The organism is Oceanidesulfovibrio marinus, from assembly GCF_013085545.1.
Classification (GTDB): domain Bacteria; phylum Desulfobacterota; class Desulfovibrionia; order Desulfovibrionales; family Desulfovibrionaceae; genus Oceanidesulfovibrio; species Oceanidesulfovibrio marinus.
In genome coordinates this window covers 1090637-1205979 of record NZ_CP039543.1, presented here as the reverse complement: position 1 = coordinate 1205979, position 115343 = coordinate 1090637, and the positions used below count along the sequence as shown (strand labels likewise).

Annotated in this window: 97 protein-coding genes, 2 tRNA genes, 3 rRNA genes and 1 pseudogene (2 of these 103 running past the window's edge); 56 read left to right on the top strand and 47 right to left on the bottom strand. The window is 60.4% G+C overall.

The annotated features are described in order from the left end of the window. The 12 genes from iorA to E8L03_RS05335 form a co-directional block, all read left to right on the top strand. Positions 1 to 1639: the 3' portion of an indolepyruvate ferredoxin oxidoreductase subunit alpha gene (iorA, locus tag E8L03_RS05390; protein WP_171266776.1), read on the top strand. The gene continues 284 nt to the left of window position 1, outside the view; only the last 1639 of its 1923 coding nucleotides appear in the window; its start codon lies beyond the left edge, outside the window; its stop codon occupies positions 1637 to 1639. A 4-nt stretch (positions 1640 to 1643) separates the two neighbouring features. Continuing rightward, positions 1644 to 2243 carry an indolepyruvate oxidoreductase subunit beta gene (locus tag E8L03_RS05385; protein ID WP_144305873.1) on the top strand — a complete coding sequence of 200 codons (600 nt, stop codon included), beginning with the start codon at positions 1644 to 1646 and terminating at the stop codon, positions 2241 to 2243. Positions 2244 to 2264: 21 nt separating this feature from the next. Continuing rightward, positions 2265 to 3845, top strand: coding sequence for a sigma-54-dependent Fis family transcriptional regulator (locus E8L03_RS05380; protein WP_144305874.1), 1581 nt, complete (start codon positions 2265 to 2267; stop codon positions 3843 to 3845). A gap of 17 nt (positions 3846 to 3862) precedes the next feature. Beyond that, entirely contained in the window at positions 3863 to 4732 is an 870-nt protein-coding gene (aguB, locus tag E8L03_RS05375) for an N-carbamoylputrescine amidase (RefSeq protein WP_171266775.1), read from the top strand. Positions 4733 to 5631: 899 nt separating this feature from the next. Further along, entirely contained in the window at positions 5632 to 7581 is a 1950-nt protein-coding gene (pilM, locus tag E8L03_RS05370) for a pilus assembly protein PilM (RefSeq protein WP_144305876.1), read from the top strand. Positions 7582 to 7591: 10 nt separating this feature from the next. Further along, positions 7592 to 8134 carry a hypothetical protein gene (locus E8L03_RS05365; protein ID WP_171266774.1) on the top strand — a complete coding sequence of 181 codons (543 nt, stop codon included), beginning with the start codon at positions 7592 to 7594 and terminating at the stop codon, positions 8132 to 8134. Between the two features lie 74 nt (positions 8135 to 8208). Further along, positions 8209 to 8736: a hypothetical protein gene (locus E8L03_RS05360; RefSeq protein ID WP_171266773.1), complete on the top strand. Its 528-nt coding sequence runs from the start codon at positions 8209 to 8211 to the stop codon at positions 8734 to 8736. A gap of 13 nt (positions 8737 to 8749) precedes the next feature. Beyond that, positions 8750 to 10459 carry a type IV pilus secretin PilQ gene (gene pilQ, locus E8L03_RS05355; RefSeq protein WP_144305879.1) on the top strand — a complete coding sequence of 570 codons (1710 nt, stop codon included), beginning with the start codon at positions 8750 to 8752 and terminating at the stop codon, positions 10457 to 10459. A 41-nt stretch (positions 10460 to 10500) separates the two neighbouring features. Next, the gene (locus E8L03_RS05350; RefSeq protein WP_171266772.1) at positions 10501 to 12381 is read left to right on the top strand and encodes an ExeA family protein; all 1881 of its coding nucleotides are present in this window, start codon (positions 10501 to 10503) and stop codon (positions 12379 to 12381) included. A 237-nt stretch (positions 12382 to 12618) separates the two neighbouring features. Further along, positions 12619 to 13833, top strand: a complete 1215-nt coding sequence (locus E8L03_RS05345) for a type II secretion system F family protein (protein ID WP_144305881.1) — start codon at positions 12619 to 12621, stop codon at positions 13831 to 13833. A gap of 75 nt (positions 13834 to 13908) precedes the next feature. Continuing rightward, positions 13909 to 15228, top strand: a complete 1320-nt coding sequence (locus tag E8L03_RS05340; RefSeq protein ID WP_144305882.1) for a sigma-54 interaction domain-containing protein — start codon at positions 13909 to 13911, stop codon at positions 15226 to 15228. A gap of 425 nt (positions 15229 to 15653) precedes the next feature. Then, entirely contained in the window at positions 15654 to 16367 is a 714-nt protein-coding gene (locus E8L03_RS05335) for an IS110 family RNA-guided transposase (protein ID WP_235896646.1), read from the top strand. A 295-nt stretch (positions 16368 to 16662) separates the two neighbouring features. On the opposite strand, the gene E8L03_RS21085 is transcribed toward E8L03_RS05335, so the two are convergent. Continuing rightward, positions 16663 to 17028, bottom strand: a complete 366-nt coding sequence (locus tag E8L03_RS21085; protein ID WP_144305883.1) for a type IV pilin protein — start codon at positions 17026 to 17028, stop codon at positions 16663 to 16665. Positions 17029 to 18042: 1014 nt separating this feature from the next. Continuing rightward, a complete protein-coding gene (locus tag E8L03_RS05325; protein WP_171266771.1) occupies positions 18043 to 19677 on the bottom strand; it encodes a DNA repair protein RecN in 1635 nt (544 codons plus the stop codon). 595 nt (positions 19678 to 20272) lie between these two features. Here E8L03_RS05325 and E8L03_RS05320 point away from each other — a divergent pair. Continuing rightward, complete coding sequence (locus E8L03_RS05320; protein ID WP_171266770.1) at positions 20273 to 20809, top strand: peptide-methionine (S)-S-oxide reductase MsrA; 537 nt, start codon at positions 20273 to 20275, stop codon at positions 20807 to 20809. A gap of 321 nt (positions 20810 to 21130) precedes the next feature. Then, positions 21131 to 22630, top strand: a complete 1500-nt coding sequence (locus E8L03_RS05315; protein WP_244963670.1) for an OpgD/OpgG family glucan biosynthesis protein — start codon at positions 21131 to 21133, stop codon at positions 22628 to 22630. 160 nt (positions 22631 to 22790) lie between these two features. On the opposite strand, the gene E8L03_RS05310 is transcribed toward E8L03_RS05315, so the two are convergent. From E8L03_RS05310 to E8L03_RS05290, 5 genes are all read right to left on the bottom strand, one after another. Beyond that, the gene (locus E8L03_RS05310; RefSeq protein WP_171266768.1) at positions 22791 to 23366 is read right to left on the bottom strand and encodes a flavodoxin family protein; all 576 of its coding nucleotides are present in this window, start codon (positions 23364 to 23366) and stop codon (positions 22791 to 22793) included. A 43-nt stretch (positions 23367 to 23409) separates the two neighbouring features. Beyond that, complete coding sequence (locus E8L03_RS05305; protein ID WP_167512507.1) at positions 23410 to 23934, bottom strand: hypothetical protein; 525 nt, start codon at positions 23932 to 23934, stop codon at positions 23410 to 23412. Between the two features lie 9 nt (positions 23935 to 23943). After that, positions 23944 to 24558: a recombination-associated protein RdgC gene (gene rdgC / locus E8L03_RS05300; protein WP_171266767.1), complete on the bottom strand. Its 615-nt coding sequence runs from the start codon at positions 24556 to 24558 to the stop codon at positions 23944 to 23946. A gap of 239 nt (positions 24559 to 24797) precedes the next feature. Then, positions 24798 to 26537 (bottom strand): ArnT family glycosyltransferase, encoded by a 1740-nt coding sequence (locus E8L03_RS05295; protein ID WP_171266766.1) that lies wholly within the window; start codon positions 26535 to 26537, stop codon positions 24798 to 24800. After that, on the bottom strand, positions 26534 to 28222 hold the full coding sequence (locus E8L03_RS05290) for a tetratricopeptide repeat protein (protein WP_171266765.1): 1689 nt from the start codon (positions 28220 to 28222) through the stop codon (positions 26534 to 26536). The genes E8L03_RS05295 and E8L03_RS05290 overlap by 4 nt, the downstream gene beginning before the upstream one ends. A gap of 490 nt (positions 28223 to 28712) precedes the next feature. Between E8L03_RS05290 and E8L03_RS05285 the strand changes: the two genes are divergently transcribed. The 8 genes and pseudogenes from E8L03_RS05285 to E8L03_RS05245 all read left to right on the top strand — a co-directional run. Then, positions 28713 to 30263: ribosomal RNA gene (locus E8L03_RS05285) — 16S ribosomal RNA — on the top strand. A 152-nt stretch (positions 30264 to 30415) separates the two neighbouring features. Further along, positions 30416 to 30492, top strand: a tRNA-Ile gene (locus E8L03_RS05280). 37 nt (positions 30493 to 30529) lie between these two features. Continuing rightward, a tRNA-Ala gene (locus E8L03_RS05275) sits at positions 30530 to 30605 on the top strand. A gap of 165 nt (positions 30606 to 30770) precedes the next feature. Further along, positions 30771 to 33685 (top strand): 23S ribosomal RNA (locus E8L03_RS05270). Between the two features lie 49 nt (positions 33686 to 33734). Next, positions 33735 to 33849 (top strand): 5S ribosomal RNA (gene rrf / locus E8L03_RS05265). Together the 16S, 23S and 5S rRNA genes with 2 tRNA genes alongside form the textbook arrangement of a ribosomal RNA operon. A gap of 219 nt (positions 33850 to 34068) precedes the next feature. Then, positions 34069 to 34257 (top strand): transposase, encoded by a 189-nt coding sequence (locus E8L03_RS05260; RefSeq protein WP_171266764.1) that lies wholly within the window; start codon positions 34069 to 34071, stop codon positions 34255 to 34257. Positions 34258 to 34267: 10 nt separating this feature from the next. After that, a protein-coding gene (locus E8L03_RS05255; RefSeq protein WP_171266763.1) for an IS3 family transposase occupies positions 34268 to 35505 on the top strand; the annotation gives its coding sequence in 2 pieces (ribosomal slippage) (positions 34268 to 34613 and positions 34613 to 35505; 1239 coding nt in all). Between the two features lie 14 nt (positions 35506 to 35519). Next, positions 35520 to 36592: pseudogene (locus E8L03_RS05245) on the top strand (IS3 family transposase); the annotation flags it as partial. A 138-nt stretch (positions 36593 to 36730) separates the two neighbouring features. On the opposite strand, the gene E8L03_RS05240 reads toward E8L03_RS05245, so the two are convergent. The 14 genes from E8L03_RS05240 to E8L03_RS05175 all read right to left on the bottom strand — a co-directional run bounded on the left by E8L03_RS05240 (position 36731) and on the right by E8L03_RS05175 (position 53176). Next, entirely contained in the window at positions 36731 to 37978 is a 1248-nt protein-coding gene (locus E8L03_RS05240) for a glycosyltransferase family 4 protein (RefSeq protein ID WP_171266761.1), read from the bottom strand. A gap of 22 nt (positions 37979 to 38000) precedes the next feature. Beyond that, entirely contained in the window at positions 38001 to 38978 is a 978-nt protein-coding gene (locus E8L03_RS05235; protein WP_171266760.1) for a lysylphosphatidylglycerol synthase transmembrane domain-containing protein, read from the bottom strand. Then, positions 38968 to 39894 carry a sulfotransferase family protein gene (locus E8L03_RS05230; RefSeq protein ID WP_171266759.1) on the bottom strand — a complete coding sequence of 309 codons (927 nt, stop codon included), beginning with the start codon at positions 39892 to 39894 and terminating at the stop codon, positions 38968 to 38970. Before E8L03_RS05230 ends, E8L03_RS05235 begins: the two co-directional genes overlap by 11 nt. After that, positions 39891 to 40826: a glycosyltransferase family 2 protein gene (locus tag E8L03_RS05225; RefSeq protein ID WP_171266758.1), complete on the bottom strand. Its 936-nt coding sequence runs from the start codon at positions 40824 to 40826 to the stop codon at positions 39891 to 39893. The genes E8L03_RS05230 and E8L03_RS05225 overlap by 4 nt, the downstream gene beginning before the upstream one ends. A 58-nt stretch (positions 40827 to 40884) precedes the next feature. Then, positions 40885 to 42978 (bottom strand): STT3 domain-containing protein, encoded by a 2094-nt coding sequence (locus E8L03_RS05220; RefSeq protein WP_171266757.1) that lies wholly within the window; start codon positions 42976 to 42978, stop codon positions 40885 to 40887. A gap of 338 nt (positions 42979 to 43316) precedes the next feature. Continuing rightward, positions 43317 to 44108: an ABC transporter permease gene (locus E8L03_RS05215; protein ID WP_144234809.1), complete on the bottom strand. Its 792-nt coding sequence runs from the start codon at positions 44106 to 44108 to the stop codon at positions 43317 to 43319. Further along, positions 44105 to 45010, bottom strand: a complete 906-nt coding sequence (locus E8L03_RS05210) for an ABC transporter ATP-binding protein (RefSeq protein WP_171266756.1) — start codon at positions 45008 to 45010, stop codon at positions 44105 to 44107. Before E8L03_RS05210 ends, E8L03_RS05215 begins: the two co-directional genes overlap by 4 nt. Before the next feature lie 77 nt (positions 45011 to 45087). Continuing rightward, the gene (locus E8L03_RS05205) at positions 45088 to 45924 is read right to left on the bottom strand and encodes a carbohydrate ABC transporter permease (RefSeq protein WP_171266755.1); all 837 of its coding nucleotides are present in this window, start codon (positions 45922 to 45924) and stop codon (positions 45088 to 45090) included. Continuing rightward, positions 45914 to 46804: a carbohydrate ABC transporter permease gene (locus E8L03_RS05200; RefSeq protein WP_171266754.1), complete on the bottom strand. Its 891-nt coding sequence runs from the start codon at positions 46802 to 46804 to the stop codon at positions 45914 to 45916. The genes E8L03_RS05205 and E8L03_RS05200 overlap by 11 nt, the downstream gene beginning before the upstream one ends. 69 nt (positions 46805 to 46873) lie before the next feature. After that, positions 46874 to 48193 (bottom strand): ABC transporter substrate-binding protein, encoded by a 1320-nt coding sequence (locus E8L03_RS05195; protein ID WP_216367946.1) that lies wholly within the window; start codon positions 48191 to 48193, stop codon positions 46874 to 46876. Positions 48194 to 48272: 79 nt separating this feature from the next. After that, entirely contained in the window at positions 48273 to 49367 is a 1095-nt protein-coding gene (locus E8L03_RS05190; protein WP_171266752.1) for an ABC transporter ATP-binding protein, read from the bottom strand. Between the two features lie 343 nt (positions 49368 to 49710). Then, positions 49711 to 51318, bottom strand: a complete 1608-nt coding sequence (locus E8L03_RS05185) for a DEAD/DEAH box helicase (protein WP_216367945.1) — start codon at positions 51316 to 51318, stop codon at positions 49711 to 49713. Positions 51319 to 51735: 417 nt separating this feature from the next. After that, positions 51736 to 52530, bottom strand: a complete 795-nt coding sequence (gene budA / locus E8L03_RS05180) for an acetolactate decarboxylase (protein WP_171266751.1) — start codon at positions 52528 to 52530, stop codon at positions 51736 to 51738. A gap of 46 nt (positions 52531 to 52576) precedes the next feature. Continuing rightward, positions 52577 to 53176 (bottom strand): hypothetical protein, encoded by a 600-nt coding sequence (locus tag E8L03_RS05175; RefSeq protein ID WP_208738209.1) that lies wholly within the window; start codon positions 53174 to 53176, stop codon positions 52577 to 52579. A gap of 177 nt (positions 53177 to 53353) precedes the next feature. On the opposite strand from E8L03_RS05175, the gene E8L03_RS05170 reads away from it, so the two are divergent. Continuing rightward, the gene (locus E8L03_RS05170) at positions 53354 to 53566 is read left to right on the top strand and encodes a TOBE domain-containing protein (RefSeq protein WP_144234802.1); all 213 of its coding nucleotides are present in this window, start codon (positions 53354 to 53356) and stop codon (positions 53564 to 53566) included. A 99-nt stretch (positions 53567 to 53665) separates the two neighbouring features. After that, positions 53666 to 54070 carry a PaaI family thioesterase gene (locus tag E8L03_RS05165; protein WP_171266750.1) on the top strand — a complete coding sequence of 135 codons (405 nt, stop codon included), beginning with the start codon at positions 53666 to 53668 and terminating at the stop codon, positions 54068 to 54070. A 139-nt stretch (positions 54071 to 54209) separates the two neighbouring features. Here the strand turns inward: E8L03_RS05165 and E8L03_RS05160 are convergent, their stop codons facing one another. The 6 genes from E8L03_RS05160 to hydA are packed head-to-tail and all read right to left on the bottom strand — an operon-like array spanning position 54210 to position 61926. Next, a complete protein-coding gene (locus tag E8L03_RS05160) occupies positions 54210 to 55538 on the bottom strand; it encodes a cytosine deaminase (protein ID WP_171266749.1) in 1329 nt (442 codons plus the stop codon). A gap of 33 nt (positions 55539 to 55571) precedes the next feature. Continuing rightward, positions 55572 to 56774 carry an NAD-dependent dihydropyrimidine dehydrogenase subunit PreA gene (preA, locus tag E8L03_RS05155; protein ID WP_171266748.1) on the bottom strand — a complete coding sequence of 401 codons (1203 nt, stop codon included), beginning with the start codon at positions 56772 to 56774 and terminating at the stop codon, positions 55572 to 55574. Between the two features lie 12 nt (positions 56775 to 56786). Then, entirely contained in the window at positions 56787 to 57938 is a 1152-nt protein-coding gene (locus tag E8L03_RS05150) for an iron-containing alcohol dehydrogenase family protein (protein ID WP_216367944.1), read from the bottom strand. After that, entirely contained in the window at positions 57935 to 59272 is a 1338-nt protein-coding gene (locus tag E8L03_RS05145) for an aminotransferase class III-fold pyridoxal phosphate-dependent enzyme (RefSeq protein WP_144234798.1), read from the bottom strand. The genes E8L03_RS05150 and E8L03_RS05145 overlap by 4 nt, the downstream gene beginning before the upstream one ends. Positions 59273 to 59284: 12 nt before the next feature. Next, a complete protein-coding gene (locus E8L03_RS05140; RefSeq protein WP_171266747.1) occupies positions 59285 to 60505 on the bottom strand; it encodes a YgeY family selenium metabolism-linked hydrolase in 1221 nt (406 codons plus the stop codon). A gap of 44 nt (positions 60506 to 60549) precedes the next feature. Beyond that, positions 60550 to 61926: a dihydropyrimidinase gene (gene hydA / locus E8L03_RS05135; protein WP_171266746.1), complete on the bottom strand. Its 1377-nt coding sequence runs from the start codon at positions 61924 to 61926 to the stop codon at positions 60550 to 60552. Between the two features lie 346 nt (positions 61927 to 62272). On the opposite strand from hydA, the gene E8L03_RS05130 reads away from it, so the two are divergent. From E8L03_RS05130 to wrbA, 3 genes are all read left to right on the top strand, one after another. Beyond that, positions 62273 to 62776, top strand: coding sequence for a DUF3124 domain-containing protein (locus tag E8L03_RS05130; RefSeq protein WP_171266745.1), 504 nt, complete (start codon positions 62273 to 62275; stop codon positions 62774 to 62776). Positions 62777 to 62829: 53 nt separating this feature from the next. Next, positions 62830 to 63558: a hypothetical protein gene (locus tag E8L03_RS05125; RefSeq protein ID WP_171266744.1), complete on the top strand. Its 729-nt coding sequence runs from the start codon at positions 62830 to 62832 to the stop codon at positions 63556 to 63558. Between the two features lie 151 nt (positions 63559 to 63709). Beyond that, the gene (gene wrbA, locus E8L03_RS05120) at positions 63710 to 64321 is read left to right on the top strand and encodes an NAD(P)H:quinone oxidoreductase (RefSeq protein WP_171266743.1); all 612 of its coding nucleotides are present in this window, start codon (positions 63710 to 63712) and stop codon (positions 64319 to 64321) included. A 100-nt stretch (positions 64322 to 64421) separates the two neighbouring features. Here the strand turns inward: wrbA and E8L03_RS05115 are convergent, their stop codons facing one another. Further along, positions 64422 to 66287, bottom strand: coding sequence for a glycoside hydrolase family 15 protein (locus tag E8L03_RS05115; protein WP_171266742.1), 1866 nt, complete (start codon positions 66285 to 66287; stop codon positions 64422 to 64424). A gap of 228 nt (positions 66288 to 66515) precedes the next feature. Between E8L03_RS05115 and E8L03_RS05110 the strand changes: the two genes are divergently transcribed. The 6 genes from E8L03_RS05110 to sbtM all read left to right on the top strand — a co-directional run bounded on the left by E8L03_RS05110 (position 66516) and on the right by sbtM (position 71992). After that, entirely contained in the window at positions 66516 to 67439 is a 924-nt protein-coding gene (locus E8L03_RS05110; protein WP_171266741.1) for a methyltransferase domain-containing protein, read from the top strand. A gap of 185 nt (positions 67440 to 67624) precedes the next feature. After that, on the top strand, positions 67625 to 68614 hold the full coding sequence (locus tag E8L03_RS05105; RefSeq protein WP_144234790.1) for an aldo/keto reductase: 990 nt from the start codon (positions 67625 to 67627) through the stop codon (positions 68612 to 68614). Positions 68615 to 68761: 147 nt separating this feature from the next. Then, positions 68762 to 69277, top strand: a complete 516-nt coding sequence (gene tpx / locus E8L03_RS05100) for a thiol peroxidase (protein WP_171266740.1) — start codon at positions 68762 to 68764, stop codon at positions 69275 to 69277. A gap of 186 nt (positions 69278 to 69463) precedes the next feature. After that, positions 69464 to 69685, top strand: a complete 222-nt coding sequence (sbtA, locus tag E8L03_RS20885) for an SbtA family thio(seleno)oxazole RiPP natural product precursor (RefSeq protein ID WP_208738207.1) — start codon at positions 69464 to 69466, stop codon at positions 69683 to 69685. Positions 69686 to 70006: 321 nt separating this feature from the next. Further along, positions 70007 to 70213 carry an SbtA family thio(seleno)oxazole RiPP natural product precursor gene (gene sbtA, locus E8L03_RS21225; protein ID WP_171266739.1) on the top strand — a complete coding sequence of 69 codons (207 nt, stop codon included), beginning with the start codon at positions 70007 to 70009 and terminating at the stop codon, positions 70211 to 70213. A 150-nt stretch (positions 70214 to 70363) separates the two neighbouring features. Further along, positions 70364 to 71992 (top strand): thio(seleno)oxazole modification radical SAM maturase SbtM, encoded by a 1629-nt coding sequence (gene sbtM / locus E8L03_RS05085; RefSeq protein ID WP_171266738.1) that lies wholly within the window; start codon positions 70364 to 70366, stop codon positions 71990 to 71992. Positions 71993 to 72135: 143 nt separating this feature from the next. On the opposite strand, the gene E8L03_RS05080 is transcribed toward sbtM, so the two are convergent. The 5 genes from E8L03_RS05080 to E8L03_RS05060 all read right to left on the bottom strand — a co-directional run bounded on the left by E8L03_RS05080 (position 72136) and on the right by E8L03_RS05060 (position 75156). Continuing rightward, positions 72136 to 72402, bottom strand: a complete 267-nt coding sequence (locus E8L03_RS05080) for an anti-sigma factor family protein (RefSeq protein WP_144234785.1) — start codon at positions 72400 to 72402, stop codon at positions 72136 to 72138. 5 nt (positions 72403 to 72407) lie between these two features. After that, positions 72408 to 72716 (bottom strand): hypothetical protein, encoded by a 309-nt coding sequence (locus tag E8L03_RS05075; RefSeq protein ID WP_171266737.1) that lies wholly within the window; start codon positions 72714 to 72716, stop codon positions 72408 to 72410. Positions 72717 to 73164: 448 nt separating this feature from the next. Then, entirely contained in the window at positions 73165 to 73563 is a 399-nt protein-coding gene (locus tag E8L03_RS05070; RefSeq protein WP_171266736.1) for a hypothetical protein, read from the bottom strand. A gap of 35 nt (positions 73564 to 73598) precedes the next feature. Then, positions 73599 to 74075, bottom strand: coding sequence for a hypothetical protein (locus tag E8L03_RS05065; protein WP_171266735.1), 477 nt, complete (start codon positions 74073 to 74075; stop codon positions 73599 to 73601). A gap of 43 nt (positions 74076 to 74118) precedes the next feature. Further along, entirely contained in the window at positions 74119 to 75156 is a 1038-nt protein-coding gene (locus tag E8L03_RS05060; RefSeq protein WP_171266734.1) for a hypothetical protein, read from the bottom strand. Positions 75157 to 75716: 560 nt separating this feature from the next. On the opposite strand from E8L03_RS05060, the gene hmcA reads away from it, so the two are divergent. The 12 genes from hmcA (at position 75717) to E8L03_RS05000 (ending at position 89049) form a co-directional block, all read left to right on the top strand. Beyond that, a complete protein-coding gene (hmcA, locus tag E8L03_RS05055) occupies positions 75717 to 77468 on the top strand; it encodes a sulfate respiration complex hexadecaheme cytochrome HmcA (protein ID WP_171266733.1) in 1752 nt (583 codons plus the stop codon). Positions 77469 to 77494: 26 nt separating this feature from the next. Then, positions 77495 to 78574 (top strand): sulfate respiration complex iron-sulfur protein HmcB, encoded by a 1080-nt coding sequence (hmcB, locus tag E8L03_RS05050; RefSeq protein ID WP_171266732.1) that lies wholly within the window; start codon positions 77495 to 77497, stop codon positions 78572 to 78574. Beyond that, the gene (gene hmcC / locus E8L03_RS05045; protein ID WP_171266731.1) at positions 78574 to 79749 is read left to right on the top strand and encodes a sulfate respiration complex protein HmcC; all 1176 of its coding nucleotides are present in this window, start codon (positions 78574 to 78576) and stop codon (positions 79747 to 79749) included. The genes hmcB and hmcC overlap by 1 nt, the downstream gene beginning before the upstream one ends. An 18-nt stretch (positions 79750 to 79767) precedes the next feature. Continuing rightward, positions 79768 to 79932 (top strand): sulfate respiration complex protein HmcD, encoded by a 165-nt coding sequence (gene hmcD / locus E8L03_RS05040; protein ID WP_144234778.1) that lies wholly within the window; start codon positions 79768 to 79770, stop codon positions 79930 to 79932. Between the two features lie 21 nt (positions 79933 to 79953). Beyond that, complete coding sequence (hmcE, locus tag E8L03_RS05035) at positions 79954 to 80631, top strand: sulfate respiration complex protein HmcE (RefSeq protein ID WP_144234777.1); 678 nt, start codon at positions 79954 to 79956, stop codon at positions 80629 to 80631. Between the two features lie 51 nt (positions 80632 to 80682). Further along, entirely contained in the window at positions 80683 to 82071 is a 1389-nt protein-coding gene (gene hmcF / locus E8L03_RS05030) for a sulfate respiration complex iron-sulfur protein HmcF (protein WP_144234776.1), read from the top strand. A 50-nt stretch (positions 82072 to 82121) separates the two neighbouring features. After that, complete coding sequence (locus E8L03_RS05025) at positions 82122 to 83027, top strand: universal stress protein (RefSeq protein WP_171266730.1); 906 nt, start codon at positions 82122 to 82124, stop codon at positions 83025 to 83027. A 148-nt stretch (positions 83028 to 83175) separates the two neighbouring features. Further along, positions 83176 to 83529, top strand: a complete 354-nt coding sequence (gene divK, locus E8L03_RS05020; RefSeq protein ID WP_144234774.1) for a DVU0259 family response regulator domain-containing protein — start codon at positions 83176 to 83178, stop codon at positions 83527 to 83529. A gap of 151 nt (positions 83530 to 83680) precedes the next feature. Further along, positions 83681 to 84037 carry a DVU0259 family response regulator domain-containing protein gene (divK, locus tag E8L03_RS05015; RefSeq protein WP_144234773.1) on the top strand — a complete coding sequence of 119 codons (357 nt, stop codon included), beginning with the start codon at positions 83681 to 83683 and terminating at the stop codon, positions 84035 to 84037. Between the two features lie 105 nt (positions 84038 to 84142). Then, positions 84143 to 86098 carry a response regulator gene (locus E8L03_RS05010; protein ID WP_171266729.1) on the top strand — a complete coding sequence of 652 codons (1956 nt, stop codon included), beginning with the start codon at positions 84143 to 84145 and terminating at the stop codon, positions 86096 to 86098. A gap of 145 nt (positions 86099 to 86243) precedes the next feature. Continuing rightward, complete coding sequence (locus tag E8L03_RS05005) at positions 86244 to 86681, top strand: RrF2 family transcriptional regulator (protein ID WP_144234771.1); 438 nt, start codon at positions 86244 to 86246, stop codon at positions 86679 to 86681. An 82-nt stretch (positions 86682 to 86763) separates the two neighbouring features. Then, a complete protein-coding gene (locus E8L03_RS05000; protein WP_171266728.1) occupies positions 86764 to 89049 on the top strand; it encodes a PAS domain S-box protein in 2286 nt (761 codons plus the stop codon). 125 nt (positions 89050 to 89174) lie between these two features. On the opposite strand, the gene E8L03_RS04995 is transcribed toward E8L03_RS05000, so the two are convergent. Next, complete coding sequence (locus E8L03_RS04995) at positions 89175 to 91466, bottom strand: penicillin acylase family protein (protein WP_171266727.1); 2292 nt, start codon at positions 91464 to 91466, stop codon at positions 89175 to 89177. A gap of 222 nt (positions 91467 to 91688) precedes the next feature. Here E8L03_RS04995 and E8L03_RS04990 point away from each other — a divergent pair, with 222 nt between their 5' ends. Genes E8L03_RS04990 through E8L03_RS04980 form a run of 3 tightly spaced genes read left to right on the top strand, consistent with a single transcriptional unit; the run spans position 91689 to position 94797 of the window. Then, the gene (locus E8L03_RS04990) at positions 91689 to 91880 is read left to right on the top strand and encodes a hypothetical protein (protein ID WP_171266726.1); all 192 of its coding nucleotides are present in this window, start codon (positions 91689 to 91691) and stop codon (positions 91878 to 91880) included. Next, entirely contained in the window at positions 91877 to 94045 is a 2169-nt protein-coding gene (locus E8L03_RS04985) for a VTT domain-containing protein (protein ID WP_171266725.1), read from the top strand. The genes E8L03_RS04990 and E8L03_RS04985 overlap by 4 nt, the downstream gene beginning before the upstream one ends. Then, positions 94042 to 94797, top strand: coding sequence for an endonuclease/exonuclease/phosphatase family protein (locus tag E8L03_RS04980; protein WP_144234766.1), 756 nt, complete (start codon positions 94042 to 94044; stop codon positions 94795 to 94797). Before E8L03_RS04985 ends, E8L03_RS04980 begins: the two co-directional genes overlap by 4 nt. 34 nt (positions 94798 to 94831) lie before the next feature. On the opposite strand, the gene E8L03_RS04975 is transcribed toward E8L03_RS04980, so the two are convergent. Continuing rightward, complete coding sequence (locus E8L03_RS04975; RefSeq protein WP_144234765.1) at positions 94832 to 95416, bottom strand: TetR/AcrR family transcriptional regulator; 585 nt, start codon at positions 95414 to 95416, stop codon at positions 94832 to 94834. A 118-nt stretch (positions 95417 to 95534) separates the two neighbouring features. On the opposite strand from E8L03_RS04975, the gene E8L03_RS04970 reads away from it, so the two are divergent. Beyond that, positions 95535 to 96419 carry a DMT family transporter gene (locus E8L03_RS04970; protein ID WP_171266724.1) on the top strand — a complete coding sequence of 295 codons (885 nt, stop codon included), beginning with the start codon at positions 95535 to 95537 and terminating at the stop codon, positions 96417 to 96419. 127 nt (positions 96420 to 96546) lie between these two features. On the opposite strand, the gene E8L03_RS04965 is transcribed toward E8L03_RS04970, so the two are convergent. The 3 genes from E8L03_RS04965 to E8L03_RS04955 all read right to left on the bottom strand — a co-directional run bounded on the left by E8L03_RS04965 (position 96547) and on the right by E8L03_RS04955 (position 99737). After that, positions 96547 to 98202 (bottom strand): NAD+ synthase, encoded by a 1656-nt coding sequence (locus E8L03_RS04965; RefSeq protein WP_171266723.1) that lies wholly within the window; start codon positions 98200 to 98202, stop codon positions 96547 to 96549. A gap of 132 nt (positions 98203 to 98334) precedes the next feature. Beyond that, a complete protein-coding gene (locus tag E8L03_RS04960) occupies positions 98335 to 99072 on the bottom strand; it encodes a hypothetical protein (RefSeq protein ID WP_144234762.1) in 738 nt (245 codons plus the stop codon). Positions 99073 to 99122: 50 nt separating this feature from the next. Beyond that, positions 99123 to 99737: a 3'-5' exonuclease gene (locus tag E8L03_RS04955; RefSeq protein WP_144234761.1), complete on the bottom strand. Its 615-nt coding sequence runs from the start codon at positions 99735 to 99737 to the stop codon at positions 99123 to 99125. Between the two features lie 108 nt (positions 99738 to 99845). On the opposite strand from E8L03_RS04955, the gene E8L03_RS04950 reads away from it, so the two are divergent. The 4 genes from E8L03_RS04950 (at position 99846) to E8L03_RS04935 (ending at position 104478) form a co-directional block, all read left to right on the top strand. After that, positions 99846 to 100205 carry a VanZ family protein gene (locus tag E8L03_RS04950; protein ID WP_144234760.1) on the top strand — a complete coding sequence of 120 codons (360 nt, stop codon included), beginning with the start codon at positions 99846 to 99848 and terminating at the stop codon, positions 100203 to 100205. A gap of 237 nt (positions 100206 to 100442) precedes the next feature. Further along, positions 100443 to 101474, top strand: a complete 1032-nt coding sequence (gene pdxA, locus E8L03_RS04945; protein WP_171266722.1) for a 4-hydroxythreonine-4-phosphate dehydrogenase PdxA — start codon at positions 100443 to 100445, stop codon at positions 101472 to 101474. Beyond that, positions 101459 to 103120, top strand: coding sequence for a hydantoinase/oxoprolinase family protein (locus E8L03_RS04940; protein ID WP_144234758.1), 1662 nt, complete (start codon positions 101459 to 101461; stop codon positions 103118 to 103120). The genes pdxA and E8L03_RS04940 overlap by 16 nt, the downstream gene beginning before the upstream one ends. A gap of 38 nt (positions 103121 to 103158) precedes the next feature. Then, positions 103159 to 104478, top strand: coding sequence for a histone deacetylase family protein (locus tag E8L03_RS04935; protein WP_144234757.1), 1320 nt, complete (start codon positions 103159 to 103161; stop codon positions 104476 to 104478). Positions 104479 to 104687: 209 nt separating this feature from the next. Here the strand turns inward: E8L03_RS04935 and E8L03_RS04930 are convergent, their stop codons facing one another. Further along, the gene (locus E8L03_RS04930; protein WP_144234756.1) at positions 104688 to 105074 is read right to left on the bottom strand and encodes a DUF309 domain-containing protein; all 387 of its coding nucleotides are present in this window, start codon (positions 105072 to 105074) and stop codon (positions 104688 to 104690) included. Between the two features lie 2 nt (positions 105075 to 105076). Next, positions 105077 to 105730, bottom strand: a complete 654-nt coding sequence (locus E8L03_RS04925) for a lactate utilization protein (protein WP_171266721.1) — start codon at positions 105728 to 105730, stop codon at positions 105077 to 105079. A gap of 189 nt (positions 105731 to 105919) precedes the next feature. Between E8L03_RS04925 and E8L03_RS04920 the strand changes: the two genes are divergently transcribed. The 3 genes from E8L03_RS04920 (at position 105920) to E8L03_RS04910 (ending at position 107685) form a co-directional block, all read left to right on the top strand. Continuing rightward, complete coding sequence (locus E8L03_RS04920; RefSeq protein ID WP_171266720.1) at positions 105920 to 106171, top strand: hypothetical protein; 252 nt, start codon at positions 105920 to 105922, stop codon at positions 106169 to 106171. Between the two features lie 207 nt (positions 106172 to 106378). Beyond that, positions 106379 to 106981, top strand: coding sequence for a MarC family protein (locus E8L03_RS04915; RefSeq protein ID WP_144234753.1), 603 nt, complete (start codon positions 106379 to 106381; stop codon positions 106979 to 106981). Positions 106982 to 107118: 137 nt separating this feature from the next. Next, on the top strand, positions 107119 to 107685 hold the full coding sequence (locus E8L03_RS04910; RefSeq protein WP_171266719.1) for a flavodoxin family protein: 567 nt from the start codon (positions 107119 to 107121) through the stop codon (positions 107683 to 107685). A gap of 80 nt (positions 107686 to 107765) precedes the next feature. Here the strand turns inward: E8L03_RS04910 and E8L03_RS04905 are convergent, their stop codons facing one another. From E8L03_RS04905 to E8L03_RS04875, 7 genes are all read right to left on the bottom strand, one after another. Continuing rightward, the gene (locus E8L03_RS04905) at positions 107766 to 108791 is read right to left on the bottom strand and encodes an acyltransferase family protein (RefSeq protein ID WP_171266718.1); all 1026 of its coding nucleotides are present in this window, start codon (positions 108789 to 108791) and stop codon (positions 107766 to 107768) included. A 368-nt stretch (positions 108792 to 109159) separates the two neighbouring features. Continuing rightward, a complete protein-coding gene (locus tag E8L03_RS04900; RefSeq protein WP_171266717.1) occupies positions 109160 to 110020 on the bottom strand; it encodes a GIY-YIG nuclease family protein in 861 nt (286 codons plus the stop codon). Between the two features lie 55 nt (positions 110021 to 110075). Further along, positions 110076 to 111878, bottom strand: coding sequence for an ATP-binding protein (locus E8L03_RS04895; protein WP_171266716.1), 1803 nt, complete (start codon positions 111876 to 111878; stop codon positions 110076 to 110078). A 4-nt stretch (positions 111879 to 111882) separates the two neighbouring features. Beyond that, positions 111883 to 112866, bottom strand: a complete 984-nt coding sequence (glpX, locus tag E8L03_RS04890; RefSeq protein WP_144234829.1) for a class II fructose-bisphosphatase — start codon at positions 112864 to 112866, stop codon at positions 111883 to 111885. A gap of 16 nt (positions 112867 to 112882) precedes the next feature. Further along, entirely contained in the window at positions 112883 to 113335 is a 453-nt protein-coding gene (gene rpiB / locus E8L03_RS04885) for a ribose 5-phosphate isomerase B (RefSeq protein ID WP_208738212.1), read from the bottom strand. A gap of 98 nt (positions 113336 to 113433) precedes the next feature. Further along, positions 113434 to 114285 carry a hypothetical protein gene (locus tag E8L03_RS04880; RefSeq protein ID WP_171266715.1) on the bottom strand — a complete coding sequence of 284 codons (852 nt, stop codon included), beginning with the start codon at positions 114283 to 114285 and terminating at the stop codon, positions 113434 to 113436. Between the two features lie 27 nt (positions 114286 to 114312). Continuing rightward, positions 114313 to 115343 carry the 3' portion of a tetratricopeptide repeat protein gene (locus E8L03_RS04875; RefSeq protein ID WP_171266714.1) on the bottom strand. The gene runs 679 nt beyond the window's last position, so only the last 1031 of its 1710 coding nucleotides appear in the window; the start codon falls outside the window, past its right edge; it ends in the stop codon at positions 114313 to 114315.

Below are 115343 nucleotides of genomic sequence, written 5' to 3'. Positions count from 1 at the left end.
CGTGAACGTGGCGGCCGATCCGCTGTGCACCATCGCCTATGTGGGCTCGCCCGGCGGCCTGGTGCTGCTGTCCGCGGATGACCCGGGCTGCCACTCCAGCCAGAACGAGCAGGACAACCGTATTTATGGTCGCCTTGCCGGTCTGCCGGTGTTCGAGCCGGCCACGGCCCAGGAGTGCAAGGACATGGCCAAGGAGGCGCTGCTCTTCTCGCGCCGCACCGGCCGTCCCGTGCTGCTGCGCACCACCACGCGCGTCAACCACATCCGCGGACCGGTCGTGTTCGGCGATGTGTCGGAGCCCGCCCGCAAGGCCGACCCCAAGCCGTTCGTCAAGAATCCTTCCAAGTACGTGCCCATCCCGGCGTTCGCCCGCTCCATGCGCCTGGCCCTGCTGGACCACCTCGCCGCGGTTTCCGCCGAGGCGGAGCAGAGCCCCTGGATGACTGAGCGCGGCAAAGGCGACGTGGCTGTGGTCGCCACCGGCATCAGCCGCGCCTATATGAATGACGCGCTGGAGATGACCGGTCTGGGCGACACAATCCGCGTGCTGGAGCTGGGACTCACCTACCCGCTGCCGGAGAAGCGCCTTGCCTCGCTGCTGGGCGAGGTGAAGAAGCTGCTCGTGCTCGAAGAGGGTGAGCCTGTGCTGGAGCGCGAGATTCGCGAGCTGGCCAAGCGCGCCGGCCTGGACACCGAGGTGCTGGGCAAGATGAGCGGCGTGGGCCACGACTTCGAGCATGAAGGCGGCATCGGTCTGCCGCGCTATGGCGAGTACGAGACCCGCGTGGCGGCCAACGCCCTGCAAAAGCTCGTGGACCCGTCCTTTACGCCGGAAGCGCCGGCCACGGCCGCCGAGCCGGTGGAAGGGCTGCCCACGCGTCCCCCGAACCTCTGCGCCGGCTGCTCGCACCGTGCGCTGTACTATGCCGTGCGCCAGCAGTTCGGCGACAACGCCGTCTACTCCTCGGACATCGGCTGTTACACCCTGGGCATCCTGCCGCCGCTCTCCTGTGCGGACTTCCTGTTCTGCATGGGCTCGTCCATCTCCGGCGGCTCCGGCATGGCCCGGTTCGACAAGCGCCCCGTGCTCGCCTTCATCGGCGACTCCACCTTCTTCCACTCCGGCATTACCGGTCTGGTCAACGCCGTGTTCAACAAGCACAATGTGCTGTTGGTGGTGCTGGACAACCGCACCACGGCCATGACCGGCCACCAGCCGAACCCCGGCGTGGACGCCACGCTGGCCGGCGAGAACGAGGTGAAGGTGGATATCGAGGCCGTGTGCCGCGCTGTTGGCGTGGAGCACGTGCGCAAGGTGAACCCGAACAAACTCAATGCGTCACTGGCTGCGCTGAGCGAGCTGGCCGAGCTGCCCGGCGTCAAGGTGCTTATTGCCGAAGAGCCCTGCGTGCTGTTCGCGCGCCGCTCCATGGGCCGCAAGCCCACCGTGATCGCGGACGTTGCCGAGCAGGGCCCGGCCGTGGACGCCTGCCTGGAGTCTCTGGCCTGCCCGGCGTTCTACCGCGAGGACTCGGAAGTGGCCGTGGATCCGGTCCAGTGCTCCGGTTGCATGGTTTGCGCGCAAGTCACCAAAGAAAGCGAAGAGAGCGGCGCCATCAAGGCGCGCAAGAGAGGATAGCCTCATGGAAAAAGCGCGCATCTTTTTGACGGGCGTTGGCGGCCAGGGAACTTTGACGGCAACGAACCTGCTGGCGCAGACCGCGCTGGAGCAGGGCATCTATGTAACCTCGGGCGAGATTCACGGCATGGCCCAGCGCGGCGGCGTGGTGGTTTCCACCATTCTGCTGGGCGGGCTGAAAAGCCCCAAGATCGGCCCGGGCGAAGCGGATATCCTCATCGGCTTCGAGCCGCTGGAGACGTATCGCGGCCTGCCGTATCTCGTGCCCAACGGCGTGGTGGTCTCCTCCACGGAGTCCGTAGCGCCGGTGGCCGTATCCCTGGGAAAGGCGGAGTACCCGGACATCACCATCATTGAGCATGCGGTGCGTAAGGTGGCCTCCAGGGCCATCCTGATGCCGGCGCGCAGCCTAGGCAAAAAGGCCGGCGCGATACAGAGCGGCAACATTGCGCTTCTGGCCGCCATGCTGGCGACCGATGTCCTGCCGTTCGGCGTGGACGCATTGAAGGCGACCATCGAACGCAACCTGAACCCGAAAATCGTGGGAGTAAACCTCGAGGCAGCCAACCTGGGCGCGGAAGCAGCCCTTGCCTCGAACGCGTAACCTCCTGCCAGGAAAGATAGTATGGATGATGTCGCGACCTGCGCCCAGGAGATCGGACCGTATCTGCACACCTTGCGCAAGATACTCTCGGTCATGGGCCCGCAAAGCTCGTTTCAGTCGAGCCTGAAGACCTTGCTCAAGACTCTTGCGGAAGATCACGGCATGCTTCGTCCGCACATCTCGATCTTTGATCCAGAGACGAAGCACCTCAAGGTATCGCTCACGCATGCGCAGATGAAGAATGCCCAGGCCACGTACGAACCCGGGCAGGGCATCACCGGTCAGGTGTTCACCACCGGGCAGCCTGTGGTGGTGCCTGTGATGAAAGAGCATCCTGCGTTTCTGAACAAGGCCTTCGGTCGGACGGAAGAGGAGCTGGGAAAGCTCGCCTTTGTCTGCGTGCCGGTGCTCAGCCCGAACAAGGACTCCGAAGGCGCCCAGGAAGTCATCGGCACCATGTCGGTGGATATCCCGCGCGAGCCCGTAGACATGCTTGAAGCGCATTGCCGCTTCCTCGAAGTGGTGGCCGGCATGATTGCCAACCAGGCGGCGTATCTGCAGGAAGAGATCGCCCGGCAGAAGCACCTCATCGCGCAGGGGCTCATGGCCGGCAGCTCGGACATGGACTCCGAGGCGCCCAACATCGTGGCCTCCTCCAAGCCCATGCGCCTGGTGCTCAACCAGGTCCGGCAGGTGGGGCCGTCCCGCGCCACGGTGCTGCTGCGCGGCGAGTCCGGCACGGGCAAGGAGCTCTTTGCAGAGGCCATCCACCAGGCCAGCCCGCGAGCCGAGATGCCCCTGGTCAAACTGAACTGCGCAGCCCTGCCGTCCGAGCTGGTGGAGAGCGAGCTCTTCGGCCACCAGAAAGGCGCTTTCACCGGCGCGGTGCAGAACAAGAAGGGCCTGTTCGAGCTGGCGCACCAGGGCACGCTGTTCCTGGACGAGATCGGCGAGCTGTCTCTTTCGGCCCAGGCCAAGGTGCTGCGCGCCATCCAGGAGCAGGAGATCCAGCGCCTGGGCAGTGAGCAGACCATCAACGTGGACGTCCGCGTAATCTGCGCAACGCACCAGAACCTCGAAGAACAGGTGGAGAACGGCCAGTTCCGCGAGGATCTCTACTACCGCATCAACGTCTTCCCGATCTTCATTCCGCCGTTGCGTGAACGCCGCGAGGATATCCTGCCCATGGCCGAGCACTTCCTGAAGGTGTACGCCAAGGAGTACAGCAAGGACATCAAGCGCGTCTCCACACCCGCCATCGAGCTGCTCAACCAGTACGACTGGCCGGGTAACGTGCGCGAGCTGAAGAACTGTCTGGAGCGCGCCGTGCTGCTCTGTGACGAGTCCGTGATCCGCACCTACCACCTGCCGCCTACGCTGCAGACGGCGGAGAGCTCGGCAACCGACACGAACCTCTCATTTTGTGATGCCGTGGCCAAGTTCGAGCAGGAGCTGCTCGTCGACGCGCTGAAAAAGGCCAAGGGCAACATGCTCCAGGCAGCGCGCGATCTGCGGGTGAGCTACCGCATCGTGAACTACAAAGTGAAGAAGTACGGGCTGGACGCGAAGAAGTTCTCATCGAGCGGACGCTCCAAAAAATAGAGCAGGACCTCCATACAATGTCAGATTCCTGTGTGACGCTCGCCGCCGTGCAGATGGCGATGAGCGCGAACACCGAGGACAACGTGGCCCGGGCGTGCGACTTCGTGCGCCTGGCGGCCATGGCCGGGGGGCAGGTCGTACTGCTCCCCGAGCTTTTTGCGAGCGAGTATTTCTGCAAGGACATGCTGGACGAGCACTTTGCGCTGGCCCAGCCTGCGGAAGGCCACCCCATGCTCTCGCGGATGTCCGCCCTGGCCCGGGAGTACGAGGTCGTGCTGCCTGTAAGCTTCTTCGAACGCGATGGGGACGCCTTTTACAACAGCTGTATGGTCTACGATGCGGACGGCTCCTGCCTGGGGCTGTACCGCAAGTCGCACATTCCCCATGGTCCGGGCTACGAGGAGAAGTACTACTTCCGTCCCGGCGACACCGGCTTCAAGGTCTTCGAGAGCCGCTACGGCCGTGTGGGCGTAGGCATCTGCTGGGACCAGTGGTTTCCGGAGTGCGCGCGCAGCATGGCCCTGATGGGCGCGGACATGCTGCTCTACCCCACGGCAATCGGCTCCGAGCCGGAGCTGCCCGGCTACTCCACGCGCAACCATTGGCGCGCCGTCATGGTGGGCCATGCCGGCGCGAACCTGCTGCCTGTCATGGCCGCCAACAGGGTGGGCAGGGAGCAGGGCGTATGCTGTGAAATCACCTTCTACGGCTCTTCATTCATCGCCAGCCCCCTTGCCGAAATCGTGGCAGAGGCGGACGAAGAAGAAGAAACGATTTTAACCGCCGCAATCGACCTCAATGCGGTTCGTAAGCTCCGCAATGAGTGGAGTTTGTTCGGAGATCGCCGCCCTGATCTGTACGGGGCGCTGTGTAAGCCTTCCTCCTAAGTGTGCGTCTGCGCACGGTCTGTGTATTCCTCATAGTATTGTCGTGAAAACGTGACTGGAATGGCACGTTTTTCCATCATTGACACGCGGTTGCTCGTGCTACCGTGCGTCACGAAGTGCCCTCGGAATGCGGTTGCGGATGGTTGCGGGTAGAATTTACCCGAAAACTACCAAGCATCGTCCCTTGCTATTCGTAATTCCAATTTATTCCATTCTTGATATTTATATTCGCAGTGAGGCATGTTGCCGAATTTGGTCGGTGCGTCATATTGGTGGCGTTTCTGTTGCGATAGGACTGCGTTTTCGTACTGCAGTAGTCGTTTTGCAATTGCAGATGGGGGTTGATGCGTCACTGGGAAGGGGTTAGTGCCTGTTTGTGGGCGCGAGAAAGAATAGGTGCACGAAGCGTGTTGGTTGTATTCGGTGGGGCTTTCCTCCGAACATCAGGCAAGAAGGCCAACGGTTCTGTTAGCCATTGTGCAGTGCGCGTACGAAAGGTGTGGCTGCACACCAAAAATTGCGTCACGAATGAAGGTGGAATACGCAATTTTGGGCAAGGCACATGGCGATGTCCGCTGTTACTTTTGACGTCACCTGGGTGTGCTGAATCGCACAGGCAATGATGTCGGTGGGTTGCCCTGATCGGGTCCCAGCGGTGGAAACACCGCGAATGTATATTGCACTGACTAAAAAGTTATTGACTTTGATTGCGGTTACAATTAAAGAGCAATAACAGGAGAAGTCTGCGAACCAGCAGACTTTGTTGCGGAGTGAATTGCATAGCCCTCTTGGAGGCATGTGTAGATCAACCGGCTCAGCAGTAGTTCGAGTCGAGAGGGCAGTTGTTCCTGTGAGCAACTGCATAGACGGCCGACAGGGATGGTGCGAGGAGATACGGCATGGCCAAAGGTGGAAAGGATACGTCCACTGACAAGCTTCTCAACGTGATCCGTGGTAAGGGCGACGCCTCCGCTGGGTCGTCTGCCGGAGGCGGTGCGGGGCAGGGTAAAGGTAAGAAGGGCCGGGGCAAGGGCGCTGGGTCGGCTCGCGCGCCGCGCGGGGCCAAGGTGGCCCGCAAGAGCAGCAGCAAGGTTGTCGTTGGCGTCGATATCGGCCCGGACAGCCTGCGTGTCGCTCGCGTCAGCCATTCCGGCGGAAGGCCGAAGCTTCTCGGTTTTCATCGTATTCCCTACGAAACGCCGGATGCACCAGACCGGCCGGATTTCCCCCAATTTCTCAAAGCCAAGCTCTCCGAGACGTGCGGTTCGCCCAAGGGGTACGAAGCGTGGTCTCTGGTCTCCTCGGCCAAGTCCGAGCTCTGGCACATTCAGATCCCCAAGGTTCCCCGTCGTCAGATTCCCGATGCCGTCTACTGGACGGTAAAGAAGGAAAAGCAGTTTGACGACCGCGAGTTCATCCTGGACTTCGAGGTGCAGGAAGAGGTGGTGGAGAAAGGGCAGCCCAAGCTCTCCATCATGGTCTACCTGACGCCGCGCAAGCAGGTAGAGAGCCTCAAAAACCTGTTCCACAAGGCCGGGGTCAAGCTCGCGGGCGCGACTATCTCGCCCATCGCAATCCAGACGCTGTACCGCTCCCGCTGGGTGGGAAGCGACGCGCGCACGTATGCGCATCTTTATGTCGGCCGCAACTGGTCGCGCATCGACATCTTCACAAACAACAACATCGTTCTCAGCCGCGGCATCAAGGCCGGCACCAACAGCATGGTCGAGGCGCTGGTGGAGAACTACAGCTCCCTGGGCGGCACCGGCGAGGCTACCATCTCCCTGAGTATGGAAGACGAGATGCCGCAGCTGTCCAGTACGCAGGCCCTGACGCAGGACCAAGCCAAGCACGTGCTGCGCAGCAAGCTGCTGGGCTATGACATGTCCAATGCGCAGCCAGGCGCCGAGCTCGGCCAGGAAGACGTGCTGCGCATGATCCGCCCTGCCGTGGAACGGCTGGTCCGTCAGGTGGAGCGCACATTCGAGTACTACACCACCACCATGGGCAAGGATCGTGTGGAAAAGATCTTCTTCTCCGGAGAGATCACCACGAACCGCATGCTCATGGAGTTCATCCACACGCAGCTCGGCATCAACTCCCAGCTTTTGGACCCACTGTCTCCGGAGTACGTCGGCCCCGGCGCCGTCGGGCCGGTCACGGAGTCCGAGCGGTTGGAGTACAACCTGGTGCTTGCGCTTGCGCTTTCGGACAACACCATTACGCCGAACCTGCTCTTTACCTACAGGGCCAAGGAGCGCGAACGGCAGGTCCGAAGGATGGACAACGCCATCATGGCCATGGCCGGCCTGATCGTCGTCATACTCTTCGGCATCTATTTATGGCAGCAGACCGTCATAGGCGCAAAGCAGACCGAGATAGCCACGTTGCAGGCGCAGCTCAATCAGTATCAGCCGCAGGTCAACCGCAACCTGTTGATCCAGTGGGCCAGAAAGCTCAACCAGAAGAATATCGATCTCAAGCGGGCGAGCCAGATGTACGAAGGCATGTCCGTGGTCAGTGAGCTGTCGCGGCTCACGCCGCCGTCCATCAAGGTCACGGATATGCAGCTGAACCTGGGACCCGGAGAGCAGCCGGAACAGCAGGAGCAGAAGCAGGGCCGCCGCCGTGGCCGCAGTGCCAGGCAGGACGATAGCGAACAGCTTCTTATTCTGGACGCCGTGGTCCTTGGGGATCCGGAACAGTTCGATACGACGCTCACCAGCTACCTGATCAAGCTTGAAAACTCCCGATTGTTCGATGCCCCGGTCATCCACAAGCGGGTGGTCGAAGATTTCTCCACCTCCGGCGAAGTGCTGCACTTCGTAATCCACATCAATCTGATGTGAGGACCGAACCATGGCCAACGCAATTCCACTTCCGAAGCAAAGCCTGATCAAGATACTGGTGTGCCTCGCGATCATCATTCTCTTTGCTTTCTTCTTCAATATTCAGAGCAAGAACAAAGTCTCCCGGCTCAACGGCGACATCGTGGCACTGAAGTCCGAGATCAAGCGGCAGGAGATCCTGTACCCCGTGTACCTCGACCTGAAGCGACAGTATGAGGCCGAGGTGCTCAAGGAGCTCGCCCTGGTCACCAACAAGGCCATGACCCAGGAAGAGGTCGACGCGGTGACGAGGCAGATCGAGGAGGCCGCCGTGGCCTCGAAGATGGAGCCGCAGGAAGTCATTCCTGACCCTGCGACCCTTTCCGAGAACAGCGGCCAGGTCATCGTGAACTGCGAGTTCTTCGGTCCGTTCTTTAATGTCCGTGATTTGCTGAAGAACCTTGGCGGTATTCCATATGTGCGCCACATCGAGACTCTGGAGATGCAGGAAGCACTCAATGGTCTTGTAGTCAAGATGAAGGTGAGATTGTCCGTCGTGACGGAAGAGGCGTAGCGGGCCGTCCGATGCCGCATGGCAGCCGTACGGCTGAAACGCAAAGCCCTGTACAGGGTCGAGGTTGATGCAAGATGTCCAAGCGAGAATCGATTCTCCTGATTGTTATGGGTGTGGGCCTCTTGATCGGGGCATACTATTACTTGTTCGCGAATCAGCAGGACATCGGGACCGACGCCAAGGTGAACTACCAAGAGCTCAACAGCACGGTAGATATGGTCAAGGGCTTGGCGAACAAGGATGAGTTCACGGAAGTGGAGCGGTACAAGCTGGAGCTGGCCGAGACCAAGTGGCCCAGCAACCCCTTCTACGATCGTGAAAAGTTCGCCCGTCAAGACCAGCGCCAGGAAAAGGCCGAGCTCCAGTCTGCCGAGGGGCTCAACCTGGCCTACACCGGATACGTGGTCATGGGCGATCGCGAGCTCGCGATCATCAATGGCTTCGAATATGAACGGGGCGAAGAAATCGTCACGGCCGAGGGGTACTTTGTGTCCACCATCACGAAGGAAAACGTGATCATCGGACAAAAGAACGCCACCGAAGAGATAGTTGAAGAACGTGTGATCCCGATTACCGAGGATCCACTGAACCTTTATAATTAGCGACGGTGCCGCCATGAATACGCGAACCTTACTCATCCTCGCTGCATTGGCCCTCTCCTTGGTCCTTGCCTCTGCATACGGCTGCAAAAAGGAGCAAAGCCAAAACGACTCCTTTATCGAAAAGTGGCACGTACTTGCAGAAAACGCGCAGGGCCATTCGCCCAGCTACACGCCGCGCCAGCTGGATGCGCGGCAACGGGTGATCGAGCCGCCGGAGCCGCCGGATCGGCCCCTGCCCAAGCGGCTTATCACGCTGCGCATGCACCGCGCCAGCCTGGCCGCCGTTATCCAGGCGCTTTCCCGCGCGGCCAACCAAAGCGTTATGTTGAGCCCGGAGATTGGCGGTGAGGTGACCGTGAACATCGTCAAAAAGCCCTGGGACCAGGTTTTCAAGGGCATCCTGCGCACCAACGGTCTCACCTACCGCTGGGAAGGCGATATCATCCGCGTGCTCACCCTGGACGATCTGGAGAACGACCTGCGCATAGCCGAGGTGGAAGCGCGGCAGAAAGCGCAGAAGCTGAAGTCCAAGGGTGACGAGCCGCTCATCAGTGACGTCATCCCAATTCGCTACGCCGATGCGGACAACCTCAAGGAAACCATCGAGAAGATACTCGTGGTCCGCGACCGCACCGGAACCAACGCCGGCGGCGACAACAAGAATGAGATGCACGGCTATGTCACGGTGGACAACTCCACCAACTCCCTGGTGCTTGAGGCTGCCTACCAGGACCTCAAGAAGATCTACGACCTGGTGGACAAGCTGGATAAGCCGCGCAAGCAAATCCGGATCAAGGCGCATATCGTGGAGACTTCGAGCAACGTGGCCCGCAGCCTTGGCATCCAGTGGGGCGGATTCTTCAAGAGTGCTGCCAACGCCAACGGTGACAGCTTCTACCTTACTCCTGGCGCCACCGAAGGCGATATTGATCCTGATACCGGCGAGTGGACGGATGTTCCCCGCGTGGGCACCGGCATCAACCCGAGCGGTCTGGCCTTGAACTTCATTCCGGAGAACTTCCCCGGCACCAACCTGACTGGTGGGTCCCTTGGGCTGCTGTTCGGCCAGGTCGGCAGCAATATCCTTGAAGTCCAGCTCAACGCCCTGGCCAGCGAAGGCCAGCTCGAAATCCTCTCCAGCCCGTCGATCACCACCCTCGACAACCAGGCTGCCGTCACGGAGAACGGTACCCGCGTTCCCTACGTGACCATCAACGAAGACGGCCAGACTGAAGTGCAGTTCGAGGACGCGGTGCTGAAGCTGGAGATCACGCCGCACGTTATCGACGAGGAGTTCATGCGGCTTGCCATCCTCATCCAGAAGGACGAGGTCGACTTCACCCCGTCGCGTACAGTGGATGGCTACCCGACGATCATCAAGCGCCACTCCAAGACGACCCTGATCACACGCGACAACGAGACTATCGTCATCTCGGGCCTGACCCGCAGCCATCTGTCCGAAGGCGAGGCCGGCATTCCCGGCGCCAAGGACATCCCTGTGCTCGGCTGGCTGGTGAAGAGCCAGAACAAGTCCGACGAAAAGGACGACATCCTCATCTTCATTACGCCGACCATACTGGCCCAGTGGGCTCCTGGCGAAGTGCAGAAGACCCTCGAACAGATCGAGGAGGAAGTGCAGGCCAAGAAGCTGCAGGAGCAGCAGGACAAGGAACAGGAGTCGTTCGATAAGGAAGGGCTCGGTAAATACGAGCCGATGCAGTAGCCATCTCCTGACGGAGCAATAAAGGGTGCCTGGGCGATATCATGAAGTATTTCGAAATCCTGAACTTTCAGGACGAGCCGTTTTCCAACTCTCCTGACCCGGATTTCTTCTATGAGTCGCCTGGGCACCTGGACTGCCTCAACCGTCTGGAAATCGCCTTACGCCTCAAGCGTGGCCTCAATGTCGTTCTGGGAGACGTGGGCACCGGCAAGACCACGCTCTGCCGCCGGCTCCTCCGTGTTCTTGCGGACGACGACACCGTAAAAGCCTACCTCCTTCTCGACCCGGATTTCGACAACCCGCGCGACCTCCTGCTGGTACTGTGCGAGATGCTGGAAGGCACGGCTCCGGAAGCCGGCCTCACGGAATGGTCGCTCAAGGAACGGGTCAAGAATTGTCTGTTCCAGCGCGGTATTGACGACAATAAGACCATTGTCCTCATCATCGATGAAGGACAGAAGATTCACGACCGCTGCATGGAGCTCCTGCGCGAGCTGCTGAACTACGAGACCAACAATTCCAAGCTGCTCCAGATCGTGATCTTTGCACAGCTTGAGTTTGAGCCGGTCATCAAGCGTTTCCCCAACTTTGCGGATCGCATCAACGACCTTATCCGCCTTGGTCCGCTGAACTTCCGCCACACCAAAGAGCTCATCGACTATCGCATCAATTTAGCCAGGGTGCACATGTCGCGCACGCCCCTGTTCACCTGGGGCGGCTACTACGCCATGTACCGGGCCACCGGCGGGTACCCGCGCAAGATTGTCAAGCTGGCGCATAAGATCTTTCTGACACTGATCTTGAATAACGATCACCGCGCCAACTGGTCGCTGGTGCGAACTGTTTCCAAGGAAAACTATCTCGCCGAGAGCACCAAGTTCCCGTCGACCAGGACCGAGATCGGCGCCAGCAAGTCGCTTTTCGCCAGCCCGCGCTCTTCCCAGCCGGATGCCCTGGCCGATGATATCGAAGGCTCGCGGTATGCGTGGCTCGCGGGCGCTGTTGTCGTGCTGCTGTGCCTCCTTATTGCCGTACGGGCCGAAACACCGACAGAGTCTTCCCTATCGCTGGGGAATGCGCCGGAGCTGACGCAGCCGACCCGACACGTTGCGGACATGTCAGAGCCCGACCTCCATGCCGATGTAGAGGAAGTTGCGGAGGTAAAGGCAGAGCCTGTGGATGTGGCTGAGACTCAGGATCTGACGGAAACCCAGGATGTCTTTGAAGCCCAGGAAGCATCCCTCCCGACCAAGACGGCGCAGGTCGCAGACGCGCTGAGCTATCGCGCGAAAATGATTGCCAGGACGCTGCCTGGCGATGATGAGCCTGCCGGAAAGGCCGCGGCCCGCGTCCGCCAGATTCCGGAAGAGCTCGGCACGATCACCTTGGCAGAGGCGACGGATCTCAAGACGATCATCAATCGCGTGTATGGCCATTTTTCCGATGAGATCGTCAGTCAGGTGCTCGCGGGCAATGCGTCTCTGCCAGTTACCGGAGAGGTTCCGGCCGGCACAACGTTGACTTTCCCGGTCGTGCGCAAGGTCAACACGGCAGATGAGCCCAAGACAAACGGCTTTGTGGTCCAGGTTGGCCGCTATACGTCCCTGGAGAAGGCGTACACCGCGTGTAGCTCCTTGCGCTCCAACAGTGCAGAGGAGCCCGGTGTCGCCATTGTGCCGCAGTGGAGCGTCGAGAATGGGCTGGTGTTCTCCCTGGTCTACGCCAAGGCGTACGAGGACGAAGGGGAAGCGCTGCACGCTATCCGCGAGCACAAGCAGCCCGTGGAGCAGACGCCGGAGATTGTGGCCGCGTGGGGCGACGCCGAACTGCTGACGGATGTTGCTGCATGGCAGCCTGCTGCGGCTCCCGTGGAGCCGTCGACAAGCGGCGATCTCTTTCCGCCGCGAAGTATATTCGAATGAGAAGATTGTTGACCCGGACATAAGGGGGCGCAGCATAGATGCCCGGTGTTTGGGCGCAGGCTTGAGGCCTGTCTGGCGGATCGAATTTGTGTGGCGCGTTTTTGGCCCAGCTCAAGCCAGGATGCGCAAGGAAATGCTTGTTTGGATGTAAGTCGCAGTGCGGGAAACCGCGCTTTGTCTTATTGATTTCGTTGACACGCTGTTGAACGATGCTCCTTTTGGAGCAAGGAGTTTGGCATGCCGAATTATTCATATCAGGCTGTGACTGAGACCGGCACCGAGGTGTCCGGCACTCTTGAAGCTGACTCTACTGATGATGCTCGCCAGATCCTTGCGGCACGGGGGTTGATTCCTTCCCGCGTCGTTCGCAACGAACCAGGGTCGAATTTAATAAAAACTCTGAATGACAAGTTGAGCACAGTTTCTGTACCGGATCTGATTCTCTTCACAAAACAGTTCAGGACTATGTTCAATGCTGGTCTTTCCATTATTGCTTTGCTCGATGTGCTTGAGCAACAGTGCGAAAATCCGAAATTGAAATCTGCTGTTGTTGAGATAGGGCAAGATATCAAGCAGGGATCGTCACTGTTCAATGCATTCAGCAAGCATGAAAACATCTTTTCTCCTTTATACTGCAGTATGCTCCGCGCTGGGGAGATTTCCGGTACGTTACCAGATGTTTTGGATCGCCTTATCTACATTATTGAGCATGAATATAAGGTTAAAAAGCAGATCAAGTCTGCTCTACTCTATCCGCAAATTGTCATTGTTCTCCTCATTGGCGCGTTCATATTTTTGTTAACATTCGTTATCCCGCAATTCGTCAAGACATTTAAAAAGGCCGGCATTGAGCTGCCTTTGCCAACAAAGGTTTGCATCTTCCTCTACGAGTTTCTCGATGCATATTGGGTATATCTTATAGGTGTCGTTATAGGGCTGATAGCCCTCATTTGGTTGTACTTACGTACGGACAGCGGCAAACTGATCAAGGATAGATTCATACTCAGGATGCCGATTGTCGGGCCTGTTTTCCAGAAGGGCGCAATGGCTCGTTTTGCTTCAATCTTTTCCCTGCTGCAAGCCTCCGGCGTCTCTGTTCTCGAATCTGTTGGCATCGTTTCCAATACCATCGGCAACGCTGCAATCTCGCTCGAGTTCGACAACCTTCGTGACAAGCTGCAGGAAGGTCGTGGAATATCCGGTCCTCTCCGTAATTCAAGAACATTCACGCCGATGATCATCAACATGATTGCCATCGGCGAAGAAACTGGTGAATTGGACTTGATGATGCGAGAGGTTGCCAAGCATTACGACTACGAGGTTGAGTACCAGGTTGGTCGAATGTCCGAGCTTATTGGACCGATTCTTATAGTCTGTCTCGCTGGAGTTGTTGGCTTCTTCGCGGCTGCAATTCTCTTCCCCATCTTCGACCTGACCAAGATGGTCAAATAGATACGTCCCGAGACTGACAAGGATCGGGAGCGTTGTAGATCGCCGGATCGCGAGAGCGATCCCCTTGGTTGCGACATGAAGAAAAGCAGACAGTATTTTATACGTCTTAATATAATTGTTCCTATTATATTCTCATGTCTTGCTATTCTTACGCTTGTTGTTACGTATCGTCTTACCCTCTATAGTATTGATACACATGGTGATACCATTAGCTACCTCGCTGCTTGGGGCATCGCGGTGGTTCTCTTTACATTTATTGCCGGCTGGCTCATTTCACGCACCATTCTCAAGCCAGTTGAAGCGTTTGTGCGTGAAGCAGAGAAGCTGCCGGCGATGCAGCAGTCTGCGCCAGAGTTCAACACCAAGGACGAGCTTTCCCGCTATACGCAAGTATTTACTCAGATCACTGATTTTTTGAGCAAGATGGATGCACGGGAACTCTTCCCGGAGATCGTTGGACAGAGCAAGGTAATTCGCAGTGTTCTCAGTCAGATAATTAAGGTAGCCCCTACGGACGTCACTGTCCTCATTACAGGCGAATCCGGCACCGGCAAGGAGCTGGTTGCCCAGGCGATTCTGAAGCATTCCAAGCGGCGTGAAGGTCCCTATATCGCGGTAAACTGCGCGGCCATCCCCCAGGGGCTGCTGGAGAGCGAGTTGTTCGGCCACGAGAAGGGCGCGTTTACCGGCGCTGTCTCGCAGAAGAAGGGCAAGTTCGAATTGGCCGACAAGGGGACGTTGTTTCTTGATGAAATCGGCGATATGCCACTGGAAACACAGGCAAAAATTCTCCGTGCTCTTGAAAATGGCACATGTGAGCGCGTGGGGGGGACGCAAAGTATATCATTCGACGTCCGAGTGATCGCAGCCACGAACAAGGATTTTGTGGAGCTCATCAAAAACGGGCAGTTTCGCGAGGATCTCTTCCATCGGCTCAATGTTTTTCCGATTCATCTCCCGCCATTACGGCACCGCCGGGAGGATATCCCGATCCTGGCTGAGTATTTTTTGGAAAAGCACGAGAAGGATATCCACCTTTCGCCCGAAGCGATTCAGGTACTTCTGGTCAGCCCATGGCCTGGCAATATCCGTGAGCTGCGGAATATTATGGAGCGCGCGGCTGTGCTGGCGGAAGATGGCACTATCTTGCCCAAGCATCTGACCGGATTGGCGATTGGCGAGAGCGAGCACGATGATGAGCTGGCGCTCGATGAAGGCGTGAATCTGGATGACAAGCTTGAGGGAGTGGAACGCTCAATTATCATTGCAGCGTTGACCAAGACCGGTGGGGTTCAGGTCCGCGCTGCCGAGATATTGGGAATTAAGGAGCGTTCTTTGTGGCATCGCATCCGGAAGTACGAGATAGATGTCAAGTCACTGAAGATGCATGGCTAAAAGGGGTGGGCCAAGAAAGGGACATTGACGCTTGATAGACCCAATAAGAATACCATGCTGACCTCCCCCCTTCCTCTGGAGCATAGTCCAGGTAAACCAAGGCCAGGAGGGCAGCATGGGGCACGTATATCTGAAGCACAGTTCGTCCGTTTTGCCGAGTAGGTTCGCGGCGAATCCATCGTCGTCGGTGTGGATGTCCACAAACGCAGCTATCATGCGGCGCTGCTCTGCGCAGACTGCCGCCGGACCACGTTCGTGGCCCCCGCCAACCCGGAAGGTTTCATCCGTCGCCTGATCGAGGCGGGCTTACGCATCCGCGTCCTCGCCCACGAGGCCGGCCCCACGGGATTCGGCCTGGCCCGCGCCTGCGAGGCGGCCGGTATTGCCGTCATCGTCGCCGCCCGAGCCGCACCCCGCGGCCAGTGGTGGCCAGCACAAAGACCGATCGGCTCGACTGCCTGAAGCTCGCACAGTTCGCGGCCAAAGGCCTGCTCCAGCCGATCGCCGTGCCCACGCCGCGTGAAGAAGCCGAACGCGGCCTGCTGCGGCGACGCCACCAGCTCGTGGACGCGGTGCGCCGGGTCAAGCAACGGATCAAGGGCCTGCTCCTTTTGCACGGCGCGGCCGAGCCGCCTGGCCTTGCCAACTGGAGCCGTAGCGCCGTGGCCGCGCTCGAATCGCTGGACTTGAAGCCAGCGGTTCGCGATACCCTCGGCAGTCATCTGCGCGAGCTGGATTTTCAGACCGGCGAGCTACGCCGTGTCGAAGCAAAGCTGGCCGAGCTCCTCCGCGACGCGCGCCACGCCGAGACGACGCGCTGTCTGCGCACCGCGCCGGGGATCGGCCTCATCGTGGCGGAAACGTTCCGCCTGGAACTCTTCCGTCCGGAGCGCTTCGCCCACGCCGGACAGGTGGCGAGCTACGTGGGGCTTGCGCCGACGGTGCGCCAGAGCGGCGAACGACAAGGGCGCGGCCGGATCATGCCGGTCGGGCAACGGCGGCTGCGAAGTCTGCTCGTGGAGGCGGCGTGGATCTGGGTTCAGCGGGATGCCGGGGCCAAGGCGCGGCGGCTGGTGGTGATTTTGTGGAGGCTGAGCGTGGAGCAGCGGCCGTATCGCCCGCTGGCCGCGCAGCCATAGAGAAGTCGCGACGGGCTTTTTGCCACGTTGGTGCGAAATAAAAATGGCGATTCTCACGTTGGTACCGGATCGGTACTTGGCGCGGCGCGAAAAGCGTGAGCGCGAATAAGAAAAGGAAATTCAAGGTGTTGTCACGGCGCGTGCAGCGCGGCATGCAACAGGCTGCCGCGTGCACACACCGTGACAACGAGAAACCATACGGCCGATGTCGAAGAGGGCGAGGGCTTGACAAGGGATCACATAAGAAAAGCCGTGGTCAAAAAACCACGGCTTTTTTGTTGCGAGCTCCAAGAGCTTATTGGTCCGGGCTTCTCCAGAGTTCGGTCTGGTTTTCATCAAGGCCGCCGCCGGAAACCGTAATCGTAATGTTCTGATCCAGAGTGTCAGTAGAACACTCCAGGGTATAGTCACCAGTGACCGCTACATCATCACAAATCGTGTCACCACCATCACCGCCAGTCTGGGTGCCGGCATTCAGCAGTTGCTCGGAGTAGGTCAGGGAAAGCTGGGACATGGCACCAGCAATAATGCCCTGGGCGCCGCGGATGCGGGCCTGCTGCTGCAGGCTGTTGTACTTGGGGATGGCCACGGCGGCGAGGATGCCGAGGATGACCAGAACCGCGATGATTTCGATAAGGGTGAAACCTTGCTGCTTCTTCATTCGGATTGCTCCTCCAGTAAAAGGGGTGTGTTGGTTCCTTTCGGTGCGACCTAATAAACCATGTGGTTGAAGGTTCCCATCGAGCTACTGCCAAAACTATAGCAACGACTGTTCCAAAACGTTGCCAAGCGGCAAAATACTCTGAACATACTGAAATAGCAAGGCAAAAAAATGTAACAAGAGTGTCGAGATCCTGGTGGCTGAAGCTCATTCTTCAGAAAACAGAGTTTAAACTCCAAAAAATGTAGCTATTCTGCGAAAAATCATCCTCGATTATTCGAAGCTTTTGGTCGCAAGGACTTCAATACAGGGGTGCAGGCATGGCGCAAATATTTGTTTTAACAATATAGGGCGTTACGGTTAAACAACAAAAAATGATGGAGTAGAAGAGCGTATATCTTGCCATCATTTTTTGTCGGATAAGCATTTTGCGTTTTGAACGCACCGAATAGGTTGTGTAAATTCAGCTGTTTACTGTTTAGGCCTCAAGAGCGTTGGGGGCGAGCCTCAAAAAAGATTTGCTAAGTCGGCTTGTTGACGAAATTCTGGTTTCCTGAACTCCGAAATGTGGAGGTGCTTACCTCTCCTTGATAAGTCGTGCCCTAAGCTTCTAGAAAGAGGACTTAAAAAGAATATCTTGTGTTAACGTCCAGGTAGAGAAGGTGAAACAGCGTATATGAAGCCAGGGGGAACTGTGCTCCCGGTTGTACTTGATGGACTCAGGTCCAGGGGCATTGACCTGTTATTTCAACCAAAAGCGCCAATCTGGTAATCGAGCAGGTGTCAACGCACGACGACAGCCATGAGTTGAACCGCAGACTGAGGGTCAGTTCTACGACTATTGGTTTGGTTGCTGCTAAAAAATATTACCGACAACCAGGGACGAAACTCAACATATTCCGTTTAAATAATTATATAAAACGCTGTGCTGCGGAAGCCCCCACAAGAAGCTCTTCCTGCGAGCATTTTGAGGTATCGTTGCAGATCGGGTGCCAGCGCCTGAGCCCTCTGCCGCTACATGGGCCGGAGAAGGGGCGCAGGGTCCCCACCTGCTTCGCCGCCAGCCATTCGATCCAGTTCGGCTTTGACCTCTTTCGTATTGAGCCGCCGGCATCGAGTATACGTCTGGCCGTTTTCGACATGCTTCTCGACAAGGAAATGACGGTCCGCTGTTGCTGCAAGCTGCGGCCAGTGGGTGATGAGTAGAACTTGCTGCTGGGACGCCAGATTCCGAATTCTGTCGGCCAGGCGATTCAACGTTCGCCCGCCGACGCCGGCGTCCACCTCGTCAAAGATGAGCGCAGCGTCCTCGCCACGGGCGGAGAGAGTGACCAGCGCGAGCAGGAATCGCGAGAGTTCGCCACCGGATGCAATCTGATCCAGCGGTTGTGCGGGTTGGCCAGGGTTCGGCTGCCAGAGAAATCGTGCCCGCTGCTCCACGAGCGACGCAAGGTGCGCGTTTCCCTCGTCGTCGGATGAGTCGGGAAATAGAGGGTGCGGCGTGAACTCCACAGAAACGGCGACATGCTCGGAAAACCCGAGGCCGGCCAGCTCTTTTTCCAGAGCGCGGCAAAGGCCCTCGGCCGCTGAGGAGCGTGCGTCATTTAATTGTTGCAGCACGGCCTGCAACTTGGCCGCCGCCGCTTTCTCCTCCTTGGCCAAACGCTGCCGGTCCAGGCCGCATGCATCGAGAAAGGAGAGATTTTCCTGGATCTCGCGACCAAGATCCACAATTTCTTCCAGCGATCGCTTCAGCTTACGTTTGAGCTGAGCCAGCTCAAAGAGCCGCGATTCAATTGCCTCGATATCAGAGTCGGCAGATTCCTCACGGCTCTCGCGGCGAAGCTTTGCCTCCAGGTCGATGAAAAACTCCCGGACCTCGGTAAGCCGTTCGGATTCCGTGGCATAGGCCGGGTTGGCTTTTTCGAGTGTGGCGAGAACCGAGCCCAGCTTGTCCACACCATCGATGATGCCACCTGTTTCCGGGTTGCGCAGCAACTCCAGACCATTATCGACAGCCTCACGGGCAAATGCCATGTCGCGCACAGCCCGCCGCCTGGTTTCGAGCGCTTCTTCTTCACCAGCCTCCGGCGCAACCTTATCTATCTCTTTTTGCTGGAACTCCAGAAACTCGCGTCTGGTTTCCAGCTCGCGGCACTTGTCCTCCATTTCTTCACGCTGCGATGCAATGGATCGTATCTCGCGCACAAGCGCATCCTTTGTGTCGAGCAGAGAACGATCCGGCAGCTTGGAATCAATGATCTGCGCCTGGAAGGATGGCTGCAACAACCGTTGCTGGCCGTGTTGGCTGGCGTGGATGAGGAGCTGGGGGCGCATGGCCTTGATCCGGTCCTGCGAGCTCAAAGAATCGTTGAGGCTGACGCGGCTTCGGCCCGAATCCGCAGAAAGCTCCCGGGAAATGACGAGCTGCTCGCCGTCCAGGACAAAAATCGCTTCAACCGTGGCCTTCTCGGCGCCCGGGCGGACCATGGACGTCTCAAGCTTGTCGCCTGTGAGAAAGCCGAGCGCCTTGAGGATAAAGCTTTTACCCGCGCCGGTTTCGCCGGTCAGGGCGTTAAGGCCCGAGGCGAAATCCAACTCGAGGTCGTCGATAAGGGCCAGATTGCGAATGCGCAAGTATTCCAACATGTCAGTTCATTGTGCCGTTCTGTCGGCTACAAAACGTGGCGATTTCCGGCAGCGGCGTGCGCGCTAACAAGTCGCATTGCGCTTGTGCTATGCCATCTGCTTTGTATCATAGGATGTTTTCAGCATGTCGGTCCGGTCGACCCGTCATAAGGAGCGCATGACCGCCGATGCTGACTCCGTTCTTATCAATAGCGCAGGGCTCCCACAAGAGCACATCCCATCCATACCAGCAGATGACGATTTATCCATAATAATTTCACCATGCTTGTCTTTGATTTCGGAGTGGTTACCTTGTCCAGTAACCAGATAAAATCAGTAGGGAAAAAGAGAGGTGGCAATGCACGCGATTCTGATGGCGTTCGTTCTATCATTGTTTGTCATCGGAGAAGTTTTCGGCCTCGCCACGCCGGCATTCGCATCGGGCACAACGTGCCCCGTGCCCCAAAACGTACTGGAGTATCCTTCCATGCACGTAACTTCGACACTGTCCAAACCAACTATCGACGCCCAAAAGCACCCCCGTACAGAAGTCGCCACCTTTGGCCTGGGTTGATTCTGGGGACCTGACGCTCGGTTCGGGCGTCTTGACGGCGTTGTGCGCACCCGCGTGGGCTATGCCGGTGGTAAGTTGCAGAACCCTACGTACCACCAGCTCGGCAATCATACCGAAACGTTAGAGATTGTTTTTGATCCTGAGATAATATCATACGACGAGCTGCTGGACGAATTCTGGCGCGACCACAACCCGACTACGCCTGCGTTCTCCCAACAGTACAAATCGGTGATCTTCTACCACTCCGAGGCGCAGCGGGAAGCGGCCGAGCAGGGCAAGGCCAGGCGCGAGGCGCAGTCGGGCAAGACCGTGTATACGGAAATATTGCCTGCTCCGGTGTTCTGGCCGGCAGAGGATTATCATCAGAAGTACATGCTGCGGCGGTTCGGTCCCATCGCCTCGGAATATTACGCCATTTATCCGGATGCAGCGGAGTTCCGGGACTCCACGGCCGTGGCGCGGGTCAACGGCTATCTCGGTGGATACGGCAGCAGCGATAATCTCAATAACGAGCTGCCGTCATTAGGACTTTCTCCGGAAGCACAACAAATGCTGCGCGATGCCGTACAGGGGCGCTGACGCATCGCTCGGATATCCCGTTGAATCAGGGCCACGCAGACGGGCGGGGCATGAGGCAATTTCGAATTGCATTTCATGCTCCGCCCGGTATATTTCAAGCTTCTGGCAATTTTTAAAAACATTCCCCGGAGGTTGCGTGCGCCTGCGACCAGGCTGCAGGTGTTTTGTATCAACTTCGGCGGATCAATCCAGATCAGACAGGAACGCATCATGACACGTGCTTTTTCCGTTCCGGCCATCTTGCGCCTCGGCCTTTGCATCATCCTTCTCCTTTGTGCCTCCTCATGCGCCCGCGTGGCCGGGGCCACTTCGGAAACAACAATGCCCGGCCCGTTCGACTACGCCTGGCTCAAGGGCAAGGCCCGCGCCATGGCCAACGATCTGTACGTGAGCCATACGGGTGAGCTGCCGAAATCGGTGAAAAACCTGACGTGGGATCAGTACCAGCAACTCCAGTTCGACCACGACCATGCGCTCTGGCAGAACAACGACTCCCGGTTCCACGCCGAGCTCTTCCACCTGGGGCTGTTCTTCCAGACACCGGTCGCCATCTACTCGCTCGATAACGGCGTTGCCCGCAGAATCGAGTACGATCCCGCAATGTTCCACTATGGCAAGTCCGGGCTGGATGGCGATGATATGCCCAAGGATCTCGGCTTTGCCGGCTTCCGCCTGCAGTTCCATACGGATTGGGAGCGTGACGTGGCCGCGTTCCTGGGGGCGAGCTACTTCCGCGCCGTGGGCTCGGCCATGCAGTACGGCATGTCCGCGCGCGGTCTGGCCATCGACACCGCGTTGCCGCGACCGGAAGAGTTTCCCATGTTCACCAGCTTCTGGCTGCAAAAGCCGGAGCCGAACAGCAACACCGTGACCATCTACGCGCTCCTGGATTCGCCCAGCGCCACCGGCGCCTACCGCTTTGACATCACGCCCGGCGATACGCTGGCCATGAAGGTCGACGCCTCGGTGTACCCGCGCAAGCCCATAGAACGCCTGGGCATCGCACCGCTCACCAGTATGTATATGGTCGGGGAGAACGACCGCCGCATGGATTACGACTGGCGGCAGGAGATTCACGACACCGACGGCCTGGCCATGCACACCGGCTCCGGGGAGTGGATCTGGCGGCCGCTGGGCAACCCGCGCACGCTGCGCTTCAACGCCTACATGGACGAGAATCCCAAAGGCTTCGGGCTGTTCCAGCGCGACCAGAACTTCGACCACTACCAGGACGACGGTGTGTTCTACGACAAGCGCCCCAGCGTGTGGGTGGAGCCGGCCGGCGACTGGGGCGAGGGCTCGGTGCAACTCACCGAAATTCCGACCCTGGACGAGACCTTCGACAACATCGTGGCCTTCTGGAACCCGGCGCAGAAAATCGAGCCCGGGCAGGAGCTGCTCTACAGCTACACCTTGTACTGGGGCACGAACCCGCCCGCGCCGCCGCATCTGGCGCACACCGTTGATACCTTTACCGGCCTCGGCGGGGTGATCGGCCAGAAGCGCAAGTACTACAGCAAGCGGTTTGTCGTGGATTTTGCCGGCGGCGAGCTTGCCAAGTTCGATAAGGACGCCGAGGTCAAACCGATCATCACCACCTCAGCAGGGCGGGTGGAAATCACCTCGGCCCGGCCCCAGCACGCCATCCAGGGCTACCGGGCCATGTTCGACCTGGTGCCGCCGGAAGGCAGCCAGGACCCTATCAACATCCGGCTCTATCTGGAGTCCAACGGCAAGCCGCTCACCGAGACTTGGCTGTACCAGTGGACCCCGCCCCCGGCCGAGAAGCAGGAGCTTTTTAATGCCGGGCACTTGGAATAAGGAAAGAGAAAGGCATGCCTCCGGCGGCCAGGGGAATTGAATTCCCCTGGACCCCAGAATAAGGGAGCAATTTTTTTACCTGAGAAAATTCTGGACCCCAGAGAAGGGTCCAGGGAGCTAAGCTCCCTGGTGGGAGCCCGAGGGCAAGGCCCTCGGAGCTTCACCCAAACAGCTTCTCAGCCAACGTATCGATCTGCTCGCGCACGTCGTCGCGGGTGTCCACGTCGCCGGCGTTGTACACGCCGCAGGCGCGGACCAGGTGGCAGCGATCGAAGTTGATATAGCGGTCGAAGAAGTACTCGTAGCGCGGGTAGATGTCCGCGAAGAGGTCGGTTTTTGGGTGGCCCTGGGCGATGAGCCAGACCATCTGCTTGCCCGGCGCCAGCCGGCTTTTTTCCGTGGTTTGGGCGTAGTCCGGCACCAGGAAGGAAAAGCAGCGGTCGATAAAGCCCTTGAACTGGGCTGAGACCTCGCCGAAGTAGACCGGCGTGGCCACGACAAGCACGTCGCACTCGCGCACTGCGGCCAGGACCGGGGCCAGATCGTCCTTGACGATGCAGTGGTCCGCCTTTTTCTTGCAGCCGAAGCAGGCGATGCAGCCGGTATACTGGAGTTTTCCCAGCTCGAATCGTTGCACCTCGTGACCGCGGGCCTCGGCCGCATCGAGCAGCCGGCGTTCCATGGCCGCGCTGTTGCCTTTGGGCCGCGGGCTGCCCAGAATGCTCACGATATTCATGCGAGTTCTCCTGTGAATCCAATGGATTCCGTGGGATTCGCGCCTACTCGTTCTTGCTCAGCCACGTGCGGAAGGCCTGCACTTCCTCGCCCCAACCGGTGCCGAAGCGGAGATCCAGGAACTTCGCATAGACTGCATCGAGGTGGGACAGGCATTTCTCCAGCAGGAACATCTTTTCGAGGAATGGCGCGTCCGGGTCGTCGCCTTCCTCCAGCTTGGTTTCCACCGTGGGGGTGCGCAGGCTGCCGATGCTGAAGTCCTCGGCCTTGAGGGTGAAGCTCCAGGCCTCGGCGTCCTTCTCGATGCGGATCTGGGCGCGGTTCACCTTCTTGCCGGTGCGCAGGCCCAGGCGCGCCTCACGCAGCTCGCTGGTGGCGCCGGACACAGTGGCGGTCTCCAGGGTGTCGCCCTCGCCGCCCTGCACGGAGACGCGCTGTTCCATGTGCAGCTCGAACGTCTCGCCCTTGTCCTCAAAGAGGCCGCCGGTCACGTCGCTCTTGTACCATAGCCAGGTGAGAAAATCCTGGCCGAGGATGATGTCTTTCATCTGTCCGAGATAGAGATCCATGACCGTCTCCTACATGAACGAAGTCGATTCCACTGCATCGATGGCCGGTTGCGCATCCTCGCCCAGGGCGTTGAGCGCCTGGAAGTAGGGCGTCATCGGTTCGAGGTGGAGCTCGAAAGTGTCGGTGAAGTGGTTGTTGAAGAGCTCGCGGACCTTGTTGTTGGTGGACGCGAGATAGACGACGCGCGTGCTCGTGTTCCAGACCACGTCAAAGACCGCGGGAATCGGCATGGCGCGCGCCATGAGCTTGATCCGGACCTGCTCCTTGATCTCCTTCTTGCGCTCCCGGCTCAGGTACTTGCGGCCCTCTTCCTTGGCCTGCTTCTCGGCCTCTTCCATGGCCAGCAGCGTGTGTTTCTTGATCACGGCAGGCGAGACGCGGCGGGTGTCCAGGCGCAGGGCAAAGGCGAGGTACTCGCCCTTTTCCGGCGGCGCCGTGCGAAATCCGGCGTCCAGGAAGTTCTCAAGGCTCACCCAGCCGTAGGAGCGCTCGTCCGACGTCTGTTCGATCTCCTTGAAGGAAAACCGCTTGAGCAGGGTGACGATCTCCGGCCAGATGGAGTTCGGCACGTCCTCGACGATTCTGTAGCGCGTCAGGCTGACGCTGGCAGATACGATAGGCATAATTATTACTCCTTGAAGTCGAAGTGGGGTCTTGTACTGCATCTCGCCGCGCATGGGAAGGCGATCGGGAGGAGAAGGGCGGCGGGAGTTTGGGACGCAGGAGACGCCGGAGGGAAGCTGCGAAGAACGGTGTTCATGGCTGCCGCCGATGTGCTGTGATGGAGGCAGCCTTCGTTCGACTTATATAAGGATAGGGCGCGTGGTTTTTCAGATGGCTTGCAAGCGTCCAATGTGGAGAATCATTGCCGGGGAGATTCCCGATGCGGATGTATCGGCCCGGCTTCACACGGAGTGCACGGCGAGAAGTTCAGAGTATTCCGCGCCTGGTGTATCCGGAAGCGATGCGGCCCCGTGGGCGCCAGGACAAAAGGCAGGGGCCCGAAGACGCTGGAGTAGAATCCGGACAATCTATCTGTATGTTGGAGTGCGAGCCAGCTGCAACCCGGGTAATCGATCACTCCCTTTTTCCCAAAGTATTGGAGTGGGATGGGTTTTTGTAGCATGCCCAGCGGCAGAATGAGGATATCGCCCTGACGGACAGTGGAGCAATGATGGTCCAGCGGCTTGAACCCCTGGTCCTGCATCGCGTACTGGAACCCCCAATGCCCAGCGAAGAATACTGAACCTGAAAAATCAGGAGCTTTCGTTTCCAGATATTGGTCTAGGTTTTCGGCAAAGTCGCGCCCCGCGTTGGCCCAGCGCATGTCGCACCAGGCTAGAGCGATGGTCAATCCACCAGCCACAAGCACAGGGATAATCCAGGCAGGCGACCATTGCCGGGTGACGCCTCGGCCATTGGTAGGCATACGGCGCTCCAGCATCCGGACAACCAGTATGGCTGCGGCAGGAATGAGAGGCAGGATGGAGCGGCTGTTGATCGTCCAGTTGATGCACGCGGCGAAGATGAACTGTCCCCAGATCCACAGGCTGAGCAGTAATGTTTCGGCGTCAGGCGTGCGGATGCTTTCGTAGAGTGGCGCGCCCAGAAGGGATACCCCGCCGGCGATAAGGATGCCGGCCTGGATCGCGATGAACCAGCGCAGGTTGCCAATGGTGGCGTAATCCACACCGCAATATCCGCCGACAGCAATAGATACGAGCAGAACCGATGCTGCCAGGAGTATGAGCCAAATCCAGCGGCGTCCCCACGCCGCCGGTGCGAGCAGGTTGCAGCCGAGGAGGCCTCCTCCTAGGAACGCCAGACCGGTGAGGATGGAGCGCGGCAGAGATGCAATCCCCCTGGACGCCATGCTTCCGTGAAGCAGCGAGTACCCCATGGCGCTGGATAACAAGCCATGACCGTAGATGGCCGCTGTCGACCATTCGTACAGCAGCGCCATGAGCACCGGAACCAGAAGCCAGCACGTGCGCATACGGACCCGCCGCGAGTGGACGAGGGAAAAGGCCAGCAGCAAGGGGAGAAGCGCCAGGGCGTTGTACTTGGCAAGTATGGCAAGACCGGCGATAACGGCTCCAAGCGCCAGGAGGATCGCGTGGTCCTCCTGTTCCCCCCGCACCCAGAGATACACGGCCCATACCCATAGAGCCATGAGCAACGGTTCCGCCATGAAGCTGCCGGACGCCAGGAAAAATGGCGCTGAGAATATGGTCAGGAGTGTTGCCAGCCATGCGTTGCAGCACAGCCGGCCCGCAAGCCTATAGGTTCCCAACACGGCCAGGGCCGAAGGCAGCAGCATGCCGGCGTGTAGCCAGAGCAGGGATCGGCCTCCGAGTGCAAAGAGCGCAGCCAGGTAATACGATGTCAGAGGAGGATTCTTCATCACCTCCCACATGGGCATATCCCAGCCATACCAGTTCACGCAGAACCCGTAGAAATCCAGTGGATTCTGCAGAATGTGTTCAGCGCTCCAGAGAAAGAGCGGATCGTCAATGTGAGCAGCCTTCCCGAGAAAAGGCGCCATGCAGACAATGAACGCTGCGCAAAGCAGCAGTGATGTCCGGATCCTCGAGATATTCATGGGCCTCCATTTTGATCGGTTGAATTACCGTCTCGGCCTGTTCCATTGGTAGAGTTTGATAATATTTTCTTGAGCTGCTGGATATTATTGATTGTTTCACGGTCATCAAGGGCAAGAGCATGCGCCGCCTCAAACTCTTGGAGGGCCTCGTCGATTATTCCCAACTTGTAGAGTGAGAACGCCAGATACTTGTGGAGCAGGGCAGAATCCTCATGCTTTGACAGCCCATCGCGCAAAACCTGGGCAGCGAGCTGGAAGTCGTCCCTGGCCAGGTAGGCAGAAGCGACGTACCAGTAGCTTTCCGGATCGTTTGGCCTGATGTCGAGCTGTTTCTGATAGTGGAGAAGCGCTTGGTGCGTGTCCCCGTGCTCCAAATAATACTTCCCGAGAATTCTATGTGCGGTGTAATTGTTTCGAGTCTTCTCAACCGTGTATGCAAATAATGTTTCCGTGTCGTGCCACAATGTGGTCTGCAATCTGCTTAGGAAGACGCATGCAGAGAGAATGGAGAGGCAGAGCACGCCTGCCAGTACCTGACACCATATGGATGCGCAGCTTCTGAACAGCAGCTGGTGTACGCCCCATACGGCAGCGATGTAGAGACCGATGAACGGCAGGTAGGCATAACGATCCGCCATGTATTGCACGCCTATCTGGACGATGCCGACCACTGGAAGCATGGCGGCAAGGTACCAGAGCCATCCCATAAGAAGGTATGGAGCAACGCGACGGGCGCGATAAATGAGCCAGGTCGCCAGCAAGAGAATCAGCCCGGACGATACGACCTTCCAAAGAGCGATCGATTTCCGGAGCGGATAGAGCGGGGTGAGTGGATGTGGCCAGACAAGCTTCCCAAGGTACGCGACATATGAGGTCAGGACATTTCCGACGCGTTGCCAGACGCTCCATTCATCAAGTGGAGCAAGCGCCTTGCTCTGTGAAGAAAGCGCGATGACACAGAAGACGCCGACGACAACGAACATTGGCAGTTTCTCATAGAGTAGATGCGCATTCCCTTTCCAGGAGCCTGATAGACTCTTCACGGCGGTCGTGCGTCTGAACGGCCAGTAGTCAAAGAGCAGCAGGAGGACGGGGAGGGTGACGAGCATGGGCTTGGCCATCAGCCCCAGCGCCAGGAAGATCAACGCCCAAATGCGATTGCGCCTTGAATGATCCGGCTTCGTGATCGAGCACGTATGCGCGATAATGGCCGCGAGGGCAAAGGTCATGCTCAGGACATCCTTGCGCTCGGCGACCCAGGCCACGGACTCAACATGGATGGGATGCACCGCGAAGATTGCGGCAGCCATGGCGCTACGCCAGGTGGCGCCGGTTAGCCCGGCAAGGGCGAGAAAGAGCAGAATCGCGTTGCCGCAGTGCAGCGCCAGGTTTGCGAGGTGATGGGGCAGGGGAGCAAGGCCAGCCAGCTCCACAACGGCCATGTGCGATAGCCACGTGACAGGGTTCCAGTTGCCGCCTTTGGATGTGGAGAAAGCCCAGGCAACACCGGGAGCAGACAAGCCGCCGCGTACCTGGACATTGTCGGTTACGTAGAGCCCGTCATCGTAACCAATGAAATCATTAAAGATACACCCTCCATGTGCAGCAATTGCGAGCAACACCAAAGCAAGGCTTATAAGGATCAGGCGTTGTGCGGGAGTGTGTGAACTGGAAGAGTAGATCATAGTTGGGGTATCCAGAGGGCAAATTTCTTGTTCGCGAGACGAAAAACACGGTAGAGTATTATTCCTGTGTTGCCAAGATGTTAAGTGCCATTTTCAGGGCTGTTGCCAGAAGTTTGTTTGAACCTTTTGGAATTTTCTTGAAGAAACCGCTTGACGGTACCCCCGATTTTTGATGAAACGCACGTCTCGCACGGCGGCACTGCCGAAGCGCGAGACGGCGGCAAAAAGCTTTTGAGAGATTTTTTGAAAAAAGTTGAAAAAAGCAGTTGACGCCACGAAGCAAAACACATAGGTTCTTTCTTCCCCGCTGAGGGGAAGCCGGGAGCAGCCAAAACGAGGTTTTGACACTCCCACGAGCAACGCGCTTGGTTGCTCTTTGACAAGTGAATAGCGAGTCGGGCAAGGAAGCATTTGCCTAATGCAGCAGGTTAATACTTGTTGTTTGGGTGGGTGCTCCGTTCAGATTCTAATTCAGCTTTATCGACTCTTTTAACTGGAGAGTTTGATTCTGGCTCAGATTGAACGCTGGCGGCGTGCTTAACACATGCAAGTCGAGCGAGAAAGTCCGCTTCGGTGGATGAGTACAGCGGCGCACGGGTGAGTAACGCGTGGATGATCTGCCCTCAAGATCGGGATAACAGTGGGAAACCGCTGCTAATACCGGATACGCTTTACGTTTATCGTAAGGGAAAGGTGGCCTCTCAGTGAAGCTACCACTTGGGGATGAGTCCGCGTCTCATTAGCTAGACGGTGGGGTAACGGCCCACCGTGGCTACGATGAGTAGCCGGCCTGAGAGGGTGGCCGGCCACACTGGGACTGGAACACGGCCCAGACTCCTACGGGAGGCAGCAGTGGGGAATATTGCGCAATGGGCGAAAGCCTGACGCAGCGACGCCGCGTGAGGGAAGAAGGCCTTCGGGTCGTAAACCTCTGTCAGGAGGGAAGAACCCCGAGGATGCGAATAGTGTCTTCGGCTGACGGTACCTCCAGAGGAAGCACCGGCTAACTCCGTGCCAGCAGCCGCGGTAATACGGAGGGTGCAAGCGTTAATCGGAATCACTGGGCGTAAAGCGTACGTAGGCGGCTTTGCAAGTCAGACGTGAAAGCCCTCGGCTCAACCGAGGAATTGCGTTTGAAACTGCAAGGCTCTGAGTTCGGGAGAGGGTAGCGGAATTCCCGGTGTAGGAGTGAAATCCGTAGATATCGGGAGGAACACCAGTGGCGAAGGCGGCTACCTGGACCGATACTGACGCTGAGGTACGAAAGCGTGGGGAGCAAACAGGATTAGATACCCTGGTAGTCCACGCTGTAAACGATGGACGTTAGGTGTCGGGGGCTTGACCCTCGGTGCCGCAGCTAACGCGTTAAACGTCCCGCCTGGGGAGTACGGTCGCAAGGCTGAAACTCAAAGAAATTGACGGGGGCCCGCACAAGCGGTGGAGTATGTGGTTTAATTCGATGCAACGCGAAGAACCTTACCTGGGCTTGACATCCCGCGAACCCTCCCGAAACGGAGGGGTGCCCTTCGGGGAGCGCGGTGACAGGTGCTGCATGGCTGTCGTCAGCTCGTGCCGTGAGGTGTTGGGTTAAGTCCCGCAACGAGCGCAACCCCTATTCTTAGTTGCCAGCGATTAAAGTCGGGCACTCTAAGGAGACTGCCTCGGTCAACGGGGAGGAAGGTGGGGATGACGTCAAGTCATCATGGCCCTTACGCCCAGGGCTACACACGTACTACAATGGCGGATACAAAGGGTTGCTAAACCGCGAGGTCACGCCAATCCCAAAAAATCCGTCCCAGTCCGGATTGCAGTCTGCAACTCGACTGTATGAAGTCGGAATCGCTAGTAATCCCGGATCAGCATGCCGGGGTGAATACGTTCCCGGGCCTTGTACACACCGCCCGTCACACCACGAAAGCTGGTTCTACCCGAAGTCGCCGAGCTAACCCTCGGGAGGCAGGCGCCGACGGTAGGGCTGGTGATTGGGGTGAAGTCGTAACAAGGTAGCCGTAGGGGAACCTGCGGCTGGATCACCTCCTTTAAGAAAAAAGCCCGACTCGCTGTTCACTTGCAAGGAGCAGCTTCGATGCTCGAAGTGTTCTTTCACAAGCGAGAGGAAAACCGCGAAGCCCTTTGAAGGCCCACCGGACCCTCGGGCCGCACGGCCGGGTCGCGACAAGCGAAACGCATCGTGGGCCTATAGCTCAGCTGGCTAGAGCGCACGCCTGATAAGCGTGAGGTCGGTAGTTCAAGTCTACCTAGGCCCACCACGTACGCCCCGGATCGGGGTCCACGAGACGAAATCGTGGGGGTGTAGCTCAGCTGGGAGAGCACCTGCCTTGCAAGCAGGGGGTCATCGGTTCGAATCCGTTCACCTCCACCATTTGATTCGGGTGGTCACGACGGATACGGTTTTTCCTCAGATTGGTTCAACAGTCGTCTTCCGACTGCGCCGGGAAATCTTCTACTGGAAGGTTGTCCGACGCCGGGTGGCGACACCCGGACCAACGCTCTTTGACAGGTAAATAGGGAATGGATGAGAACGGGTAGAAAAGATAGAAAGGGCAAACGGTGGATGCCTTGGCGCCGGCAGGCGATGAAGGACGTGGTAGGCTGCGATAAGCCTCGGGGAGCCGCCAAGCAGGCTTTGAACCGAGGATTTCCGAATGGGGCAACCCAGCCGGAGTTATCCGGTTATCCTTTGGCTGAATGCATAGGCCTTAGGAAGCGAACCCAGGGAAGTGAAACATCTCAGTACCTGGAGGAGAAGAAATCAAGCGAGATTCCCTCAGTAGCGGCGAGCGAACGGGGATTAGCCCAAACCGTCGGCTTTCGAGCAGGCGGGGTTGTAGGACCTCCATACGAGATCCGTATGCGATAATGGAAGCAGCTGGGAAGCTGTGCCATAGAGAGTGATAGCCTCGTACATGAAATCGTACGCGGCTCAGGAGGCTCCTGAGTACCGCGGGGCACGTGAAACCCCGTGGGAATCTGGGTGGACCATCATCCAAGGCTAAATACTCGCCGGCGACCGATAGTGCACCAGTACCGTGAGGGAAAGGTGAAAAGAACCCCTGATAGGGGAGTGAAATAGAACCTGAAACCGTTTGCCTACAAGCAGTTCGAGCATCTTTATGGTGTGAGAGCGTGCCTTTTGCATAATGAGTCAGCGAGTTACTCTCTCGTGCAAGGTTAAGCGTGAGCGGAGCCGAAGCGAAAGCGAGTCTGAATAGGGCGATCAGTACGAGGGAGTAGACCCGAAACCCGGTGATCTATCCATGGGCAGGTTGAAGCTCGGGTAAAACCGAGTGGAGGACCGAACCGTTGAAGGTTGAAAACTTCTCGGATGACCTGTGGATAGGGGTGAAAGGCCAATCAAACCGGGTGATAGCTGGTTCTCCCCGAAATATATTGAGGTATAGCCTCAGGTGATGACTGACGGAGGTAGAGCACTGAAAGGGCTAGGGGCCCCACCAGGTTACCAAACCCTATCAAACTCCGAATGCCGTCAGTTTCCAGCCTGGGAGTCAGACTCTGGGTGCGAAGGTCCAGGGTCGAAAGGGAAACAGCCCAGACCGACAGCTAAGGTCCCAAAATCCATGCTCAGTGGGAAAGGAAGTGGGAGCGTATAGACAGCCAGGAGGTTGGCTTAGAAGCAGCCATCCTTTAAAGAAAGCGTAATAGCTCACTGGTCTAATGCTCCTGCGCCGAAAATGTAACGGGGCTAAGCATGGTACCGAAGCTTCGGGCGCGAACTTTGTTCGCGCGGTAGGGGAGCGTTCCCATCGGGACGAAGGTGAATCGTAAGGTTTGCTGGACTGATGGGAAGTGATTATGCTGACATGAGTAACGATAAAACAGGTGAGAAACCTGTTCGCCGTAAGCCCAAGGTTTCCTGGGTAAAGGTAATCTTCCCAGGGTTAGTCGGTCCCTAAGGCGAGGCCGAAAGGCGTAGCCGATGGAAAACGGATTAATATTTCCGTACCACGCATAACGCGCGATGAGGGGACGCAGAAGGGTAGACCATCCATCTGTTGGAATAGATGGTGTAAGCGTGTAGGCTTGAGGGTAGGCAAATCCGCCCTCTGGACGGCCGAGACGCGATGCCGTGACTTAACGTCTGAAGTGGTTAAGCCCATGCTGCCAAGAAAAGCCTCTAAGTATAGTTGTGCGTGACCGTACCGCAAACCAACTCAGGTGGGCGGGGAGAGCATCCCAAGGCGCTTGAGAGAACTCTAGCTAAGGAACTCGGCAAAATGACCCCGTAACTTCGGGATAAGGGGTGCTTCTGATGGTGAGAGAATTTACTTCTTCAGCTGTCGGAAGCCGCAGAGAAATGGCGGTGGCGACTGTTTACTAAAAACATAGGACTCTGCTAAGTCGCAAGACGACGTATAGGGTCTGACGCCTGCCCGGTGCCGGAAGGTTAAGGGGTGGGGTTAGCGTAAGCGAAGCTCTAAACCGAAGCCCCGGTAAACGGCGGCCGTAACTATAACGGTCCTAAGGTAGCGAAATTCCTTGTCGGGTAAGTTCCGACCTGCACGAATGGCGTAACGATCTCCGCGCTGTCTCAGCTAGAGACTCAGTGAAATTGAATTGGCGGTGAAAATGCCGTCTACCCGCGGAAAGACGGAAAGACCCTGTGCACCTTTACTGCAGCTTGACATTGGGTTTTGGGCTAGCATGTGTAGGATAGGTGGGAGACTGTGAATCGGGCACGCCAGTGTTCGTGGAGTCACCCTTGAAATACCACCCTTGCTAGTCTAAGGCTCTAATCCGATACCGTTATCCGGTTCGGAAACAGTGTCTGGCGGGTAGTTTGACTGGGGCGGTCGCCTCCCAAAAAGTAACGGAGGCATGCAAAGGTTCCCTCAGGCTGATTGGAAACCAGCCGTTGAGTGCAAAGGCATAAGGGAGCTTGACTGTAAGAGAGACATCTCGAGCAGGAACGAAAGTTGGCCTTAGTGATCCGGTGGTCCCGCATGGAAGGGCCATCGCTCATTGGATAAAAGGTACGCCGGGGATAACAGGCTGATCGCGTCCAAGAGTTCACATCGACGACGCGGTTTGGCACCTCGATGTCGGCTCATCACATCCTGGGGCTGAAGCAGGTCCCAAGGGTTCGGCTGTTCGCCGATTAAAGTGGTACGCGAGCTGGGTTTAAAACGTCGTGAGACAGTTTGGTCCCTATCTTCCGTGGGCGCAGGAGACTTGAGAGGGGTTGCCCCTAGTACGAGAGGACCGGGGTGAACGATCCGCTGGTGGACCTGTTGTCGTGCCAACGGCACAGCAGGGTAGCCATGATCGGAAAGGATAACCGCTGAAGGCATCTAAGCGGGAAGCCTGCCTCAAGATAAGGTCTCCCCGAAGGACCCATGTAGACTACATGGTTGATAGGCCGGGTGTGTAAGCACAGCGATGTGTTCAGCAAACCGGTACTAATAGTCCGTTCGTCTTTTTTACTCATCATTCTCATCCATCCCTATTTTTCCTTATATTTCGCCAAATTTGTCCTGGCGGCCAGGGAGGAGGGGCCACACCCGTTCCCATTCCGAACACGGAAGTTAAGCCCTCCATCGCCGATGATACTGCGGAGGAGTTCGTGGGAAAGTAGGTCGCTGCCAGGGCACATCCTTACAGAAAGGCCCGAGTTGGATTTCCAACTCGGGCCTTTCTGCGTTCGGGGGGGGGGCGGGGGGGGAGTACGATCGTAGTGTGCTTATGCAGGGTTAGACCAAGCAGGTGAACGGTTGTCTTGTGACGGAACCATCTGTTCAGGCCGTCAGTGAAGTAGCCCCCGTTTCGACCGGACACCTCACAAACGCTTAGGAGATGGGTCTAGCACTATGACCAGACCTGATGCTAACGAGAGGTACACGGTAGAGGTTGTCACGGAGGTCCGGCGCCGGCGCTGGAGCACCCAGGAGAAGATGCGCATCGTCGAGGAGTCTTTTCATCCCGGGCTGTCGGTCTCCTATGTGGCCCGTGGAGTAGCCCCCGTTTCGACCGGACACCTCGGCATACCGAAGAGGTAGGTCTGGAGGCATGTCTAGACATAGTGCTAACGAGTATCCGACGGTAGAGGTGGTGCACAGTGTCCAGCGCCGGCGCTGGGCACTGACCGAGAAGTTGCGGATCGTCGAGGAGTCGTCGCAGCCAGGCATGAGCGTCTCCTACGTGGCCCGCAAGCACGGCATCGCCCCCAATCTCCTTTTCCGCTGGAGGAAGCTCATGAGCGAGGGCGGCAGGAAAGCCATCGAGGCCAACGACACGGTTGTTTCGGCAGCCGAAGCGCGGGCCATGAAGAAGCGCATCCGCGATCTCGAGCGCCTTCTGGGCAAGAAGACGATGGAAGTGGAGATCCTCAAGGAGGCCATCGAGATTGCGCGCGAAAAAAAACTGATCTCGCGCACGCCATTGCCCTTCGAGGACGATACCCCATGACGCGCGTTGCAGACGCCATGGGCGTTTCCCGGTCCAGGCTTGTGGAGCGCGTCGGCGCCCAGCCAAAGGTGAGGCCGCCTCGCTATTCCAAGGCAGAAGATGAAGCGCTGCTGCCGCTCATTCGCGACATCATCGACGATCGTCTCACGTACGGCTACAGGCGGGTTTGCGCCGTGCTCAATCGACGCCTGGTTGAGTTGGGCCAGCCTCGCGTGAATCACAAACGCGTTTACCGCATCATGCGCCTTCATGGACTTCTGCTGACGCGGCATTCCGGCAAGCGGCCGACGCGCGCCCATGACGGCAAGGTAATTACGCTGCGCAGCAACCTGCGCTGGAGTTCCGACGTCTTCGAAGTGTCCTGCGCCAATGGCGAGGCGGTCAGGGTGGCGTTCGCCATTGATTGCTGCGACAGGGAAGTCATCGGCCATATGGCGTCGAGCCGGGGCATTTCCAGCTCGATGATCCAGGACCTGATGCTGGAGTGCGTCGAGAAGCGGTTCGGGACAAATCGAACTCCCCGCCCGGTGCAATGGCTTTCGGACAACGGCTCATGCTACACGGCGAAAGACACGGTGGAGTTCGCCTCGTGGCTGGGCCTGGAGAGCCGGTTCACGCCCGTCAGGAGCCCGGAGAGCAACGGCATTGCCGAAGCGTTCGTGAACACGTTCAAGCGTGATTACGTGCGCATAAGCGACAGGCCGGATGCCGTGACGGTGTTCGGACAGCTGGCGGACTGGATCGAAGATTACAACGAGAGGCATCCCCACAAGGGGTTGCGGATGAAATCTCCTCGCGAGTTCATCCGCTCTATGGCAACAGCCGAGTGTCCGATTTAGCGGGGGCAACACCAGCCCGCAAGAACGGTGTTGCGCCGAGCCTGCTGTATCGATGGCGCAAGCTCATGAGTGAAGGGGGCATGGTTGCCGTGAAATCCGACGATTCGGTCATCAGCGCAGCTGAAGCCAGAGACATGAAGAAACGGATTCGTGAGCTGGAACGCTTGCTCGGCCGCAAGACCATGGAGGTCGAGATTCTCAAGGACGCCCTGGAGGTTGCTCGCGAAAAAAAACTGATCTCGCGTACACAGTTGTCCTTCAAGGACGACACGCCGTGAAGCGCATAGCAGAAGCGCTCGACATCTCACGCTCGAGGCTGAACGAGCGCCTGGCAGATCGGCCTCGCGTGCGCCCTCCGAGGTACTCGAAGGCAGAGGACGAAAGGTTGCTGTCCAAGATCCGGGATATCATCGATGAGCGCCTGACATACGGCTACCGCCGCGTCTGTGCGGTGCTCAACAGGCGGCTTCGACAACGCGGCCTGACGCCGGGGAACCACAAGCGGATTTACCGCATCATGAAGCTTCATGGCTTGCTGCTCACCCGACACACTGGCAAACGCTCTGACAGGCCCCACGACGGCAAGGTCATCGTGCTGAAACGCAATGTGCGTTGGAGTTCGGACGTATTCGAGATCGGCTGCGACAATGGCGAATCGGTTCGGGTTGCCTTCGCCCTTGATTGTCGCGACCGTGAAGTTGTCGGACACGTTGCCACAACCGGTGGCGTTTCCGGAGAAATGATCCGCGATCTGATGCTTGAATGCGTGGAAAAACGCTTCGGCAGCGTCCCCGCATCGCATCGGGTGGAATGGCTTTCAGACAACGGTTCCTGCTATACGGCAAGGGAAACGGTGGCGTTTGCGGCCGAGGTCGGTCTGGTGTCGAAATTTACGCCCGTCAGAAGTCCTGAGAGCAACGGCATGGCCGAGTCATTCGTGAAGACCTTCCGCAGGGACTACGTGAGGGTCAAGGAGCACCCCGACGCCCGCAGTGTACTGGCCTCGCTTGGCGCGTGGTTTGAGGACTACAACGAACACCATCCGCTCAAAGGGATGAAGATGATGTCCCCACGGGAATACATCAGATCGCTGAAGCCCTCAGTGTCGGGGAATGAAGAGCCGGAGGGACGCCGCCGAGAATGGGCCCGACAAGAGCTCGTCAGAGGCGGCGGACCGGAGGCAGGGCACTAACAGGGGTGTCCGGTTTTGCGAGGGCAACTCCAGTCAGTCTGTGCGATTGGTGGCCTCATCAACACAATCGTGGGGCGTATTCTCGTCCCACAGAAAAGCGTTGTAAGCCTCACCTATGGCCTTCCAATCAAAACGCTCCACCACAAATTTTCTCGCGTTCTTTGGTATGGTTGGCTGGGGATCACTCAAAATGTTGATGACCTTCTGCGAGATGGACTGCGGGTCCTGCTGCCTGATCCTGTAGCCGGTCGCGCCGTCTTCAATATAGTCGTCGAAATTGGGCAGATCCGTAGCGACAACATGGGTCCCGCTCGCCATTGCCTCAATGAATGTAAGACCGAATCCTTCCTGATCACCGTGTGGTGTTCTCACGGAAGGTCCAATGAATATATCAGCCGTAGCATAATAGGGAGGGAGGGCATGTTTCGGCAGTGAGCCGAGGAAGGAGACCTGATCACTGGTGAGATTGAGATTATTACGGCTATTGACGAGAGCGTCATACTCTTCCCCGGAACCGATGATGAGCAGCTTGGCATCTGGAAATGCATGTATGATCTCGGGCATGGCCTGAATGAGATCGGTGACTCCCTTCGGCTTGCTGAGACGTCCGACAAAGAGAAGAAACGGGCCAGATATACGGTGCTGTTGCCGAAGAATCGGATCGCGGCGCTTGGGATTGAACTGCTCTGTATCTATTCCCATGGGAATGACCGCCGTACGAATTTTTGGGGCGATTCCAATGCGTTTTACTTCCTGGACAAGCGAGTTGCTCACCATCGTGAGGCCGTCGATATGGTTCCAAATGTACTTTTTCAGAGGATTGAGCCGGCCCAATCCCCAGATATCTGTGCCATGCACTGTGCATATGACCGAGCATGGATGCATGGAGATCAGGCGAGCGAAAAAGGCGCAGAGTCCTTGTGGCACAATCCAGTGTGCATGAATAATCTGTGGCTTAAATTTACGTAGCAGGTATGCTGCGTAAATTATCTCGGATAGTATTAACGCTGGAACTTGAATCCAGTACCATGTTTTTTTTCGGAGATTTGGAAGAATTGCCTGGCCATTTGTTAATATTTTATCTGTATTGAGCCAATACTTGAAGCGATAGACTGGAATGCCGTCCATGATCGCGCGTGTTTTTGAGCCTGGAGTATATGGTGCAACGACTGTAATATCATTATGTCGTGAGACATGTTTGCATAACTCGTGGACAAAATCAGGAGTCACATCCCCCCCCCAACGAGGATATGTGGAAGTAATCACAAGTATACGTCTCATGGAGATCTATATTCCTATTGCGTCACGAGGGACTATTGCCATCTGTTGAATGCATTGAGGTGGTTGATTCGTGCATGATGTATAATCCGCCTGCAGATCCAAGCGTCACCAGGACAAGTATTCCAACAGCCCGATCCATGACGGCAGCCAGGACAACGATCTCTGCCGGGATCTTCAGGCTGACGCCAATGAAGACTATGACGGCTTCCTTGATGCCCAGACCGGACGGTGTAAGTGATAGAATTGTTCCGATTCCGGCAAGTGAGGCGGCCAAAGCGCAACCGGCCGGTATCATGGGATGGCCTACACTAATAAATGCAATATAGAGGCGGGTGATCGAAATGGAGCTCAAAATCAGAGTCAGAAGAATGATCTTGAGCATCAGGCTGCGGCTCGAACGCAGTTGATGCCAGCCGTCATGAATTTGCAAGATAAACGTATATATTTTTCCAGTATTATTGTGTTTATTTTGAGCTGGTGGAACAAATAACAAAAGGCCAAGGCAAAACACGAATACAGCTGCAAAGGCTATCACCAGAGAGCGAGGGGCGTTGTATTCTATATGATGCAGCCATGCGTACGAAGCGATGCCAATTAGACAGTTTACCAGAATATTCATTGTGATGAATACTGCCTGGGTACTCAGGAACATTGAGTAAGGTAATGTGAATTTTTTTTTGAGATATCGAGCGCGAAAATATGCACCGGCACGTAGCGGAAATATCAAGTTAGTCAATGAGCTTGCAAAAGAGAGAGCGGCCCATTGCTTGAATTGCAATGGTGTACCGAGGTATGTAAAGAATATTTGGTTTGTATACCCAATACAAATAAACGAAGTAATTGCCAGCAGCACTAGAAATAAAAAACTGCCAAAGTTAAATTGGAAGGCCAGTGCCAATCTATCTTTGTTGAGCCATGCCCAGATAGCTGCCCATATCAGTAAGGACAGCATGAGAAAAATCTTTCCGGTCGAGCGTAAATTGCTTTTGTCAATCTTCATGCACCCACTTCCATGGCGTAGGACGACCGAGCACCTGCTCCAGGTGCAATACTTCTGCCCTGCTCATTTCGATCAAACGGCAGCGGAGATCCTCCGTGAGGGAGGGACGTTTTCCTGGGCCCAGAAATATGGCATCTAACAGGCGTTTTATTTTTAGTTGTAAATCTAGCGGGGATGAACGCAAAATGATCCATTTGAGTTGTGGATTGTTGATTAGCGTATACAATATGTTGAAACGTCGTTTTTTTCTCGGATTGGCTTGAATATTACGGATCGTGACGTGCTGGCTTACGTTCAAAAAATGCAAAATTTTTGCGAATGAAGATGAGTTATTGGAAATTAAATTATCAAAAAATTCAACATATACATTCTTTTTGTCAAAGTATTTATACACTCTCTCCAGATGCCTGCCGTATTGTACTCTTTTTGAATAATAGAGCAAAGAGGGTGCCGGAACTCTGGTAGGGATGAGCAAACCTTGTCGACGTTTGGGCTCAGCGTTCAAGGCGGCGTTTAGGTCGCTGATATCTTCATTTTGCTCTTTCAGGTACTGTGCATGGAGTGACGGGATGTATGTGAGTGGATCCCTTAAGAGGATAATGATTTTGGATTCCGGGTTGCAAGAGTGAATATTACGTATGGCTTCTTTCGAAAAAAAGTAGAGGCTCGATGATTCTCCCCCGTATTGTTCTGATCTCCAATTTGAATAGAGTTTGATGTACTCTTCCCAACTGCGGTAGCTGTAAAATTTACGTTTCTTGTGATGTGAATCAGATTCGCTATGAAGGTCCGTGCAGAAAAAGCCTGGCTCTTTTAGAGGAGTCATGAAGACGTCGGGATGTGCAGACAGCATTTGATGGAGCGTCGTGGTCCCGGCCTTCTGCTCTCCGACCAAAAACAGATTGGGCTTCTTCACTCCCGGCACTCCTCGGCAGCCTTCTCCCGTACCTCTTTTTCGATCTCGGCCTGCGCCGCTTCTGCCGCACGTGCAGAGCTCGCGTAGAGCAGCGTGGTCACCTGCTCGGAAACCAGGCCCACAAGGAACGTCAGCACGGCCACGGTCATGAGCATGGCGGATGTGGGGCCGTAGCGCATGCCGAGGAAGAGTATCTTGAACAGGCCCCAGCCCAGGCCGGCTGCGAACATGCCAAGGCTCACCGGGAAGAATATTTTCATCGGCGAGAACAGCGTAGCAATGCGCATGATGATGAGCAGGAAGCGCGGGCCGTCCTTCATCAGCTTGATCTTGCTTTTCCCGCGACGTTTGGCCCCCTGGATAGGCACGTAGATGAGCCGCAGGCCGGAGCGGAGCACAGCCATGGTCAGGGTGGTCGGGTACGAGAACGTGTTGGGCAAGAGGTAGATGAACTCCCGGCCTACCTCGGCGCGCAGGGCGCGGAAGCCGGATGTCAGGTCCTTGATATCCACTCCGGTGATATAGCTGGCGAACCTGTTGTACACCGTGTTGGCCAGGTCGCGGTGCCACTTGGTGTCCGAGTCCTTGCTGCGGGCGCCCACAACCATGTCCGCACGCTCGAGGGCTGCGAGAAGGTCGGGAATACACTCGGGCGGGTGCTGCCCGTCGGCGTCCAGCAGCACGATGATCTCGCCTTGTGCGTTGCGCAGGCCGGCCTTGACCGCGGCGCCGTTACCCATATTCATCGGGTTTGAAACGACACGGGCGCCGGATTGTTCTGCAAGAGCGGCTGTCTCGTCCGTGGAGCCGTCATCCACCAGTACTATTTCATAGCGTCGGCCAATGGCATCCATCGTGCGCTGGATGCGTTCGAGAACGGCTGTGATGCTCTCGGCCTCGTTATGCGCGGGCATGACAATGCTGATGTCCATTCGTGATCCTTGTTATGAAAAGAAATATAACGCGATAGTGCATGTAGTCCAACAAAAACTAGTTAGCCTGCTGTGAGTAGTGGTCGCCAGACACCTGCCAGCATTGCACCAGTATCGGCTGATCGTAGACATTGCTGAAGTAGGAACTGTCGTTCTTGTCCCCTACAAGAAGTTGGTAAATCACGGTGTCCACAACTTGTGGGGACGAAAATGCACCACCTCTGGCCATTGGATTGTAACCAATGACATTGCCCTCGTCACGATACGTACGGATCGTATTGTCGGGGGATTCAAGTGTGATGAACTTGGAAAGCTCGTGCCTTCGTCCGCCTACCATGGCGATGCCTGTGTCCAAGTTGGCTGTAATGAGGTAGCCGAACCGAAAAGCGAGAGCCTTAAGATTGTGTTCATCAACCATCGCGGAAATGAATAAATTGATAGTAGGCATGAATCCTTGTTTATTGGCGAAATCCCATCGTCCCACCGTATACCAGGGGGTGTGCATGGAGCGGTGGTCCAGGAAAAGATAGATCGGCGGTGTATCCTGCGGGAAGAGGAACGCCAGCATGGCGCCTCGCTCCTCCGGTGAATTGAACTCTTGCCGCAGGGATTCGCCGGCTGCGTCCGGCCCCATGGCCAGCAGATCCAGGAGCCGGGGCAGCGCCGCGGCCCATGTGCCGCCCAAGTCGTTTTTCGCTTTCTGCAACCCCTCCTCGCCATGCGCAACGTAGAACTGCATCCAGTTGGCAGCCTGTCGCTGCGTGGCGCAGGCAAAGGGAACGCAATTGATCCAGAATCGCTCTGCAGTTCGTGATTGTCCGTCTACAATCGTTGCACGATCAGAGTAGAGCATCAAAGGATATGCAATATCCCAGTTGGCCCAGAGCACTGAATTATCAGGCGTCAAATCCTTCAGCTTGAGCATGACTTCCGTTACTTCCGGATGGCTGGATGCGACGCTCACCTGTCGGAAGCCGTATATAGTCATCATCTGCAACAATAGAGCAAGAGCAAAACACCCAATGGCTGCAAGTCGCCAAATAGATTGCTCATTGTCGCGCGACCACAACCATGTAATCAGGTACGCAATCCCGAGCGCAAGCAGCGGAATGAGGAATATGACAAATCGCGCTGCAAGAAAGGACATGACACCAGTGATAATGAATCCAGAGAGATAGTGGCAGCGCAGTCGTTGTTTCCAGACAAGAAGGGTCAACCCGGCAAAGCCAAGAATCATCCCGATCATGGAGCCCATAGTGCGCTCGGAGATGAGACTGAGCTGCAGGCGTTGCTGCTCGCCGACGAACATGGCCGGATTGGGAAAAGCCGTGGTTTCTTTCTTGACGTACGCTAAGGTTCGCGTTGCGCGTTCAATGGATGCTCCTATGAATCCAGAACCTTGAAGAAAGATGAAGGCGAGGCCGACAACAGCGAGGGCAGCGAAGAAGATGGCCGCCTCCCGACGGCGGGGGCGGTAGTCCACAATCAACGCGCCGACCAGTGGCAGCAACGCCACAGCGGACACAGCCTCCAGTGTCTGGTCCCACCAGAGCAGAAACAATCCATAAGACACGAAACCGCCGGCGAGCCAGAGATATCGCTTCCAGCTCTTGCGAGCTCCGAACTGCATGAACATGGCCGCGCACGTGGCCGCGAAGAAGATGTTGCCGCCGTCTGTATCGAAGAAGCCCACAGAGGAGCGTTCAACAAAGCCGGGGCCGACAGCCGCGAACAAGGCCGCGCAGATGCCTGCGAGATTGCCGCCGTAGAAGCGTCCGACAAAGAACATGGGAAAGACGAGCAGGCTGCCGATGATAGCCGGGATGAGCAATGCAGCGTCTTCCAGGCGCATGGAAAACGTGCTGGAAGTCCACGCCGTGATGGAAGAAAGCAACGGCGGAACACTGCGTCTGGAAGCGCCTTGGGGGTAGACGCTCTTTTCATCCAAAGTATCGTAGGTCCCCTGCTGGATCTGTTCGGCCATGCGCAGGTAGAAATAGCCGTCCATATTGATCAGCAACGGAATGTCGTCGCTGAAGGTGTTCCTGTCCGGATTCTTGTCCCAGAGCGAGTAATAGCTCAGACGAACGCCAAGCGAGAGCGCCAAGACGAGGATCAGAAGAAGTGGAGTGATGGCCTGGGCTTTGCGCATGGAAACGATCCTCTCGGTTCGAGGCGGCGTGGAGTCTTTTATGGAACGGACACCCCGATGACGTGTGTGCCGCTGTCAATCGGAGCGCACTGTGCATGTTGATGCGCTCCTGTTGCATTTACCGCCTGCGGCACGGCAGCGTCCATTACTCGGGAGAGGTACGGTCGGGCAATGGTCGCACGAGTAATAAATGCAATCCTTGGGAGAACTTATGCCTCAATCCGTCACGGACTGCAATCATTGCATTCCGCATGCACTGGAATGTCATGCGAATGTCGGAAGGCCGGCAGCATCAATTGCCGGAGCCGTCGGCCAATGCGTTTTGTGTCAGCGGAGATCTATACCACGAGCCGGCGTTTCATGGCCCAGAGCGCGAGCCAGCCGAAGAGCATGGTGAACACGAGAAGATAGGCGATGTTCAGCAGGGGGTAGGACTCCGTGAGCCCCAAGGCGGCCAGGCGGGTGAGCTCCACCAGATGGAAGAGCGGGAAGAGCAGAGAGACAAGCCCGGCCCAGTGGCCGATGCCCGAGACCGGGAAGAAGGTGCCCGAGAACAGAAACATCGGAGTGATGAAGAGGAATATCGGCAGGTTGAACATGTCGATAGTGGGGATGACGCCAGTGAAGAACATGCCCACGGCGCCGAAGCCCAGGCCGGCCACAAAGGCCAGGGGAATGCACCACAGTCCGGAGGGGAACTGCACGAAGCCCAGCGGCATGAGCACCGCGAGCATCACGGTGACGGCGCCGGCGGCTTTTGTGGCGGCCCAGGCTATCTCCGCCACCACGACCTCCTCCAGGGAGACGGGCGTGGCCAGGATCGCATCGAAGGTCTTCTGGTAGTACATGCGCACGAACGAGGCGTACGTCGTTTCGAAGAAGGCGTTCCACATTACGGCCGTGGCCACCAGGGCCGGTGCCATGAAATCAACGTAGCTCAGGTGCGCGCCGGCGTAGTCCACGCCGCCCACCAGGCCGGAGAAACCGAGCCCGAAGGCGAGGATGTAGAACCCCGGCTCCAGCAGCGGCACCAGGAAGTTCACCCGCCAGATGCGGCGGTACGTCACCAGATTGCGTCGCCAGACATAGAGGAAGCGCCAGGAAAGGGCGCTTAATCGGACGTTGGTCATTCGCGAAGCTCCCTGCCCGTGAGCCGCAGGAATACGTCTTCCAGCGTGGCCGGGCGGAACGTGCAGGCATGGGTGCAGAAACGCTCGCGTACGGTGTGCTCCAGGTCCGGGCTATTGGCGTAGATGAGCACCCGCCGCTCCAGGGCGTCGAAGGAGAGGTCGGAATCGCGCAAAAAGGCCATCACATCTTCGTCCGGGTCGTCGATCTCCACCACGGAGCCGCCCACGTGCTCGGCAATGAGCTCCTTGGGCGAGCCTTCCACAAGCACCTGCCCGTGGTCCATGATGATCAGCTGGTCGCAGAGGAACTCGGCTTCTTCCATGTAATGCGTGGTCAGCAGCAGGGTGAGTCCCTCGGCCTTGAGGTGGCGCAGCCGCTCCCAGACCTGGTGACGTGATTGCGGGTCGAGCCCGGTGGTGGGCTCGTCCAGGATCAGCAGCTCCGGCTTGGAGATGAGCGCCCGGGCCAACATGAGCCGCCGGGCCATGCCGCCGGAGAGCTCCATCACCTTGGCGTCGCGCTTGTGGGCCAGGGCGAAGAAGTCCAGCAGCTCCTCGCTGCGGGCGCGGGCCGTGCTGCGCGGAATAGAAAAGTAGTTGGCGAAAAGCCGCAGGTTCTGCTCCACGGTGAGGTCCGGGTCCAGGGTGTTCTCCTGCTGGCATACGCCAAGGCGGCCACGAATCTCGCGCCAATGGGTGCGCACATCCAGCCCGAATACGGAGACCTCGCCAGCCGTGATGGGCGAGAAGCCATACATCATGCGGATGATGGAGGTTTTGCCCGCGCCGTTGGGGCCGAGCAGGGCGAAGAAGTCCCGTTGCCGCACGGTAAAGGAGAGTGAGCGCACGGCCTCGAAATCGCCGAAACGCTTCACCGCGTTCTCAACCCGGACAACGTTCATGGGAGCAGGCCTATCGTGATGGAGTTCCGCAGATGCATCGAAACTTCATACCACAACCCGGCGGCGTGTCCCAGAGACTATTTTTCCTGCGACAGGGCGAAGCCGCGGCTGAACTGCTCCTGCAGCAGCATGAACACCAGCAGCGCCGGCACCAGGGTGACGATGGCCCCGGCCATGACGATGCCCCAGTTGGTGGCGTCCTGCCCAGCGGTCATCATCCGCAGGCCCACTTGCACCACCTGGCGCGTGTTCTCGCGGATGATGATGAGCGGCCAGAGGTACTGGTTCCACATGTAGACCCACTCGATAACCGCGAGGGCAGCGATGACGTTGGAGGACATGGGCAGCAGAATGGACCAGGCAAAGCGGAAGGGGCCTACGCCGTCGATGCGCGCCGCGTCCAGCAGAGAGGTGGGAATCTGCATGAAGTGCTGGCGGAAAAGGAAGGTGCCCGTGGCCGAGGCGAGGAAGGGTACGACGAGCGCGGCGTAGCTGTCGGCCCAGCCGATGCCGGCCACGAGCTCGAACAGGGCCACGATCATGATTTCCGTGGGCATCATCAGCGTGAGCAGGATAAAGGCGAATATCCAGCTTTTGAACGGGATACGGAAGTAGACCAGGGCCATGGCCGCGGTGAAGCTGATCACTGTCTTGCCGGCCATTACGGCGATGGAAATGTAGAAGGAGTTGAGCATGTAGCGGCCCAGGCCGTAGTCGTGCCACGCCGTCAGGTAGTTCTTGGCCATGGCCGAGCCGGGCATGAACTTGGGTGGCCAGCTGAAAATCTGCGCCGGGGTCTGCGTGGAAAAAAGCAGGGCCATGAGCACAGGCGCGGCGATGACGACCACCGCGATAATCAGCGTAGTATGCGTGGCCGCGGACTTGAAGGACGAGCTGCGCAGGCTAGCGGGCATAGTGCACCTTCTTTTTCGAGATGCGGAACTGCAGCACGGTGAGGATGACCACGATGGCAAAGAGGAAGACCGACTGCGCCGCGGCAAAGCCTGTCTTGAAGTACTCGAAGCCGTCCCGGTAGATGGAGTAGATGAGCACCGTGGTGGAGCCGGCCGGCCCGCCCTTGGTGAGCAGGTCCACGAATGCGAAGGAATCGAAGAACGCGCTGATGGTGTTCATGATCAGGAGGAACAGCGTCATGGGCGAGAGCATGGGGAATGTGATCTTCCAGAATCGCTGCCAGGCTGAGGCCCCGTCGATGGTCGCGGCCTCCAGCACGTCGCCGGGCAGGTTCTGCAGCGCGGCCAGGTAGAACACTACATTGTAGCCCAGAGCCTTCCACGAGGCGGCCAGCACCACAACGCTCATGGCCAGGGCCGGGGTGGAGAGCCAGTCTGGCTTGATGCCGAAAAGCATGTCCGTGAAGTAGTTGACGATGCCCACCTGCGCCGAAAACATGAACAGGAAGATGACGCCGGCCACAGCAGGTGGCAGGGCGTACGGCCAGATGAGCAGCAGGCGGTAGATGCGCCAGCCGCGAACTTTGGTATTGGCCAGCATGGAGAGCGCCAGCCCGGCGGACATGGACAGGAAGACCGTGGCCGTCACGAACACCGCCGTGTTGCGGAAAATGCGCAGGTACTCGGAATCGGTGAACAGGGTTTGGTAGTTCTCCAGCCCCACGAAAAATTTGGATAGCCCCAGGAATTGCACCTGATAGAAGGACAGGATGAACGTCTTGATGGTGGGGTAGTAGAGGAAGAGCGTCAGGATGACGAACGTCGGGAACAGCAGAAGAAGCGCGAGCTTGGGGCGTGGGAATACAGGTGCGTGTTCCATGGGGATATTGCTTGGGAACAGGGGCGGCGAACCGCCCCTATCCTGTTCGTATTGTTGGCGTCGTTGTGGTTATTGCACGCCGCGGTTGAACTTGGTCAGAGCGTCGTCGGCGCGCTTGTCGGCTTCGGCCATGGCCTCGTCCACAGGAGTGCCGTCAAAGATCTTCTGGGCAGCTTCTTCCACGATGGTGCGGAGCTGGGGGAAGATAGGCAGCAGGGCGCCCTGGGTGGCGCGGGTGGGCTTGGTGTCCAGAAGCTGGTCAAAAGCGGCGCTGAAGGCGGGGTTGCGCTCGAACCACTTCTGCTCTTTCAGCACGTCCACGGCGGACACGCGCACCGGGAAGTAGCCGGTGCCCTTGTGCCAGCGCACCTCGTTCTCGGTGTTGGTGAACCAGATGAGGAAGGTCTTGGCGGCGTCCTGCACCTCCTGGCTGTTGCCCTTGGTCATCCACAGGGAAGCACCGCCCACGACAGCGCCTTCAGGGTCGTCGGTGAGGGAAGGCAGCTTGCCGGTGCCCAGGGTGAAGCCGTTCTCGGCCGCGGCGTTCTGCATGATAGCCACGTCAGAGGTGGAGGTCACTTCCATTGCGGCCTGGCCGGAGATGAACAGATTGTTGGCGCCGTCCCAGTCCTCGGGCTTGCCGGAGTAGGCGTAGTACTTGTTGTCGTAGAGCTCTTTCCACCAGCTCATGATCTTCTTCATGGGCTCGGAGTCCAGCAGAATGTCCGTAGCGCGTCCGGCGCGGCCGTTCTCGTTGTTGGCCAGCAGAGCGCCCTGGTTGGCCATCCACTCCTCGGCCAGCCAGCAGTGCAGGGGGAAGGAGATGCCGTACGGCGCGGCGCCGGACTCCACGATCTTCTTGCAGGCCGCGGTCACCTCGTCAAAGGTCTTGGGCGGATTCTCGGGGTCCAGGCCGGCCTTCGTGAAGACGTCCTTGTTGTAATAGAGGATGGCATTGGAAGAGTTGAAAGGCACGGAGTAGAACTTGCCGTCGAACTTGTAGTAGTTGGCCACGCCGGGCACGAAGTCGTCGAGCATGGCGTAGTCGTCGGGCTTGATGGTGTCCTCGAAGGGCATGAAGATGCTGGAGTCCAGGGCGAGCTGGGAGCCGACCTCGAAGATCTGCACGATCTGCGCAGGATTGCCTTGCTTGGCGGCCAGGATGGCGGCGTTCAGTGTGTCGCGGTAACTGCCCTTGTACTCCGCCTTCACCTCGATGGTGGGATGGGTGTAGTTGAAGTCGTCCACCATGCGCTGGATAAAGGCCGTGCGGGCTCCGCCCATGGCGTGCCAGAACGTCACCTGGGTTTTCTCCTGTGCAAAAGCCAGGCCGGCGGCGGCAAGCACCAGGAGCCCGGCAAGCGCGATGCGGATTGTCGTGCGAATCATCTCCATCTCCTTTCTTTCGTTCTGTTCGTGGTTGTTGCGAAAAGTAGGGTGCGCATGGGAGAGCCGCCCCGATTCCTCGTTATGCGGCGCGGCCGTGGCTGAGACAGGGACCGGCCGGATCGAAAATGTGCGCAAGCTCGGGATCGAAAGCGAGGGGGACCATGCCGCTCTCACAGCCGGACCACACGCCGGGGGCGCGCACGACCACCTTGGAATCGCCCATGCCGGCGTGGATCAGGTGCTCGCCGCCCAGGGGCTCGCACATCTCCAGCGGCGCGCTCCAGGTAATCAGGTCGTCGGATGCGCCGTTGGCGATCTGGAAGTGCTCCGGCCGGATGCCCAGCAAAACCTCGTCGGCGTCGTCGATCTGCGCGGCGCGTTCTGCCGGTATCTCCACAGACAGCCCGCCGGGCATGGTCAAAGTGCGTTCGTCCGTGCGGCTGGCGGGCACGAAGTTCATGGCTGGCGAGCCGATGAAGTCGGCCACGAAGATGTTGGCCGGCCGGTGGTAGACCTCCTGGGGCGTGCCGAATTGCTGCACCTCGCCGCCGTCGATGATGGCGATGCGGTCGGCCATGGTCATGGCCTCCACCTGGTCGTGGGTAACGTAGATCATGGTGGTGGAGAGCCTCTGCTGCAGCTTCCGGATCTCCACGCGCATGTGGTTGCGCAGCTTGGCGTCCAGGTTGGAGAGGGGCTCGTCCATCAGAAAGACCTGCGGCTTGCGCACGATGGCCCGGCCCATGGCCACGCGTTGGCGCTGACCGCCGGAGAGCTCGCGCGGTTTGCGGTCCAGGAGCTCCTTCAGGCCCAGCAGGCTGGAGGCCTCGGCCACGGCGCGTTCGATGTCCGGTTTGGATAGCCCGGAAAGCTTCAGGCCAAAGGCGATGTTCTGCCGTACGGTCATGTGCGGGTAGAGCGCGTAGTTCTGGAAGACCATGGCGATGTCGCGCTCCTTGGGCTCCAGCATGTGCACGTCGCGCCCGCCGATGTACACCCGGCCCTCGGAGACGGACTCCAGACCGGCCAGCAGGCGGAGCATGGTGGACTTGCCACAGCCGGACGGCCCCACGAAGACCACGAGTTCGCCGTCCTCGATGGACAGCTCCATGTTGCGGATGACCTCGACCGAACCGAATCGTTTGGTGACTTGCTCGAAGCGGACTGAACCCACGTTTCCCACCGTTCTTGAGTAGCTGGATTGCGGCTGCGCGATGCACAGCCCTGAATCCGATCACTTATGCGCCCGGGGTGTTGCGGACGCGTTACGCAAAAAGGGCGGTTGTGTAACGAAGAGGCGTTCACATTGGGGATGGAGGCAGGCGCGAACCAGGGCAGTCGTGGGTTCGCCACATTGTTTTTGGAGCGGACCGGGTGACGGCCCGAGGAAGCGGAAGGGGCACGAAAAAAGGGGCCACGGCAGTGCCGCAGCCCCTTGGATGGGTGCAGTTCCCGACGCGATCAGGCGTCAGGTTCTCAGCCGGGAGCAGCGCTCCCGGGCGGAGTGGTTCGCGATGCTACTGCGCCGAGGCGGACTGGCCGCGGCGGTTGCGGGAGCGCGAACGGTTCTTGTTGGCGTCGCCGCCGGAGTGCTTGTTGAAGCTCCGGTCGCCGTTGGACTTGCCGCCTACGGCCTTGCCGTACGGGTGGTCGCCGTTGGACTTGGCGGCCCTGCCGTAAGGCCGGTCCTCGTTGGATTTACCCGCGTTCGACTTGCCGTGCGGACGCTGGCCGGAGCGTGCAGCGCGACCTACGTTCTCGCGTTTTTCGTCGCTGCGGCTCTGCCTGTTCGGGCGGCCTTCCTGACGGTTGTCGTCGCTCGTTTGCCGGCGGTTGCGGCCGGCTCCCTCACGGGCTTCGGCGTCGTTGCCCTGGCGGCGCGGACGGCCTTGCTGGGTACGCTCGCCGTTGCCGCGGGACTGACGGAACCCGCCGCGGGGGCCGTTGCTACGGCCGGGACGATCGGCGCCTTCATTGCCCTGCGCAGGCCGGCGCTCCGAGTAGTCGAAGCCGCCCAGCTCGCAGCGCTTGATGGGCGCGCCCAGAAGGCGCTCGATGGCGCGGATCATGGAGCGGTCGTTGCGGGTGATCAGCGTGTGCGCGCAGCCGGAGCGGGTGGCGCGGCCGGTGCGGCCGATGCGGTGCGTGTATGTCTCCGGCGTGTCTGGCACGTCGAAGTTGATGACGTGGGACACGCGGCTGACGTCGATGCCGCGGGCCGCGATGTCCGTGGCCACGAGCACGCTGAAGCGGCCGTCGCGGAAGCCGTCGATGGCCTGCTTGCGGCGGTTCTGCGAGAGGTTGCCCTGCAGGGAGGTGGAGCGAAGGCCGGACTTTTCCAGTTTCAGGGCCAGCTGCTTGGCGCGGTGCTTGGTCCGCGTGAACACGAGCACGGAGCCATCGGACAGACGCGGCAGCAGGTCCATGAGCAGCTTGGTCTTCAGGTGGTCGTCCACAAGGTACCCATCGTGGCTCACAGTCTCAGCCGGGGCCAGCTGGCCGATGCGCACCGTGACGGGATCGTTGAGGATGTCCCGCGCCAGGCCCTCGATCTCCTTGGGCATGGTGGCGGAGAAGAGCAGGTTCTGCCGGTTTTTGGGCAGGTGATCCAGGATCTTGCGGATGGTGGGCAGGAAGCCCATGTCGAACATGTGGTCGGCCTCGTCCAGCACGAGTGTTTCGAGCTTGGAGAGGTCGATGTTGCCACGCTGGATGTGGTCCAGCAGCCGGCCCGGGCAGGCTGCCACGAACTGGTAGCCGGCGCGGAGCTTGTTGATCTGCGGCTGCATGCCCACGCCGCCGTACACGGAGACGCTGCGCATGCCGGTGTTGCGGCCCAGGGCGATGGCGTTTTCGTGGATCTGCTCGGCCAGCTCGCGCGTGGGGGCGAGCACCAGGTGCCGCACGCCGCGCTGCGCCTTGGCCGGCTTGGCCGAGAAGCGCTTGAGGATGGGCAGCACAAAGGCCGCGGTCTTGCCAGTGCCGGTCTGGGCCAGGCCCATGACGTCCTTGCCGTCCAGGACGGCGGGAATGGCCTGGGTCTGGATGGGGGTGGGCTCGGTGTAGCCCATGTCGCGGATGTTGGCCTCGATAATCGAGCCAAGATCAAAATTCTGGAAACTCAAATGAATAACCTCAAATAGTTGCAAGACCCCACGCGACAATACCGCACGGACGCTCGAAAAGCGCCTCGCCGGACGGCGGGGGTGATCAGCGGAAGTCGGAAGGGGTGCTGCGGCCCAATTCAGGACGCGCTAGATCGGTCTTAAGTGAATCGGTTGGGTAAGCCTGGCAGGATTCGAAACGGAATTGCAGCGGAGACCGCGCGCCAGGGAGTAGGGCGGACGCAATGGCATCCGCATTGAGGTAGATAGGGGTAATGGGGGTGGATGTCAACTGTAATCTGTGAAAATTTTTTGCAATTACACGCGGCAGCAGCATGGCCGGTCGTTCACGTGGCCGGATGTTTTCTCTTGGCGCTTCGGGATCATCCTCCAACAGAGAGCTCGTCCTAAGGGCGCAACATGTTAATGAAAATATACCTACTGCTCCACCTCCTCCAGCGCCTTGGTGCGGTCGCCGGAGAGGTCGATCTCCTGGAAAGGCCCGCTGGTCGGCACGTCGAGGTGAAAGGACGGCGTCTCATCCACGAGCACGGTGAAGGGCCCGCCGGCGAGGTCCAGCAGGTGGCCGCCGCTTTGTCTGTCCGCGGCGATGTAGTGCAGGTGGTAGCCCACCACGTTGACCTTTTCGGCAAAGGCCGGGCAGCGGAAGCCCACGAGCTCGCCCACGGCCGGGCCGAGGTGGAAAACATTCTGCTTCTTGGCAGCCACGGCCAGGGGCGGGTAGGGCTTTTCCTGCGCCGGCACGCTACGCGCCGTGACCGACTCGAACCGGCCCTGCACGCGCACGGTGTAGAACATGTTCTTCTTGGGCAGGCGGTCGTCGATGGCCTGCTCCAGCTCTTTGATGCTGGCCACGTTCCGCAGCGTAAAGGAGATGTCCGGCTCGAACCACGTGACCGCGGCAAAAGGCGTGCGCACCGCGTCGTCCATCTCGTGCACGCTGCCGTCATAGGCCACCTGGTAGACATGGCCGTCCACCACGACCATCTCGCCGTCCAGGGCCTGGAACGTACCGATGCCATAGTTGCCGTGGCGGCGGATGTCCCCGCAGGTAAAGGAGCCGTCGTACACGCCGGCCATGAGCGCGTCGATGGTGGAGACTTGGTACAGGGTGTCGCGATCGACCGTGGTCTGGGCCGCGGACGGACCCGCCGCCAAAAGAAGGACGGCGGCAGCGAAGAGCAGGTATCGTATCCTGTTATATATTGTCATGATCCAGCGATAGAGGTCTATTGATGCAGCGTCAACCCCGGGCGTGTCAGCGGGCTTTTTTCCAGAGCTGCCTCATGAGGCCGCGGGAGCCGAACAGCGGATCTTTCTCCGGGACTTCCAGGGCCGCGATGCGCTCGATGGAGGCGATGCGGTCGTCGTCTTCGCTGTCGTTTCCGTCGAAGTCGCCTTCCTCCGGAGAGAGGATGTCCGGAAAGCAGCCGTCCGGGTAGGCGCCGACCACGAGCAGGTCCGAGGAGTTGGTCTCGTTCATGTGCGAGACGCCCGCCGGGATGATCACGGCGTCGCCTGCTTCCAGCTCCAGAAAAACGCCCCTCGGTCCGCCGAACTGAATCCGGGCCATGCCGGAGGCGAAGCCCCACACCTCATGCGCGGTGGAGTGGTAATGGTGGACAGGGTAGAGGCCATCGCGCCAGCGGTCCGACCATCCTCGCTCCGCAAATCTCCGCGCGAACTCGATGGCCCTGTCGCCGACGTCCTCCAGGACGTGTTTGTACACGATAAGAGGCAGGAGCGCGTTGTTGGGGAACACGCCGTCGTCAGCAAGAAGGCATGTGAGAACGCGCGTGCCCTGATGCTCCAGCGCCTGTGTTTCCAAGACGATGTTCTGTTCGGCATTGTCCATCATTGTCGAAGCTCTCCCTGATCGTGTTCGTTTGTCCACGGACCATAGCGTGGTTGGCGGCGGCGCACAATGCAGCGGGAGGGTATGAAAATCCGCGGGAAAAAGTGGACATAGCCGTGGGATATGCTAAGCATAACATACCAGTTTTCTATACAACCCTTATCGAATGGAGATTGTGCCATGAAAATGAGCGCTCGAAACACGATTCCCGGAACGGTGAAGGAAATCACCCGCGGCCCTGTGAACTCCGAGGTTGTCCTGGAGATCGCCGGCGGCCACGAGATTGTATCGATGATCACCACCAACTCTGTGGACCGTCTGGGCCTGGCTCCGGGCAAGAAGGCCAGCGCCTTCTTCAAGGCGTCCAACGTCATGATGATCGTTGACGAGTAGCACCAGACAACGTTTGTTTTTTGGGGAGCCCGGCTTTGGCCGGGCTTTTCGTTTATGTCCGGTTGACGTATGCTCCCGCCGTATCAGGAGGATATTACCATGCGAGACGATCTGGAGGCGTTTGCCCGGGCCAATGCGTTCGCGCAGCTCTGCGGCATCGAGGTGGTGGAGGCCAGACCGGGCCACGCCGTGACGCGGATGACGCTGGAGGACCGCCATCGCAACCCCTTTGGCACGGCCAGCGCCGGTGCCGTGTTCATGCTGGCGGAGACTGCTTTCGGCATGGCTATCAATGCCGAGTTGGCGCCGGGTGGTCAAGGTGTGGCTGTGAACCTGGCTATCTCCTATCTGCGGCCGGGCGTGGAAGGCGTGCTGACGGCCACGGCGCGGCGCTCGGCATCGGGCGGACCGTTGGCCTCCTACGAGGTGGAGGTGCGCAACGAAGAGGGCGAGGTGATCGCCCACGCGCAGGCCATGGGCTTCTGCAAGCGTCCAAAATCTTAGGGCGCAACAACCAAGCTTCTTTCAAAAGGAAAGCCGCTGCCGGAAGCTCCGGCAGCGGCTTTTTTTGCATTGTATGCGATCTTCGGGTGGCAGTATGCTGCGTACATGGTGGCCGTCCAATTTTCTGGACAAAGGCGTATCACTCTCCGCTTGTGTCCGGTTCCGCCGCGGCTTCGGGCCCGGCCCCCGAGGGAGCCGGCGCGCTGAAGTCCACAAGCTGCTTGCCGGCCGTGAGCTGCACCGTGGAGAGGGCCGGCTCGGTCTGCGCGAGCACGCGGCCGTCGCGCACCACGTAGAGACACTCGGGCGTCAGCCGGATGGCCTCGTGCTCGTTGTCCGCGTTGAGCACGATAAAGGTAGCGGGTTTTCCTTCCTCAATGCCGTACTGCTCTTTGATGTTCAGTATTTTTGCTGAGTTGTCAGTAATCATCCGGAACACGTCAAATATTTGCTCATGGCCGGAAAGCTGGGCCAGGTGCAGGAGCAAGGAGGCAGCCTGGAGCATGGAGCCGCGGCCCAGGGGGTACCATGGGTCCATGATGGAGTCGTGGCCGATGCCCACGGTGACGCCGGCGGCGAGGAGCTCGTCTACACGGGTGATGCCCCGGCGCTTGGGGTAGGAGTCGCCCCGGGCCTGGAGAATGGAGTTGTCAAAGGGGTTGGTGATGACGCCCACACCGGCCCGGGCGAGCAGGCCGATGAGTTTGGCGGCGTAGGCGTTGTTGTAGGAGTGCATGGCCGTGGCGTGGCTGGCCGTCACCTGTCCCTGCAGGCCGCGCTTGATGGTCTGGGCGGCCACGGTCTCGACGAAGCGCGACTGGTCGTCGTCGGTCTCGTCACAGTGGATATCCACGAGCATGCCGGTCTCGGAGGCCAGGCCCATGACGTACTCCACCGAGGCAACGCCGTCCTCGCGGGTGAGCTCGTTGTGGGGGATGCAACCCAGCACGTCCACGCCGAGCTCGATGGCCTCTTCCATGAGCCGCTCGCCGTCATCGTGGGTGTAGATGCCGTCCTGGGGGAAGGCGACCACTTGGATGTCCACCATGCCACGCAGCTCGTCGCGCAGGTCGGTAAGGGCCTGGACCGTGGTCAGGGACGGTTCGCTCACGTCGGCGTGGGTGCGGATGAAGAGCACGCCCTGGGCCACCATCCAGGAGACGGCGCGGTAGGCCCGGCTCTTGATGTCGTGGTAGTCCAGCCGCTGTTTGCGCTCGCCCCAGATGCGGATGCCTTCCAGCAGCGTGCCCGATTCGTTATAGCGCGGGTTCCCGGCGGTAAGCGCGGCGTCCAGGTGCACGTGCGGATCGACAAAGGGCGGTGAGACGAGTCCGCCCTTGGCGTGAATCACCCGCGGTGCCTGCAGGCTCTCGGGCGCGGCGATTTTCTGTATGATGCCGGCGGTGACGCCGATATCCACAAGCGTGCCGGCGCCTGGCAGTCGTGCATTTTTGATGACCAGATCCATAACGTCTCCTTGTTCTCGGCCCGGATATCCGGTTCAGACTGTGAGAGCGCCGGTTTTGCAGACTACAGTGCAGAGCCCGCAGCCGTCGCAGCGTTTTCTGTTGATTTCGAGACGGGGCGCGTCCCCATCCATGTTCATGGCCAGGGCGCCATAGGCGGAGTCGGCGCAGGCGGTGGCGCACGCGCCGCAGGCCGTGCACCGGTCGCGGTCCACGGTAGCGGTCACGGGAGCGTGCTTTGCCAGCGCTTCGTGGCTGGTGAGCCAGGGCAGGGACTTGCCCACAAGATCCATGGGGGATGCAAAGCCCTTGGCGTCCAAATATTGAGACAGCCCAGATGCCAGACGGTCGATGATGCCGAAGCCTTTGAGCATGACCTCGGTGCAGAGCTGCACAGTGGTGGAGCCCACAAGCATGTACTCGGCCGCGTCCTGCCAGGTGGAGATGCCGCCAACGCCAGAGACGGCCGGGCGCATGCTACGTTCCTGCATGGTCGCGGCGGCCTGGGAGACCACGCGCAGGCCAATGGGCTTGACCGCCTTGCCGGAGTAGCCGCCGTAGGTGGAGAGACCGTCCACGGCGGGCTGCGGCCGGAAGGTGTCGAGATCCACGCCGATGAGGCACTGCACCGTGTTGATGGCGGTTACGCCGTCGGCGCCGGCGTCCAGTACGGCCTGGCAGACCAGGCGCGGATCGGCCACGTTGGGCGTAAGCTTGACCAGGAGGGGCACCCGGCAGATGTCGTGAACTGTTGCGGTGATCTCGCCGGCGATCTCCGGCACCTGACCCACGGCCATGCCTGCGCCTATCTCCGGCATGCCGTGGGGGCAGGAGAAGTTGCACTCGATCATGTCGCAGCCGGCGTCCTGCACGCGGCGGGCCATCTCCTGCCAGGAGCGTATGGAGTCGCCCATGATGGAGGCGATAAGCAGATTGTCCGGATAGCGCTTCTTGATCTCGGCGATGTCGGCCGCCCACTCGGAAAGGCTGCGCTTGCTGAGGAGCTCGAAGTTCTCGAAACCATACACCGAGTTGCGGGAGTCGCGCAGCGCGGCGAATCGCGGCCGCGCATCCTCGATGAGCATGCCGTCCGGCTTGAGCGTTTTGAGCACGGCGCCGCCCCAACCCGCATCGAAAGCGCGCATGATATTCTCTCCGAACGCCGTGGGCGGCGCGGAGGCGAGCAGGAACGGGCTGGGGACCGTGTGCCCGAGGAACTGGACGTGGAGATCTGCCATGCGAATCTGGTCCTAAAGGATCGAGGCGTAGATGCCCTCGATCTCGTCCTGCGTGGGCACGCGCGGGTTGTTGGCTGTGGAGCCGCTGGCCAGGGCGTCCTTGGCCAGGGCAGGGATGGACGATTCCGTAACGCCGAACTTGGAGAGCCGCCGCGGCAGCCCGGTCTCCATGAACAGCGCGTCCAGCGCCTCCACGGCGACGAGGCTGGCCTCCCGCAGGGAGAGGCCCTCCACCGGTTCGCCCAGGGCCATGGCCACGCGGGCCATCTTGTCCGTGCAGGCCGGCCTGTTGAAGGCCATGACCGGGGGCAGCAGCATGGCGTTGGCCGTGCCGTGGGGGATGCCGAAATGCGCGCCCAGGGGCCGGCTCATGGAGTGGACCAGGGCCACGGACGCGTTGCTGAAGGCGAAGCCGGCGAGCATCTGGCCCAGCAGCATGTTCTGGCGCGCCTCCATGTCGGCGCCGTTCATCACGGCGCGCACCAGGTTGTCGCCGATGAGCTCGATGGCCTCCAGGGCCTGCACGGCGGTAAGCGCGTTGCCCCGGAGGGAGATGTAGGCCTCCATGGCGTGGGTCAGGGCGTCCATGCCAGTGGCCGCAGTGATGGCCGGCGGCATGGAGACGGTGAGCTCCGGATCGAGCACCGCCACCCTGGGGATGATGCCCGGAAAGGTGATGAGCATCTTGATCCTGGCCTCGGGGTCGGTGATGACCGTGAAGCGGGTAATTTCGCTGGCCGTGCCGGCCGTGGTGGGCACGGCGATGATGGGCGCGCCGGCGTTGGCGGGCTGCTCCTTTTCGTACTTTGCAATCGACCCTTCGTTGGTCATGAGGATGGCCATGCCCTTGGCCGCGTCCATGGGGCTGCCGCCGCCCAGGGCCACGAGCACGTCCACGCCTTTTTCCCTGGCCAGAGCCGCGCCCTTCTCCACAATGGCCACACTGGGGTCGGACTCCACCTCGGCGAACTTCACCACGGCCAGGCCGGCGGCCTCCAGCGAGGCGACCACGGCGTCCAGCGCGCCGGAGCGGGTGGTGGCGGTGCGGCCAGTGACGACCATGGCCGTGGAGCCGAAGCGCTTGGCCTCTTCGCCTACTTTCTGCACATAGCCGGGGCCAAAGACGATGCGCGGCGGAATCTGGAAGATGAATCCGGACATCATGGAACCTCCTGGGCGATGGCGGGCTCGGCCTGGGTAAGGGCCGCGTCGATGCGCGCCACGGCGTCCATCAGCTCGGTTTCATTAATGATGATGGGGGGCGTGAGGAAAATGTAGTTCCAGCGGATATAGGCGGCGATGCCGTTGTCCAGCAGGGCCTTGGAGACGTGGGCCATGGGGCCGGCCGGACCGTTCCACGGCGTCAGAGGCTCGCGGCTCTCGCGGTCCTTGACCATCTCCAGACAGGTGAACAGGCCGATGCCGCGGACATCGCCGATGTACGCGTGCTTCTTGGCGAGCTTCTCCAGCTCGGCCTTGAAGAGCGCGCCCATGGCCGAGGAGTTGTCCACGAGCTTGTCCTCTTCCATGGCCTCCAGGTTGCCCAGGGCCGCGGCGCAGGCAATGGGGTGGCCGGAGTAGGTGAGCCCGCAGTAGAGCATGTTCTCGTCAAAGTACTTCGCGAGCTTGCTGGACACGGCGACCACGCCCAGCGGGATGTAGCCGGAGTTCACGCCCTTGGCCATGGTGACGATGTCCGGCGTGATGTCGAAGTTCTGGAATCCGAACATCGTGCCCGTGCGGCCGAAGCCGGTCATCACCTCGTCGCAGACCAGCAGGATGCCCAGCTCGCGGCAGATGGCCTCGATGCGCTCCATGTAGCCGGCCGGCGGCACGAAGATGCCGTTGGAGCCGGTGACGGACTCGAAGAACACGGCGGCCACGGTGTCCGGGTTCTCGTACATGATGACCTCGCGTACGCTCTCTGCGCAGCGCAGGCCGCACTCCGGATACGTGAGACCAAAGGAGCAGCGGTAGCAGTAGGGATCGAACACGCGGACAATGCCCGGCACGCCTGGCTCCACCGGAGGCCGGCGGGGATCGCCGGTCAGGGAGATCGCGCCGTAGGTTGCGCCGTGATAGGAGCGGTAGCGGGTTATGATCTTCTGCTTGCCGGTGCAGGCGCGGGCGATCTTCATGGCGTTTTCGTTGGCATCGGCGCCGCCCACGGTGAAGAAACACTTGCCGAAGGAGTCGGGCAGAAGGTCGATGATTTTCTTGGCTAGCCTGGAGCGCGACGGGGCCACGAACTGCGGCCCGATGAAGCACATGTCGTCGGCCTGTTTCTTGATGGCCTCGACGACCTTGGGGTGGTTGTGTCCCAGGTTCAGGTTTACGAGCTGGGAGGCGAAGTCGGCGTAGCGGTTGCCCTCGCCGTCCCAGAAGTAGATGCCCTCGCCTTTGCTGATAACCTTGGGCGAGAGCTTGCCCTGTACGGACCAGGAGTGGAGCACGTATTGTCGGTCCAGGTCGTATGCTTCCTGCATAGTTTGGTCCATGATTTTGATCCCTTAGCCAGCAATGGCGTAGGCGATGGCTGCGTTGCCGGCTGTCGCCTTGATGATGTTCTCGATGGAGCAGCGGTCCTTGGGCGTATGCGCGTAGTGCTCTTCCATGGGCGAGTAGCCGATGGAAGGAATGCCCAGCACGCCGGTGACGTAGCTGGCGTCCGTGCCGAAATCCCAGCGCCCGAAGCCCGGTTTCTGTCCGATGGCGTTGAGCGCGAGTACGCATTTCTCCACCATGGGGTGGTCCTTCTCGATGGCCCAGGCGTGCATGTACTTCTCGCACATGTCGGAAACGCCGCGGTAGGAGGTCTCCTCCACGGTGCGCAGGGCCACCTCGGCCTTGAAGTCCGGGTCATTGGCGGCGAGGTCGTCAATGATCTCCTGGATGGGGCCGATGAAGTCCTCGCGCTCCTCCCCGCGCACCAGCCGGCGGTCCAGGCTGACCATGCACTTGTCCGGAATGATGGAGAGCGCGCCCGGCGAGCAGCCTATGATGGTGAGGGCGATGGTGGCTCGGCCCAGGAAGTCGTCCTCGGGCAGGGTTTCGGCGATCTTCTGCACTGCCTCGATGACGGGCATCATCTTGTACACGGCGTTGACGCCCAGCCAGGGAGCGGAGCCGTGGCTGGTGCGGCCGTAGGTGGTCACCTCCAGCTCGGCGCGTCCGCGGTGGCCCAGGTAGAGGTCCATGGACGTGGCCTCGGAGGAGATCATCACATCGAAGGTGATGCCGCGCTCCTTGAAGGTTCTGTCCATGAGCCAGCGCATGCCGAACATCTCGGCCGGCTCTTCCTGCACCACGCCTGTGTAGATGAAGTCGCCCTGGAGCTTGATGCCGGACTTCTTGATCAGGTGGCCGGCGTAAATCTGCGAGGCCATGCCGCACTTCACGTCGCTGGCCGCGCGGCCGTGGATATAGCCGCCATCCACCACACCGCCGTAGGGCGGGTACTCCCAGTTGGACTCCTCGCCCGGAGAGACGTGGTCCATGTGGGAGTTGTACATCACGTTGGGGCCGGAGCCCTCGCCTTTCACAATGCCGACCACGTTGCCCATGTCGTCCACGAATACTTCATCGTAGCCGAGCTCGTTCATGGTCTTTACGGTGAGCTGGGCCAGCGCCTCCTCCTGTCCGGAGATGGAAGGGGTCTGGACGAGCTGCTGCGCGAATCGGATCACATCGTCGCGCACGTCGTGGGCCATGGTGTTCAGAATATCGTACATGATGTCGTTCCTTGTATATGCAGATCCCTAGAAATGTTCCCGTGTTATAGAAAACTGGGCGCGCCGCGTCTGATGAACTGGCCGCGCCCTGGTTTCGCCTCCAGCCTGCCGTCCATGCAGACCACCTCCCCGCGGGAGAGGGTGGCTACAGGCCAGCCCGTGACCTGTACGCCCTCGTACGGGGTGTAGTCCACGTTCTCATGGAGCACGGAAGTGGAGAGGGTTACATTTTTGTCGGGATCGAACACCACGATGTCCGCGTCCGCGCCGATGGCCAGGGAGCCCTTGTGCGGGTAGAGCCCGAAGGCCTTGGCCGGGTTGGTGGAGCAGAGCGCCACGAGCTTGTTCAGGGCGAACCGGCCGGCGTTGACGCCGAACTCGTGCATCAGGGCCAGACGCGGCTCGATGCCTGGCGCACCATTGGGAATTCTGGAGAAATCGTCCGCGCCCATGTCCTTCTGCCCGTGGAAGTCGAAGGGGCAGTGGTCTGTGGCAACGCTGACCAGATCGCCGCTGGCAAGGCCCTGCCACAGAGGAGCCTGGTTCTCCTTTGGCCGCAGCGGCGGGCTCATCACGTATTTCGCGCCATCAAAGCCAGGCTCCTCGTAGTTGTCCTGCGAGAGCAGCAGGTACTGCGGGCAGGTCTCGGCCATGACGGATGCGCCGGCGCGGCGGGCGCGCTTTACCTCCTGGAGCGCAGCCTTGCAGGTCAGATGGACCACAAAGAGCGGGCCGCCGGTGATCTGCGCCAGCTTGCACGCCCGTCCCGTGGCCTCGGCTTCTGCCAGCGGCGGTCTGGACAGGGCATGATAACGCGGCGCGGTCTTGCCTTCTGAAAGATGTTTATGGATAAGGGAGGTTACGACATCGTTGTTCTCGGCGTGCACGCACACCAGACCGCCGTGCTCCCCGGCCTGGGTCAGGGCCTGCATGAGCACGGTGTCGGAGACGCGGAAGTCGTAGACCATGAAGACCTTGAAGCTCGGGTATCCGGCGTGGATCATGGTCTTCATCTCGGCGAGCACGGCGTCGGTCATGTCCGTGATGGCGATGTGGAAGCCGTAGTCCACCACGGCCTTGCCCTCGGCCTTGGCGTGCCAGGTATCGGCCGCCTGCTGCAGGGACTGGCCCCTGGACTGGATGCAGAAGTCCACGACGGCGGTGGTGCCGCCAAATGCGGCGGCGATGGTGCCGGTTTCGAAGTCGTCCTTGGCGACAGTGCCGCCAAAAGGCATGTCGAGGTGGGTGTGGGTATCCACGGCGCCGGGCATGACGTACTTTCCGGCGGCGTCGATGACGCGCGTGCCGGAAAGGTCCGTGCCGATAGCCGCGATTTTCCCATTCCGAATGCCGACATCGGCGCGGAAGGTATCGGAGGCTGTGATGCAGGTGCCGCTGCGTATGACGCAGTCGAAGCTCATGAGCTGTTCTCCCAGGTTGTATTCCCGGCTGCGGTCGAGACGGCGCGGACGGCGGCGCCGGACCGGCGCACCATGTAGCCGGGAATGTGTTTGCAGAGCGAATTTCGTTCCAAAGTTACCATTCTCGTCATTGTCGCGGGTTTCGCGGTTGAGGTTGGTCAAATTTTATAACGAATTTGTTAATATTGGCCGTCGGCTTTGACAAAATGTGAAGAATATTTCGCAAATCAGGGCTCCCGGCGGACGCGGAGACGCTGCTCCGACTTCCGCTGGATACTGGCCGTCGGCGTTTAATCAAGGTAGGGTGTGGCGGTCCCGCAACTTTCCGATATCCTGGAGCAAAACCATGAGCTTCCATCGCAATCATCCGGCGTTCTATTGTCTCATAACATTGGCGGCTGCCGCGGCGTTTCTCGTGCTCACCGCGGTTGGTAGCATGGCCGAGGAGCGCAGCCTTTCGAGCGGCCAGACCGTCTATGTACCGGCGTACTCGCATATCTACCAGGGCTCCCTGAACCGCCCGTTCAACCTCACGGTGCTTCTGTCCATCCGCAATGTCTCGCCCATCGAGCCCATAATCATCACCAGCGTGGAGTACTATGACGATTCCGGTGACCTGGTGCGAGCCATGGATGAGCTGCCGGTGGTGGTGCCGCCCATGGCCACGAAGGAGTACCTCGTGGCGGAGAGCGACGATACGGGCGGCTCCGGCGCGAACTTCGTGGTGGCCTGGGAGGCCCAGAGGCCAGTTCCTGCGGCGCATCTGGAGTCGGTGATGATCTCCACGCGTTCGTCTCAGGGCATATCGTTCCGCTGCCCGGGCGTGGTCATCAAGGAACGGAGCAAGTGAGCACATAACCGGAATGCGTGCTCGGCACGATATGACAATCCAGGGAGGTGGTCATGAAAATGGTACGTAGCGTCGTCTGGGTCGTTGTGTTTGTTTTTCTTGTGGCTGCGGTGGGATGCGGCGGCGATACGCCGACGGATACAAGCGAGAACAAGGCCCCTGCGCAGCAGGGTGAGTCGCAGGAGAAGCCGGCGGAGGAGGCGGCGTCTTCCAAGAATACGCCGCTGCCCAAGGACGCCAAGGAGGTCACGGTCTCCGGCGACGTCTACCACTACACGATCGATCCCTGCGCCATCGCGTCGGCGGAGGAGGTTGAAACCTTCCTGGGCAAGCCGTTCACCACGAAGTTCTCCTTCGTGTACGGCATCCCTCCCTACACGCGGTGCGAGTATGCTGTCGAGCTTCCGGAAGAGGAACGCGCCGGGCGATCTCCGGATACGCTGGCCGTTTCCGTGGTGGAGCCGCTGACTCTGGCCGAGGCCGGCTTTCCGGGCCTGGACACGGCGGCCGAGGCCTTCAACAGGCACAAGAAAGCGCTGAACAATGCCGGCGCCGAGATCGAAGAAGTCCCGGACCTGGGAGACGACGCATTTGTCCAGTCCTCGGACGGCGTTCTGCATCTTCTGGCGGGAGACGTCTATCTGCGTGTCTCGGCCAGCATCTACACCAATGAGACTGCGCCGACCCTGGACGAGCTGCACCGGAAGCTGGCAGACAACAACGCCAAGGTTGCCAAACGCTTTGCCGCGGAGCTCCTGCTGCCCAATCTGAATGGCTCCTGACCTAGTCATGGAGGATGCAGGTTGATGAATCGCCGGATGTGGTAGCCGGGACCTGGTATGTGGTGTATAGCTGGAGATTGAAATCCAGTGTCGCTACCGAAACCACGGGCGGCATTGCATACCAACGTCTTTGCATTCAAGGAGAACTGCAATGAAAGCGTATATTGTCTACTACTCCATGTATGGACACATCCACGCCATGGCCAACACAGCCGCGGCCGCCGTTCGGGAAATGGACGGCTGGACCGCGGAGCTGCGGCGCGTCCCCGAAACTCTGCCGGATGAAGTGCTGGAAAAGATGGGCGCTTTGGAGGCCAAGAAGCTGATGGCCGATGTGGTCACGGCCCGGCCGGAAGATCTGGAGGACGCGGACGCCATCATCTTCGGCACGCCCACGCGGTTCGGCAACATGCCCGCGCAGATGAAGGCCTTTATCGACCACCTCAGCGGGCTGTGGACCAGGCATGCGCTGGTGGGCAAACCGGTCACGGTGTTCGCCTCCTCCAACACGCAGCACGGCGGGCAGGAGTCCACCATCCTCACTTTCCATGTGCCGCTGCTCCACCTGGGCATGGTGATTGTGGGCCTGCCATACTCCTTTGCCGGGCAGCAAGGTGTAACCGAGATTACGGGCTGCTCGCCCTACGGGGCATCCACCATCGCCGGGCCGGACGGCTCGCGCATGCCCTCACAGAACGAGATGGCCGGCGTGACGTTCCAGACAAAGCATCTGCTGGAGATAGCCACCAAGCTAGCCAGGTAGCCGCGTATATTTCTGGACAAGTACGCAACGCCCGTCCGCAATGTTTCGCGGGCGGGCGTTTTGTCGTGTTCAGGGCCGGAAAAAGCCACGGCCGAGGAGGTCATGTGCGGGCAGCCGGTTCCTCGCCGCGATGCGTGCTTTCGGCGATGTTCTCGCCTTCGAGACTTTCGTTCAGGGCATAGGCCGCGCTGATGAGCGCAAGGTGGGTCAGGGCCTGGGGGAAGTTGCCCAGGTGCTCGCCGCTGGTGGAAAGCTCCTCGCTGTAGAGGCCCAGGTGGTTGGAGTAGGAGAGCATCTTCTCGAACAAAAGGCGCGCCATCTTCACGTCGCCGGACCGGGCCAGGCACTCCACATACCAGAACGAGCAGGTGGTGAAGGCTCCCTCGGAGCCGGTCAGACCGTCGACAGGCGCATCCGCGTTGTCGTAGCGCTTCACCAGGCAGTCCGAGAGCAGCCGCTTCTTGATCGCGCGCATGGTGGACAGCCAGTAGGGATCGGTGGGGCTGATGAACTTGACCAGCGGCATGAGCAGGGTGGAGGCGTCCACAGCCCTGGAGCCCTTGTACTGCACGAATGTTCCGGCATCCTCGTCCCAGAAGTTGGCAAAGACATCGCGCTTGATCTCGTCGCGCACCATCCGCCAGCGCTCCAGCGGGGCGGGCAGGGAGAACTTGGCGGCCATGCGCATGGCGCGGTCCACGGCCACCCAGCACATGAATCGGGAGGAAAGGAACTCCTTGCGGCCGCCGCGGACCTCCCAGATGCCCTCGTCCGGCTCCTGCCAGTGCTCGCAAACGAACTCCACGGTCTGCACCAGCCGCAGCCAGAACGCGTGGTGCAGGCTGCCGTTGCGCTTGGAGGCAAGATAGACCGCGTCCAACAGGTCACCGTAAATGTCGAGCTGGAGCTGATCGTAGGCGCCGTTGCCGATGCGCACGGGCCGGGAGCTCTGGTAGCCGGCCATGTGCTCCAGCGAGCTCTCGGCAAGGTCGTTGGACCCGTCGATGGCGTACATGACCTGCATGGAGCCGTCTTGGTGGCAGGCGGCGGTGCGGCGGTGGAGCCAGTGGAAGAAGTCCATGGCCTCGTCCTTGAAGCCGAGCCGTAGCAGGGCGTAGAGGCAGAAGGCCGCGTCGCGCACCCAGGTGTAGCGGTAATCCCAGTTGCGTATACCGCCCAGCTCCTCGGGCAGGCCAAAGGTGGCCGCGGCCACGATGGAGCCGTACTCGTACGAAGTCAACAGCTTGAGCACCAGGGCGGAGCGGTGGACCATCTCGCGCCAGCGGCCGCGGTAGGTGGACCGGGCCAGCCAGTCGCGCCAGAAGTTCGACGTGTCCTTGAACGCCTGGACCACGTAGTTCTCGTCGTACTCCGGGCCGTGGCCGCTCACCTCCACGCGCTCGAAGATGAAGAAGGCCGTGTCGCCGGCCTTCAGGGTGAACTCGGCTGTCACGCCGCCTTGGATCTCAGTCAGCTCCACCGGTGTGTTGATCCGGAAGACAGCGTACTCGTCATCGCCCTCGCCGTGCGTTTCGAAGTAGGCGCAGTCGTGGTAGATGGTCACCTGCGGCACGGAGCGCCCGTAGTGCGGCCGCGGTGTGCAGGAGAGGGAGAAGCGGATGTCGCCCTGCACGGCCTTGGCCCGGCGGATGACCCGGCCGGATCTGTCCACAGGCATGAAGTCGGAGATCTCGGCCACGCCCTCCGGGGCCAGGAAGCGGGAGATGAGGATGTTCGTATCCGGCAGATACATCTGCCGCCGGCGCAGCCCGGAAAGCTGAGGCGTGATGCTGAAGGCGCCGCCGTTTTTCGCGTCGAGCAGGGAGGCGAAGACAGTGGGGGAGTCGAAGTTGGGATGGCACATGTAGTCGATGGCGCCGTCCAGGTTCACGAGGGCCACGGTCTTCAGGTCGCCAATCACGCCGTGCTCGTCGATGGGGGGATATCCGTGCTGCTCCTGGGCCATGTCTTGCTCTCCTCTGCGCAAATAGGGACGGAATCATGTCCAATATACTTTCGTAGACGATGCACGAGCGCCGGGTCAATCGTCTGTGAAATTTATTAAGTCGCTTCGAAAATTCATGCCCCTTGTGACAACACGGAATATTCATGTACGATGCGCTTGAGAAAAATGGTTCACTAACTTATATTGACCTGTAATTATTTGATAAATAGTCTTGGAAGGTGATTGATCATGCATGCGCGACTTCTTGATTTCCTGATGTGCCCGGATTGTCTGCCCGGTGAAGTTCCCTTGCGCCTGCAGGGCGGCGCCGTGCGCGAGGACGACGATATCCTGTCCGGTCATCTCGAATGTCCCAGGTGCTCCCACACGCACAACATCACGGACGGCACGGCCGTTGTTCTGCCCCAGAACAGTGTGACCTCGGCGGCGCAGCTTCGCTACGAGACAGCGGCCGCGCTGGGCAGCTATCTGTGGACCCACTTCGGCGACATCACGGCGGAGGATCATGCCTGCGATGCTTACGCCTCCTGGGCCGGAATGCTGCAGGACGGCGAGGCGCCGGCCCTGGACGCGGGCAGCGCCATGGGCCGAATCACCATGGAGCTGGCTGCCCGATGCGGCTTTGCCGTTGGCGTGGACTTTTCGCGTTCGTTCGTGCGCACGTCGCGCGAGCTTTGGAAAAATGGCCGGATCGACAGCCGGATCGTGACTGAAGGACGGTTGACCCGGGAGTTCTCCGTAGAGCTGCCGGACAGGCTGCGCCAGGGCGTGGCCGAGTTCATCGTGGCGGACGCCATGGCCCTGCCGTTCCCGGCCGGCGCGTTCAAGACCCTGAGCTCCCTGAACCTGCTGGACAAGATCTGCCGTCCCCTGGATCATGTGCACGAGCTTTTCCGCGTGGCCGTGGAATCCGGCAGCACGCTGCTCATCGCCGATCCATTCTCCTGGGCCGAGGAGATATGCCCGCCCGAGGATTGGCTGGGCGGAACAGAAAAGGGCGAGTTCGCCGGCCGGGCCCGGGACAATCTGGAACGGCTGCTCGCCGGCGACGGGTTCCAGATCCGTAATCAGGAGCCCATCTGGTGGACCATCCGCAACCACGATAACCACTACGAGACCATCCGGAGCTGGACAACAGTCGCCGGCCGCTGATGTCGTTCCTCCATACACCGTATCCGGCGTTGTGATCTGCTCGCAGCGTTCGGCCTCTGGTCACGCGCTCCGGCGTGCGAACCAGCCCTTCTACACGAACCCTCCCCTTGCACGACGCGGGAATCGGAGTAGAGTCTGTACGATTCGCGTTATTTTTCGAAACAAACGCAAGGAGGAAAAACAATATGGAATTCGTTACCTTGCCAGGTACGGATGTCGAGCTTTCGCGCATCGCCCTGGGCACCTGGGCCATCGGCGGCTGGATGTGGGGCGGCAGTGACGAGCAGGAGTCCATAAAGACCATTCATGCCGCCCTGGACAAGGGCGTCACCACTCTGGATACCGCGCCGGTCTATGGCTTCGGCCGATCCGAGGAGATCGTGGGCAAGGCCATCAAGCAGTATCCGGACAAGGACAAGATACGCATTTCCACCAAGGTGGCCCTGGATTGGACCGGGGAGGGCAAGGTCTTCCGCAACTCCACTCCGGAGCGCATCCAGAAGGAGGTGGAGGACTCGCTACGCCGTCTTGGCGTGGACGTCATCGACGTCTACTTCATCCACTGGCCGGACACCAAGACGCCGTTCGAGGACACGGCCGCGACCATGTGCAAGCTCAAGGAGCAGGGCAAGATACGCGCCGTGGCGGTCTCCAACTACTCGCCGTCGCAGATGGACGCCTTTGGCGCAGCCTGCTCCCTCCAGGCGTGCCAGCCGCCGTACAACCTGTTCGAGCGGGCCATCGACGAGGATATTCTGCCGTACTGCAAGGACAAGGGCATTGTCCTGGTTACCTATGGTGCGCTGTGCCGCGGCCTGCTCTCCGGCAAGATGCGCAAGGACCGGGAGTTCCAGGGCGACGACCTGCGCAAGGCCGACCCCAAGTTCCAGGAGCCGCGCTACGCCCAGTACCTCGCCGCCGTGGACAAGCTGAAGACGCTGGCCAGGGAGCGCTGCGGCAAGGACATCCTGCCATTTGCCGTGCGCTGGGTTCTGGACAGGACGGGCGGCGTGGCCCTGTGGGGCGGCCGCCGGCCGGACCAGATGGACCCCATTCCGGACATACTCGGCTGGAGCATCGACACGCAGACCATGGCCGAGGTGGACCGCATTCTGGACGAGACCATCACCGATCCGGTGGGCCCGGAGTTCATGGCGCCGCCGGAACGCGCGTGACGGAGCAGAAAAGTTCGAACAAGACGATGCGCACCGGGGATTTTCATGGTACGTTCCCAGCATTGTGGAGTCGCCCCGGCGGCGCATCCGCTTTTTTACTGACCAACCATTGTTAAAACGGCGCCGCGTGCGCCATGGAGGATTCCCATGTCCGAACGTACAGGTCTCGTGACCTTCCAGGGCAACCCCCTGACTCTTGTAGGCAATGCAGTGAGCCTCAACCAGAAGGCTCCGGACTTCACCGCGCTGAAGCCCGATCTCTCTCCGGTCACCCTTGCCGACTATGCCGGCAAGAAGCTCATCATTGCCAGCGTGCCCTCGCTGGATACCTCTGTCTGCTCCATCGAGACCAAGCGCTTCAACGACGAGGCCAAGAATCTGGGCGACGATGTGGAGCTGGTGGTTATCTCCATGGACCTGCCCTTTGCCCAGGCGCGCTGGGCCGAGGAATACAAGGCCAGAGAGGTGACCATGATCTCCGATCACCGCGACGCTTCCTTTGGCAATGCCTACGGCGTGCTGATCAAGGAGCTGCGCCTGCTGGCCCGCGCCGTGTTCGTTATCAACACCAAGGGCGAGGTCTGCTTCGAGTCCATCGTCAAGGAGATGACCGACGAGCCGGACTACAAGGCCGTGCTCGACGCTGTCCGCGCCGCCTCCTGATTCTGCGGCAATACACAAATGCCGAAGCGCCTGTCCCGAGAACCGGGGCAGGCGCTTTTTTTGGGTATTCTTCGGCGAAAAGTTGCCATGTCACAGTCCTGCAATTGATAAATACAATACATATGCTATCAAAGGATAGAGTTTTAAAATGCATGATCGAAGGACCGCAGCAAAAAGGAGTACAACGTGGACAGAAACGACTTGAAGAAGACCCTTGCCGGGCTGTGCATCGTGGGCCTGCTCGCGGGCTCCGGTGTGGCTCTGGCAAAGACAGCCGGCGCAGCCAGCGGTTGAGGCAGCAGCGGAGGTGCGGTCGGCACCTCTGATCAGGGCGACACCAACGCCACCAACTCGACTGGACAGCCCCAGGATTCCGCAGGCCAGAAGAAGCCTGCCACGAGCAGCTGAGGCTAGAGTATTCGCGGCGCCGTGTGCGCCGCTTCGATCGAGACGCGCCGGGGGAGGCTCCTTCGGCGCGTTTCTGTTTGGCGGGGAGTCCTTTTGCCCGAAAAATCTACAGTGTGCTTTTGGAAGGCCCGCTATACACTATGCCGATGCGATCCATTTACAGGGTGGGGCGCAGAGCCAACCGGGCGTTCCGGCGGCAGTGGCAAAGGCGGGCGGAGAATCATGAGCCGGCGGAGACATGCCGGCATGGAAACGACCGCCGACGGGATTGGCGTCTGGGGGAGCAGCCAGGAACGCACACAACATTCGGAGGAATCAGTCGTGGACAAGAATGATGTGAAAAAAGCGCTGGCCGGATTGTGCATTGCCGGGTTGCTGACGGGCTCCAGCCTGACCCTGGCCCAGGCGGCCAGCAGCTGCAGCAGCTGCAATGCCAACAAGACCGAATCCACCAAGGGCGACAACGCCACCATGGACTCCTCGGGCATGCAGAAGCACGACTCGAAGGCCAAGAGCTCCTGTGGTTGACGGCTGTGCGAGCTGTCCGGCAAGCGTCCGGCCGCGTCCTATCGCAAGGGCGCGCGCATGGGGTGTTTCCGGACTTGCTGATCTGGTGGGCAATCCGTTCGAAAACGCGCCGGCCTCGCAGTCGGCGCGTTTCTATTGTATTGTGCGTCCATGACTGACATGCCCCCGAACATCGAGCAGCAGTTTCAGGCTACCCGCCGAGCACTTGGCCAGGCGGCCTGGGAGCGTCTTGCTGCTGCCGGAAACTGGCAGGCATTGCCTGAACTGATTGCCGAGCACGCGCCAGAAGCCCCGGCCTGGGTGGCGGAGCTCGCCGCCGTGGAGCGGGCCTGCGCGCAGGTTCGCCGTCGGGCTGACTCAGGCTTCCCGGTTGTGGAGGCCATGGCCGTGAACCCGGCGTTGCAGCTCTTGCCCGTGTCCTGGCGCGGGCTGCCCGATATGGTCCGCGGCGGGGATGCCGAGCCACAGCCGGGCGAGGCGTTCGTCCTGGTCTGGGCTTCGCCGGCCGAGGACGCGCACAATGTCCTGATTCGGTGCGAGGAGGCGACGAGCGAGGATCTGCTCGCCCTCAAGGTGGTGGCCGAGGACATCCCCCTGGAGGAGGTGGCCAGGGAAGCCCTGGCCCCAGCGGCGGCCGTGAAGGCGTTGCTGCGGCGCGTCGTGGACAAGGGCCTGCTGCTGGCGCCGGCGTCGCGGATCGTGCGCGATCCGGCCAGCCATCCCCGGCCCCATGCGGATCGCGAGGAGTCCGTTCCCGCCATCCCGGTGGACGCATTCGTCAGCCAAAGCTTTGTGCTGCAATGGCACATCACCCAGCGCTGCGACCTGCACTGCAAGCACTGCTACGACCGCTCTGAGCGCGGCGACGTCTCACTGGACGACGGGCTGCGCCTGCTCGACGACCTGGCCGGCTTCTGCGAGGACCGCCACGTGCTGGGCCAGGCCACCTTCACCGGGGGCAACCCCTTGCTCCATCCGCATTTTCTCGATTTCTACGCCGCAGCCGTGGAGCGCGGTCTGGCCGTGGCGCTGCTGGCCAATCCTTGCGGCGAAAAACAGCTGGACGCCATGCTCGACATCGCCATGCCGGCGTACTTCCAGGTCAGCCTCGAAGGGCTGGAGGAGCACAACGACGCCATCCGCGGGCCGGGCCACTTCCGCCGGACCCTTGCATTCCTGGAGCTGCTGGGCGAGCGCGGCGTGCCGTCCCAGGTCATGCTCACGCTCACGCGCGGTAACAAGGATCAGGTCATTCCTCTGGCGCGGGCACTGCACGGCCTGGCGGATACCTTCACCTTCAACCGGCTGGCGCCGGTGGGCGAGGGCGCTGCCCTGGCTTGCGCGGACACGGCCGGGTACGCCTCATTCCTGCGAGAGTATCTGGAGGAAGCCGGCCGTCTCGGCCACCTCAGTTTCAAAGACAACCATTTCAACGCATTGCGCAGCGAGCTGGGCGCTTCCCTGTCCGGCGGCTGTACCGGGTTCGGTTGCGGCGCCGCGTTCAACTTCCTGGCCGTGCTCAGCGACGGCGCTGTCCATGCCTGCCGCAAGATGCACTCACCTGTGGGCAGCGTGGCGAGCCAGAGCCTGGCCGAGGTGTACGACGGCGGGCAGGCTGCAGCGTATCGCCGGGGCAGCGCGGCATGCGCCGGGTGCAACATCCGGCCCGTGTGCGGCGGGTGCATGGCCGTGGTGGCCGGACTGGGGCTCGACCCCTTTACCACACGCGATCCGTACTGCTTCTACAAATCCGCTCCGCCAATCAACGCCAGCGAGTAGGGCGCATTCGCGCCACTCCCTTTTCCAATTCCCAAAGAAAAAGCGCCATCGAGCCGATACGACAGCCGAAGGCGCTTGTTTGCGTGGTTTTTCGAGACGGCGGTGTATTCTCGCTCGTTCGGTTGGGCATTGCGGCTGCGGTATCAGGAATCCACACCGTCCAGGGGGCGCCAGATGCGGATAATGCGCTTGATGAGCCGCTTAGTGAAAGTCGTGGTCGTGCGGAGCCGGCGGCGTCGGAGCGAGGGCGGCGGCAGCTCGCCGTAGCCAGAATCTGAAACAGTGCGCAGCGTGTTCAAAGTTTCGCGGCAGTACTTGCACTCCGCGATATGCGCTTCGAGCTTCTGCCGTTCGTCGTCGGACAGCTCGTTCGCCTCGTAGCGCAGCAGATCATCCAAAGGACAAGGCATTGTAATCAATCCTCATAAACGCGTGTTGAACGGGCCTCGCGTTGTGCATCATGCCCGAACCGCATGGCGATGCGGGGGCAATCCTGTGACGGCGTGTGGGTCCGGGCGGTTACGGTTCGCTGGAACACGCCGCCCTTGCCGTCGGCCATGTCGAGCCGCAACGAATCGACTCGCACGGGCCGGACTCCGCGCAGCCACACTCCCCGGCCATGGTGTGCGGCGTTTGCACCGGCCAGCAGCGTGGCCACATTCATGGCGAACGCATCGCCGTCGTACTGGGCCAAGGTGCGCGGCGCGGTGGTGTTGGCGGGCACCACGGCGAGCTTTTCCGGATCGCCGTGCCTCCCGACAATTCGCGCCCCTGGTCCTCCGAGTCGCAGACGCCCACGTTCCGTTCGAGAGCGGCCGCATTGCGCGGTATATCCGGTGGGGGCGGTATTCGTCCACAGGATTTCGGCATGCTTCCGAGCCCGGACGCCGCCATCACCATCTGCTGCCCGCGTCTTCCGCACATCGTTCCGGTTGTGGCTAGCTCAACGAGCTTGCTCCAGAGCATGCCGGATGCGGATGCCGCATGCATATCTTGCTGGATTCATGAGAAAAAAGACAACAGCGTATGCAAAGCGGAGCGGAATGTCATCGGAAGGTCCGGTGTCGGCCTGGCCAAGGTGCGACTTGTAGCAGGACCGACGTAGGGATGGAAGGGGTAAGATTGGGACCGTGTTTGGGGAGGCTGGGGAGGATGGGGACGCATCGGGGCGATTAGGAGCTGACGCCCAGCCGGCCCGGGTGCCACTTGCGGGCGAATAGCAGATTAATGCCGCCGATGAGAAAGTACGTGTTGATTACCGCGGAAAACAGAGCGAAGCCCCACACCTCACTGACGAATATTGCTGTCATGGATGCGACTGCGTTCACTGCACTCAAGAGCAGTATCAAAGAGGTGTAGATGATTCGGATGAATGTAATATGTTTGATAAGGATGAAGTATACAGGGACAGAATAAAAAACAACAGCAATGCACGCCACAAGAGGAATGGGATATTCAGAAATTGGCGGTGTCAGCGCATAGATTGCCTTGAATATTTCTAGGGCAATGTAGCTCCACAACACGGGTCGAGGCGCGAATAGCGTAGGGTTGCGGAAAAAAGAAGCGTTCATGGAGAGTATATATCAAAATGATGCGGCATACATCATTATTGATGTGATCTTTCACTATTTTTCCCAGGTGATTCCTTGTGCTTGAATATCTGATCCCTACAGAAAACACCAATTTTTGCCAGATGGAATTCAAAACGCTTCAGGCAGATGGCGTAATCCTCTGTGGGCCAGCAATACGCATGATCTTTGGCATAATGTGGCTGGCCGTATGTATTTTGTAAGTAGCGAAGTGTGTTCGTGATGTTTTCATTTCCAAAGAGCGGTATGTCCTTGTTCTTGAATTTTTTGTCGCGATAGACGTAATTGACATATGGCGATGTGGCGTTGCCAAGCGTGATGGTCTCACCGGGTAGGTAGTATGTTTCAGTTTTCGGAACCAATTTGAAGTACGCCATTTCATACTCTTCCGGAATGGGGGTAGTCCCGTTGCAATCCATACCGTTGAATAAGTCGTCGGCGTGCGCTGGAACGGTGAGCATAAGAAAGAGGGCGAGGAGGATGTAATATTTCATGACGTGTCTTTTTGTTGTTAGCTATTGGTATTGCCTATTATAATTATTCGCGTTCTTCAACATGCATCCCCGTCGTCACAATCCGCCCCAGCCGTTTCGTCATCGCCACCAGGGCCCAGAGGAACAGCAGCGGGAAGAGCACCGAGTTCAGCACAAAGACCACGATGAGGTTGATGATGCTGTCCATGGCATTGTCGAGCATGGCGCGCAAGGCGTCGATGCGGCCGCGCAGATCCATGGCCTCGTCCGCTCCGGAAAACGCATCTCGCAATGATTCCAGCAAGGAACGGCCGTCTTCGGCCTGTGCCTGACCCTGCACCCGAGGCCGCGCGGGCATGGGGCCGGGCGTATCCATTATTAGGGCGTCTGTTTCCGACTCGACTCCATTGGTCGTGCTGTTTCCCGCAGTAGCGGCGGGTGGTCCGTTTTGTGGGACAGCCTGTGGCTGCGCTTCCGACGGCGTCAGCACCTTCGGCGCGATCTCCTCCTCGGAGGCGCGCACCACATCCATGGACGATTCATAGGTCTGCGCGAGAAAGGCGTTGTATGTCCAGCGGTTGGCCAACGTGGCCAGGGGCACGGCGAACATCACGATGAGGCTCGCGGCCACTGCGGTGGTGGCTATGCGGCTCAGGGATATCCGCCCCACGCGCGGGGCCCAGGTCGCAGCGAGGGTCAGGGCCAGCGCGATGGGCAGCAGCACGCCGGAGCCCACCTGCAATCCCATGGTCAACAAAACGCGCTGCACCCCCAGGGAGGCGGCGCACACGAGCAGCAGCCAGGAGAAGCGCTCGATAATGTCGTTGAGCGGGTCCAGCACCTGGCCGGCGGCCAGGGTCACGCCCAGGCCGGCCGGGGATATGTCCAGCTCGCTCTCCTGCACCACCGATATGCCGGCGTTCAGGGCGCGGGCAACGCCGTATGCCACCAGGGTGTTGGTCAGCGAGGCGTCCAGATGTGCGGCCGTGGCGTTCTCCACAGCGCCGAGGAGCGGTGCGCGGCCTGAATCTCGCGCCGGCAGCACAAGGCAGAGGACGAGCAGGGCGGCAAGCACGATGGTGGCGGCAAAGCGTGTACGCATGGTGTCTCCGAAGGGCGCGGCATATGCGGCGGCGCGCCGGCAGCGGGTTGGATAACGCCGGATCGGTTGTAGCACGCAGGGGCCGACAAGGCCATGTCGTCAGGCCTGCGAGTGTGGTGGTGGGAAAAAGAGCGTCGAGAAGGGGCTCAAAAGGGCGGATGCGACGATAATTCGGATGAATTCAGTATGAAAAATTTGTCTTGAAATGCGGATGAAAATTCAATGTGTGCAGGTAGTTACATGAATGAGTGTGACGCATGAAAAAGTTTTTAGGAAAGGCGGCAAAAACCCTTGACACAGGCAGGAAATATAATCTACCCGTCGAGTGGGTATTAATACGAACGTAATGAGGGGGTAATTCAACCAACTCTTTTAGGGGAGAATTGCTCGGAGCCGCAGACCTCAACGTCTATATAATAGTTGTCATGCCAATGTCTTGGTGGTTCCGGCGGGTGGTTCCAGACCCTGGCAAGGCATTGGATCGCGAAGGAAATTTGCTTCGCATGAAAGTTATCGCAGCAGGGATTTCAACACATATGAGTAAAGAGGGAGCATTCATCATGGCACACAGGAAAGTAGTCGCAGGGTTATCAGGCTTCCTGATCGCCCTGGCAGCCGTGCTTGGGCTCGGCGTGGACGTCATGAGCAAGCCACTGGTTGCCGCGGAGAACTCCACAGCCAGGGCCGACCTGATCATGATCGATACGATCGCCCAGCAGCGAGAACTGGAGATGCCTGCCTCCCAGTTCATGCATGACAAGCACACTGCTGCCCTGAAGGAGCAGGATAAGGATTGTTCCACCTGCCACAAGACCACCACGAATGAAGAGGGCAAGAAGGTCATGTCCCTCAAGTTCATGCGGGAAGAGGACGGCAGCGCGGACGAGCTCAAGAAGATCTACCACGACGGCTGTATTTCCTGTCACGCCAAGGACAAGGCCGACGGCGCCGAGAAGTACGGCCCGCAGTCCGGCGAATGCCGCAGCTGCCACGTCGACAAGCCCGAGTACACGGCGGAGCGCGAAGACGTCGAGATGGACAACGCGCTTCACTACATCCACTGGGGCTCCAAGCAGATCTCCAAGGACGCCGGCGAAGAGACCAACTGCGGCAGCTGCCACCACCAGTGGGACGAGCAGACCCAGAAGCTGGTCTACAAGAAGTTCGAGGAAGAGAGCTGCAGCTACTGCCACACCGAGGCTCCCAAGGAGCCGGTGAAGACTCCCGAGCGCCTCGCCTTCCACGAGCAGTGCGTGGTCTGCCACCAGACCCTGGCCGAGAACAAGGCCGAGAACTACGGTCCTGTCGAGTGCGCCGGCTGCCACAGCGAGAAGGCCCAGGAGGAGCTCAAGCAGTCCAAGGAAGAGATGCTCCAGAAGCTCGGCGGCGTGCTCCCCCGCCTGCCCAGGCAGCAGCCCGACGCCGTGCTGATGACCCCGCCCGTGGCCGAGGACGCCACCATGCAGGAGAAGGAAAAGGTTGAAGAGCATGCCATGCCCGTGGCCTTCAACCACAAGTTCCACGAGCAGAACACCGACTCCTGCGCCGCCTGCCACCACAAGAGCGTGCAGTCCTGCGATATGTGCCACACGCCGCGGGGCGATGCGGACGGCGAGTTCGTCTCCCTTGCCCAGTCCATGCACCAGGCCGACAGCATGCGCAGCTGCGTCGGCTGCCACCAGCAGGAGCAGAAGAAGCCCGAGTGCGCCGGCTGCCACGCGGCCATGGAGAAGAAGGCCCAGCCTGCTTCGGACTCCTGCGCCACCTGCCACGAGCCGCTGCAGTCCGCCGGTGAGGGCATGGGCATGATGCAGATGAACCAGGACGACATGTCCAGCATGATGAATGCCTCCGAGAGCGTGACCACGCCGCTGCCCGAGGACAAGGACGCCCGCGAGGCCCTTGCCAAGCGCATTATCGAGCGCCGTCCGGACACGCCCAGGAACATCGATATCAATGACGTCCCGGAGACCGTGACCATCGGCGTGCTGTCCGACGAGTACAAGCCCAGCGAGATGCCGCACCGCAAGATCGTGAAGAAGCTGATGGAGGACATGGACAACGACAAGCTCGCGGCTGCGTTCCACACCACCGAGCTGACCATGTGCCAGGGCTGCCACCACAACAGCCCCGCCTCCATGAAGCCGCCCCGTTGCGAGAGCTGCCACGGCAAGCCGTTCATGGAGCAGCAGCCCGGCCGCCCAGGTCTGAAGGCTGCGTTCCACGCCCAGTGCATGGACTGCCACAAGCAGATGCAGCTGGAGAAGCCGGTGAGCACCAACTGCACGGCGTGTCACGAGAAGAAAGACTAAACGGATAGCCGAAGGAGATGAGATAGATGCAACGCAGACGATTCCTCGGATTGGTGGGCGCTGCCGGAGTGAGCCTCGCCGCGTCCGGCAAGGCGAAAGCCGCGAGCAAGGAGTTTTCAGGCTATCCCGGGAGCCACGCCGTGCTTTTCGACGCAACCCGCTGCATCGGTTGCCGGAAATGCGAAGCCGGGTGCCAGAAGGTCAACGACCTTCCCATGCCTGAGAAGCCGTTCGACGACCTGAGTGTTCTGGACCAGAAGCGCCGCACCCACGCGGAGAACTTCACAGTGGTCAACAAGTACGACGTGGGCCAGCAGGCGCCCGTGTTCCGCAAGTTCCAGTGCAACCACTGCCTGGAGCCCGCCTGCGCCTCGGCCTGCTTCGTGAAGGCGTTTAAGAAGCAACCCACCGGCGCAGTGACCTACGACGCCTCGGTGTGCGTGGGCTGCCGCTACTGCATGGTGGCCTGTCCCTTCGAGGTGCCCACCTACGAGTACAACGAGGTCCTGACGCCCCGCGTGCGCAAGTGCCACATGTGCCACGAGCGCCAGCTGGAAGGAAAGCTGCCCGGCTGTGTGGAGGCGTGCCCCAAGGAGGCGCTGACCTTCGGCACGCGCGACGAGATCCTCAAGGTCGCCCGGGCGCGCATCCGTAACTATCCGGGCCGCTACCTCGACCACGTCTACGGCGAGAAGGAAATGGGCGGCACGAGCTGGCTCTACCTTTCCGGCGTTCCGTTCAAGAAGATCGGCATGCGTGAGGACCTGGGCACCACCTCGGCCCCGCACCTCACCACCGGCGCCCTGGCCGCCGTGCCCATGGTCGTGGGCCTGTGGCCCGTGGTCCTGGGCGGCATCTGGGCCGTGAACAAGCGCAAGGAGAAGATCGCCGCCGAGGAGCAGAAGGCGGCGGTGAACAGCGCTGTGTCCGAGACGCAGGAGAAGGCGCAGCAGGAAATGGCGGACGCGCTGGCCAAGGCCGAAGCGTCCACCCAGCGCCGCATAGACAACGAGGTCAAGAAGGCCGTGGACGAGGCGCTCAAGGCCAAGGAAGAAGAGGCCCAGTCTCAGGCTGAAGACGGCAAAACCGATGAGGAGGGCGCCTGATGTCCACCGAAGCACACACCGCCGGCTCCAAGTCGGTATTCAATACGTTCAACATCGTCGCCGGCGTCATCATTCTGGTGGGGTTGGGGATCACGGTCCTGCGCTTCACCGGCGGGCTCGGCGCTGTCACCAACCTTGACGACAACAACCCGTGGGGCATCTGGATCGGCTTCGACCTGCTCTGCGGCGTCGCGCTGGCCGCCGGCGGCTACACCACCTCGGCCGCGTGCTACATCTTCGGCCTGAAGCGCTACCACGCGGCAGTGCGGCCGGCCATCCTGACAGCCTTCCTGGGCTACGCCCTGGTGGTCTTCGCCCTGCACTACGACGTTGGCCGGCCCTGGCGCCTGCCGTACCCCATCTTTGTGCAGCAGGGTACCACGTCGCTGCTCTTCGAAGTGGGCCTGTGCGTGTTCCTGTACCTCACGGTCCTGTTCCTGGAGTTCCTGCCCGTGCCGTTCGAGTGGTTGAAGAAGACCAAGATCCGCAACTTCCTGGTCAAGATAACCCTGGCGCTGACCATCATGGGCGTGGTGCTCTCCACGCTGCACCAGTCCTCCCTGGGCGCGCTGTTCACCATCGTGCCGTCCAAGGTGCACCCCTTGTGGTACTCGCCGTACCTGCCGGTGTTCTTCTTCGTATCCAGCATCGCGGCCGGCCTGTCCATGGTCATCTTCGAGGGCACGCTCTCGCACAAGTTCATGCACCACGCCATGGATGAGGAGTATCTGAAGCATCATGACACCGTGGTCTTCGGCTTTGCCCGCGGCTGCTCCTTCGTGCTCTTCGGCTACTTCATGATCAAGCTCATCGGCGTGGCCTACGGCGACGCCTGGCACTATCTGTCCACGGGCTACGGCGCGCTGTTCCTCGTGGAGATGCTCGGCTTCGTGGCCCTGCCGTGTTTCCTGTACGCAGTGGGCGCTCGCGACAAGAACGCCAAGCTCATCAAGTGGACCGCCGCCTGGACAGTTCTGGGCATCGTGTTCAACCGGTTCAACGTCTCGATCATCGCCTTCAACTACCAGCTGCCCTCTGCGGAGCGGTACTTCCCGAGCTGGATGGAGATCGCCATCTCGATCTTCATCGTCACTCTCGGCGTGGTCGTCTTCCGGTTCATCTCCAAGCGGATGCCCGTGTTCCGCGAGCACCCCATGTACAAGGCCGAGCACTAAGCCAAGGAGCTTTTCGATATGGAATTCCATACATTACAAGACTTCCTGACGTATACCAAGGGCAACGTCTACCTGATCATGGGGGGTATCCTCATCGCGGCGGCGCTCTTCTGGCAGTTCCTCATGGGTGGCAAGGACAACACCGAGGACGAATTCGAGCAGTACAAGCACAAACACGATTAAGCCCGCACGAGGAGATGCACCATGTATGATCTTCTGACAGGTCCCCTGCTTTGGGTGGTCTTCATCGTCACCTTTGTCGGTCTTGCCGTGCGGGTGGTGATGTACATCCGAGGCCTGGACTGGAAGCTGGACCGCGTGGCCTACCGCCCCTTCCTGGGCCATGGCCTGAAGCACGGCGTCCGTTCCATTGTGGCCTTCCTGATTCCGTTCAAAGCCCACAGCTGGCGGTCGCGGCCCCTGTTCACCATTCTGTTCTTCGCCTTCCACATCGGCCTGCTGGTCACGCCGATCTTCCTGGAAGCGCATAACGCGATGCTGGAGCAGAGCCTGGGCATTCGTCTGCCGGGCCTGCCGGCCGTCGTGGCCGACGTGCTGGCCTGGACTGTGGTCGTGGGCGGCGTGTTCATGGCCCTCAGGCGCATCGCCTTCCCCGAGGTGCGCATCCTGACCACGGCCTACGACTACCTGCTCATCGTCATCTCGGTGGCGCCGTTCGTAACGGGCCTCATCGCCCGCTACGAGTTGGGCAGCTACGACTTCTGGCTCTGCCTGCACATCCTCACCGGTGAGATCTGGCTGCTGGCGCTGCCTTTCACCAAGCTCTCCCACGTGGTGCTCTTCTTCATGTCCCGCATGCAGCTGGGCATGGACTATGGCATCAAGCGCGGCGGCATGAAGGGCACGAGCATGTCGTGGTAGCGGCGGGCCGCATATTACGATTCTACAGCTTCAAAGATATGGAGAAGCACAATGCCTGAAGGAACGCTTTGCAATAGGCAGCCCATCACCACGGAGGAGCAGCTCAAGCTGGTCCTCAACGATAAGGGCGGCAAGCAATACTATGCGGAGATGGAAGAGCTGGAGGTGGACTCGGACAAGCTCTGGGGCGCCATCCAGAAGACCCTGAAATCGCGCACCAAAACCTGGCTGGACATCTGCGCTCATTGCGGCCTCTGCGCCGAGAGCTGCTTTCTGTACCAGGTCAACGGCCGCAAGCCGGAGCAGGTACCTTCCTACAAGATCCAGTCCACCCTGGGCGAGATCATCAAGAAGAAGGGCAAGGTCAGCAACGAGTTCATGCGCCACTGCATGGACGTGGCCTGGAGCTGGTGCACCTGCTGCAACCGCTGCGGCCAGTTCTGCCCCCACGGCATCGACATGGGCGTGATGTTCTCCTACCTGCGCGGCCTCTTGTACTCGCAGGGCTTCGTGCCGTGGGAGCTGAAGATCGGCTCCGGCATGCACCGCGTGTACCGCGCGCAGATGGATGTGACCACCGAGGACTGGACCGAGACCTGCGAGTGGATGGCCGAGGAGAACGAAGAGGAATGGCCGGGCCTGGAGATTCCCATCGACAAGGAAGGCGCGGACATCATGTACACCTGCAACGCCCGCGAGCCCAAGCACTACCCGGAAGATATCGCCGAGGCCGCGATCCTCTTCCATGTGGCCGGTGAGAACTGGACTGTGCCCTCCGAGGGCTGGGAGCAGACCTCCCTGTCCATGTTCGCCGGCGACTGGGAATGCTGCAAGGACAACGTGGCCAACGTCTACGCCGCCCTGGAGCGCCTGAAGCCCAAGCGCGCCATCGGCACGGAATGCGGTCACGCCCACCGCGCCACGGTCATCGAAGGACCGTACTGGGTGGGTCGCGAGGACGGCCAACCCCCGGTGCCCTACATGCACTACGTGGAGTGGCTGCTGGAAGCCCTGGAGACCGGCAAGATCAAGATCGACCCGGAGAAGCGCATCAAGGAGCCCGTCACCCTGCAGGACTCCTGCAACTACGTGCGCAACCAGGGGCTCAAGAACGTCACTCGCAAGATCATTGAGTACATCGTCGAGCCCGGCTACTTCCGCGAGATGGCTCCCAACAAGGAGTACAACTACTGCTGCGGCGGCGGTGGCGGGTTCAACGGCATCGGCAAGTACCGGCCCCAGCGCAACGTGGCTCTGCTCAAGAAGCTGCAGCAGATCAAGGCCACCGGCGCCAAGCTGGTCATCGCGCCGTGCCACAACTGCTGGGACGCCATCCGCGACCTGGAGGAAGAGTACAAGATCGGCATCCGTTGGAGCTTCCTCAAGCCGCTGATCATCGAGATGATGGTGGTGCCGGATCATCTGAAGCCGGAAGAGTAGGGCGCAAGCCGAACCAGACGCAAGAACCCTCAGCATTTGCGAGGTACTACATGTCCAAGAAAATTCTGCTGGCCACCACGGGCTCGCCGGCGAGCTTCGGAGCCGCCCGCGTGGCCTTCCAGATGGCCAAACGGTACGGCGCCGAGATCATCGTCTTCCACGTGGTCGGCCTGCCGACCAAGGCGTACTCCCAGATTGTGAAGGATGTCCGCACCGGCGACGAGGTCCAGGTGGACGAAGACTACATGAGCTGGGTGGAGGACGAGCTGAAGAACACCTACGCCAAGCAGATCGAGGATGCGGACGCCGGCAAGGTCCGTTTCATCCTCACCACCGGCGTGCCGCAGCGCGAGATTCTGCGCGCCGCGCGTAGCGAGGATGTGGACCTGATCATCATGGGTGCAAGCTCCGGCAGCGCGGACCACATCGACTACAAGGGCTACACCGGCAGCACCCTGCAGAAGGTGGCCAAGTCCGCCAAGTGCCCGGTGATGACCGTGCACCGCGAGACCGCAGCCTACCGCGGCGGCTTCAGCAACATCCTGTTCTGCACGGACTTCTCCAAGCAGGCCATGCACGCCTTCAACTACGCGCTGAACATGGCCAAGGAGTGCGACTGCGATCTTACGCTGTTCCACGCCCTGGACGTGGGCGGCAAGGTGCTGGCCCAGAACGAGATCGAGGACCGGCTCATCGAGGCGCGCAACCGCATGCGCGGACTGTACGCCGCCCAGGCCGGCGACTTCGGCAAGATCGACATCGAGGCGTGGGAAGGCGTGCCCTACATGGAGATCGTCAAGCTCGCACGCGAGCGCATGGCCGATCTCATAGTCATGGCGCACCACACGCGCGAGATCTCCACGGACGACGCCCGCCTGGGCTCCACCGTGGAGCAGGTCATCCTGCGCGCCAGCTGTCCCGTGGTCAGCGTGAACAAGCCGGACAAGGTAGCATAGCTCGCTTCCTGGCGAATGCTTCCTTGCATCTGGTTTGCGGAAATATACGGAAGTAGCAAAAAAATACCGCAATCAGCCGTGGCGGCGGCTGATTGCGGCAACGTCAAGGGACTAGGGTTGAATCCTAGTCACGAAATAGGAGGGCACAATGTCCAAAAAGATTCTGATCATTGATGATGACCAGGAAATCCGCTCCTATCTGACTGAACTCTTCACCGACAACGGGTACGAGGTCGTCACTGCGGACGATGGCGCCGTTGCGGATGATGTGGTTGTCAAGGAGAACCCGGACCTCATTACTCTGGATTTGGAAATGCCAGAGGAATGGGGCCCCCGCTTTTACCGGAAACTGTCACAAAACCAGGACCTTAAAAGGATTCCGGTGATCGTCATCAGCGGGCTCAGCGCGAACAAATACGCTATTCCCAAAGCGGTTGCAAGCTTGTCCAAGCCCTTCGATCCGGCTGAGCTGATGAAGATCGTCAAGGATACCATAGGGTAACGAACGATTTGCAGGGTTGTGTGTCCGCGCCGTCGACGCCGGCGGCGCGGATTACCCACATTTGGAACTTGAAAAAGCGCACAGGTACAGTACACGCTCTTTGCATGGTTTGCGTTGAGCCATCTGAACTCTAATGCAAAGGGGAGGGCGCATGCCCAAGAAGATCATGGTGGTCGATGACGACGAAGCAATCGTGGATTACCTCGTCAACGTCTTTGAAGACCACGGATACTGCACCTGCCGCGCTTCGGACGGCGTCACGGCCTACGATGTGGCCCTGGCCGAAAAGCCGGACCTCATCACGTTGGACCTGGAGATGCCCAACGAGTGGGGCCCGCGGTTCTACAGAAAGCTGACGCAAACCGAGGAGTTCGAGAGCCTCCCGGTTATCGTCATCAGCGGGCTTTCCGGCATCCACCTGGCCATCAAGCGGGCCGTGGCCACCATTAAGAAACCGTTCGACCCGGCGGAAGTCATACAGATTGTGCGTGACACCATAGGCGAATGAACCAGACCGCGCCCAGCCGTACCCGGCGTGGGCTGGAGACGATGAGCAGCAACGCGCCATAGAGACGACGGGAGCCGCACTACGGCCCCGGATCTGAGAGGAAGCATGGACGTCAAAAAGCTGATGCTCGTTGACGATGAAGAGGGAATCCGTCGTTTTCTGGGATTGTCGCTCGAAGACATGGGCTATGAGGTCGCCACGGCGGCCAACGGCCGGGAAGCGCTCGAGCTCTTCGATTCGTTCAGGCCGTCAATCATTCTCACGGACATCAAGATGCCGGTCATGGACGGCATTGAGCTGTTGCAGCAGGTCAAGACAATCTCTCCGGACACGGAGGTCGTCATCATCTCCGGCCACGGCGATCTGGAGCTGGCCATCGAGGCGCTCAAGCACGACGCCGCGGACTTCATCACCAAGCCCATCAATAACGACGTTCTGGAAATTTCGCTGGAGCGGCTGATCGAGAAGATTGGCATGAAGCAACAGCTTCGCGAGTACACCGAGAACCTCGAACGGCTGGTGGAGGAGAAAACCCAGCGCATCGTAGACCTGGAGCGGCAGACGGCCGCGTCGCGCGTGATGGAAGGGCTGAGCTCCGCCCTGACCAACGTGGCCAACGAGGTGGAGAGCGAGTCCGGTCTGTTCAACGAGCTTCCCTGCCTTGTCTCGGTTCACAACAGGAATCAGGAGATCGTGGCCGCCAACGCCCTGTTCAAGGAGCGGCTCGGTCACTTCATCGGCGAGAAGAGCTACTCCATCTTCGAGGGCCGCGGCGCCGAGTGCGTGGACTGCCCGGTGCGCAAGACCTTTGCCACGGGCAAGGGCCAGCGCAGCAAGGAGATCCTGGTCAGCGAGATCGGCGAGCGCATTCCCGTGTCCGTCTACACGGCGCCCATCCACAACACCGAGGGCGAGCTCGACCTCGTGCTCGAAATCTCCGTGGACATGACCGAGCTGGCGCGGCTCAAGGAAGAGCTGCTCACAACCCAGCTCAAGTTCCAGCGGCTCTTTGACGAGGCGCCGTGCTATATCTCCGTGCAGAACCCGGACCTGACCATCGCCGAGGTCAATCGCCGCTTCAAAGAGGACTTTCCCGACGCCGAGGGCCGCCACTGCGATGAAGTGCACCAGTACTGCGGTGCGCCGTGCCACGAGTGCCTGGTTACCAAGACTCTGGAGGACGGCGAGAGCCACCAGATGGAAACCGTGGTGACCACGGCCGCCGGCGAAAACAAGAATATTCTCGTCTGGTCCGCGCCCATCCGCAACGCCTTTGGCGCCATCACCCAAGTCATGGAGATGTCCACGGACATCACCGAGATTCGCCGGCTGCAGGACCACCTTACCTCCCTGGGCATCATGCTCGGCTCCATGTCCCACGGCGTCAAGGGCATGCTTACCGCCCTGGACGGCGGCATCTACCGTCTGGAGTCCGGCATGCGCAAGGAGGACCCGGAGAAGATCGCCCAGGCCATGGAAACGGTGAAGACCATGATCGTCCGGATCAAGAAGATGATCCTGGACATCCTGTACTACGCCAAAAGCCGCGCCCTGGAGGCCGAGGTGGTGGACGTGAAGGAGTTCCTGACCGGCGTGGCCGACATCGTTCGCGACCGGGCCGAGGGCGCCGGCATTGCCTACGAGTGCGTGTTCGGGGACGGCCTGGAGACCATGGAGGTGGACAGCAGCGCCTTCTCCGCCGCCCTGGTCAACTTTCTGGAGAACGCCGTGGACGCCTGCGCGGCGCGTCGTAACGGTTCCCCGCGCGTGGCTCTGCGCGCCGCATCCAAAGGCCCGGCCGTGGAGATTGTCGTGGAAGACAACGGCATGGGCATGGACCGCGAGACCCGGGAGAAGATATTCACCCTGTTCTTCTCGTCCAAGGGCAGGAAGGGCACCGGCCTGGGCCTGTTTATCTCCAACCAGACCATCGAGCACCATGGCGGCTCCATCAACGTGGATTCCGAGCCGGACAAGGGAACCAGCTTCATCATAACCATGCCCAGGCGTCTCCCGGATTCGGCCAGGCAAGCGCCGTCGCAGCCGGGTGAGTGTGAGTAATCGTGTATTTCAGACCTATATGGTCCACATAATCGCGTAATGTTGACCACTTGCATCGCCATTGCATACGGACTACACACGACTCACCGGCGGGTTTTACGCCCGGCCGACACCGCATGGATTTTTTCTTCAAAGAGCACGGTTCATGAAGCTGACCACACGAAGCAGATACGGCACGCGCTTGCTGCTGGATATCGCCCTGCACTCGGACACGGGCCCCGTCCCCAGCAAGGATACGGCCCGGCGCGAGGGCATCTCCCTCAAGTACCTCGAAAAGATGATCAAGACTCTGAACGAGGCCGGGTACCTCAAGGGCAAGCGCGGTCCCAACGGCGGCAATATCCTGACCAAGACGCCGGAGGAGATTTCCATCGGCGCCGTGGCGCGGATTCTGGAAGGCGAGGAAGACCGCGTGCTCGACTGCAGCGGCGATCCGGCCACCTGCAACCGCGCGGCAGTCTGTCTGCGGCGGTCCATCTGGGACGACGCCCATCAGGCCATGTACAGGATGCTGGACTCGTACACCCTGGCCGATCTCGTGAAGGACGCGCGTCTGTGCCCGGCTCCGACCGAGAAAGAATGATCCCGCGCGGCCTTTTCGCCGCATCCCGGTCCGTACCCCTTCGCACTTCCGTGCCCAATCGTCCGTACCCTGGAGTGAGGTCATGCCCCTCATCAACATGATCAGGCGCAGCCTCACCCTCAAGATGCTCTTCTCCGGCGGCCTGGTGCTGCTCCTCTGCGTCGTCCTCTGGATTGGCTTCAACGTCCTGTTCTTCAAGGCGAACGTCCTCAAGAACGTCAAGTCGGACATTGCCATGCTCTCGGATACTATCCTGCTGGGGCTCCACTACGCCATGATGCTGGACTCCGAGAACGACATCAAGGAGATCATCCACAACATCGGCAAGCAGGAGGAGATCAAGGGCATACGCATCTACAACAAGCAGGGCCGCATCGTCTTCTCCAACAACAAGGCCGAGGTGGACAACGTGGTGGACATGCACTCCCCGTCCTGCTGGACCTGCCACCAGTACGACCCGCCGCCGGCAACCATGGGCCTGGACGAACGCAGCCGCATCCGCGAGGTCAACGGCACCGAGATCGTGGGCATCATGACGCCCATCCCCAACACGCCGGGCTGCATCGGCGGCCCGTGCCATGTACACTCCGAGGATGAACGCCTGCTGGGCCTGCTAGACATAGAGGTCAGCACCAAGTCCAAGAGCGCCATGGTTGTGGACTTCGAGCGCAACAACCTGATCATCTCCATCATCGTTTTCATCGCCACCTTTGCCGCGCTGTTCGTCTACTCCTACCGCGCCATTTTCATGCCTATCCGCAAGCTCATCCGCGCCACCAGAAACGTGGGAGTCGGGAACTTCTTCAATGAAATAAACATGAAGCAGGTGGACGAGATAGGCGTGCTGGCCGACTCCTTCAACATGATGGGCCGCACGGTGAGCGAGAAGCACCGCGCCCTGGTGGATCAGCGCGAGGAGTATCGCGACCTCTTCCAGAACGTGCCGTGCCTGGTCAGCGTGGTGGACCGCGACTTCCGCGTCATTCGCCACAACCGCGCCTACCGCGAGCACTTTGGCCGCTCCCGCGGCAAGCACTGCTTCCTGATGAACAAGGGCCGCATGGAGCGTTGCCCCGTCTGCCCCGTAGACAGGACCTTCCAGGACGGCCTGCCCCACGCCAGCGAGGAGAGCGGCGTGTCCAAGGATGGCCATCCCATCCACTGGATCGTCTACACCTCGCCCATTCGCAACAAGGAAGGCGAGGTGGTCGCGGCCATGGAGATGATGATAGACATCACCCGCCGCAAGGAGCTGGAGGAAAAGCTGGCCGCGTCCGAGGAGCGCTACCAGGCCATCTTCGAGTCCACGCCCAACGCGCTGTTCGTGCTGGACGCCGACACCCTGGACATCCTGGATTGCAACGATTCCGCCACCACGAGCTACGGCTACGCCAACGAGGAGTTCATCGGCAGGTCGTTCCTCATGTTCTTCCGCAAGGAGGAGCGCGACGACTGGCGCGAGATACTCAAGGTGAAACGCGAGATCGACCAATGCTCGCACATCACCAAAAGCGGCCGCGCCATCTACGTCACCATCCGCATCTCGCCGGCCGAGTTCCTGGACCAGAAGGTGCTCATCGCCTCCTGCGCGGACATCACCAAGAAGCTGGAGGCCGAGCAGCAGCTCATCCAGGCCAGCAAGATGACCACCCTGGGCGAGATGGCCACCGGCGTGGCCCATGAGCTCAACCAGCCCCTGGCGATTCTCAAGACCATCAGCAACCTGCTCTCGCGCCGCGTCAGCCGCCATCAGGAGATGGATGAAACAATGCTGGAGGAGATCGCCGAGGGTGTGAGCACCCATGTGGACCGCGCCAGCAAGATCATCGACCACATGCGCGAGTTCGGCCGCAAGTCCGACCTCAAAACCATGCCGGTCAACATCAACAGCGTGCTCCAGCGCGCCTTCGACTTCTTCAGCCAGCAGCTCAACGTGCGCAACATCGCCGTGGAGTGGCAGTTGCAGGAACCCCTGCCGTTCATCATGGCGGACTCCAACCGGCTGGAGCAGGTCATCATCAATCTGCTCATCAATGCGCGCGACGCCATCGAGGATCGCTGGAAAAAGGAAAAGCCCGAGAACCTGGAAAAGCGCATCACCATCACCACTGCGTCCACGGACAAGGAGGTGGTCATCAAGTTGTGCGATACGGGCAGTGGCATCCCGGACGCCATTCGCGCCAAGCTCTTCGAGCCGTTCTTCACCACCAAGGACGTGGGCAAGGGCACCGGCCTCGGCCTCTCCATCTCCTACGGCATCGTCAAAGACTACGGCGGCTCCATCCAGGCCGTGCGCATGGACGGGGAGGGCGCCTGCTTCGTCATCACATTCCCCGTCGCCAACGGGCTGGAAATGCCCGGCCAGTAGCCATCCATCCTTTTTCATGCTGAGCATGCTGGCATGCAAGGGGAACACTGTTCCCGAACCCCAACTATGGGTCAAGGGAGCTTAGCTCCCTTGCGGGGTTCAAGGGGCAGCGCCCCTTGGAATAGTTATCCGCCGGGTTGCAGGGAAATCGCCAGGGGGAACTCGGTGGTGCGTCCTTTTTTGCTGAGCGACATGCGGATGTAGGTGCTGCTGCGCCAGAGTGGGATCTGGTCGGTGAAGTTGGCGCTGTTGATCCAGCCGTCCTCGCCGCCGAAGAGCACGAAGTAGTTGGCGTCCGGGTCGGAGAGGTCGGAGATGTGCCGCGCCTGGGAGCCGTAGGTGGTGCGGTGGCGTTCCACGGTCAGCGGGTGGGCGCGTTTCATCACGGTTTCCTGGGAGCCGCCGGCCGGGTAGTCGCCGAACACGTAGCGCGAGCCGATGACGGGCACGCTGGCGAGCATGTGCCGCGCCTCGATGCGGTGGACGTCGCCCCAGGCCGTGCCGTCCGTGCCGGTGGCTGCGACGGCTTCAAGGGATTCGGCAATGAGGGCGCGTACCGTGGCCGGGTCGGTGCGCTCCAGAAGCTTGAGCAGAAAGCCGCGCAGATGGGCGGAGCCCTTGATTTCTTCGAAGACGTCGGCCTCGCCGGCGGCCTGGGAGAGCCGCGGCGCGAACTCCACCAGGAACGATTCGAAGACAAAGGCGGCGGTGGAGTCGGCATCGTAGCGGCCGTTCCAATGGGTGATGGCGTCCCAGAGCGCGCCGGAGCGCGGCGCAGCGGAAAAGTCCGCCTCCTCGTTGATCTGCGCAAGGCGTTGCGCGAGCGTGTGCGACTCGATGGAGTAGACGTCACGCTGCAAGGCGACCATGCTTTCCACGTCGTGTGTCTCGCGCGCCGAGAGCAGCTCCTTGAGCCGACGGATGCGCAGGTCCGGCGGGAAAAAGTAGCCGATCTGATAGCTTGTCTGCGTGGGCCGGTTGTTGGCCGAGGCCAGGAACCCCTCGTCCGGATTGTAGGATGTGGGCAGCTCCGAGGAGTCTAAAATCGTGGACCACGCCTCGTCGGCCTCGTCCGGCGTGAGGATGAGCTTGGAGGCGTGCCACGCCGGCCGTTCGGGCAGATGCGCTGCCAGCACCAAGCCGATGTTCCCGGCGTCGTCGGCGTAGAGCATGTTCTGCGCCGGCACAGCGAATGTTTTGAAGGCGTCGTGGAACTCCTCCCAATTCGACGCGCGTGCCACATCCAGAAAGGCGGTCACCTCGTCGCTGGGGCGGTGACCCATCCAGCGCAGGGCCAGCGTCCGCCCGCCGGCAGACGGCACCTCGTCCACATCGGTGATCACCGGGCCGTAAGGGGAGCGGCGGATGGTGAACTCGTCGTCCACCCAGAAGCGCGTGCCCAGCGTGCTGCGCTCCTTCACAAACACCGCATCCGGCAGGGAGCCAACGTCCACCAGGTCGCTGGACAGGGCGCGCATGTTGGTGCCGCCCCAGGCAATGTGCTCGTTGCGGCCGATGGCGAAAACAGGCAGCCCCGGCGGCATGAGCCCCACGGCGTGCAGGGACGGGCAGTCCAGCCCGGCAATGAGCCAGAAGTTGGGCAGCAGCAGGCCCAGGTGGGGATCATTGGCCATGAGCGCAGCGCCGGTCTTGGTGTGCTTGCCGCTTACGGCCACGGAGTTGGAGCCGGGCTTGGCGTTGGAGAGAATGACCTCCGTGGCTTCCACGCCGTCGTCGTCTGCGGCGAAGCTCACGGCCCCGGCCAAGCCCACATCCACGAGATACTGCCGGACCTTGTCGCGCTCCGCCTTGTCCGGAATGGCGAGCAGCGAGTAGTAGGATATCCAGTTCACGTCCGTGGAAGCAAGGCGGCCCAGGGTGAGCACGTCGAGCACGGTCCAGGGCTCGGTTTTCATGGCCAGCAGGCTCAGCTCGTGCGGGTACTCGTGTGGGTTCAACCGCTTCTTGTAATAGTTGATGCCGTCCACAAATCTGGACAGCCAGCGCTTGGTTTCCGGGGGCATGGCGTCGTACATGTCGCGTGCGGCGTAGCCATAGTCGATGGTCCGCAGCGCCCGGTCCAGGCCATCCAGGGATGGGCCGCCCAGCTCGGACATGCGGCCCTGGGAAAGCCGCTTACCGATCTCAAGCTGGGCCAGCCGCAGGTGAGCGTGCACCATGCCCAGCAGGAACGCGGCGTCGTCGTCCGTGGCCGCTTCCACATACGGTATCTGATAGGCGTTCCAGCGAATCGTGGCCGGCTTCTCCAGCGGCAGGTTGTCCGTGGGAAAGGCGGCGATGCGTTCATCCGTGGTCGATGACGCCGGCAGCGGTGTGAGCAGTGCGCAGCCGGATGCTCCGGCCAGCCATACGAGCGCGAGGAGCAGTGCGAGACGATGGAATTGTTGAGCGCGCATGGGGTGGAACTGTAAACGTTGTGCAGAGAATTAGGAAGAGGCTAGCGGTTGCGTTGCCAAATCGTCATTGAACCCGTGACGCAGCATTTGAAGGGCCGGAAGGCGGGACATCGGGAGGCGAACTTGCCTCCGGCGCGCGAGTTCCGTATATAATTGTCTGATGGACCGTTCACACATCCGCCGTGTTTATTCGGCGCGTCAATATCACCATAAGGATTGTTCATGAAGCTTCGCATCTTTGTCTGTTGTCTTCTGCTGCTTTTCGCCACCGGCGTCTCCGGGCACTACCAGTCGGCCAGGGCCGCCGGCGTCACCGAACGCGTTGCCAAACAAGGCGCGCTGGATGTGAAGGAAGGGTATCGGGAAAGCGTGCGGGAGCTCAAGGCTGACTCTCATCAGGGCGTGAAGGAATGAACCCGGATTCGTACTGGACCACGGTACAATGCGGGCGGCTTTCGTTTCTGCAGGACGGCGCCCAATACTTCCCTGCGTTTGTGGAGGCTGTGCGCCAGGCGCGTCACTCGGTCTATATCGCCGGCTGGGACGTGGACAGCCGCGTGGCGCTCATAGGCAGGGACACGGACCAGCCCCTGCGTCTGGGCACGTTTCTGGACGAGGTGGCCATGAGCCATCCCGGACTGAACATCTACCTGCTGGTCTGGAACTTTTCCCTGCTCTTCGCCGCTGAGCGGGAGCCAGCCCCGATCATCTCCCTGGGCTGGAAGCGGCATGAGCGCGTGCACTACCACGCCGACGGGGATCACCCCTTTGGTGCCTCGCACCACCAGAAGTTCGTGGTCGTCGACGACAAGCTGGCCTTTCTGGGCGGCATGGACCTGGCCGTACGGCGTTGGGACCGGCCGCAGCACAATCCCGAAGATCCGGAACGGGTGGACCCGCAGGGCGAGCCCTTCAACCCCTATCACGACGTGCACTCCGTGCTGGACGGCGGGGCCGGAAAGGCGTTGGGCGGCTACTTCCGCACGCGCTGGCTCCGGGCAACAGGTGTTGAGCTGGAGCAGGTTCCGGACGAGGTGCGCGAATCGGCGTACGATCCCTGGCCGCGGAGTGTGACACCCCTCTGCCGTGACGTGAATGTGCACCTTGCCCGAACCGAGCCCAGGCACAAAGAGTTGCCCGAGGTGCGCGAGGTGGAGTCCATGATTCTGGAAACCATCCGTCGCGCAAAGCGCCATCTGTACATCGAGAACCAGTACCTCAGCTCCCACATCGTGAAAAAGGCGCTGGCGGAGCGGTTGCAGGAGAAGGAGTGCCCGGAGATACTGATCGTGATGCCGGAGAAGTCCGGCAGCTGGCTTGCGCGCAATTCCATGGACGCCCTGCGCGCCAAGATACTGCAGGATCTGCGGGAGGCGGATGTGGACAGCAAGCTGCTGATCCGCTACCCGGCGTGCCCGAAAGGGCTGCGCACCTATATCCACGCCAAGCTGATGATTGCGGACGACGAGCTGGTGACCATGGGGTCGGCCAACCTCGCGAACCGCTCCATGGGCATGGATACGGAGCTCAATCTGGCTATCGACGCGGTCGAAGCGCACAACAAAGACGACGTGCGCCAGTGCATCGCCGAGTTCCGCGCCTCGCTGCTGCGCGAGTATCTGGGCATGTCCGTGGAGGCCGTGCAGGCCTTTTGGTCCGAAAACCCGTCCTTCACGGCGCTGGTGGAAAACCTGGGCGACAACGGCTACAGCCTGGAGCCCGTGGTGATCGACGAGGATGAGCTCCGGTCCATGGAGCTCCTGAACGGCGAGGAGCGGCTGGTCGACCCGGAGCAGCCGGTGGACCTCGGCCGGCTCTTCGAAATCTTCCTGGCGGAACAGCGCACCAGCGATACCAAGAAGTTCAAGGGGCTGATCTTCAAGGCCATCGCCTTGGCGCTGCTGATCGTGGGCGGCGTCGTACTCTGGAAGTTCACCGGCCTGGGCCAGGACTTTTCTCCAGACGCCCTGGCGCAGTGGGGCGCGCAGCTCAGCGGCAAAATATGGGCGCTGCCGGTTATTGTGGCGGTCTACAGCGCGGCCGGGGTCGTCATCGCGCCGGTCACGGTGCTCGTGGTCGCCACCGGGCTCGTCTTTCCACCGTATCTGGCGGCCATATACTCCCTGGCCGGATGCCTGGCCAACGCGGCGATCACGTACGGCATCGGCCAGGCCCTGGGCAGGAACTTCGTCCGCAAGTTCGCCGGCCGCAGCATCAACGAGCTGAGCCGGCGGCTGGCCCGGAGCGGCATCCTGACCATGGCCGTGGTGCGCAACCTGCCCCTGGCGCCGTACAGCGTGGTGAACATGGTGGCCGGGGCCTCGCACATCGGTTTTTGGGACTACATGGTGGGCACCTGCCTGGGCATGCTGCCCGGCGTCATCGCGCTCACCGTCTTTTCCGGCAGCATCGTCCGGGCCTTCATGAATCCCACTTGGTGGCGCATCCTCATTCCGTTGGCCGTGATCGGCGCATTCATCCTGTTCGTGCGCTATCTGCGCAATCGCTACAGCAACGGCGATAGTGGTGAAGAATCCGCCAGAGCCCATGGCGCAAGGCGCGAAGAGCAGGGCCGGTGATCTCCGGGGAACACGATGGCGGGCATCAGGACGTTGTCTTTCCCATGCGCGTGGCCAGCTACAACGTCCACGGCTTTCGCGATGCGAGCGGTGCATGGAACCTGGAGCGCACAGCTGCAGTCATCCGCGAGCTCGACGCCCATGTGGTGGGCCTGCAGGAGGTTATCTGCCTGCGCGACTGCCCGCTGAATGCACAGTTCGGCGACCCGCGTTCGGTGCTGGCCGATCTCGCCGCTCTCACCGGGCATCACGCCATAACCGGCATCAACATGGCCACGGGCAGGAGCCCGTGCTGCAACGCTCTGCTGATGCGGGAGCTGCCGCGCGACGTGACGGCGCAGGACCTCTCGTTGCCCGGACGCGAGCCGCGGGAGGTGGTGAGCGCCGTGTTGGGAACGGAAGAGCACTGGCTGCGCGTGGCCACGGTGCATGTCGGTCTGGGCTTTGCCGAGCGGGAAGGGCAGGTGCGGCGGCTAGTGGAGCTGGTGGAAAAGTGGGGAAGCGAGCGCACAGTGGTGCTGGGCGACTTCAACGAGTGGAACCCGCTGAGCCGCACGGCCAGGCGGATGGCGCGCGATCTGGGCGCGCCGAAGAGCGGCAGGACCTTTCCGGCGAGGTTTCCGCTGCTGCCGCTGGACCGTATGGGCGCGACCCCGGACCTGCGGCTGCGGAACGCGCATGCGCACCGCTCTGCGCTGGCCAGGAAAGCCTCGGATCACCTGCCCCTGGTGGCCGAGGTGGCGGAGGTGTGAAAGCTGGCGGAATGCTTTGCGGCTTGAGCGTGTGTCAACGCATCAGGCGCATGTAAAGATCAACGGTTCTTTCCGCATGGCTGACTATCTCCCCATGCGTCGGAGTCGGCTGCAGCCCAACTAGCACGCTCATGCGCATGGACAGCAACGTGCTCAGCAGCATCTTGACCGCGTACTCCGGATCGTCGACATGGAAGCGCTCCTTCAGAAACTCGGCAAGTGCGGTAGCGGTTCTTGCCGGGCCCAGGGCAAAATGAACGCGGGTTATCTCCGGCGCGCTCGGCCCTTCTGCAAGCAGGAGGCGAACGCCAGCCAGATGCTCTTCCGACATATGGACTTCCAGAAAGCCGATGGCGAAACGCCGCAAGGCTTCACGGGTATCCTCTCCTTGCAGCTCATCTAGAAAGAGACGGCCCGACGCCTCGCGCTGGGCCTCCAACGCCGCCTGGAACAAGACCTCCTTGGACTCGAAGTAGCGGTATACCGTCTGCTTGGTGACACCGGCCCTGTTGGCGATCGTGTCCATTCCTGCCCCAAGATATCCATCGTGCAAAAATGTTTCCAAAGCGGCCTGGAGTATGGTGGCTCGCTTAAGCTCCCGTTTCTTATCCATTTTCATTGTCTGGGCCTCCCTGGTTGATTCAATAATCATACTAGTCGGTATTTTTTATCTTGACAAGAACACGCGCCTCCTTAGATCATACTTCAGAGTATGATTCAGTAACAAGGAGATCGACATGACAGTAGCACAGCTTGGCGCTTTGATGCCAAAAAGTTCGATAGAGAAAGGGGTGTTGGCGGCGCTGGTGGGCAGCCTGCTCATCAGCTTCGACCCGGTATTCATTCGTTTTTCAGGGACAGGCGGGTTTGATACGGCGTTCCTGTTTGGTCTGTTCACAGCCATTTCCATGTCCTCGGTTATCCAGGTCACGGATCAACGAGGGCTCATACGCGTTATGAAGCAGAGCGGCTGGCCGCTCATCATCTCCAGCCTGCTCATTGTCGGCAGCGCATCGACATTCGTCCTCAGCGTCAAGCACACGGATGTCAGCAATACCATGATCATCATGAGCGGAAGGCCCGTGACCACCGCTGCGTTCTCATGGCTTTACCTCAGGGAGAAGACGTCCCCGGCGCTGCTGGCGGCAATTGTGGGCGTGATCATCGGCATGGGCATCGTCGTGTCCGGTTCCCTAGAGTCGCCGCACCTTCTGGGAGACGCTCTCGCGCTCCTCACCGTGATCTTTCTCGGACTGAACGGAGCCCTTCTGCGACGCTACCCGGAGGTCAGCCGGATGGCAGTCGTCGGCCTTGCAGGTTTCTTCATGGCCTTGATCATGTTCTTCCCGGCGCAGCCCTCCAGCTACACCCTGTCGACCTGGCTGATCATGGGGGCTATGGGGCTGCTCTCGGCGCCGATCGGTCGCGTACTGAACGGTGTCTCGGTCCGCTACATTCCTGCTGCGGAAGCGGCATTGATCACGTTGAGCAGTACGATATTCGCCCCGATATGGGCGTTCATTATTTTCCGGGAAGCACCGACGTCAGCCACGCTGCTGGGAGGGGCCGTCGTCCTGGCGACCATTTTCGGGTACATTCAATGGACCAGAAAGCGGCGGTGACAGCGGGGCAGGAAGGATACAACAAGGTCCGAACCCGCGGCTCCGGCGTACTGCCTGCTGATGGCAGAAGTCGGGGCCGCGGTCTATGGATGGAAGATCCCTTCCGCAGTCAGCGCCGCCAGATCGTCTACCATTTGGCGGCCAGCGGCATGCGCCAGCCCGTGCCGAATGCGCGGTCCGTAATCTTGATGCCGGGCGCAGCCTGCCGGCGTTTGAACTCCGCGATCTTCACCAGCCGGGCCACCCGTTCCACGGTCTCCAGGTCGTACCCTTCCTCCTTGCCATGGGACGCGATGGTCTCCACGGACTGGCGCAGCTCCACGTAGCGCTCCAGTATCCGGTCGAGCTGGTCGTACGGCGGCAGGGAGTCCTGATCCTTCTGGTTGGGCGAGAGCTCGGCCGACGGCGGCTTGGTAATCACCCGCTCCGGGATGACCTCCTTGCCGCGGGTCTGGTTGAGCCAGCGGGCCAGGCTGAAGACCAGGGTCTTGGGCACGTCGGAAAGCACGTTGAGGCCACCGTTCATGTCGCCGTAGATGGTGCAATAGCCCACGGAGAGCTCGGACTTGTTGCCCGTGGACATGAGCATGGCGCGGCGCTCGTTGGACACGGCCATGAGCAGGTTGCCGCGGATGCGCGCCTGGATGTTCTCTCTGGTAAGCTTGCCCTTTTCCTCGCCCAGGGCCGGGGTCAGGGAAGAGTCGAATGCCTGCATAAGCGGCTCGATGGGCAGGGTTGCGGTTTCGATGCCCAGGCTTTCGGCCAGGAGCTCGGCGTCTTCGATGCTGGCGCGGCTGGTGTAGGGCGAGGGCATGAGCACGCCGAACACGTTTTCAGGGCCCAGGGCGTCCACGGCTACGGCCGCGGTCACGGAGGAGTCGATACCGCCGGACAGGCCCAGCAGCACGGAGGAGAAGCCGCACTTGGCCGTGTAGTCAACCAGGCCCAGGCGTAGCGCTTCCCACACCTCGGCCTCGCGGCACATGTCGGCTTCCGGGATATCCGGGGAGGCCGCGGCGTCCGGGTCCACATAGAGGATGGCCTCCCGGAAGCCGGGGGCCCGGGCGAGGAGGCCGCCGTCTGCGGCCACGGCAAAGCTGCGGCCATCGAAGACGAGGTCGTCGTTGCCGCCCACCTGGTTGGAGAAAATGATGGGCGTGTCGTACTTGCGCGCCAGGCAGGCGACCATCTTTTGCCGGAAGACCTGCTTGCCTATGGAGAACGGCGAAGCGGAGAGGTTTACCAGGTAGTCGGCGCTCTTGGCCTCGAATGCCTTGATGGGGTCCTCGGCGTACAGGGGGTGCGGCCAGAAGTCCGGGTCGTTCCAGATATCCTCGCAGATGGTCACGCCCACGGTGCGGCCGTTGCACTGAAAGCGGTCCGCCTGGGGCGAGGACTCGAAGTAGCGGCGCTCGTCAAAAACATCGTAGGTGGGCAGCAGGCTCTTGTGGAACATGGCCTCGATCGTCCCGCCGCGGCACAGGGCCGCGGAGTTGGACAGGGGCTTGCCGGTATGCGCTTCCCGCACAGAGGGACAGCCCACCAGAACAGGCGGCGCACCGGCCAGCTCGGCCGCGAGGGACTGCACTGTTTCCAGGCAGCGCTCCACGAATCCTTCCTGAAGCAGCAGGTCGCGCGGCGGGTAGCCGCAGATGGCCAGCTCCGATGTGACGCAGAGGTCGGCGCCGTTGTCGGCGGCCTCGAGAACGCGATTGGTTATCTTCTGCCGGTTGCCGGCAAGGTCGCCGACAACGAGATCCATCTGGAGGAGTGCGATTTTCATGAGCGGTTCATCCTGCGCGCGGCGGGTGTGTTGCCCGGGATATCCGGGTGGTTCCTGTCCTCCGCGGTCATGGTGTGGAATATCACTCTGCTGTCTTGCGCGTCGAGAGCGTACGGCGGGAAAAATAAGGTATCATGGCGCATTTCCGGAACCATTCTGTCCTCTTCCGCCGTATCCCGGTAGGGCCATATCCGAGCCGTCAATGCCGGATTCATCCGCGCCGCCGCTGGTGATCGCCTCCAGGAGCTGCTTGGCCATGCTCTCCTCGGCCTCCTCGCGTATCTTCTGCCCGGCCTCGCCCTTCAGGCGCGAGGGTGACTGGCCCGGCTGGGCCATGGGCAGGGGCGGCGGCTTCTGCAGATGGTTTTCATCCGCGTCCGTGGGCTGCAGCACGTAAACCACCTCCGCCGTTACGGAGAGGGCGTAGGCAGGCACGGCGTCGCCGCCGGTGTGGCGGGGAATCTCCATTTTCTCTGCGCTGTGGATGAAGACAGCGGTGCGGGCGATCTGCCCGGCTGAAGGCGCTTTGTTCCCGGCGCTCGGCCCCTGCATAGGGGCGACCTCCGGTTCGCCGAGAAAGGCGAGGTGCATCTTGAGATGGCGCGAGTCGATCTTGCCCTGCAAATCCTTGCGGGCGATCTCCAGAGCGCGGCGGCAGGCGTCGTCCAGTGCCTCCTGCCGCAACGTCTCCTCGCTGCCTCTTGGGGATGTCGAGTAGCCCGTGACGTCCAGCATCATGGAGCGGAGCTGGCGGTGGTCGGTGGAGACGAGCACGCGAAAGCTCTGCGCAACGGCCGTGCCGTGCGCGCATACAAGGATAGATGCGGTAATAAGCGCCAGGGCGGCGAGGCGTTGGAACGAACGGGTCATGTGTGTCATCCAAAAGGGCGCTACGCCGGGCGAGGGGTGGAGCGGCCGCGTCAGAGAGTGTTGACGGCAGGATCGAGCCCGGCGCGCTCCATGGCCAGGTAGAGCTCCCGGCTGGCCCAGGCGTCCGTGGCGGCGTAGGCGATCTGCTGCGGGGTGAGGGTCTGGCGCGCCCAGTTGGAGCAGCGCTCCTTTTTGGAGAGCCGGAAGCCCAGGAAGGCGGCCACAAGGTTGCGCAGGCCCAGGGTTTCCATCTCGTGGCGGCGCGCTACATCCGCCAGGTCTATGAATCCGGCGTCCTCGAACTCGCGCCTGGCCTTGAGGTCGCGCACGTCGTCGCGCACGGCTATCCCGGTCTTGGTGATCTGCGGATCGGCCAGGACCGCAGCCAGCTCGGCGGTCAGGTCCAGGCTCAGGAGCTGGAAGATGTAGACCTTCTCGGCTGTAGCCAGCTGGAGCAGGGCGGTCGGTTCCACGTGGCCTTTTTTGAAGCAGGGGCGTTTTTCCGTGTCGAAACCGAGAAGTCCTTCGGACTCCAGCTCCGAAAGGGCGGCGTCCAGCTGTCTGGCCGTGTGGACTAACTCCACAGGTCCTTCGTAACGGCGCAACGGCAGGGCGTTGACCTCGTCCTTGGTCAAGATTTGAATGGCGGCATTGTCTATAGTCATATTGAATGATCCACGAACATCATGAAGGACCGAATACTTGCCTGTTTTAGTGACATTTTGCAAGCTCCCCCTCTCGACATGGCCGGCGGAACGCGGTAGCCCCCAACCATGCTCCAATCACAAATACTGCGCATCGGCTGGCTTCTCTCGGTGGGTCTGGTCGTGGCGCTGTCCCTGCTGCCCAATGCCTCGCCGCCGTCCTCCATCCCGGACAGCGACAAGATCGCCCACTTCATCGCCTACTCCTGGCTGAGCGGGCTGGCCTATATGGCCTGGCCCAGAAACCGCGCCTGGACTCGGGCGTGGATTGCGCTGGGCCTGGGCATTGCGCTCGAGTTCTGTCAGATGCTGGTGCCGCAGCGATCGTTCTCCGTGTTCGACATGTTGGCCAACGCCTCGGGCGTGGCTTTCGGCTGGTGGTTGTGCTCGCGCCTGCTGCACAAGGTGAAAATCGGCCGGGCGGCGTAGCGCCGCAGTCAGAATCACCCACGTGCCAAGCCTCTTCCGGGATTCGGTTTCGGCGATATGCGCCGAGGCCAATCCAACCATGTGCGTTTCAGGCTCGTTTCCTGAGCCGTCCGTTTGGATTCATAGCAATTGTCCTCCTCATCATTGCAGAGTCCCTATGCCTCTGATATCCCAATGTACGGTGGCTATTATCCGTTGCGTGTCGCATCGGAGCGCGCCGCCTGAAGGATAGAGGATATGCAACAACCATTGTGCATAACGCTTGGCGACCCCAACGGCCTGGGGCCCGAGCTGGTATGCCGTCTGCTGGATCCGGACGCGGGAGCCGCCGCGCCCGGCATAGATAATGTCTCCTGGGTGCTGGTCGGACCGGCGTCATCGCTGGAATCGCACCTGGGCAACCGCAAACCGTTCTGGGCGCCTATCGGTTCCCTCGACCACATCGACACCCTCGGTCCCGGCGTCTATTTGTTTGAACCGGAGCCGCTGCGTGGGTTCAGCCCGGAACCCGGTGTTGCCTCGCCCGAGGGCGGACGCGCAGCTGGCGTGAGCTTGGCCGCCGCGTGCGACCCCCTGCTTTCCGGCAAGGCCGGCGCCGTGGTCACGCTGCCTCTGAACAAGGCCATGCTCCAGGCCGCCGGGTTCGATTTTCCCGGCCATACGGAGTTCCTGGCCCAGGCAGCCGGCCTCAAACCGGATGAAGTAACCATGCATCTGTGCGGTGACAAGCTGCGTGTGAGCCTTGTGACCACGCATCCGCGTCTGGCCGACGTGCCCCGGCTGGTGACGTTTGAACGTGTGCTGCGCTGCCTGACGCACACCGACGGCTTTCTCCGGGCTTTGGGCCTGGAGGAGGGCAGCCGCGACATCGCCGTCTGCGGGCTCAACCCCCACGCCGGGGAGTCCGGCTCCATCGGCACGGAGGAGATCGAGATCATCGCCCCGGCCATTGCCGAGGCCCAGGCCCGCGGCATCGACGCCTTTGGTCCGTACCCTGCGGATACAGTTTTCCATCGCGCCCTACATGGCGAGTTCGCGGCCGTGGTCGCCATGTATCACGACCAGGGTCTGGGACCGCTCAAGCTGATGCACTTCCACGAGGCCGTGAACGTGACCCTGGGGCTGCCCTTTGTGCGCACCTCCGTGGACCACGGCACCGGGTACGACCTGGTGGGCAAGCACACGGCCTCCACCGGCAGCCTTGAGGCCGCCATATCTCTTGCTTCCACTTTGATTTCGCAAAGGAATACGCCATGTACCTCGGAATAGACGTAGGCGGAACGCATACGGACGCGGTGGTTCTGGACCGCCGCAACGTGCGCGCCTTCGCCAAGGTCGTCACAGACCACGACAACCTGCTGGTTTCCGTGCGAGCGGCCATGGAGGACGTCCTCTCCCAGGTGAAGAAAGACCGCATCGAGCGCATTGCCCTGTCCACCACGCTCTCCACCAACGCCATTGTGGAGAACAAAACCGAAGAGACCGGCGTGCTCGTCTCCGCCGGCCCGGGCATCGATCCGGAAAACTACCACATCGGCCGCGGCTATGTGGTCATCGACGGCTCGCTGGACCACCGCGGCTTCGAAGTCAAGCCGTTGAACGACAAGGAAATGAGCGACGCGGTGCAGATGTTCCGCGAGCTGGGCATGCGCGTGCACGCCGTGGTCAGCAAGTTCTCGGTGCGCAACCCGGCCCACGAAATCGCCATGCTCAAGGCCGTGGAGACGGACTCGGACCACGTGACCATGGGCCACCGCGTCTCCGGCATGCTCAACTTCCCCCGCCGCATCGCCACGGCGTACTACAACGCTGCTGTCTGGCGGCTCTACAACACCTTTGCCGACGCTATTGCCCAGACCGTGGACGAGTACGGCCTGGAGGCCTCCATCCACGTGCTCAAGGCTGACGGCGGCACCATGCCGTTGGCGCGTTCCCGCCAGTTCCCGGTGGAGTCCATCCTCTCCGGCCCGGCGGCCAGCGTCATGGGCATCGTGGCGCTGTGCGACATCCACGAGGACGCGCTGATCCTGGACATCGGCGGCACCACCACAGACATCGCAGTGTTCGCCGGCGGCGCTCCGGTGCTGGAACCACGCGGCATTGAGGTAGGCTCCTACCCGACGCTGGTGCGCGCGCTCAAGACACGTTCCATCGGCATCGGCGGCGACTCCAAGATCATCATCACGCGTAGCGGCATGGTCCGCGTGGGACCGGAGCGCGAAGGCCCGAGCATGGCCCAGGGCGGCGAGAGCCCCACGCTCATCGACGCCATGAACTACCTCAAGCTGGCCGACTTCCGCGACCGCCACGCCTCGGAGCGGGGCATCGAACGGCTCGCCCGGCTCTGGGACATGTACCCGGACAAGCTGGCCCGCCAGGCCGTGGACTTCGCCGTGAACACCATTGTGGAAGAAAGCCGCGATATGGTGAACATGCTCAACGAGCGGCCCGTGTACACCATCTACGAGCTGCTCCAGGGACCGCAGATCGAGCCCAGGAAGGCGTTCGTCATGGGCGGCCCTGCCGCGGCGTTCCAGCCGCTGCTCAAGGAGGCCCTGAAGATGCGCGTGGAGACGCCGCCGAACTTCCAGGTGGCCAACGCCATCGGTGCCGCGCTCACACGGACTACGGCCGAGCTGGAGCTCTTCGCCGATACGCAGAAGGAGCTCCTGCACGTGCCCTCGCTCTCCATCGAGCACCCCATTCCCAGAAACTACAACCAGCAGGCCGCCGAGACGGACCTCAAGCGGCTGATGGTGGCGTATCTGGACGAGATGGGCCTGCCCGGAACGCGGGAGCTCAAGGACGATGTGGAGATTGTGGAATCGAACGCCTTCAATATGGTGGATCTCTTCGGTGGGGCGTTCCGCAACATCCGGGTCAAGGCGCAGCTCCGGCCCGGCATTCTGGACTGATCATCCGGCCACGGCCGGATTCTATAGAAGGACATACCATGCTCGAAGCCAAGAACAAGCTCGGCGTCATCTTCTTCCCGGCGTTCGACTGGGCCATTGAGCCCACGCACCCGGAGCGGGAGGAACGGCTCCTCTACACGCAGGACCAGCTCAGCGAAGAGGGCATTTTCGACATCGAGGGAATCACCGAGTACAAGCCCGAGGTCGCCACGCGGCGGGACGTGGAGCGCGTGCACTTCTGCCTGCCCAGCGTGGAGACCGTGGCCACCAAGTCGCACATGATCTCGGCCGGCGGCGCCATCCGCGCCGGACGGCTCATCATGGAAAAGGAGGCCGACCGCGCCTTCGCCCTGGTGCGGCCGCCCGGACACCACGCCATGAAGATCGTGGAGGGCAACCGTGGGTTCTGCAACATCAACATCGAAGCCGTGATGATCGAGTGGATTCGCGAGAACTACGGCCAGAAGCGCGTGGCCATTGTGGATACCGACTGCCACCACGGCGACGGCACCCAGGACATCTACTGGCACGACCGCAACACGCTGTTCATCTCCCTGCACCAGGACGGCCGCACCCTGTACCCCGGCTCCGGCTTCCCGGACGAGCTGGGCGGCCCCAATGCCCTGGGCAAGACCCTGAACGTGCCGCTGCCGCCGCGCACCGCGGATGAAGGCTTCCTTTACGTGATCGACGAGCTCGTGCTGCCCATCCTGGACGACTTCAAGCCGGACATCATCATCAACTCCGCCGGCCAGGACAACCACTTCACCGATCCCATCACCAACATGAACTTCTCGGCCCAGGGCTACGCCCACCTCAACGAGCGGCTCAAGCCGGACATCGCCGTGCTCGAAGGCGGCTACGCCATCCAGGGCGCGCTGCCCTACGTCAACTTGGGCATCTGCCTGGCCATGGCCGGGGTGGACTACTCCAAGGTCTCCGAGCCGGAGTACCACCCGGAAAAGCTGCGCCAGGACGTGCGCTCCATGGACTCCATCAAACGCATCTGCGACGACGTCCGCGATCGCTACTTCAACCCGCCGTCCACACCACGCGACGGCGACGTGACCGGTCAGTGGTTCACCCGCATGAAGGACGTGTTCTACGATACGGACGGCATCCGCGAAAGCCAGATCGAAAGCGCGGTCATCTGCCCGGACTGCTCCGGCACCGTGAAGACCGAGGTCTGGTCCACGTCCAACCCCCTGTCCCTGTGCGTCGACATCCCCCTGGACGCCTGCGACAAATGTGTGGGCCTGGGACGCCGCGCCATCGAGGAAGGCCACACCAAAGGCAGCTACCGCATTGTCCAGGCCATCAACAGACGGGATAAAGAGTACACGCAGTTCGGGTTCTAGGAAGAATAAGTTCAGTGAGCGGGGGCAAACCTTTCTGGAGAAAGGGGTGCGCAACTTTGGCCCCGCGCCCCCTTTCCAAAGACTTTTAGCTGGGAACTGAAGGTCTTAGAAAGAGGGATGGAACAAAATCTCAGCCAAAAAATTTAGGAAGGGAGAGCGCGAGAGGGAAACCCTTTTTTCAAAAGGTGTCCCTCTCGCCTTCTTTTTTTCTACACAGGGTGGATGACCGGGATGAGCTCGTCGGGCACGGGGGCGCAGCCTTGGCGTTCGGTAACCCAGGCGAGGGCGGCGCGGGCGTCGGCAACGAGGCGTTCCAGGTCGAGCCCCATGCACGAGGGCAGGTAGGGGGCCACGTAATCGGCGCCTTTCTGCAGCAGGGAAAGGCAGCCGGTACGCTTGCCGCGCTGGTTGTGGTGCATGCCGCCGGCGATCATGATGATGCCTTTGTACAGGTTGCGCACCGGACCTTTTTCCAGCAGCCACAGGGTTTCCAGCACGTCGTGGGTGGCAAAGAACTCGCGGTTGTTGAAGTGCGCCACGGCCCGGGTGAGGAGCTCCGGCGCGGGCTCGCTGCATTGTGAGCGAACGTCGGTCATGGCTACAGCCCCAGGTCCTCGTTGACCAGAACGACTTTGATGCGCTTTTTCGGGAAGGACTTTTCGGTGATCGTCCAGGTGTTACAGATGCGGTCCGGGCTGCTACAGTCCTCGCAGAAGCCGGTCTTGGTGCAGGGCGTCTTCTTGTCCAGGCGCATGGCGTTGGGCGGGGCGGCGCGGTCCTTCACGCGGAAGAGGGCGTCTTCGATGTCGGCCACGAGCTTGTTGCGGCCGGCGATGACGATGACGTTCTTGGGGCCGAAGGTGAGCGCGCCCACGCGGTTGCCGACCATATCCAGGTTCACGAGCTTGCCGGTGAGGGTCACGGCGTTGGCGCTCAGCATGTAGCAGTCCACCTGCAAAGCCTGGCGGCGGATGGCGATCATTTCTTCAGGCGAAGCGTTTTTGGGATACGGGTCGAGCGCCTCATACTGCGAATCGTTCTTCACCGCATCGGGGATGCCCAGAGCGCCCAGGGTAACGGAGCCGCCCCAGGAAAGGGTCTTGGCGCCGGTGGCGGGCAGAATCGTTTCGAGCACGAGGCGGCCGGCGTCGGCTGCGTTGTCGGCGCGAAAGACCTCGAAGTTGTTCTTGGTCAGCGCCTTTTCGCAGTCGTCCAGGCGCAGGCCCCAGTAGTGGGTATCGTAATTGTCCATGACAGCTCCTTGAGTGTGAGTGGGAATAACGTAACCATTCATACAAGCTTGGCCGGGCAAATTCAAAGGGGTTTTGCAGAGAAGCGGCCCGGTCGGAGCGCGATTTTTCCCTTTTGTCTTGGCTGTGGCCCCATGATAGACAAGGTCGATGTCGTCACAATCTTGCCAACGCGTACAAGGAATTGGCTCATGATACGCATCATCAAGTCGTGCACTGAGTGTCCCTTTTGCTCGTATCAGGAAAAGCAGGGGTTCTGTTCCGTCTCCGTTATCGATTTCCGGCCCATCCCCGCGGATGTGATGAAGGCCCGGCCCAGCTGGTGCCCCTTGCGGGGTGAGCAGATCGTGGTCCGCCAGCCCTTCTCCTGCGATGAGGCGGCCACCCCGGAGGAGCAGGCCGTGTGCTCGCCCCAGGATCTGGGCGGCCAGAGCTCGGAGTAGCGCCGGGGCGGCAGTTCCCGGACCACGCGTACTTGGGGCGCGACGGCATTGGCCTTATGTCAGACCTTTGCACTGCACTTCTGTCTCCAGGTTCGCCCCACCAGTCCCCGTGCTCGGCCAATGGACTCGTCGTATTGCACCAACATTTGAGCATTACTCAGGATTATAGATGACCCAGGACGTTCGACACGCAGCCGGGGCGCGCGCATGAGCGGCGTTTCCATTTTTGAGATCGCGGCCCCGCTGTTCCTCATCATGGACCCCATCGGCAACGGGCCCATGGCTCTGGCGCTGCTCAAGCGGTTTCCGCCCAAGACCCAGCAGAAGATCATCCTGCGCGAGCTGGTCTTTGCGCTGCTCATCGCGGTTTTCTTCGCTTTTCTTGGCGACAAGCTGCTGGGCTTCTTGAATATTGATCCCTCCACGCTGCGTGTGGCCGGTGGCGTCATTCTGTTCATCATCTCCCTGCGGATGGTCTTCCCGCCGCCGAACGAAGGCGAGGAAGCGCTGGACCCCGCGGCAAGCGATCCCTTCATTGTGCCCATCGCCGTGCCGTTCATCGCCGGACCCTCGCTGCTTGCCGCCGTCATGCTGTACGCGCACCGGGACGATGGGGTCTGGACCGCACTGGGCGGGCTGGGCCTTGCCTGGCTCGGTACAGCCGCGATCATGCTGCTCATGCCGCAGCTCTCGCGCCTGCTCGGTAAACGCGGCATGCGCGCCGCCGAACGGCTCATGGGCCTGATCCTCATCCTCCTGTCTGTGCAGATGCTCGAAGACGGCGTACGCATGTTCGTCGAGAGCATGTAAAAACATGATCTTTGCGAGGGCTTCGCTCTCACGCTCCCACCAGAACGGGGTCAAGGGGCCAGTGGTCCCTTGCGGGTGCCCGAGGGCAGAGCCCTCGGATATAAATTTTCAATTATATCAATAAAGGAGATTTAGATATGAAGATTGTCACGCTCCTGGGGAGCGCCAAGAAGAAGGGCAACACGGCAACGGTGTTGGGCTGGACGGAAGACGAGTTGCGGGCCCTGGGGCACGAAGTGGAGCGGGTGGAGTTGGCCAACGCGAACATCAGCGGATGTATGGGCTGCGCCAAATGCCGCAAGCATCCGGATGAGATCGCCTGCGTGCAGAATGATGATGCGAACGTCATTCTGGGGAAGATGATCGCCGCCGACGCAGTGCTGTTCGCGTCGCCGCTGTATTTCTGGTCGTTCACGGCGCAGATGAAACTGCTGATCGACCGTACGTACGCCCTGGTGGCCAACTACCTGCAGCCCAATCAGATTTCGCTGATGCAGGACAAGCGCATCGGCCTCATCGCCACAGGCGGCAGCACCTATGAGGACAACGCCGAGGCCATGTTCACGACCTTTGACCGGCTTGCCGGCTTCCTGATGGTGGAGAAGGCCGGGGAGCTGTACGCGCAGTGCCAGAGCCACCCCTCCCGGGTGCCGGCGGATGTCGAGGAAAAAGCAAAGGAGCTGGCGCGGTCTCTGACGGCGTAGCGCCGGGAATCATGCAATTCGCGGCGGAGAGCATTGCTGGTGTGATGCATATCCGCCGCGGAAGATGCTAGAGGGCGATGCTACTTCTGGATGCTGACTGCGGGCCGGCTTATGAAAACTCTTCTGGCAAGGATGTAGCCATTGGAAGAGAGGTTCTCGATAAAGACGCAGAACATGAAGAACAGCGGGAAGAATACGGCGAAGATCAGGCCGTTGACTAAGTATTTCCCGGAGATGATGTTGAAATCGTAGAGCGCGGTCGCAAACATGCCTTCAAACAGATAGATCGAGTAGGTGTAGGCGCCAATTCTACAGAGAGTTTTCTTGAACGGCAGCGTAAGCGTGCTGTTGAAGATGAAGAGGTAGACAAAGGCTGTGGTCGTGAAGATGAAGATGATCGAGATCGCGGTTTTTATGTCGAGCTGTACGTCTGGAAAGTAATTGATCTCTGTGGTCAGTGCTGCGGATATCATCATGACGATAAAGAGCAGCGCCAGATAGATGCGGTTCTGCGAAGGCATGACGGCTTCTTTCAGCAAAGGAAAGAGCATGCCCACGCAGAACAGGAAGTACTCCGAGAAGTAGATGTCTCTGTAGATCCAGCAGCGGACGTCGGGCGCATCCATGGCCGGCATGATGATGTTGAGCGCCGTGAATACACCGATGAAGATGTAGAGTGACCTGAGCCCGTACTTCCGAATCAGATTATAGACAGCCGGCGCAAAGACGTAGCAGGGTATCAGCGCGTGGAGAAACCAGACGCGCGGCGGGTCTGTAAAGTTGATCAGGAAAAAGTCATAGACCATGTCGCGGCTGAACGTCGCAGAGCTGTCGAATCCCAGATCGATGAAAAAGCTGACCCAGTAGAGTGGGAAGATCCGCAGGAATCGCTTCAGGTAGAACTGGAACAGTGGTTCGCATGATGCGTCGCTTTTCTTGAGCGAGTGGTACAGGCCGAAGCCGCTCAAGAGAAAGAAGACGGCGATGAGATGATTGCCGTAGGTGGGCAGCTCCGCGGGCATAAAACGTTGCGAGAAATGTCCGCTCACAACGCAGAGAATGGCAATCCCCTTGAGATACGACGTCAGCTCGCGGTTTGTACTCACGTGGCACCTCGACCCTGTGTACGAATCGGCCTGCGTCATGCTGAGTCACATCGCTGCAGCTATCGGCGTGGGGATACGCCGAGTGCACGGATGGGGCTTGAGCAAGCGGCACGCACCGCGGCCGCATTCCCCTCCGTACGCGGGAAAATATAGCCTGCTTTTTGGGTATGTTCTATGGAGTGGCGGAAAAATACCCGGTTTTTAAAGTATAGTTGCCCGAGGGTAGGGACGGCTGGCGTAGGGAGAAAGGGACGGTGTTAAAAGATGATGCGACGGCGGATATATGCCCGCGTTCTGCTGTTTACATGATTTGTTGTTGCACAGAATTGGTATCTAATTATGCACTTCTATACTGTAATGGGTGAGAATTAATTCCTCGTTGTTTCCTCTTGGATTTCCTTTAATGTTTTCCCATTTTTGTCTCTCCATTCAGTGCGACCGTTGGCGCTACGTCCTAATACAACTATAGCTGCTGTGCTCGGAGACTTGAAGGTGTAATCTTGGGTAAATGTATAGTGATTCCCTTCTAGCGATAATACTTCCTTTTCCACCAGATCCGAGCGCAACGATGTTCCATATTGATGTATAGAAGGGACCTCTTCAACAACGGCATGAGAGCCCTTGCGCACTACAAACCCCTGGCTGGCTTCGAAGCCCTCTGCGTGTACGCCCTTGGAGTTAATTGAGAGAAGGTGTCGGGACTTGGGTTTTACTTGTGGCAGTTCAAAGGCTGAGAGGCCTAGGAGTGGAAAAATGGAACGCATGTCCTCTAAAAAACTTTCGCAGTCGGCTAATTCAGCCTCCGAGAGAGTGGGCGCCTGGGGTGAGTTCCCATTATCCAAACTGACCTGCTTGGCCTTACTGGCCAAGTCGACGAGTCGGTGTTCGAGATATTTTACATGGGCTTTGTTCAGACTCCCGTCCTTAGAGACGAAAAATACAGCCCAGTTCCAGAAATCCTTTTGTGCGTAATGGCTTTCAAGGCGCGGCTTGATAGGATCTCCCTCGCCCACGTATATAACAGGCAGGCTGCTGCTTTCTCCGCTGCCTACAAGTACGTAAACGCCGGTCTTCGCCATCTCTTGTCGCTGTCGAGCAATCTCAAATGTGGCGCGGTTGAAGGCGAATCCGAGTCCTGTCCAGTTTGATTTTTCGATGATTCGTAAGCCTTCAGGATCACCTTGAGGGAGAAATATTTTGATTGAGAATGCGCGAGCTTTGTTGTCCATTCGAGTATCCAGTAATAAGCCGCTGTAAAGATGAACTATAGTGTATTCTTCCTTCCTACCCCATCTTCGCCCTGACCTGTTTCACCTCCACCATCACCTGCCGCAGCAGGTGGCGGCGCAGTGAGGGTTTGGCGCTGCCCACTTCCTGGGAGAGCTGCTCCAGCAGCGCGCCGAAGAAGTGCGCCTCGGTCTCGTGGCGTTTCCTGATGACCGAGTCGGCCGCGGCGTAGCGTTTGCGCAGGAAGGTTTTCAGCCCGTAGAGCTGCTCGTTGGAGAGATCCCGCATGGCCGCCGCCGTCCTGGACGCGTCCAGGTGGGCGAAGAACTCGGCGGCAAGGCGCCTGTCCTCGACCGCGCATTTGTCGATGAACGCACCGATGGCATCGGGCTCGGTACTGAGCAACTCGTAGAACTCGGCAGCCATTTCGTCGTGGTGGCGTTTGGCCAGGGCCTTCTCTACCTCGTCCATGCTTTCTTTGAACCGCTCCAGGTCCACGGGCAGCCGGCCGTCTACGATGATAGGCAGGGTGACGCGCGTGGGTTCGAAGCGCAGGGAGCCGTTCTCCACGGCGAGCTTCATGGAGTCCTGGAAGGCGGCCACCAGGTTGTCCACCAGCTTGAAGTCCTCCCGGCAGTAGAAGAAGACCACGAAGAGCCGCGCGTACTCCCGCAGGGAGCCGATGCGGCCGCGCTCCAGGGCCAGGCGCACGTTGGAGAGGTGCTTCTCGAAGGTTTCGTCGTCCAGGCCCAGGTAGTCCTGCGAGAGGAAGAGGTTCACGGACTCCTGGATGGGGTCGGTGACCTTGGGCAGTGGCAGCTCCTCGCGCATGCGTTCGCGGTCCAGCGTGCCGTCGTGCATGAACTCCAGCAGGAAGGGCGGGGCGAAGAAGTCCGAACCGTCGCCGCCGTAGTAGCGCCGCAGGAACTCCGCGATGTAGGCGTTGGGGCCGGAGAGGTTGGCGTCGTGCTCCAGGGAGGCGATGTGGCCGCGGTCGGCAAAGATGTCGCCGAGCACGTCGTCGCGCGCCACGAGGTGGGACATCTGCTCGAAGCAGCAGGCCATGACGATCTTGAGCAGCTTGGCACCGTAGATGATGGTGTGGAAGGTGCCGAGGGCCTTGAGCTCGGCGTAGATGATGTGCATCCAGGAGAGGCCGAGCCGGGCGAGGCGGATGTTGCGCGTACCGGAGTGCTCGAAGATCTGCGCGATGGTCTCGGTGTGGTCCTGCAGGAACTTGTGGTAGGCCTGGGACTCCGCAAACTGGCCGATGATGCTGGCCACGACCTCCGGGTAGTCCACCTGTACGGCGATGGCCCGGCCAACGGTCTTCTCCTTGAACTTCTCGTAACTGTCCTTTTCGCGCATCTCCTCTTCATTGCAGAGGATAATCGCCTTGCAGTGATGGCGCTCCGTGAGCTCGTTCACGTAGCCCAGGAGCTTCTCCACGGGGATGGTGGAGCGTTCCAGATCATCGAAGCAGATCACCAGGTTCTTGACCGTGGTCTCGCGGGCTTTTGCCTTGGAGGCTTCGGGCAGCACCGGGCCGTACTCCTCGCGGAAGAAGGCGAGGGCAAAGGAGGCCGTGCCGGACACGGCGCGCAGGAATCCCGGCACCGAGTCCTCGGCCGGGGCCTCCACAAGCCCCAGGTAGAGCTGGACGGTGATGTCCTCCAGGCTGTTGCAGGAGTACAGGGAGACGTAGGCTGCGGGCCGGCCGGCGTCCCTGGCGGCGGGTTCCAGATGGTTCCGCCAGAGGAACGTCTTGCCACTGCCCCAGCGACCGGTCAGGAGCAGGGCGTGCTCCGTGGCCGGGGTGTCCAGGTATGACCGGAAGGCTTGGATGACTGCTTCGTGCATGGTGCTAGTCGTATTTCACCGCGCTGATGCGCATGAGTTTGTCCCAGTTGTGCAGGGATTCGATGTAGCGGACCGTGCCTGTCTTGCCTCGAATGACCAGGGACTGCGTGGTGGCGCCGCGTCCCTGGTAGCGAACGCCCTTGATGAATGTTCCGCTGGAGATGCCGGTGCAGGCGAAGAAGACGTTCTCGTCGCGGACCAGGGTTTTTTCAGTAAGGATTTCGGAAAGATCCACGCCGGCGTCGAGCAGCCTTTGCTTTTCGGCGTCGGACTGGGGATCGAGCCGGCAAAGCATGCGACCGCCGGTGCCGCGGATGGCGCAGGCCGAGAGCACACCTTCGGGCGTGCCGCCGGTGCCGATCATGACGTCCACCTCGGAGCGGGGGTCCACAGCCATGAGCGAGCCCATGACGTCGCCGTCGGTATGGAGCTGGATGCGCGCGCCGGCCGCGCGGATTTCCTTGACGATATCCTCGTGGCGTGGCTTGTCCAGCACAAAGACCACGAGGTCGTCCACGTCCTTGCCCAGGCACTTGGCCGCTTTCCTCAGGGTCTCGCCGATGGGTGCGTCCAGGTCGGCGGCCTCGGCCGCTTCGGCCGGGAGCACGAGCTTTTGCATGTAGTAGCTCTCCGGCGGCACGTACATGGTGCCGCGCGGGGCCAGGCCCACCACGCAGATGGCGTTGGGCCGGCCATAGGCCAGCAGGCGCGTGCCCTCCACGGGGTCCACGGCCACGTCCACCATGGGGCCTTCGCCCGTGCCCACGGACTCGCCGTTGAAGAGCATGGGCGCCTCATCCTTTTCACCTTCGCCGATAACGATGGAGCCCTTGATGTGGAGCGAGTCGAAGGAGACGCGCATGGCGTCCACGGCGGCCTGGTCGCCGGAGTTCTTGTCGCCTCGGCCCAACCAGCGGGCAGAGGCCAGGGCGGCCGCTTCGGTGACGCGGACGAGATCGAGAGCGAGGTTGCGGTCCGGAGCCTCCATTATCATGGCAGGCCCCCTAGGACTCGTTCGCCGCGAGGGCGTCGATGCGTTGGATGCGGCGGAGGTGCCGGCCACCTTCAAAAGCCGTGGAAAGGAAGGCCTGGACAATGGAGCCGGCCAGGCCGGGACCCACGATGCGCTCGCCCATGCAGAGGATGTTCGCGTCGTTGTGGGCGCGGGCCATGCGGGCGGCGAACTCGTTGGTGCACACGGCCGCGCGGGTGCCGGGCATGCGGTTGGCCGTCATGGCCATGCCCTGGCCGGTGCCGCAGATGAGGATGCCGAGGGCGTCGTCCTTGCCGTTCACTGCCTTGCTCACGGCTGCGGCAAAGTCCGGGTAGTCGCAGCTTTCAGTGGTGTGGGTGCCCAGGTCCTCGTACTTCACTTTGAGAGCGTCGAGGTTGTCGATGATTTCCTTCTTCAGAGAATACCCGGCGTGGTCCGATCCCAGGTAGACGATGTTGGCCAGACAGACGTAGTCCATTGCCGCTCCTTGGTCAGGTTCGTGGTCAAATTATGTCAGCCCGCGCATGCATGCGCGGCAGAGTAACAGCCAGCGGGGGAAGCCTAGGGTGCTGCGGCAAATCGTCTGGTCTGCGTGCCGGGCGGCAGCTCCAGATCCAGGGCATTTTCCGGCCACGGTTCGTCGAGCAGGGTGAGATCCTTGAGGAAAAGCACGGCTTTCTCCTGCGGCGAACGGACCATGCGGATGCGCCCGGGCGTCAGACCGGCCGGCCCCTTCTCCACATTGGAAAAGGTGAGCTCCCATGACTCGGCCCCCGGCCCTGTGTATGCCGTGGGAAGGGCCTCTTCGTCCAGAGTCAGTTGAAAGCTGCCCTCAGGACCTTTGAGGGTATAGCGGATGGGGCCTTCCGGCTTGTTCTTGTCCTCGGCCACGGCGGAGGCGTACTCCGCGGGCACCAGCACGGACCAGCGGCCGGTGAGGAGCTGGGCCAACTCCTGCAGGCCGTAGGGCAGGGGCAGGCCGAAGGCGGCCATGCCTTCCTTGCTGTCCGGGAAGATGTATGCAGTCTCTTCCTTGGGCACGTAGGCGACAAAGCCGTGCGCATCCTCGCGCCAGTGGGCGATGGACGCGCCGATGCCGGCGGACATGTCCAGACGCAGGGGCAGGGCCGTGGAGCCGTAGAAGTCTATGACCACGCGGTGGCTGGAGGAAGGGGAGGCGTAGTTGAGCGAGGCCGTGGCCTTAAAGTCGACCGGGCCTTCCTGATGCGATTCGATGGCGGTCTGGAATGCTTTCCAGCGTGCCTGGGCCAGGCGGAAGAACTGGATCTGGGGCGAGACGCCTTCTTCAGGCGCCGGACCCTTCTGGGGCGCGCAGGCCGATATCGCCGCCACCAGCATGAGCACAAGCGCCATGCAGACGGTGCGGTTGGGACGGATGATGCGTGTGTGCATGGAGCCTCGTCAGGTGCTGCAAAGTGATCAGAGGTCGGAGAGCTTGTCGCGGAGCCGTTCCTTGTCCGCGTCCTTCTTCTGGAGGTTCAGGGACTTGCGGTACGCATCACGGGCCTGGTCCAGATTGCCCTTGGCCTGGGCGATGTCGCCGTAGTGCTCCCAGATCACGGCGTCGTCGCCGGCCAGGGAGATGGCTTCCTGGATCAGCTCCCACGCTTTGTCGACCTTGCCCATGCGGTAGTAGACCCAGGCCAGGGAGTCGATGATGTAGCCGTTGTCCGGCTTGAGGCCGGCGGCCTGGGTGATCAGGTCGTAGGCGCGGTCCAGCTCGCGGTTCTGGTCGGCCAGGGTGTAGCCGATGTAGTTCAGGGCGTCGGCGTGCTCCGGGTCGACGGCGATGATCTTTTCCATGACCTCGATGGCGCCGTCCTTTTCTCCGGCCGAGTCCATCAGACTACCGAGGGTGAAGAGCACCTGCGTGTCATCGGGCCACTTCTCGGCGGCCTGCCTGGTCAGGGCCAGGGCCTCGTCGAGGCGGTCCATGGACTCCAACAGCCGGGCCTCCATGAGCCAGAAGTCAGTGGCTTCCGGCTTTTCGGCGCGCATCTCGCGAGCCAGCCTCAGGGCGCCTTCCAGGTCCCCGCTCTCGTTGAGCAGGTGGATGCGGAAGCGCTGCGCGCGCTCATAGAACCGGTTGTCTTTGCCGATGCTCGTGAGCGCTTTTTCCGTGGCCGCCATGTCCTTGAAGCCTTCATACTCGATGAGCGCGAGGGTGAAGTACACCTCGGTCATCTCCGGGTGCTTGCGCAGGACCTCGTTGGCCAGATCGCGCGCGGCCTCGTACTGCTTGGCCTCCACGAACTGGGTGATGGCCGGAATGTAGAAGCCGAGCTCCTGCGGGCCGTCGAGCACGTACTTCTTGGCGCGTTTGACGCGCTCCAGCTTGAGATTCATCTCCACGAGCCGCAGGATGAGGTCGCGCGAGGGCTCGCCCATGGTGCTGAGCCTGGCGTACGCTTCCTCGGCCTGCTCGTAGTTTTCGGTTTCCTCATAGAGGT

Bases quoted from the DNA above. Each gene is read 5' to 3' on its own strand.
- E8L03_RS05385 (WP_144305873.1), top strand. From the start codon at position 1,644: ATGGAAAAAGCGCGCATCTTTTTGACGGGCGTTGGCGGCCAGGGAACT.
- E8L03_RS05380 (WP_144305874.1), top strand. From the start codon at position 2,265: ATGGATGATGTCGCGACCTGCGCCCAGGAGATCGGACCGTATCTGCAC.
- aguB (WP_171266775.1), top strand. From the start codon at position 3,863: ATGTCAGATTCCTGTGTGACGCTCGCCGCCGTGCAGATGGCGATGAGC.
- pilM (WP_144305876.1), top strand. From the start codon at position 5,632: ATGGCCAAAGGTGGAAAGGATACGTCCACTGACAAGCTTCTCAACGTG.
- E8L03_RS05365 (WP_171266774.1), top strand. From the start codon at position 7,592: ATGGCCAACGCAATTCCACTTCCGAAGCAAAGCCTGATCAAGATACTG.
- E8L03_RS05360 (WP_171266773.1), top strand. From the start codon at position 8,209: ATGTCCAAGCGAGAATCGATTCTCCTGATTGTTATGGGTGTGGGCCTC.
- pilQ (WP_144305879.1), top strand. From the start codon at position 8,750: ATGAATACGCGAACCTTACTCATCCTCGCTGCATTGGCCCTCTCCTTG.
- E8L03_RS05350 (WP_171266772.1), top strand. From the start codon at position 10,501: ATGAAGTATTTCGAAATCCTGAACTTTCAGGACGAGCCGTTTTCCAAC.
- E8L03_RS05345 (WP_144305881.1), top strand. From the start codon at position 12,619: ATGCCGAATTATTCATATCAGGCTGTGACTGAGACCGGCACCGAGGTG.
- E8L03_RS05340 (WP_144305882.1), top strand. From the start codon at position 13,909: ATGAAGAAAAGCAGACAGTATTTTATACGTCTTAATATAATTGTTCCT.
- E8L03_RS21085 (WP_144305883.1), bottom strand. From the start codon at position 17,028: ATGAAGAAGCAGCAAGGTTTCACCCTTATCGAAATCATCGCGGTTCTG.
- E8L03_RS05325 (WP_171266771.1), bottom strand. From the start codon at position 19,677: ATGTTGGAATACTTGCGCATTCGCAATCTGGCCCTTATCGACGACCTC.
- E8L03_RS05315 (WP_244963670.1), top strand. From the start codon at position 21,131: ATGCCCGGCCCGTTCGACTACGCCTGGCTCAAGGGCAAGGCCCGCGCC.
- E8L03_RS05310 (WP_171266768.1), bottom strand. From the start codon at position 23,366: ATGAATATCGTGAGCATTCTGGGCAGCCCGCGGCCCAAAGGCAACAGC.
- E8L03_RS05305 (WP_167512507.1), bottom strand. From the start codon at position 23,934: ATGGATCTCTATCTCGGACAGATGAAAGACATCATCCTCGGCCAGGAT.
- rdgC (WP_171266767.1), bottom strand. From the start codon at position 24,558: ATGCCTATCGTATCTGCCAGCGTCAGCCTGACGCGCTACAGAATCGTC.
- E8L03_RS05295 (WP_171266766.1), bottom strand. From the start codon at position 26,537: ATGAATATCTCGAGGATCCGGACATCACTGCTGCTTTGCGCAGCGTTC.
- E8L03_RS05290 (WP_171266765.1), bottom strand. From the start codon at position 28,222: ATGATCTACTCTTCCAGTTCACACACTCCCGCACAACGCCTGATCCTT.
- E8L03_RS05260 (WP_171266764.1), top strand. From the start codon at position 34,069: ATGACCAGACCTGATGCTAACGAGAGGTACACGGTAGAGGTTGTCACG.
- E8L03_RS05240 (WP_171266761.1), bottom strand. From the start codon at position 37,978: ATGAGACGTATACTTGTGATTACTTCCACATATCCTCGTTGGGGGGGG.
- E8L03_RS05235 (WP_171266760.1), bottom strand. From the start codon at position 38,978: ATGAAGATTGACAAAAGCAATTTACGCTCGACCGGAAAGATTTTTCTC.
- E8L03_RS05225 (WP_171266758.1), bottom strand. From the start codon at position 40,826: ATGGACATCAGCATTGTCATGCCCGCGCATAACGAGGCCGAGAGCATC.
- E8L03_RS05220 (WP_171266757.1), bottom strand. From the start codon at position 42,978: ATGCGCAAAGCCCAGGCCATCACTCCACTTCTTCTGATCCTCGTCTTG.
- E8L03_RS05215 (WP_144234809.1), bottom strand. From the start codon at position 44,108: ATGACCAACGTCCGATTAAGCGCCCTTTCCTGGCGCTTCCTCTATGTC.
- E8L03_RS05210 (WP_171266756.1), bottom strand. From the start codon at position 45,010: ATGAACGTTGTCCGGGTTGAGAACGCGGTGAAGCGTTTCGGCGATTTC.
- E8L03_RS05205 (WP_171266755.1), bottom strand. From the start codon at position 45,924: ATGCCCGCTAGCCTGCGCAGCTCGTCCTTCAAGTCCGCGGCCACGCAT.
- E8L03_RS05200 (WP_171266754.1), bottom strand. From the start codon at position 46,804: ATGGAACACGCACCTGTATTCCCACGCCCCAAGCTCGCGCTTCTTCTG.
- E8L03_RS05195 (WP_216367946.1), bottom strand. From the start codon at position 48,193: ATGATTCGCACGACAATCCGCATCGCGCTTGCCGGGCTCCTGGTGCTT.
- budA (WP_171266751.1), bottom strand. From the start codon at position 52,530: ATGACAATATATAACAGGATACGATACCTGCTCTTCGCTGCCGCCGTC.
- E8L03_RS05175 (WP_208738209.1), bottom strand. From the start codon at position 53,176: ATGATGGACAATGCCGAACAGAACATCGTCTTGGAAACACAGGCGCTG.
- E8L03_RS05170 (WP_144234802.1), top strand. From the start codon at position 53,354: ATGAAAATGAGCGCTCGAAACACGATTCCCGGAACGGTGAAGGAAATC.
- E8L03_RS05165 (WP_171266750.1), top strand. From the start codon at position 53,666: ATGCGAGACGATCTGGAGGCGTTTGCCCGGGCCAATGCGTTCGCGCAG.
- E8L03_RS05160 (WP_171266749.1), bottom strand. From the start codon at position 55,538: ATGGATCTGGTCATCAAAAATGCACGACTGCCAGGCGCCGGCACGCTT.
- preA (WP_171266748.1), bottom strand. From the start codon at position 56,774: ATGGCAGATCTCCACGTCCAGTTCCTCGGGCACACGGTCCCCAGCCCG.
- E8L03_RS05150 (WP_216367944.1), bottom strand. From the start codon at position 57,938: ATGATGTCCGGATTCATCTTCCAGATTCCGCCGCGCATCGTCTTTGGC.
- E8L03_RS05145 (WP_144234798.1), bottom strand. From the start codon at position 59,272: ATGGACCAAACTATGCAGGAAGCATACGACCTGGACCGACAATACGTG.
- E8L03_RS05140 (WP_171266747.1), bottom strand. From the start codon at position 60,505: ATGTACGATATTCTGAACACCATGGCCCACGACGTGCGCGACGATGTG.
- hydA (WP_171266746.1), bottom strand. From the start codon at position 61,926: ATGAGCTTCGACTGCGTCATACGCAGCGGCACCTGCATCACAGCCTCC.
- E8L03_RS05130 (WP_171266745.1), top strand. From the start codon at position 62,273: ATGAGCTTCCATCGCAATCATCCGGCGTTCTATTGTCTCATAACATTG.
- E8L03_RS05125 (WP_171266744.1), top strand. From the start codon at position 62,830: ATGAAAATGGTACGTAGCGTCGTCTGGGTCGTTGTGTTTGTTTTTCTT.
- wrbA (WP_171266743.1), top strand. From the start codon at position 63,710: ATGAAAGCGTATATTGTCTACTACTCCATGTATGGACACATCCACGCC.
- E8L03_RS05115 (WP_171266742.1), bottom strand. From the start codon at position 66,287: ATGGCCCAGGAGCAGCACGGATATCCCCCCATCGACGAGCACGGCGTG.
- E8L03_RS05110 (WP_171266741.1), top strand. From the start codon at position 66,516: ATGCATGCGCGACTTCTTGATTTCCTGATGTGCCCGGATTGTCTGCCC.
- E8L03_RS05105 (WP_144234790.1), top strand. From the start codon at position 67,625: ATGGAATTCGTTACCTTGCCAGGTACGGATGTCGAGCTTTCGCGCATC.
- tpx (WP_171266740.1), top strand. From the start codon at position 68,762: ATGTCCGAACGTACAGGTCTCGTGACCTTCCAGGGCAACCCCCTGACT.
- sbtM (WP_171266738.1), top strand. From the start codon at position 70,364: ATGACTGACATGCCCCCGAACATCGAGCAGCAGTTTCAGGCTACCCGC.
- E8L03_RS05080 (WP_144234785.1), bottom strand. From the start codon at position 72,402: ATGCCTTGTCCTTTGGATGATCTGCTGCGCTACGAGGCGAACGAGCTG.
- E8L03_RS05070 (WP_171266736.1), bottom strand. From the start codon at position 73,563: ATGAACGCTTCTTTTTTCCGCAACCCTACGCTATTCGCGCCTCGACCC.
- E8L03_RS05065 (WP_171266735.1), bottom strand. From the start codon at position 74,075: ATGAAATATTACATCCTCCTCGCCCTCTTTCTTATGCTCACCGTTCCA.
- E8L03_RS05060 (WP_171266734.1), bottom strand. From the start codon at position 75,156: ATGCGTACACGCTTTGCCGCCACCATCGTGCTTGCCGCCCTGCTCGTC.
- hmcA (WP_171266733.1), top strand. From the start codon at position 75,717: ATGGCACACAGGAAAGTAGTCGCAGGGTTATCAGGCTTCCTGATCGCC.
- hmcB (WP_171266732.1), top strand. From the start codon at position 77,495: ATGCAACGCAGACGATTCCTCGGATTGGTGGGCGCTGCCGGAGTGAGC.
- hmcC (WP_171266731.1), top strand. From the start codon at position 78,574: ATGTCCACCGAAGCACACACCGCCGGCTCCAAGTCGGTATTCAATACG.
- hmcD (WP_144234778.1), top strand. From the start codon at position 79,768: ATGGAATTCCATACATTACAAGACTTCCTGACGTATACCAAGGGCAAC.
- hmcE (WP_144234777.1), top strand. From the start codon at position 79,954: ATGTATGATCTTCTGACAGGTCCCCTGCTTTGGGTGGTCTTCATCGTC.
- hmcF (WP_144234776.1), top strand. From the start codon at position 80,683: ATGCCTGAAGGAACGCTTTGCAATAGGCAGCCCATCACCACGGAGGAG.
- E8L03_RS05025 (WP_171266730.1), top strand. From the start codon at position 82,122: ATGTCCAAGAAAATTCTGCTGGCCACCACGGGCTCGCCGGCGAGCTTC.
- divK (WP_144234774.1), top strand. From the start codon at position 83,176: ATGTCCAAAAAGATTCTGATCATTGATGATGACCAGGAAATCCGCTCC.
- divK (WP_144234773.1), top strand. From the start codon at position 83,681: ATGCCCAAGAAGATCATGGTGGTCGATGACGACGAAGCAATCGTGGAT.
- E8L03_RS05010 (WP_171266729.1), top strand. From the start codon at position 84,143: ATGGACGTCAAAAAGCTGATGCTCGTTGACGATGAAGAGGGAATCCGT.
- E8L03_RS05005 (WP_144234771.1), top strand. From the start codon at position 86,244: ATGAAGCTGACCACACGAAGCAGATACGGCACGCGCTTGCTGCTGGAT.
- E8L03_RS05000 (WP_171266728.1), top strand. From the start codon at position 86,764: ATGCCCCTCATCAACATGATCAGGCGCAGCCTCACCCTCAAGATGCTC.
- E8L03_RS04995 (WP_171266727.1), bottom strand. From the start codon at position 91,466: ATGCGCGCTCAACAATTCCATCGTCTCGCACTGCTCCTCGCGCTCGTA.
- E8L03_RS04990 (WP_171266726.1), top strand. From the start codon at position 91,689: ATGAAGCTTCGCATCTTTGTCTGTTGTCTTCTGCTGCTTTTCGCCACC.
- E8L03_RS04985 (WP_171266725.1), top strand. From the start codon at position 91,877: ATGAACCCGGATTCGTACTGGACCACGGTACAATGCGGGCGGCTTTCG.
- E8L03_RS04975 (WP_144234765.1), bottom strand. From the start codon at position 95,416: ATGAAAATGGATAAGAAACGGGAGCTTAAGCGAGCCACCATACTCCAG.
- E8L03_RS04970 (WP_171266724.1), top strand. From the start codon at position 95,535: ATGACAGTAGCACAGCTTGGCGCTTTGATGCCAAAAAGTTCGATAGAG.
- E8L03_RS04965 (WP_171266723.1), bottom strand. From the start codon at position 98,202: ATGAAAATCGCACTCCTCCAGATGGATCTCGTTGTCGGCGACCTTGCC.
- E8L03_RS04960 (WP_144234762.1), bottom strand. From the start codon at position 99,072: ATGACCCGTTCGTTCCAACGCCTCGCCGCCCTGGCGCTTATTACCGCA.
- E8L03_RS04955 (WP_144234761.1), bottom strand. From the start codon at position 99,737: ATGACTATAGACAATGCCGCCATTCAAATCTTGACCAAGGACGAGGTC.
- E8L03_RS04950 (WP_144234760.1), top strand. From the start codon at position 99,846: ATGCTCCAATCACAAATACTGCGCATCGGCTGGCTTCTCTCGGTGGGT.
- pdxA (WP_171266722.1), top strand. From the start codon at position 100,443: ATGCAACAACCATTGTGCATAACGCTTGGCGACCCCAACGGCCTGGGG.
- E8L03_RS04940 (WP_144234758.1), top strand. From the start codon at position 101,459: ATGTACCTCGGAATAGACGTAGGCGGAACGCATACGGACGCGGTGGTT.
- E8L03_RS04935 (WP_144234757.1), top strand. From the start codon at position 103,159: ATGCTCGAAGCCAAGAACAAGCTCGGCGTCATCTTCTTCCCGGCGTTC.
- E8L03_RS04930 (WP_144234756.1), bottom strand. From the start codon at position 105,074: ATGACCGACGTTCGCTCACAATGCAGCGAGCCCGCGCCGGAGCTCCTC.
- E8L03_RS04925 (WP_171266721.1), bottom strand. From the start codon at position 105,730: ATGGACAATTACGATACCCACTACTGGGGCCTGCGCCTGGACGACTGC.
- E8L03_RS04920 (WP_171266720.1), top strand. From the start codon at position 105,920: ATGATACGCATCATCAAGTCGTGCACTGAGTGTCCCTTTTGCTCGTAT.
- E8L03_RS04915 (WP_144234753.1), top strand. From the start codon at position 106,379: ATGAGCGGCGTTTCCATTTTTGAGATCGCGGCCCCGCTGTTCCTCATC.
- E8L03_RS04910 (WP_171266719.1), top strand. From the start codon at position 107,119: ATGAAGATTGTCACGCTCCTGGGGAGCGCCAAGAAGAAGGGCAACACG.
- E8L03_RS04900 (WP_171266717.1), bottom strand. From the start codon at position 110,020: ATGGACAACAAAGCTCGCGCATTCTCAATCAAAATATTTCTCCCTCAA.
- E8L03_RS04895 (WP_171266716.1), bottom strand. From the start codon at position 111,878: ATGCACGAAGCAGTCATCCAAGCCTTCCGGTCATACCTGGACACCCCG.
- glpX (WP_144234829.1), bottom strand. From the start codon at position 112,866: ATGGAGGCTCCGGACCGCAACCTCGCTCTCGATCTCGTCCGCGTCACC.
- E8L03_RS04880 (WP_171266715.1), bottom strand. From the start codon at position 114,285: ATGCACACACGCATCATCCGTCCCAACCGCACCGTCTGCATGGCGCTT.